Origin of the sequence: Porcipelethomonas sp. (assembly GCF_051893655.1) — a bacterium.
GTDB lineage: Bacteria > Bacillota > Clostridia > Oscillospirales > Ruminococcaceae > Porcipelethomonas.
The window spans coordinates 1-81671 of the sequence record NZ_JBJFHN010000130.1; the positions used below are offsets into that span (position 1 = coordinate 1).

General features: G+C 37.8%; 73 protein-coding genes, 1 tRNA gene and 1 riboswitch. Of the genes, 64 read left to right on the forward strand and 10 right to left on the reverse strand.

The window, feature by feature from the left end; translation table 11 throughout:
- Positions 1 to 1088 (forward strand): leucine-rich repeat protein (locus tag ACI4WO_RS07800; protein WP_439806995.1); only part of this gene is annotated, 1088 nt, incomplete at its 5' end.
- Between the two features lie 43 nt (positions 1089 to 1131).
- On the opposite strand, the gene mscL is transcribed toward ACI4WO_RS07800, so the two are convergent.
- Positions 1132 to 1596: a large-conductance mechanosensitive channel protein MscL gene (gene mscL, locus ACI4WO_RS07805; protein ID WP_439806996.1), complete on the reverse strand. Its 465-nt coding sequence runs from the start codon at positions 1594 to 1596 to the stop codon at positions 1132 to 1134.
- 207 nt (positions 1597 to 1803) lie between these two features.
- Here mscL and ACI4WO_RS07810 point away from each other — a divergent pair, with 207 nt between their 5' ends.
- A complete protein-coding gene (locus ACI4WO_RS07810; protein WP_439806997.1) occupies positions 1804 to 2913 on the forward strand; it encodes a M15 family metallopeptidase in 1110 nt (369 codons plus the stop codon).
- Between the two features lie 55 nt (positions 2914 to 2968).
- Here ACI4WO_RS07810 and ychF read toward each other — a convergent pair whose 3' ends face one another.
- From ychF to ACI4WO_RS07825, 3 genes are read right to left on the reverse strand one after another with little or no spacing between them, the layout of a single operon-like run.
- Positions 2969 to 4063 (reverse strand): redox-regulated ATPase YchF, encoded by a 1095-nt coding sequence (ychF, locus tag ACI4WO_RS07815; protein ID WP_439806998.1) that lies wholly within the window; start codon positions 4061 to 4063, stop codon positions 2969 to 2971.
- A gap of 19 nt (positions 4064 to 4082) precedes the next feature.
- Positions 4083 to 5240 carry a hypothetical protein gene (locus ACI4WO_RS07820; protein WP_439806999.1) on the reverse strand — a complete coding sequence of 386 codons (1158 nt, stop codon included), beginning with the start codon at positions 5238 to 5240 and terminating at the stop codon, positions 4083 to 4085.
- Positions 5241 to 5253: 13 nt separating this feature from the next.
- Positions 5254 to 5709 carry a hypothetical protein gene (locus tag ACI4WO_RS07825; protein ID WP_439807000.1) on the reverse strand — a complete coding sequence of 152 codons (456 nt, stop codon included), beginning with the start codon at positions 5707 to 5709 and terminating at the stop codon, positions 5254 to 5256.
- Positions 5710 to 5907: 198 nt separating this feature from the next.
- On the opposite strand from ACI4WO_RS07825, the gene ACI4WO_RS07830 reads away from it, so the two are divergent.
- From ACI4WO_RS07830 to metK, 34 genes are all read left to right on the forward strand, one after another.
- Positions 5908 to 6504 carry an accessory gene regulator ArgB-like protein gene (locus ACI4WO_RS07830; protein ID WP_439807001.1) on the forward strand — a complete coding sequence of 199 codons (597 nt, stop codon included), beginning with the start codon at positions 5908 to 5910 and terminating at the stop codon, positions 6502 to 6504.
- A 237-nt stretch (positions 6505 to 6741) separates the two neighbouring features.
- On the forward strand, positions 6742 to 7629 hold the full coding sequence (locus ACI4WO_RS07835) for a leucine-rich repeat domain-containing protein (RefSeq protein WP_439807002.1): 888 nt from the start codon (positions 6742 to 6744) through the stop codon (positions 7627 to 7629).
- A 60-nt stretch (positions 7630 to 7689) separates the two neighbouring features.
- Positions 7690 to 8310, forward strand: a complete 621-nt coding sequence (spoIIR, locus tag ACI4WO_RS07840) for a stage II sporulation protein R (RefSeq protein WP_439807003.1) — start codon at positions 7690 to 7692, stop codon at positions 8308 to 8310.
- 248 nt (positions 8311 to 8558) lie between these two features.
- The gene (gene infC / locus ACI4WO_RS07845) at positions 8559 to 9086 is read left to right on the forward strand and encodes a translation initiation factor IF-3 (protein ID WP_439807064.1); all 528 of its coding nucleotides are present in this window, start codon (positions 8559 to 8561) and stop codon (positions 9084 to 9086) included.
- Between the two features lie 14 nt (positions 9087 to 9100).
- Positions 9101 to 9304: a 50S ribosomal protein L35 gene (gene rpmI, locus ACI4WO_RS07850; protein ID WP_177498537.1), complete on the forward strand. Its 204-nt coding sequence runs from the start codon at positions 9101 to 9103 to the stop codon at positions 9302 to 9304.
- A gap of 31 nt (positions 9305 to 9335) precedes the next feature.
- Positions 9336 to 9689, forward strand: coding sequence for a 50S ribosomal protein L20 (rplT, locus tag ACI4WO_RS07855; RefSeq protein WP_439807004.1), 354 nt, complete (start codon positions 9336 to 9338; stop codon positions 9687 to 9689).
- 71 nt (positions 9690 to 9760) lie between these two features.
- The gene (locus ACI4WO_RS07860) at positions 9761 to 10573 is read left to right on the forward strand and encodes a TrmH family RNA methyltransferase (protein ID WP_439807005.1); all 813 of its coding nucleotides are present in this window, start codon (positions 9761 to 9763) and stop codon (positions 10571 to 10573) included.
- Positions 10566 to 11786 carry a DNA-processing protein DprA gene (gene dprA / locus ACI4WO_RS07865; protein WP_439807006.1) on the forward strand — a complete coding sequence of 407 codons (1221 nt, stop codon included), beginning with the start codon at positions 10566 to 10568 and terminating at the stop codon, positions 11784 to 11786. The genes ACI4WO_RS07860 and dprA overlap by 8 nt, the downstream gene beginning before the upstream one ends.
- 84 nt (positions 11787 to 11870) lie before the next feature.
- A complete protein-coding gene (topA, locus tag ACI4WO_RS07870) occupies positions 11871 to 13946 on the forward strand; it encodes a type I DNA topoisomerase (protein ID WP_439807007.1) in 2076 nt (691 codons plus the stop codon).
- Positions 13946 to 15238 (forward strand): methylenetetrahydrofolate--tRNA-(uracil(54)-C(5))-methyltransferase (FADH(2)-oxidizing) TrmFO, encoded by a 1293-nt coding sequence (trmFO, locus tag ACI4WO_RS07875; protein ID WP_439807008.1) that lies wholly within the window; start codon positions 13946 to 13948, stop codon positions 15236 to 15238. Before topA ends, trmFO begins: the two co-directional genes overlap by 1 nt.
- 15 nt (positions 15239 to 15253) lie before the next feature.
- Positions 15254 to 16258, forward strand: a complete 1005-nt coding sequence (gene plsX / locus ACI4WO_RS07880; RefSeq protein WP_439807009.1) for a phosphate acyltransferase PlsX — start codon at positions 15254 to 15256, stop codon at positions 16256 to 16258.
- Positions 16258 to 16971 (forward strand): ribonuclease III, encoded by a 714-nt coding sequence (rnc, locus tag ACI4WO_RS07885; RefSeq protein WP_439807010.1) that lies wholly within the window; start codon positions 16258 to 16260, stop codon positions 16969 to 16971. Before plsX ends, rnc begins: the two co-directional genes overlap by 1 nt.
- Positions 16958 to 18004 carry an elongator complex protein 3 gene (locus ACI4WO_RS07890; protein WP_439807011.1) on the forward strand — a complete coding sequence of 349 codons (1047 nt, stop codon included), beginning with the start codon at positions 16958 to 16960 and terminating at the stop codon, positions 18002 to 18004. The genes rnc and ACI4WO_RS07890 overlap by 14 nt, the downstream gene beginning before the upstream one ends.
- A 3-nt stretch (positions 18005 to 18007) precedes the next feature.
- Complete coding sequence (gene smc, locus ACI4WO_RS07895) at positions 18008 to 21574, forward strand: chromosome segregation protein SMC (RefSeq protein ID WP_439807012.1); 3567 nt, start codon at positions 18008 to 18010, stop codon at positions 21572 to 21574.
- A 20-nt stretch (positions 21575 to 21594) separates the two neighbouring features.
- A complete protein-coding gene (gene ftsY, locus ACI4WO_RS07900) occupies positions 21595 to 22551 on the forward strand; it encodes a signal recognition particle-docking protein FtsY (protein WP_439807013.1) in 957 nt (318 codons plus the stop codon).
- Positions 22541 to 23134, forward strand: a complete 594-nt coding sequence (locus ACI4WO_RS07905) for an XTP/dITP diphosphatase (protein ID WP_439807014.1) — start codon at positions 22541 to 22543, stop codon at positions 23132 to 23134. The genes ftsY and ACI4WO_RS07905 overlap by 11 nt, the downstream gene beginning before the upstream one ends.
- A gap of 4 nt (positions 23135 to 23138) precedes the next feature.
- A complete protein-coding gene (locus ACI4WO_RS07910) occupies positions 23139 to 23432 on the forward strand; it encodes a YhbY family RNA-binding protein (RefSeq protein ID WP_439807015.1) in 294 nt (97 codons plus the stop codon).
- Positions 23432 to 24037, forward strand: coding sequence for a nicotinate-nucleotide adenylyltransferase (gene nadD, locus ACI4WO_RS07915; RefSeq protein WP_439807016.1), 606 nt, complete (start codon positions 23432 to 23434; stop codon positions 24035 to 24037). The genes ACI4WO_RS07910 and nadD overlap by 1 nt, the downstream gene beginning before the upstream one ends.
- A 21-nt stretch (positions 24038 to 24058) precedes the next feature.
- Positions 24059 to 24664, forward strand: a complete 606-nt coding sequence (gene yqeK, locus ACI4WO_RS07920) for a bis(5'-nucleosyl)-tetraphosphatase (symmetrical) YqeK (RefSeq protein WP_439807017.1) — start codon at positions 24059 to 24061, stop codon at positions 24662 to 24664.
- On the forward strand, positions 24654 to 26039 hold the full coding sequence (locus ACI4WO_RS07925) for an LCP family protein (RefSeq protein ID WP_439807018.1): 1386 nt from the start codon (positions 24654 to 24656) through the stop codon (positions 26037 to 26039). The genes yqeK and ACI4WO_RS07925 overlap by 11 nt, the downstream gene beginning before the upstream one ends.
- Before the next feature lie 18 nt (positions 26040 to 26057).
- The gene (rsfS, locus tag ACI4WO_RS07930; protein ID WP_439807019.1) at positions 26058 to 26417 is read left to right on the forward strand and encodes a ribosome silencing factor; all 360 of its coding nucleotides are present in this window, start codon (positions 26058 to 26060) and stop codon (positions 26415 to 26417) included.
- 5 nt (positions 26418 to 26422) lie between these two features.
- Positions 26423 to 26773: a hypothetical protein gene (locus ACI4WO_RS07935; RefSeq protein ID WP_439807020.1), complete on the forward strand. Its 351-nt coding sequence runs from the start codon at positions 26423 to 26425 to the stop codon at positions 26771 to 26773.
- Between the two features lie 45 nt (positions 26774 to 26818).
- Entirely contained in the window at positions 26819 to 28000 is a 1182-nt protein-coding gene (locus tag ACI4WO_RS07940; RefSeq protein ID WP_439807021.1) for a hypothetical protein, read from the forward strand.
- A gap of 27 nt (positions 28001 to 28027) precedes the next feature.
- The gene (gene leuS, locus ACI4WO_RS07945; RefSeq protein WP_439807022.1) at positions 28028 to 30436 is read left to right on the forward strand and encodes a leucine--tRNA ligase; all 2409 of its coding nucleotides are present in this window, start codon (positions 28028 to 28030) and stop codon (positions 30434 to 30436) included.
- Positions 30437 to 30638: 202 nt separating this feature from the next.
- Positions 30639 to 30812 carry a 30S ribosomal protein S21 gene (gene rpsU / locus ACI4WO_RS07950; protein ID WP_009984057.1) on the forward strand — a complete coding sequence of 58 codons (174 nt, stop codon included), beginning with the start codon at positions 30639 to 30641 and terminating at the stop codon, positions 30810 to 30812.
- A gap of 141 nt (positions 30813 to 30953) precedes the next feature.
- On the forward strand, positions 30954 to 31442 hold the full coding sequence (locus tag ACI4WO_RS07955) for a YqeG family HAD IIIA-type phosphatase (RefSeq protein ID WP_439807023.1): 489 nt from the start codon (positions 30954 to 30956) through the stop codon (positions 31440 to 31442).
- Between the two features lie 12 nt (positions 31443 to 31454).
- The gene (locus tag ACI4WO_RS07960; RefSeq protein WP_439807024.1) at positions 31455 to 31931 is read left to right on the forward strand and encodes a hypothetical protein; all 477 of its coding nucleotides are present in this window, start codon (positions 31455 to 31457) and stop codon (positions 31929 to 31931) included.
- Between the two features lie 17 nt (positions 31932 to 31948).
- The gene (locus ACI4WO_RS07965; RefSeq protein WP_439807025.1) at positions 31949 to 32515 is read left to right on the forward strand and encodes a hypothetical protein; all 567 of its coding nucleotides are present in this window, start codon (positions 31949 to 31951) and stop codon (positions 32513 to 32515) included.
- Positions 32505 to 33356, forward strand: coding sequence for a TIM barrel protein (locus tag ACI4WO_RS07970; protein WP_439807026.1), 852 nt, complete (start codon positions 32505 to 32507; stop codon positions 33354 to 33356). The genes ACI4WO_RS07965 and ACI4WO_RS07970 overlap by 11 nt, the downstream gene beginning before the upstream one ends.
- Positions 33357 to 33371: 15 nt before the next feature.
- Complete coding sequence (gene aroQ / locus ACI4WO_RS07975; RefSeq protein ID WP_439807027.1) at positions 33372 to 33806, forward strand: type II 3-dehydroquinate dehydratase; 435 nt, start codon at positions 33372 to 33374, stop codon at positions 33804 to 33806.
- On the forward strand, positions 33799 to 34860 hold the full coding sequence (locus tag ACI4WO_RS07980) for a M24 family metallopeptidase (protein ID WP_439807028.1): 1062 nt from the start codon (positions 33799 to 33801) through the stop codon (positions 34858 to 34860). Before aroQ ends, ACI4WO_RS07980 begins: the two co-directional genes overlap by 8 nt.
- 86 nt (positions 34861 to 34946) lie before the next feature.
- Positions 34947 to 35504 carry an elongation factor P gene (efp, locus tag ACI4WO_RS07985; protein ID WP_439807029.1) on the forward strand — a complete coding sequence of 186 codons (558 nt, stop codon included), beginning with the start codon at positions 34947 to 34949 and terminating at the stop codon, positions 35502 to 35504.
- Positions 35505 to 35540: 36 nt separating this feature from the next.
- Positions 35541 to 35987, forward strand: a complete 447-nt coding sequence (locus ACI4WO_RS07990; RefSeq protein ID WP_439807030.1) for a CD1247 N-terminal domain-containing protein — start codon at positions 35541 to 35543, stop codon at positions 35985 to 35987.
- A 114-nt stretch (positions 35988 to 36101) separates the two neighbouring features.
- Positions 36102 to 36207, forward strand: a riboswitch (SAM riboswitch).
- Between the two features lie 115 nt (positions 36208 to 36322).
- Positions 36323 to 37510: a methionine adenosyltransferase gene (metK, locus tag ACI4WO_RS07995; RefSeq protein ID WP_439807031.1), complete on the forward strand. Its 1188-nt coding sequence runs from the start codon at positions 36323 to 36325 to the stop codon at positions 37508 to 37510.
- 129 nt (positions 37511 to 37639) lie between these two features.
- Here metK and ACI4WO_RS08000 read toward each other — a convergent pair whose 3' ends face one another.
- A complete protein-coding gene (locus ACI4WO_RS08000) occupies positions 37640 to 38851 on the reverse strand; it encodes an iron-containing alcohol dehydrogenase (RefSeq protein ID WP_439807032.1) in 1212 nt (403 codons plus the stop codon).
- A 316-nt stretch (positions 38852 to 39167) separates the two neighbouring features.
- Here ACI4WO_RS08000 and ACI4WO_RS08005 point away from each other — a divergent pair, with 316 nt between their 5' ends.
- The 4 genes from ACI4WO_RS08005 to ACI4WO_RS08020 all read left to right on the forward strand — a co-directional run bounded on the left by ACI4WO_RS08005 (position 39168) and on the right by ACI4WO_RS08020 (position 44732).
- Positions 39168 to 39413 carry a FeoA family protein gene (locus ACI4WO_RS08005; RefSeq protein WP_439807033.1) on the forward strand — a complete coding sequence of 82 codons (246 nt, stop codon included), beginning with the start codon at positions 39168 to 39170 and terminating at the stop codon, positions 39411 to 39413.
- Between the two features lie 3 nt (positions 39414 to 39416).
- Positions 39417 to 41429: a ferrous iron transport protein B gene (gene feoB, locus ACI4WO_RS08010; RefSeq protein WP_439807034.1), complete on the forward strand. Its 2013-nt coding sequence runs from the start codon at positions 39417 to 39419 to the stop codon at positions 41427 to 41429.
- Between the two features lie 437 nt (positions 41430 to 41866).
- Positions 41867 to 43774, forward strand: coding sequence for a substrate-binding and GGDEF domain-containing protein (locus tag ACI4WO_RS08015; RefSeq protein WP_439807035.1), 1908 nt, complete (start codon positions 41867 to 41869; stop codon positions 43772 to 43774).
- Positions 43775 to 43982: 208 nt separating this feature from the next.
- Entirely contained in the window at positions 43983 to 44732 is a 750-nt protein-coding gene (locus tag ACI4WO_RS08020) for a PP2C family protein-serine/threonine phosphatase (protein ID WP_439807036.1), read from the forward strand.
- On the opposite strand, the gene ACI4WO_RS08025 is transcribed toward ACI4WO_RS08020, so the two are convergent.
- From ACI4WO_RS08025 to ACI4WO_RS08040, 4 genes are read right to left on the reverse strand one after another with little or no spacing between them, the layout of a single operon-like run.
- Positions 44733 to 47846: an AAA family ATPase gene (locus ACI4WO_RS08025; protein WP_439807037.1), complete on the reverse strand. Its 3114-nt coding sequence runs from the start codon at positions 47844 to 47846 to the stop codon at positions 44733 to 44735.
- Positions 47833 to 48966, reverse strand: coding sequence for an exonuclease SbcCD subunit D (locus ACI4WO_RS08030; RefSeq protein ID WP_439807038.1), 1134 nt, complete (start codon positions 48964 to 48966; stop codon positions 47833 to 47835). Before ACI4WO_RS08030 ends, ACI4WO_RS08025 begins: the two co-directional genes overlap by 14 nt.
- Entirely contained in the window at positions 48963 to 49886 is a 924-nt protein-coding gene (locus ACI4WO_RS08035) for a hypothetical protein (RefSeq protein WP_439807039.1), read from the reverse strand. Before ACI4WO_RS08035 ends, ACI4WO_RS08030 begins: the two co-directional genes overlap by 4 nt.
- 52 nt (positions 49887 to 49938) lie before the next feature.
- On the reverse strand, positions 49939 to 50301 hold the full coding sequence (locus ACI4WO_RS08040; protein WP_439807040.1) for a metal-dependent transcriptional regulator: 363 nt from the start codon (positions 50299 to 50301) through the stop codon (positions 49939 to 49941).
- A 481-nt stretch (positions 50302 to 50782) separates the two neighbouring features.
- Here ACI4WO_RS08040 and ACI4WO_RS08045 point away from each other — a divergent pair, with 481 nt between their 5' ends.
- Entirely contained in the window at positions 50783 to 52051 is a 1269-nt protein-coding gene (locus ACI4WO_RS08045; protein ID WP_439807065.1) for a cation:proton antiporter, read from the forward strand.
- 168 nt (positions 52052 to 52219) lie between these two features.
- On the opposite strand, the gene ACI4WO_RS08050 is transcribed toward ACI4WO_RS08045, so the two are convergent.
- A tRNA-Ser gene (locus ACI4WO_RS08050) sits at positions 52220 to 52310 on the reverse strand.
- 161 nt (positions 52311 to 52471) lie between these two features.
- Between ACI4WO_RS08050 and ACI4WO_RS08055 the strand changes: the two genes are divergently transcribed.
- From ACI4WO_RS08055 to ACI4WO_RS08165, 23 genes are all read left to right on the forward strand, one after another.
- On the forward strand, positions 52472 to 53680 hold the full coding sequence (locus tag ACI4WO_RS08055; protein WP_439807041.1) for a D-alanyl-D-alanine carboxypeptidase family protein: 1209 nt from the start codon (positions 52472 to 52474) through the stop codon (positions 53678 to 53680).
- Positions 53681 to 53721: 41 nt separating this feature from the next.
- Positions 53722 to 54171, forward strand: coding sequence for a C-GCAxxG-C-C family protein (locus ACI4WO_RS08060; protein ID WP_439807042.1), 450 nt, complete (start codon positions 53722 to 53724; stop codon positions 54169 to 54171).
- Between the two features lie 189 nt (positions 54172 to 54360).
- Positions 54361 to 57009 (forward strand): bifunctional acetaldehyde-CoA/alcohol dehydrogenase, encoded by a 2649-nt coding sequence (adhE, locus tag ACI4WO_RS08065; RefSeq protein WP_439807043.1) that lies wholly within the window; start codon positions 54361 to 54363, stop codon positions 57007 to 57009.
- 341 nt (positions 57010 to 57350) lie between these two features.
- Positions 57351 to 57905 carry a hypothetical protein gene (locus ACI4WO_RS08070; RefSeq protein ID WP_439807044.1) on the forward strand — a complete coding sequence of 185 codons (555 nt, stop codon included), beginning with the start codon at positions 57351 to 57353 and terminating at the stop codon, positions 57903 to 57905.
- 24 nt (positions 57906 to 57929) lie between these two features.
- On the forward strand, positions 57930 to 58514 hold the full coding sequence (lepB, locus tag ACI4WO_RS08075) for a signal peptidase I (protein WP_439807045.1): 585 nt from the start codon (positions 57930 to 57932) through the stop codon (positions 58512 to 58514).
- 17 nt (positions 58515 to 58531) lie between these two features.
- On the forward strand, positions 58532 to 63217 hold the full coding sequence (locus ACI4WO_RS08080) for a SpaA isopeptide-forming pilin-related protein (RefSeq protein WP_439807046.1): 4686 nt from the start codon (positions 58532 to 58534) through the stop codon (positions 63215 to 63217).
- 33 nt (positions 63218 to 63250) lie between these two features.
- Positions 63251 to 64765, forward strand: a complete 1515-nt coding sequence (locus tag ACI4WO_RS08085; RefSeq protein WP_439807047.1) for a SpaA isopeptide-forming pilin-related protein — start codon at positions 63251 to 63253, stop codon at positions 64763 to 64765.
- Positions 64766 to 64848: 83 nt separating this feature from the next.
- Positions 64849 to 65715 (forward strand): class C sortase, encoded by an 867-nt coding sequence (locus tag ACI4WO_RS08090; protein ID WP_439807048.1) that lies wholly within the window; start codon positions 64849 to 64851, stop codon positions 65713 to 65715.
- Positions 65696 to 66718, forward strand: coding sequence for a Cna B-type domain-containing protein (locus tag ACI4WO_RS08095; protein WP_439807049.1), 1023 nt, complete (start codon positions 65696 to 65698; stop codon positions 66716 to 66718). The genes ACI4WO_RS08090 and ACI4WO_RS08095 overlap by 20 nt, the downstream gene beginning before the upstream one ends.
- Positions 66708 to 67313: a sortase gene (locus ACI4WO_RS08100; protein WP_439807050.1), complete on the forward strand. Its 606-nt coding sequence runs from the start codon at positions 66708 to 66710 to the stop codon at positions 67311 to 67313. Before ACI4WO_RS08095 ends, ACI4WO_RS08100 begins: the two co-directional genes overlap by 11 nt.
- A gap of 187 nt (positions 67314 to 67500) precedes the next feature.
- Positions 67501 to 68946 (forward strand): leucine-rich repeat protein, encoded by a 1446-nt coding sequence (locus ACI4WO_RS08105; protein WP_439807051.1) that lies wholly within the window; start codon positions 67501 to 67503, stop codon positions 68944 to 68946.
- Between the two features lie 150 nt (positions 68947 to 69096).
- Positions 69097 to 69576: a crossover junction endodeoxyribonuclease RuvC gene (gene ruvC, locus ACI4WO_RS08110; protein ID WP_439807052.1), complete on the forward strand. Its 480-nt coding sequence runs from the start codon at positions 69097 to 69099 to the stop codon at positions 69574 to 69576.
- 26 nt (positions 69577 to 69602) lie between these two features.
- The gene (gene ruvA, locus ACI4WO_RS08115) at positions 69603 to 70205 is read left to right on the forward strand and encodes a Holliday junction branch migration protein RuvA (RefSeq protein ID WP_439807053.1); all 603 of its coding nucleotides are present in this window, start codon (positions 69603 to 69605) and stop codon (positions 70203 to 70205) included.
- Positions 70206 to 70254: 49 nt separating this feature from the next.
- Positions 70255 to 71301 carry a Holliday junction branch migration DNA helicase RuvB gene (ruvB, locus tag ACI4WO_RS08120; protein ID WP_439807054.1) on the forward strand — a complete coding sequence of 349 codons (1047 nt, stop codon included), beginning with the start codon at positions 70255 to 70257 and terminating at the stop codon, positions 71299 to 71301.
- 36 nt (positions 71302 to 71337) lie between these two features.
- On the forward strand, positions 71338 to 72705 hold the full coding sequence (glmM, locus tag ACI4WO_RS08125) for a phosphoglucosamine mutase (RefSeq protein ID WP_439807055.1): 1368 nt from the start codon (positions 71338 to 71340) through the stop codon (positions 72703 to 72705).
- 20 nt (positions 72706 to 72725) lie between these two features.
- Complete coding sequence (locus tag ACI4WO_RS08130; RefSeq protein WP_439807056.1) at positions 72726 to 73592, forward strand: class I SAM-dependent methyltransferase; 867 nt, start codon at positions 72726 to 72728, stop codon at positions 73590 to 73592.
- A 2-nt stretch (positions 73593 to 73594) separates the two neighbouring features.
- Positions 73595 to 74428 carry an energy-coupling factor transporter ATPase gene (locus ACI4WO_RS08135; protein WP_439807057.1) on the forward strand — a complete coding sequence of 278 codons (834 nt, stop codon included), beginning with the start codon at positions 73595 to 73597 and terminating at the stop codon, positions 74426 to 74428.
- Between the two features lie 19 nt (positions 74429 to 74447).
- Positions 74448 to 75311 carry an energy-coupling factor transporter ATPase gene (locus ACI4WO_RS08140; RefSeq protein ID WP_439807058.1) on the forward strand — a complete coding sequence of 288 codons (864 nt, stop codon included), beginning with the start codon at positions 74448 to 74450 and terminating at the stop codon, positions 75309 to 75311.
- Positions 75311 to 76114: an energy-coupling factor transporter transmembrane component T family protein gene (locus ACI4WO_RS08145; protein WP_439807059.1), complete on the forward strand. Its 804-nt coding sequence runs from the start codon at positions 75311 to 75313 to the stop codon at positions 76112 to 76114. The genes ACI4WO_RS08140 and ACI4WO_RS08145 overlap by 1 nt, the downstream gene beginning before the upstream one ends.
- A 15-nt stretch (positions 76115 to 76129) precedes the next feature.
- Positions 76130 to 78820: a YfhO family protein gene (locus tag ACI4WO_RS08150; RefSeq protein ID WP_439807060.1), complete on the forward strand. Its 2691-nt coding sequence runs from the start codon at positions 76130 to 76132 to the stop codon at positions 78818 to 78820.
- Positions 78813 to 79547 (forward strand): tRNA pseudouridine(38-40) synthase TruA, encoded by a 735-nt coding sequence (gene truA, locus ACI4WO_RS08155; protein ID WP_439807061.1) that lies wholly within the window; start codon positions 78813 to 78815, stop codon positions 79545 to 79547. Before ACI4WO_RS08150 ends, truA begins: the two co-directional genes overlap by 8 nt.
- A gap of 24 nt (positions 79548 to 79571) precedes the next feature.
- Positions 79572 to 80741 (forward strand): DUF5711 family protein, encoded by a 1170-nt coding sequence (locus tag ACI4WO_RS08160; protein WP_439807062.1) that lies wholly within the window; start codon positions 79572 to 79574, stop codon positions 80739 to 80741.
- 29 nt (positions 80742 to 80770) lie between these two features.
- Positions 80771 to 81652 carry a CvpA family protein gene (locus tag ACI4WO_RS08165; RefSeq protein WP_439807063.1) on the forward strand — a complete coding sequence of 294 codons (882 nt, stop codon included), beginning with the start codon at positions 80771 to 80773 and terminating at the stop codon, positions 81650 to 81652.
- The last annotated feature ends 19 nt before the right edge of the window (positions 81653 to 81671 follow it).

Sequence of the window (81671 nt, forward strand, 5' to 3'; positions counted from 1 at the left end):
CATGGCTTGAAGCAAAGCAGAAGGATAATCCTCTGGTTATAGTTAACAGCATACTGATTGACGGAACAATATGCAGCGGAGATGTCATAATTCCCGACAGCGTGAAAATTATAGGAAATAAGGCATTTTACGGTTGTACAAGCCTTGAAAGCATAACAATTCCAGATAGTGCTACGAGTATAGGATATGAAGCATTTGGCGGCTGTACAAGCCTTAAAAGCGTAACAATTCCAGAAAGCGTGACGAGTATAGGAGATTGGGCATTTGCAGACTGTACAAGCCTTGAAAGCATAACAATTCCAGAAAGCGTGACGAGTATAGGTGATGATGCATTTTATGAATGTACAAGCCTTAAAAGCATAACGATTCCAGATAGTGTTACGAGTATAGGATATTTTGCATTTGCATACTGTACAAGCCTTACAAGCATAACAATAGAAAATCCGGTATGTGAAATTTATGACAATGAATGTACAATCTGTAATGGCTATGATGATGAGAATTATGATTATTATTTTAACGGAACAATCTATGGCTATGAAAATTCAACTGCTCAGGCTTATGCAGAAAAATATGAAAGAGAATTTGTTTCATCAGGTGAAAAACCAGTCGTAACTACCCCGGCGGTTACAACAGCTGTGACAACTACAGAAACAACAGCAGTGACAACTGTAACAACAAAGGCAACAAGTGATACATCAGAAGAAGCCAAAACATCTGATACAGCAATATCTGCAACAGCAGTGACAACCGTAACATTGGAAGAAACCAAAGCAGAAACAACAGCAACAAATGATAGTTCAACTGATGTTACAACGAAAGAAACTAAAACTTCTGATACTACAGCAACAACGGTAACTACAGCAGTTACTACTGAAACAACTACAACGGAGTCTGAACCTGTTCAGGGCGATGCTAATGAAGACGGCAAATTGAACGTCAGGGATGCTGCCTTTATTGCATCAAAGCTTGCAAAGGGACTTTCATCAGAACTGCCATTATGTGCTGACTTCAATGGCGATGGAGTTGTAAATGTAAGAGATGCCGCAGCTATTGCAAGAAAACTTGCAGAATCATATAATACTTGATTTAAAATTAAAACCGGACTGATTTGACAGTCCGGTTAAATTTTTATGATTCGGTTTTTTCTTCAGATTCGGCTTTGCTATCTGTAATACCATTTTGCTGTTTTAAAAGATCCCTGATCTCCGTAAGCAACTCTTCTTCTTTTGTAGGCTTTGGATCTTCTTTGGGAGCTTCGGACTTTTTGTGGAATGAATTTATAATCTTTACTATTATAAATACGCAGAATGCTGTCAGCAGAAATGTTATAACAGCCTGAAGAAAATTACCTATGTTTATGTAGGGTTCGTTTCCCCATGGAATAGTAATGCCAAGATCCTTGAAATTGATACCCGCCAGAACCATTCCGATGACTGGCATCAGCATGTCATCTACAAGCGAATTGACGATGGCTGTGAAAGCTCCGCCGACGATGACACCGACAGCCATATCAAGTACATTTCCTCTTGATATGAATTTCTTGAATTCATTAAAAAAGCCTGTTACACGATTTTTACCATTTTCTGTATTCATAATTACCCCTCCGGATTTTTTTTTAATTATACCACTATTTTATGTCGTTTTCAATATCATTTTCATATAAATTGCATTTTTTTAAACTTTTCTATCGGAAAAAATGTGACGGATTGCTGAAAAGTGACAAAAAGGTATTTATTTTTGAATCGAAATATGCTATAATAACTTCATAAGCTTTTATTACTAAAGAGAGGCACTGGTTTTATGGGAGTAACAAAACAGGAAGGAAAAAATATTTACATTTTAAAGCGTCTGATTGATATCGGTCTGGCAGTGATTCTTGTGGGTGCTGCTGTGTTCGGCGTAAAATCAATTACAAAGGATTTCAGGGGACTGGAACGTAAAAGCAATAATGATTCCGTTATATCAACTTCTGATAAAAGTAAACCTGATGATGCGGCAATTTATGTTACAGAGTTTACTGATAATGAAAATATTAATCTTGGGTCATTAATTCTGGTAAACAATATGTTTGAATACAAAGGCAATGAAGATGATCTGGTAAGCGTTTATGATGTCAGAGAAGAAAAAAAATCGGATTGCTATACAGTTCTGGATAAGGACGTAAAGGTAAGAAAAGAAGCTGCGGAAGCACTGGATACAATGCTGAAAGCTTTTCACGATGAAACAGGACACAGTGATATACAGGTTGACAGCGGGTATCGTTCTGTTAAGTATCAGCAGGAAATATATGATGCGTCTGATGATAAGGAAATTGTTGCTGAACCTGGATTCAGCGATTATCATACAGGATATTCCGTCGATCTGAATGTAGTTGATGAAGATGGAAACAGTCTGGATTTTGACGGAACAGGTGATTTTAAATGGTTTGCTGAAAACTGCTATAAATATGGCTTTATAGTGCGTTTTCCGGAGGATAAAACTGAACAGACAGGTCTTGATTACCGTCCGTGGCATTTCAGATATGTGGGAGCACCTCATGCATACTATATGAAGGAAAACAATCTTTGCCTTGAGGAATATATTCAACAGCTGACATCTTATAATTATAATGAGACTCATCTTGAGTTTGAGAATTTTGACGGAAAAAAATATGAGATTTATTACTATCCTAAGGATGAAGGCTCTTCATCAACTATGCTTGCCGTACCGTCCGACAAGGATTATACAGTATCCGGAAATAATATTGACGGATTTATTGTAACTTCTCCGCTTGAAAGTTCCAAAGATTCTTCCGGAGACGGCTCAGATTCTGATACGGAAAGCAAGTCCGGGAGCAAAGCAGACGATGAGTCCTCAGCCGCTGAAGAAGGCGGAGATGATACGGCTCAGTCTAAAAAGGCAGAAGAATAATTTTATAAAAAATCCCGGCAGTTCATTGAAACCGCCGGGATTTTGTGCTTGTCTTTTAGACATTAAATCTGAAAAGTACTATATCGCCGTCCTGCATTATATAATCCTTGCCTTCCAGACGGACAAGTCCTTTTTCCTTTGCAGCTGCCATAGTACCGCATGCCATAAGGTCTTCAAAGCTTATTACTTCTGCTCTGATAAATCCTTTTTCAAAATCAGTATGGATTTTTCCGGCAGCCTGAGGAGCTTTGGTGCCTTTTTTTATAGTCCATGCTCTGACTTCCGGCTGTCCGGCTGTAAGATAGGAAATAAGACCCAGCAGAGAATATCCCTCTTTGATAATTCTGTTAAGTCCCGATTCTTTCAGACCCAGTTCGCCCAGAAACATTTCCTTGTCTTCAGGACTCATATCTGAAATTTCCGCTTCCATTTGTGCGCATATAGGAAGTACAGCTGCATGTTCTTCAGCTGCTATCTTTTTAACTGTATTATAATGTGGATTTGTATCAATATTATTTATAAAATCATCTTCACACAGATTGGCAGCATAAATAACAGGCTTTCCGGAAAGAAGGGGAGTGGATTTAATAATTTCCTTTTCGTCTTCTGTATAATCGAACGCTCTGGCTGATTTTCCGGCTTCAAGATGACTTTTGAGCCTTTCAAGAAATTCAGCCTCGGCAAGATATTTCTTATCTCCCTTGGCAAGTTTTTTTGTTCTGTCGATTCTTCTTTCAACCATTTCAATATCAGAAAAAATAAGTTCCAGATTAATTGTTTCAATATCCCTTGCAGGATTGATTTCACCGTCTACATGGATAATGTCAATATCCTCAAAACAGCGTACAACATGTACAATTGCATCCACCTCACGGATATCTGCCAGAAATTTGTTTCCAAGACCTTCACCTTTTGATGCACCCTTTACCAGTCCGGCAATGTCCACAAATTCAAGGGTTGCAGGAGTGAATTTATCCGGATGATACATTTCAGCAAGCTTGTCCAGTCTTTCATCCGGAACGGATACAATACCGATGTTTTTTTCAATGGTGCAGAAAGGATAGTTTGCCGATTCTGCTCCGGCGTTTGTAAGTGCATTGAATAAAGTACTTTTTCCCACGTTAGGGAGACCAACCATTCCTAATTTCATTTTTCAGACCTCTTTTATTTTATGTAAATTTTATAAGTGTTTCAAGGGTATCAGATATTTTGCTGTTTTTCTGGTTATAATCTGTCAGGCATATCAATATGCCGGAATTTTTGTCAGGACAGTTTATAAACAGCATTGTCTGACGAAGATTCAGATCCTGGGTGTCTTCATCATTTATATCACATATGAATTTATGTGCGTCATAATTTCCGACCTTTACCGTTTTAAAGGAAACCGTTTTGATTCCCTGATATGAGTCGCTCAGAAGTGCTTCAAAGTCTTCCTGAGTATATGTCAGGAAATCGTCATTATTATCCGCACTTTCTGAGACAGTAACAATCAAGTTGCTTACATCTCCAAGCTCCGGCGGACTGAACATAGCTTGATCGCCTGTAATCACATGCGGAGTTTCCGACTCGCCCTCAGTTATTTTCCAGCCGTCAGGAGCACTGAATTCCAGTCCCTTGCACATTTCAAATGTAAAAGGTTCGCCGGCATGTTCATCTTCGGCAGACGCAGATTTTTCAGGTTCAGTCATGGAGATGCTGTCAGCTGATTTGCTGTATTCATCTCTGAGTGTTCCGCTATAGTCCGTATATGTAAAAGTATAGCAGTAAGGTACTGCTTCATCATATCGGTTTACTATTATCTGAATCTGACTGAAATCTTCACCGTCAGGATTCTGTGCACTTGTTTCTATGTAAAATGCATCAAATCCGTCAACCTTTGTTTTTTCAAAGGTGTTGACGGTAAAGTTTTTGAATACGCCCAGTGCATCACATTGCTCTTTGTAGGATTCCTTTGTATATCCGTCAAAGGATTCCGGAGTTTTTGCACTTTCAACCACTACATTTAAATTATCCTTTGAAGTACTGCTGTTTATCATTATATAATCCGTCTGGGAAATAACTTCCGGATCATCTATTATTTCACCGTTCAGTGAATTCAGTCCGTCAGGCAGAATCAGACTGTATCCATATACGTCGTTACTCAGGACAAGCCCATAAGCTTCAGGCTCAGTTGCTTCCTCAGTGGTTTCCGGTACTGTTTCCTGTGCCTGTGTTACGACAGTTTCTGCATCAATACTTTCATCACTTACAGATGAATTGCTGTCACTGCTGCATCCGACTGCCGCCATAATTGCAAGTACCATAATTAATGCTGTTATTTTTTTCATTTACGCTCCTTGTTCATTCTGTTTGGCTGTGTTCGTTAAATTTTTCCGCCAAGTCCATGTTTATGGTGGTATGTGTGCTTTCATCGTCCCCTCCGCTTTCGGGGATTACTGCTGTTTCGCTGTCTGCATCACGAATATCATTTATCTGTGTCATGATTTTTCGCTGCCCAAGGTCACTTATCATTGATTCCATTGCTTTTATTTTTTCACTTTTAGTTACAATTATTGTCTCTTTTTCTATTGAAATAAGAGTCATTCTGGGGATTGTTTCTGTGCTTGCAGAAGTACTTTCCGACACAGGCACTGAAATACTGTCATCTGATACAGTATCAGATGTAACTTTAGCAGTATTGTCACTGATATTAGTTTTATTAATCTCAGAAGACGAATTGCCGCTGTCGCTGCACCCTATAAGACTTATCCCAAGGGCAGCTGCGTATATCACAGCAAATATTTGTTTTGTTTTCAATTATTTCCCCTCTTTCTTTACTAACCATTTTATTATAACACTTTATATGGGTTCAAGTCAACCGGACTGAAAAGTTTTCATGAACCTTTTAAGATAATTATTCAATGTTTACAATTTGTACAATATTTATACATTAAATTTACTGGATTGACTATAGAAAATGTGTTAAGATATAGCCAAAGGACGGCGGATGATAAAATGATAACTTTCATAAGTGAAAAACTTGCATCATATTTATGCAGGAAACAAATTATTGAGGAAAGAAAAAAGGAAATATATCAGTATGGTTATGAAGTCTTCATTTCCGGATTAATAGGGTTTGTAATTGCCGGAATAATCGGAGCTTTTATGCATAGATTTTTTGATGCCTTAATATTCCTTGCTGTTTTTGTTCCGGTCAGACGGTTCTGCGGCGGATATCATGCGGACTCATATTTAAAATGCAATACGATTTTTACTTTGATTTTTCTGACGGTTATGATAATTTCCCAAATTATGCAGCGTATAATTTCATTTATGTATCTTATAATATTGCTGCTGATTTATATGTGGGCAATTATTGAATACGCCCCTATGGAAAATTCGGGAAAGCCTATGGATGATGAACAAAAAGCCAGAAACAGAAAAATAAGTTTAGCAGTCTCGGTTTTCCTTTGTGTTGTTTCGGCAATATCATACGCTGTAAGCCAGAGAATAGCAATACTTATTGCCACAACACTTTTCTGTATAGCATTTCTTATGTTTGCTGAAAAATATAAAATATCAAAAAAGAACAGAAAATCCGATCATACATAATGTATTTTTCCTGTTCAGATACAGCAGTGCAGCATTTTTATAATATTTGCGCACTGCTTTTTTATAATATTACCAATTATAATAATATAATATGGATATATTAAAGATACCGGTGCTTTAACGTCTGTTCTTGTCGGGATTTTACGATGAAAAACTGCTGTTTTATATTTACAATTTGCCTTCGGAAGCTTACAATTATATTACAGAATGATTACAAAATATCCGGAGGTATAAATTATGAACAAATTGAAAGCATTTATTGCATCTGCAGCAGCAACAGCCATTTTGCCGATCGGTATGATGTCCGTGAACGCTTATGTATACGGCGGTTATCTGGATTACATATTATGCGGTGATGAAGCTATAATCACAGGCTTTGAGGGCAGTCCGGAAATTCTTGAACTGCCCTGTGAAATTGACGGAAAAATAGTTACTGAAATAAGAGAAAACGCATTTTATAAGTGCGAATCTCTGAAAAAAATAATCATACCTGAAAGTGTTGAAAAAATAGGGCATCACGCCTTTTATGAATGTGATTCTCTGGAAACGGCAGAAATTTACGGAGACATAAAGGTTATAGATGAGGGTACCTTTTACAGCTGTTCAGTACTTAACAATGTAAGTCTGCCGGAAGGACTCACCACTGTGGGAGATTACAGTTTTTACGGCTGTGAGAATCTGCGTGGAATAGATATTCCGGATTCGGTTACAAATATAGGCGAATATGCTTTTGCAGACTGTAAAATGCTTGCAGGTGCTGATCTGCCTGAAAAGCTCGTGGAGCTGGGAGCCTATGCGTTTTTGAGATGTGGAAGTCTTTATAATATAACTCTTCCCGACGGAGTAATGCACATAGGCAGTTATTCGCTGGGATTTGCAGGAGAAGACACGCTGGTTCCTATGGAAAATTTTGTTATAACCGGAGATGAAGATGCACTTGGAAAAATTTATGCAGAGGAAAACAGAATGCAGTTTGAGAGTAAAGACAAGGAAAAAAAAGCATCTGAAAATAACCGCCTCTGGATTCCCGGAATTTTAATTGTTGTATCAGGAGCAGGACTGCTTATTCTGAAATCAGCCGGAAGAATTGCTATGCTTGAAATGAAATATGAATATGAAGGCTGATTTTAAGACAGCTGAATAATATCTGAAATTTATGTCAAACATCTTTATGAGGTGAATGACATGAAAAAGTTGGACGTTATATTATTGACAGGATTAATCGGAAGCATATTATTTTCAAATCTTGCAGGTTTTGGAAATACTCTTGATAATATTGAACATGAGGTACTGAGGCTGCATATACTTGCAAATTCAGATACTGAATATGACCAGAATCTGAAAATATGTGTGAGAGACCGTTTGCTTGAAAATTCTGAGGAACTTTTCGGCGGATGTGAAACTCTTGATGAAATGAAGCAGAGGGCAAATGAAAAACTTGATGAAATAAATGATATGGTTCTTGACGTGATACATGAAAAGGGCTATAATTATAATTCAAAAACGCAGCTTGTAAATATGGAATTTGACAATCGTGAATACGGAGATATTACTATGCCTGCCGGAACTTATGACGCACTTCGCATAACCATAGGGGAGGCAAAAGGGCATAACTGGTGGTGCGTTATGTACCCTCCGCTGTGCATTCCCGCAGCTGAGGAGGCAGATGGGGATATGCAGACAGCACAGTCTTATTTTTCAGAAGAAGAGCTTGATATAATGGAAAACCCGGAAAACTATAAAGTGAAGTTCAAATGCGTGGAAATGTTCAGGGGAATCAGGAGTAAGCTTGAAGAAATGTTCTGATTGTGAACAAATTGTTAACAATCAAAAAAACGCTTGACAAATTGATTTTAAACGAGTATAATTGATTAGTAAAACAAAGCAGACTGTCAGTTCTCACCATGAGATGAAAGATTCGGAATGGTTAATAAATGGAGATTTACCGGTTTAAAATCGGTTTGCGTTTAAATGAGTGCTGATGTATTTCTGCACTCATTTTTGTTTTAGTATAAATAAAAATCAATTTTTACCCTGACTAATGCTTGGAGGTGCTGACTATTAGCAAACAGGAACTGCAGATCAACGAAGAAATCAGAGATAAGGAAGTTTTACTGATTGACGTTGACGGAACAAAAATCGGCGTTATTTCCGCCAGAGAAGCTCAGAAAATGGCTTATGAAAAGGATCTTGACCTGGTTAAGATTGCTCCGCAGGCTAAGCCGCCTGTATGCCGTATACTCGATTATGGCAAGTATTGCTTTGAACAGGCAAAGAAAGAAAAGGAAGCAAGAAAAAATCAGAAGGTTGTGGAAATCAAGGAAATCAGAATGTTTTCCGCAATTGATACTCATGACTTTAATACAAAGGTCAATCAGGCAATGAAATTCCTGAAAAACGGAGATAAAATAAAGGTTTCCGTGAGATTCCGTAAGCGTGCGATTGCACATCCGCAGCTGGGTGAGGAACTGCTGGATAAATTCAAGGAAGCATGTGCAGAGGCCGGTGTTGTTGACAAGCCAGCCAAAATGGAAGGTCGCAGTATTGTTATGTTCATGTCACCGAAGGCATCAGCTAAATAAAGGAGGAACAGGTTATGTCAAAGGTTAAGGTTAAAACACATTCAGGCGCTAAAAAGCGTTTTAAGCTGACTAAAAACGGTAAGGTTAAATATCAGCACACAAACAAAAGACATAGACTTACACAGAAGGATACAAAGAGAAAGAGAATTGCTCGTAATGCAGGCGTTGCAAGCGAGACAAATGCTCCAACAGTAAAAAAATTAATTCCTTACAAATAATATCGGAAAAGTAAAAACGGAGGTATAGACTATGGCACGTGTTAAGGGTGCAATGATGACTCGCAAGAGAAGAAATAAAACACTCAAGCTTGCAAAGGGCTACTGGGGCGCTAAGAGCAAGCATTTTAAGATGGCTAAACAGGCCGTAATGAAATCAGGCAATTATGCATATGCAGGTCGTAAAAAGAAGAAGAGAGATTTCAGACAGCTCTGGATCACAAGAATAAGTGCTGCCTGCAAGCTCAACGGTATTAATTATTCACAGTTTATGAACGGCGTAAAGAAGGCTGGTATTACACTTAACCGCAAGATGCTTTCTGAAATCGCTATCAACGATCCTGCTGGATTTACAGCTATTGTAGAGAAGGCTAAGGCTGCTCTTTAATTTGTAAAAAACACGCTCTATTTATAATCAGAGCGTGTTTTCGTTTAATTTTTGCTGATGGGAGATAATGTATGAATTTGTCATGCTTTGACGGAAAAGTGATAACATCCAAAGATAATCCTTCAGTTAAGCTTTTCGGTAAACTTATGACTTCTAAAAAAACCCGTATGCAGTACAGAATGTTCCCGCTTGAGGGTGTGAGACTGGTTTTTGATGCTTTGAAAAGCAATGCACCGGTCCGCAGAATTTTTATTACAGAGTCAGCCCTTGAAAAAAACAGGGAAAAGCTTGAAGAATTTGACTGCTCTGAAATAGATTTTACATGTATTTCAGATGAACTGGGTGACCGGATTTCGGGTACGGATAAAACTCAGGGGATTTTTGCACAATGTAGTTTTACAGAACGGTCTGAGGAACTGGGAAACTTGAAAAAACACGGAAGATATGCCGTTTTATATCAGCTTCAGGATCCCGGAAATGCCGGAATGATTATAAGAACCGCTGATGCACTGGGTCTTGACGGAGTTATTTTTTCTGAAAGCTGTGATATATATAATCCAAAGGTTATACGTTCGACTATGGGTTCTATTTTCAGAATACCTGTTTTTCATGATATTCCGGTTGATGATATATTTCTTGCTATGAATAATGCGGAAATTGATACATATGCGGCAGTTGTTGACAGCAGGGCACAGGATATAAAAAATACGGACTTTAATAACGGCGGCGGAATTTTCATAGGAAATGAGGGAAACGGACTTCCAACGGAAATTTCTGAAAAATGCACATATAAAATTACAATAAAAATGAGTGGAAATACAGATTCTCTTAATGCGGCGATGGCAACCGGAATTATGATGTGGGAGCTGATGAAATTTGAATAATCTGCAATACTGGCTTTGGTTTGTAATGGCTTTCAGACCAGGAAATGAACGCATATGGGAAATGATAACTCCTTTTCAGGACGTGAAAAAAGCTTATGAAGCAGTTTGGGAGGGTAATCATCCTTCTATGAATTCAAAGGAAAAAACCGTAGCCAGAACTACACATATAGAACAGTGCGACAGTATTATAAAATACTGTGAGGAAAAAGGATACAGGATTATAACATTTGAAGACGACAATTATCCTCCTCTTCTTAGAAATATTTACAATCCTCCTGCCGTACTGTTTTGTATGGGTGATATTGAAAATTTCAACAGCCGTCCGGCAGTTGCGTGTGTCGGCACAAGAAGACCTTCAGTATACAGTGCTGAAATTACGGAAAGAATCTGTTCGGAGCTTGCCAAAAGAGAATTTGCTGTGGTAAGCGGTTTTGCACTGGGACTTGATTCGGCAGCTCATAAGGGTGTTCTTAAAGCGGACGGATGTACGGCAGCTGTTTTAGCCTGCGGTCTGGATGTAAATTATCCCAAAGAAAATGAAAAGGCTAAAAAATTAATAGCACACCGTGGCATTGTTATAACAGAATATCTTCCCGGAACTCATCCGGACAGATATTGTTTTCACGTCAGAAACAGAATCATTTCCGGGATGTGCTTTGGAACACTGGTTACAGAGGCGGATGAAAAAAGCGGTGCATTAATAACCGCTTCTCATGCTGCAGAACAGGGGAGATCTGTTTTCTGCATACCTCCGGGAGACATATTTGACAAAAGGTATTCAGGCGTGATAAAATATCTTCGTGACGGTGCTGTACCTGTGTTCAGTCATCTGGATATCCTTTATGAATATTATACGTCTGAATATTTCAGAAATCATGACAGCATAATGAAATGGCCGGAGCTTTACGGTGAAAACGATATTTTAAAGCGTGACAGCAGAACTGAAAAGAAAACCAGAGCAAAAAGCCGTGATTCCGGTCTTAAAGAAGAAAGTATCACCTGTGAAAATCAGATGGTCTATGAACAGCTTCTTGATGAAATGACAGATGAACAGCAGCTTGTTGTGACATGTCTTAAGGAATGCAGCATGCATTCGGATGAAATTGCTCAGGCTTCCGGAATTGATTCGTTCCAGATTCTGGCAGTGCTGACAGAGCTTGAGATAATGGGAGCAGCCGAGCTTCAGCCGGATAATAAGTACAGACTGCTGTAAAGCATCGTCAGGTGAACATTTTGAGAAAGAAATTTGAGAAAGGAGATTTTTCTGCTTTTGTTGCGGAAAGACAGTGGAACAGATATGTCAGATCTGGTTATAGTGGAATCTCCGGCAAAGGCTAAGACTATAAAGAAATATCTTGGCGGAGATTATGAAGTAATTGCGTCTATGGGACATGTAAGAGATTTGCCTAAATCAAAAATGGGGGTTGATATAGAAAATAATTTTGAACCCCAGTATGTTGATATGAAGGGCAAGGAAGACGTAATTAAAGAATTGAAAAAATACGCAAAAAAAAGCGATCATATATACCTTGCAACTGACCCGGACCGTGAAGGAGAGGCAATATCATGGCATATTGCACAAATGCTCGGACTGGATTTAAATGATAATAACAGAGTGGCTTTTAATGAAATTACCAAAAGCGGTGTTCAGGCTGGTATGAGTAATCCTCATAAAATAGATATTGACCTTGTAAATGCCCAGCAGGCAAGACGTATTCTTGACAGACTGGTAGGATATAAACTCAGTCCTTTTCTGTGGAAAAAGGTTAAGAGAGGACTTTCTGCCGGTCGTGTTCAGTCAGTTGCAGTACGTCTGATTGTGGACAGAGAAAAAGAAATAAAAGATTTCGTTCCTCAGGAATACTGGAGTATTGATGCTAAATTTACAGCTCCTTCCAGCAGAAAAGTATTTGCTGCAAAGCTTTCGGCAGTGGACGGTAAAAAGGCTGAGATTGCAAATAAGGAAGAGTCGGACGAAATTTTAAAAAGACTGGAAAATGCGGTTTATACAGTAACTGACGTTAAAAAGAGAGTAACCAAAAAGCAGCCGGCACCTCCGTTTATAACTTCTACTTTACAGCAGGAAGCATCAAAGCGTATGGGCTTTCAGGCAAAGAGAACAATGAAAGCTGCACAGGAGCTTTATGAAGGTGTTGAAATTGAGGGTATGGGAGCTGTAGGTCTTATTACCTATATGAGAACTGACAGCCTGAGAATTTCAGATGAGGCAAGAGCAGCAGCAGCAAAATGTATTGAGGAAATATACGGAAAAGAATATCTTCCGCCGTCTCCGAGAATCTTTAAAACAAAGAAAAATGCTCAGGACGCCCATGAAGCAATACGTCCGTCTATTCCGGAGCTTACGCCTGACAGAGTAAAATCCAGTCTTTCTTCAGATCAGTTCAAACTTTACAAGCTTATATGGGAAAGATTTATTGCAAGCCAGATGGCAAATGCACTGCTGGATACGGCGTCTGTTACCATTGAAGCCGAAGGCTGTACTTTTAAAGCCTCCGGATATTCAGTGAAGTTTGACGGCTTTACAAAGTTATATGAAGAGAAAAAGGATAACGACGAAGAAAATAATAAAATGCTTCCGCCTATCCAGAAAGATGATGTCTGCAAGCTTAAGGAAATTCTGGGGAATCAGCATTTCACACAGCCGCCTGCAAGATTTACGGAAGCTTCCCTTATCAAGACTATGGAAGAAAACGGTATAGGAAGACCTAGTACCTATGCTCCGACAATTACAACTATAATTTCCCGAATGTATGTTGAAAGGGACGGAAAACAGCTGAAGCCGACGGCTCTGGGAGAGGTTATCACCGATTTGATGAAAGAACATTTTAAGCATATTGTAGATGCAAAATTTACAGCTAAAATGGAAAATGACCTTGACAGTGTTGAACGCGGAGAAACTAACTGGGTGGATACTCTGAACGTTTTTTACAGTGATTTCGACAAGGTGCTGACCAAGGCAGAAAAGGCTATGGAAGGCAAAAGGGTTAAAGTACCTGATGAAGAAACAGATGTTATCTGTGATCAGTGCGGAAGAAAAATGGTTATAAAAATCGGACGGTTCGGCAAATTCCTTGCTTGTCCCGGATTTCCGGAGTGCAAAAATACTAAAAAAATTGTACAGGAAACAAAGGGAACATGTCCTTTGTGCGGACATAAAATGGTGCTTAAAAAGTCTAAAAAGGGCAGAAGCTTTTATGGATGCGATAACTATCCGGAATGCAATTTTATGACATGGAATGTGCCTGTTGAGGATAAATGCCCGAAATGCGGAAGCAGTTTGTTTAAGAAGGGCGGAAAGTCCGGAAAGCTTATCTGTGAAAAGCCTGACTGCGGATACGAAAGGAATCTCTGATGGTTAAAATTATAGGCGGAGGACTTGCCGGATGTGAAGCAGCATGGCAGCTGGCAAACCGTGGAATCAAATCCTGCATATATGAAATGAAACCGCATAAGTTTACTCCGGCACATCATTATAAAGGGCTTGCTGAGCTTGTATGTTCCAATTCACTGAAGGCATCAAGACATGATTCGGCTGCCGGACTTCTAAAAGAGGAAATGGAACTTTTAGGTTCGCTTATTGTTCCGTGTGCAAAGGAAAATGCCGTTGAGGCAGGCGGTGCGCTTGCTGTTGACAGGGAAAAATTTTCTGATATGGTAACAGAAAAGATATGTTCAAATCCTCTGATAGAAGTAATTGATAAAGAAGTGGAAGAAGTTCCGGAGGGTCCGGTTATAATTGCGACAGGACCTCTTACCGCCGGCGGACTCGCTGAGAGTATTAAAAAAATATGCGGTGATTATCTGAGCTTCTTTGATGCTGCTGCCCCAATTGTAACATTTGAAAGTCTGGATATGAACAAGGTGTTTTTTGCGTCCCGCTATGACAGGGGAGATGCGGATTATATAAACTGCCCTATGGACAGGGAAGAATATCTCAGGTTCTATAATGCACTGATAAATGCTGAAAGTGCTCCGCTGAAAGATTTCGACAAGCGTGATTTTAAGGTTTATGAGGGATGTATGCCTATAGAGGTTCTGGCAAAACGCGGAGAGGATACAATGCGGTACGGGCCTTTAAAGCCTGTGGGGCTTACTGATAAGAGGACAGGAAAACGTCCTTATGCAGTGGTTCAGCTGAGAAAGGAAAATGCTGAGGGTACTATGTATAACCTTGTGGGATTTCAGACAAACCTTAAGTTTGGTGAACAGAAAAGAGTGTTTTCAATGATTACCGGACTTGAAAATGCTGAATTTGTAAGATACGGGGTTATGCACAGAAATTCATTTATAAACAGTCCGAAGCTCCTAGAACCGTCATATGCATTAAAAAGCAATCATAATATATTCTTCGCCGGACAGATAACTGGCGTTGAAGGGTATATAGAATCTGCCGCCAGCGGTATTATGGCAGGAATTAATATGGCAAGGCATTTGAATAATGAAAAACCGCTTTTGCTTCCGCCGGAAACTATGACAGGTGCGCTTACCGGGTATATCAGCGGAGGGTGCAGCGGAGAATTTCAGCCTATGGGCTGCAATATGGGAATTCTGCCGGAGCTTCCGGTGAGGATAAAGGATAAAAAGGCTAAATATGCAGCGTATGCTGACAGAGCTGTGGAAGCATTAAAACGTACAATAAAATAAAAAGGGTTGACATGTATGAATATAATCGTTGACGCTTTCGGAGGGGATAATGCACCTCTGGAAGTAATTAAAGGCTGCCGTATGGCACGTAAAAAGCTTGGAACGAATATAACGCTGACAGGAAACAAGGATGAAATAAAAAAAACAGCAGCAGAAAACGGTATTGACATAAGTGATATGGAAATAGTTCATGCTGAATCTGTTATTGATATTCATGAAGAACCTACGGAAATACTGAAAAGTCAGAATGGCTGTTCTATGGCAGTGGGTCTTAAGCTCCTTAAAGAAGACAAGGGAGATGCGTTTGTCAGTGCCGGAAGTACTGGTGCTTTAGTTGTAGGCTCAACATTTATTGCTAAAAGAATAAAGGGCATTAAAAGAGCAGTACTGGCACCGATTCTTCCTACAGCAACAGGACATGTAATGCTTACAGACGGCGGTGCTAATGTTGACTGCCGTCCGGAAATGCTTGTTCAGTTTGCAATAATGGCTTCTGCATACATGGAAAAAGTAATGGGCATAAAAAATCCTAAAGTAGGACTTATTAATGTAGGCGGAGAGGAAACAAAGGGACGTGAACTGGAAATAGAAGCATACAAGCTTCTTCAGCAGGCACCTGTGAATTTCTGTGGAAATCTTGAAGCAAGAGATTTGCCGGGCGGGAATTTTGATGTTGCTGTAACGGATGGATTTACCGGAAATGTAGTTTTAAAGCTCTATGAAGGAATGGGCTCTTTTTTTGCCGGAAAATTAAAGGATATTTTTTCCGGAGGAGTTTTATCAAAGCTTTCTGCAATGATGGTAATGGGTAAGATAAAAGACTTTAAAAAACAGATGGATTATACAGAAGAAGGCGGAGCAGTTCTTATGGGAATTGCAAAACCAGTTATCAAGGCTCATGGAAGCTCGGATGCCAAGGCATTTTATAATGCTGTAAGACAGGCTAAGGCTTGTGTGGACGGCGGTGTTACGGAAACAATAATAAAATCCATTGAGACTTTGCCAGAGGGAATAAAATAATGGAACATTTTGAAAATTATGAAAAAAATATTGAAGCATTTGAGGAAAAAATAAAATATACCTTTAAAAATAAGAATCTGATCTATGAAGCACTTTCTCATTCCTCCTTTGCAAATGAAAAAAGAAAAACAAGACACAGCAATGAGCGTCTGGAATTTCTTGGGGACAGTGTACTGTCAATTGTAGTTTCTCAGTATCTTTTTGAACATTTTACTCACTTGCCTGAGGGAGAACTGACTAAAATCAGAGCATCTCTTGTATGTGAAAAATCACTTTATGAATTTGCAAAACAGATTGATCTGGGAGAACATATTTTTCTTGGAAAAGGTGAGGAAAATACCGGAGGACGTGAAAGAACCTCAATACTTGCGGACGCATTTGAGGCAGTTATTGCAGCTGTATTTTTAGACGGCGGTCTTGAAGCGGCAAGAAAGCATATTCTGAGGTTTATTCCTGAGGATATCGACAGCAGAAAGTCTGTGTCATTCAGTGACCATAAAACAATTTTACAGGAAATTATTCAGAAAAATCCTGAGGAAAAGGTTGAATACAAGCTTGTGGGACAGTCTGGACCTGACCACAACAAGGCGTTTAAGGTACAGGTTTGCCTGAACTCAAACGTTATCGGTACAGGTATCGGCAAAAGCAAAAAGGAAGCAGAACAGATGGCTGCCAAAGAAGCACTGGAGCTTATGGGATATGAGTCACAGTAATATTTCTGTATTTGTCCCTCATGCCGGCTGCCCTCATCAGTGCAGCTTCTGCAATCAGAAGACAATAAGCGGTCAGCAGTACGCTCCGAAGGCTGAGGACGTTCATCGGGTCTGCCGTCAGGCAATGGAAGAAGTAAGGGATAAGAAAAATTGTGAAATAGCTTTTTTCGGCGGAAGCTTTACGGCAATCGAAAGAAATTATATGGTTTCTCTGCTGAACGCTGCAAAATGCTATATTGGTGAAAAGGGTTTCAAAGGGATAAGAATTTCTACACGTCCGGATTTTATAGACAGAGAAATTCTTGATATTTTAAAGGAATACGGCGTTACTTCCATTGAGCTTGGCGCACAGAGTATGAAAAATAAGGTTCTTGAAGCAAATGAAAGAGGTCATACGGCTGAAGATGTATATAAAGCGTCGGCACTTATCCGTGAATACGGCTTTGAGCTGGGACTTCAGATGATGGTGGGACTTTACAAAAGTACTATTCATGACGAGCATGAAACTATGAAAAGGATAATTAAAATTCATCCGGATACGGTCAGGATTTATCCCGTTGTTGTGCTTAAAGGTACAAAGCTTGCTGAATTGTACGAATCAGGCGAATATAAGCTTTTGCCTTTTGATACTGTTGTTGAGCTTTGCGGCAATATGCTTGTAGAATTTGATATGCAGGGAATTGATGTTATCAAATGCGGACTGCATGCCTCCGACGGTGTTGAAGGGGATATGGTTGCAGGCTTTTATCATCCGGCATTTAAGGAGCTTTGCGAAAGCTGGATTTACAGAAATGGTATGGAATTTATTGTTAATGACAGGGAGTTTGTTGAATCTGCCGGAAAAAGTTTAATTGAACGCAAGTTTCAGCAGCTTAAAAGAAAAAATTATACTTTTGCAGTAAATCCATCATGTATCAGCAAGGCACTGGGACATAAAAAATCAAATGTGGAATATTTTAAAAAGCAGGGTATAGATATAAAAGTAATGGGAGATGGAGAAATCCCTAAATATCAGTGTGAAATCAGAGGATAATATATGTATTTAAAATCATTGGAATTACAAGGGTTTAAATCCTTTCCTGATAAAGTAAAGCTGACCTTTGACAAGGGTCTTACAGCAGTTGTAGGACCCAACGGCAGCGGAAAAAGTAATATTGGTGATTCTGTGAGATGGGTTCTGGGGGAACAGTCCACTAAGACGCTCAGAGGGAATAAAATGGAAGATGTTATTTTTTCCGGTACTGTTGCGAGAAAGCCTGTGGGATTTGCCATGGTAACTCTTGTTATAGACAATGGCGACAGAGCTTTGAACAGTGATGATGACGAGGTAAGCGTTACAAGAAAGCTTTACAGAAGCGGTGAGAGTGAATATAAAATCAACGGTAAAAATGTCAGGCTTAAAGACATAAACGAATTGTTTATGGATACCGGTATGGGACGTGACGGCTACTCTATTATCGGACAGGGAAGAATTGCGGAAATAGTAAGTGCAAAAAGCAATGAACGCCGTGATATTTTTGAAGAGGCTGCCGGAATTTCCAAATTCAGGTATAAGAAATCTGAGGCGGAAAGAAAACTTGCAGCAGCACAGGATAATCTTATAAGACTTAATGATATTGTATCTGAGCTTGAAAGCCGGGTAGGTCCTTTAAGACTTCAGGCGGAAAAGGCAGAAAAGTTTGTGGCACTGGCACAGCAGAGAAAAACTCTGGAAATATCTGTCTGGGTAAACCGTCTGGAAGAGCTTAAGGCTAAGCTTGAAGAACTGGAAAATGCACTTCTGATGAATAAAAATGAATATGAAAATATTCAGAATGATATAGAGCGTGAAGAACAGAAAATTCAGGAGGGTTATCGTAAAATTCAGGAAAGTTCTGCCAGTATCGAAGAACTTCGTGATAAGATACTTGAAAATGAACAGCTGTCAGCACAGTATAAATCAGATATTGCCGTAAGTGAAAACGATATTTCCCATAGTGAGGGTTCACTTAGCTCTGTAAATGAACAATTGAAAAACAGATCGGCTTATGAAGAAAAGCTGAAAGCTGATATAAGTCAAAAGCTTGAACTTATTGACAGACTGAAAAAACAGTCTAAGGAAATCGGTCAGAAGCTTGATGATGTAAGGAAAAAATTTGAAGAGGCAAAGCTTGAAGCTGAGAGTATCGGTAAAAATTCTGACAAGGCTGGAAATGAAATTAATGCACTTTATATAAAACTCAGTGAATTTCGGTCAGAAGTCGGAAATACTGACGCCATTGTAAAGGATACAGACGAACAGCTGGAAATGCTTATAAAGCAGAAAAATCAGGTAAACGAGCTTGTTTTACAGTATGGCAAAGAAAAGGAAGAAATCTCCGACGGATTAAAGGTTCTTGAAGAAAAGAAACGGGAGTTTTCCAATAAAAAAGCCGGACTTGCAAAGCTTTATAATGACAAGGCGGCAAAGCTTTCAGAGTGCCGGAAGGAATGTGAAAATATTCTTTTTTCAGTAAAGGAAAAGGAACAGAGAAAAAAGCTTCTTTACGACCTTGAAAACAATATGGAAGGCTTTGCAAGAAGCGTTAAGGAGATTATAAAGGCGTCCTCTGCCGGAAGAATAGGCGGAATCAGAGGAACTGTCGCACAGCTTATAAATGTTAAACAGGAATATGCAACCGCAATTGAAACGGCTCTGGGCGGCGCAATGCAGAATATTATTGTTGATGATGATACTGCGGCGAAGCGGTGTATCAGAATGCTCAAGGAACAGCGTCTGGGAAGAGCTACTTTTCTTCCCATAACTTCGGTTAAGGGACGTGTTTTAAACGAACCGGGACTTCAATCCGAACAAGGATTCATTTCATTGGCAAATGAGCTTGTTGAGTATGATGGTCAGTATACCAGCATTGTAAATTCTTTGCTGGGGCGTACTGCTGTGGCAGATGATATTGACAGTGCGGCAGTTATAGCTAAAAAATTCGGGTATAAATTCAGAGTTGTAACTCTGGATGGTCAGGTAGTTAATGCCGGCGGTTCTTTTACAGGCGGTTCGGCAGTTCATTCTGCCGGGGTATTTTCCCGTAAAAATGAGCTTGAGAGTATTGAAAAGGATATAAAAGAGCTTAATAAAAAACATTCTGAAGCTATGGAACTGAGCCGGAAACTTTCAGAAGATGCTGAAAAGCTTTCTAAAATGGCAAAGGAACTGGATGAAGAGGTTTCTGTGCTTGAGCAGGATAAAATAAAATTTGATGCGGAATATTCCCGTGTCTGCGCACTTGAAAAGCAGACTGCTTCACAGGAAGAGGATTTTGATGTAAGATATAAAACTCTTGAGGGAAAAAAGCAAAATGCTTTGGAAAACCGTAAAAATGCCAAGGAAAGACTGGAGGAAATTACTGGTCAGATACATGCGGCAGAAGAAAATCTTGCAAGAGAACAGGGCAGAAGAGAGTCAGTCAGAAACAAAAGAGAAAGTCTTTCGGCTGAACTGTCGGAACTTAAAATCAAATCAGCAGAGCTTTCAAAGGATCTGGAAGCAGCACAGAGAGAACATGAAACCTTAAATTCAGGACTTTTGGAAACACGTGAAAACCTGTCGTCTCTGGGTGAAGAAAAAAAGCGTCTGGAACAGGTTATTGCGGAAAAAACTGCTCTTATTTCAGAAAGAAAACAGCAGACGGAAGATATAAAAATACAGATTGAAAATTTTGGAAATGATATAAAAAAATGGCAGAATGTTCATAGAGAACAGGATGTTTATGTGACCAATCTGAGAAATTCCGTTAAGGAATTAAATGAAGCAAAAGAAAAATATTCCGGTGAAATTTCAAAAATAGATGAGCGAAAGCTTTCTGCACAGCGTGATTATGACGGAATTATAAACCAGCTTTATGAGGTCTATGAAATGACACGCTCTGAAGCGGAAAATGCTGCGGAAAAAATAGAGGATCTGATGGCTGCTCAGAGAAAGCTTAATGAACTTAAGGCAAAAATCAGAAGTCTTGGAAATGTTAATGTGGGCGCTATTGATGAATACAAGGAAGTATCAGAAAGATATAAGTTTTTGTCTGAGCAGCTTGCAGATGTCAGAAATTCCAAAAGAGAGCTTGAAAAGCTTATCGCTGACCTCACAGAAGATATGTGCCGTATATTTGCGGAAAGCTTTGTCATAATAAACAATAATTTCAAAAAGATTTTTACAGAGCTTTTCGGCGGCGGCAAGGCAGAACTGATTCTTACTGATCCTGAAAATGTTCTTGAATCAGGTATAGAAATAAGAGTTGCACCGCCGGGAAAGGTTATTAAAAATCTTATTTCACTGTCCGGAGGAGAACAGTCTTTCGTGGCAATATGTATTTATTTTGCAATACTTAAGCTTAGACCGGCACCGTTTTGTATTCTTGATGAGATTGATGCGGCACTGGACGAAGTAAATGTAAAAAAGTATGCACAGTATCTGAAAAATTTTACAGATAAAACGCAGTTTGTACTTGTAACTCACCGCCGCAGTGCAATGGAAGAAGCCAATGTTTTGTATGGCGTAACAATGCAGGAGGATGGTATTTCCAGACTTCTGAAAATGGAACAGGTGGATATTGAGGATACAGCGTCAAAATAAAAAGCAGGAGGATTAAGATTATGGGATTTTTCAGCAAGATTAAAGATGGTCTTCGCAAAACCAAAGAGTCAATGGTAAAGAAAATGCATAAGGTTGTAAATTCCTTTACCAAAATTGATGAGGAACTGTTTGAACAGCTTGAAGAAACTATGATTATGAGCGATATGGGAGTTGAAACCTCTGTCCGGATTTGCGAAGAACTCAGAAAGAGAATCAAGGAAAGGGGAATTACTGACCCTTCAGTTATTATGGAGCTTATACAGGAAATAGTTGCGGAAATGATGGGTGATGATACAGAGCTTGATCTTTCTTCAAAGCCTTCAATTATTATGGTCATTGGTGTAAATGGAGCAGGCAAGACGACTACAATAGGAAAAATGTGCCATCAATTTACAGAGGACGGAAAAAAAGTTATCGTGGCAGCTGCCGATACTTTCCGTGCTGCTGCTATTGATCAGCTTCAGGTGTGGACAGACCGTTCAGGGGCAGATCTGGTAAAGCATTCAGAAGGGTCGGATCCGGCATCCGTTGTGTTTGACGCTATTGCGGCTGCAAAGGCAAGAAACTGCGATATTCTTATTTGTGATACTGCCGGAAGACTGCACAACAAGAAAAATCTTATGGATGAACTTGCTAAAATGAATCGTATTATTGAACGTGAAGCACCGGACAGTTCAAAGGAAATCCTGCTGGTACTTGACGCTACTACGGGGCAGAATGCTGTAAATCAGGCAAGACTGTTTAAAGAAGTTGCACCTATAACAGGTATTGTACTTACAAAGCTTGACGGAACTGCAAAAGGCGGTATTGTTATTTCGATTAAAAATGAACTTGGAATACCGGTAAAGCTTATAGGAGTCGGAGAGCAGATTGATGATCTTCAGCCGTTTAACAGCCATGATTTTGTAAGGGCACTTTTTGAAAGTACTCCTTCTGAGGAATCTGAAACGGAAGAAGGGGAAGAAAATGAACAGTAAAAAAATAATTCTTGCAAGCAATAATAAAAATAAACTTCGGGAAATAAAGGAGATTCTGACACCTTTGGGATATGAGGTTATATCCCAGTCAGAAGCGGGAATAAATATAGATATTGAAGAAACAGGAAAAACCTTTAAGGATAATGCAAAGCTTAAGGCAAGTGCGATTTACAGCCTGAGTCATACTGCCGTTATTGCAGATGACAGCGGTCTTGAAGTGGATTATTTAAACGGCGCTCCCGGAGTGTATTCCCACAGATATGCAGGGGAAGGAGCGTCTGATGCTGACAGATACAATAAGCTTCTTTCCGAATTAAAAGACGTTCCGGAAGAAAAAAGAGGGGCGGCATTTGTATGTGTTATCTGTTTTATTGATGAAAACGGCATTGAACAGTATGCAAGAGGAGAATGCAGAGGAAAAATCGGATATGAACCCAGAGGCGAAAACGGATTCGGCTATGATCCTGTTTTCATGTACGGAGATAAATCATTTGCAGAAATTTCTGCTGATGAAAAGAATAAAGTAAGTCACAGAGCAAAAGCGTTGGAAAAGCTTTGCGAAATTTTAAAAACGAAAGGATAAATAAATGCTAAAAAGTAAACAAAGAGCCGCACTTCGTGGAATTGCAGGCAGCTATGAAACTATTTTTCAAATCGGAAAGGGCGGCATTTCTGAAGCATTGATTTCACAGGTAAATGACGCACTTAGAAAAAGAGAACTTATAAAACTTCGTGTACTGGATAACAGTATGTACAGTGCAAGGGAAGCGGCAGAGGAAATTGCAGAAAAAACAGGCTCAGAAGTTGTTCAGGTAATAGGCAGCAGATTTGTTTTGTTCAAAAGAAATCATAAAGAGCCTGTAATAAATATAAAACTCTGATGGCTAGAATAGGTTTATTCGGAGGGAGCTTCAATCCTGTTCATAACGGTCACGTTAATCTGGCAGTTTCTGTTAAAAAAAAGCTGAAACTTGATAAGGTGATTTTTATTCCGTCAGGTACAGCACCGCATAAATCAAGTGAAGAATATGTCTCCGGAAGTGACAGGCTTGAAATGTGCCGCCTGGCATTGGAAGAATATGACGGGTTTGAAGTCAGTGACTATGAAATAAATAAAAGTGGAAAAAGCTATACTGTTTATACAGTAAGACATTTTAAAAGTATGTTTCCGGAAGACGAACTGTTTCTGATGGTGGGCAGTGATATGCTTCTGAGCTTTGATACATGGTTTGAATACGGCGAAATTCTTAGTAATGTAACTCTGGCAGCAGTATCACGAAACGGAAATGATTTTGATGAATTGTATGAAATGTCAAAAAAGCTTTCCAAATTCGGTGATGTAATTGTTGCAAATGACGAAGCGATTACAATATCTTCATCAAAAATACGTAAAATGATAAAAAATAATGAAGATATATCTTGCTATTTAAACGGAAAAGTAGTAAAATATATTATACTGAAAAATCTGTATTCAAGGCAGGACTAATTTGATATTCGGAGGATTTGCATGTATTCTTCAGAAAAAATAAAAGCTTTCCTGAAAAAAAGACTTTCAAAAAAACGTTACAATCATTCAGTTAATGTGGCAAACGAGGCTTTAAAGCTTGCAAAAACATATGGGGAAAATCTTGATAAGGCTTATTTTGCCGGACTTCTTCATGACGTTTGTAAGGAGCTTTTGCCATCAGAGCAAAAACAGATGATGCTTGAGGGAAATATGGATATTTCCGGCGCTGAACTTGCCACGAAAGCTTTGTGGCATGGTCCTGCGGGTGCATATTTTATCGAAAAAGAAATGGGAATAAAGGATAAGGATATTTTAAACGCTGTACGGTTTCATACTGTAGGGCGGTCGGGAATGTCACGGCTTGAAGAAATTATTTATATGGCTGACCTTATTTCCGAGGACAGGGATTACAAGGATGTTGACAAAATGAGAAAACTTGCCTATACTGATTTTGAAAAGGCTATGCTGGAGGCATTTTGCTATTCAATTGAGGGAGTGGTAAAGAAACAGGGCTATATCCCGGAATATACAGTTGATGCATATAATCAGTATCTGTATGTATGTTCGGTCCGCAAGAAAACCAAGGAGGAAAATAATGGCAAATAGCAGTAATAATTCCGGACAAAGGTATAAGTCGGGGTCCGGGCGAAAAACTTCAGGCAAAAAGAAAAAATCATCAGTAAAGGAAAAAATCATAATCGCAGCATCAATAATTGCAGGGATTGTAATTATTGCAGTTATGGTACTTAATATTCCGATCATTCCTGTTGAAAGGACTAAAAATGGTCTTACTTTTACAGAACATATATCTATAATCAAGTGGATAAAAGAGCTTCAGCCTATGGCTGAAACAGAAGGACTGCTTTCTGCTGATCCTAACAGCTATGAGCTGAACAGTGCCGCTGAAGGAGTGGACGATAAGCGTGACTTTACAAATGACCAGATTATTGAAGGTCAGTTTACTGTTTTATGCTTAGGCTTTGATGAATCACGTTCAAATTCTGATGTTATTATGCTTTTCCATTTTGACATAGTAAACGATAAAATAAACATACTTCAGATACCAAGAGACAGCTTTGTTCCGGATTATACTTCCAGTGAGAATGGAAAAATCAACAGCGTATATACTCTGGGAGATGAAAATCTGATTCCAATTCAAAGAATAGTTGACGCTGTAAGGGATACTTTCGGAATTCCTATTGACAGATATATTACAACCGGATGTGATGATATTGTTGATATGGTGGATCTTATCGGAGGAATTCCTATTGATCTTCCTGAGGATGTTTTTTATTCCTATGACAAGATTCTGTATGCCGGCGAACAGGTGCTTAATGGTGAACAGGCTGAATTATTTGTACGTGCCAGAAAAGGTTACCTTGAAGGCGATATAGGACGTGTCAAGGCACAGAGAATATTTATGGCTGCATGTATGGAAAAGGCTTTGAATATGGGCACTGTTGAACTGACTAAATTCCTTACCGAGGTGTATAATAAAGGATATATCGGAACTGACCTTACATTACAGGAAATGAGTATTCTCGCTGATTTCGGCAGCAATATGGATCTTGATGATGTAACAGTTCAGATGGTTCCGGGAGAAGCTACCGATTACAACGGTTATTCTGTATGGTCAATTCATAAGAATGCTACCATTGATGTACTGAATGAATATTTCAGACCATATCAGCCTGACCTGACTTATGATTCACTGCCTATTACAGAACTTATTGAAAGCGATTATTATACAACTGATGTTTATGATGAGAATCAGGATACACTTCAGGAAATTGCAGACGGAGCTACTCCGGGAGAAAGTAAGAAAACTACAGAACCGTCTTCAGAATACGATGATACAGACAACGATTATGATGATGGCAATTATGAGGGTGAATGGTATTATGAGGATGAAGGCGAATATGATGAAGAAGAATATTATGAGGAAGATGAGAATTATCATACCTATATCGGAGGATATTAAAGTTTAAGGAGAATGTATATGACCCAAAAAGAAATGCTGAAAAAAATTATAAAGACTCTTGACAGTAAAAAAGCTGAAAGTATACAGGCTATAAAAATATCTGATCTTACAATACTTGCTGATTATTTTGTAATCGCAAGCGGCAACAGTTCTACACAGACAAAAACTCTTGCTGAAGAAGTTGAGTATCAGATGTCACTGTCGGGTGTAGAACCAAATAAGAAAGAGGGCTATAACGGTTCAAACTGGATTATACTTGATTATGGGGATATTGTCGTTCATGTTTTCTATAAGGAAACAAGGGATTATTATCAGTTGGAAAGACTTTGGTCTGATGGGGAAAAAATTGATATTGAAGAATTTGTGACGGAGGATTGATCAACATGAAAACAAATAATCAGCAGGGACGTAATATCGCATTAATAGCAGGTATTTACTTTATTGTAAAATCAGTGATAAACCTGATCTTAGGCGGAGGATTTATGGACGTTATAATTTCTGTCCTGGAAGCCGCTGCACTTTATACCGGACTTATGTATCTTAATTATATTGTGGCTGCAATTGTTGCAATTGTTGCTATTGTACATCTTCCGGCAAATATCGGACATCTTGCTGACAACTGGTTCTATCTGCTTGAGGGAGTAATTGATATAATCGCTGCAATAATTATTTGTGTAAATCCAAGTGTAAAGGAACATTTTACTAATAAATGGGGCGGAGGCTCCAATGAATAAAATATGAGGCTCAGAAAATTATTTTCTTCTGAAAGTATCCTGAGTATGAAAAAATTCGGGAAACCTGTATCTAAAAGCAGTATTCAGTTTCTTACGTCATTAAGCTGCGTTCTCATTATTGTGCAGGTGATCGTTTATATACTGCCTATACTTGCACATCTTAACCGATGGAATATGTATTTGCCGCTGCTGGCATTGCAGGTATTTTGCGTGTGCTTATCGTTCAAACATAAAAGGCTGCCATGTACAGTAGGATTTATGAGTTCTGCTTTGTTCGTCGGAATTACTATTTACTATCTGATAAAAGGTGATTTTAACAGCTTATTTGATATAAATATTTCAGGGTCTTATTTCTATGAATCCGTTTTAAAGCTTGCATTTGAGCTTTTACCGATACTATTTTGTTTAGCGTTTTTGGTTATTCAGATATTTATATTTGTCACCTTGATTGTGACGTATAGGGAAAAGAGAGAAAATATTCGTAAAGATAACAGAAGGATATTTATTGCAGTAAAGATAATCGGCACTGTCGCCGGCAGCTGTATTCTTATTTTTATTGAGGCGTTTATTAATTCCGGTTTATGGAAATTTGACAACAGTAATGAAATGGAAAGATTTCTGGAGAAAAAATATTCTGAAGATTTTGTTATTAACGGAATCGAAAGTCAGGCTGAAAATATCAGAATTTACTCTGTTTCTCCTGCGGATAATCCCGATGTTGTTTTTTATGCCAGCACAGGCTGGTATGATGGGAGTTGGGACGGCTTGCTTCCATTTTATAGTTTTCCGTCAAAACGCAGTAATACAGATAACTATGCTTCCGCTGTGTGGCTTAAATATACACAGGAAAACAGTATAAATACATCTGTAACTGATGATGCTTTAAAAAATATGGATTATGCTGATATTAACGGCGAAAGAATATGCAACTGGAAACATGGCTGTGACGAGGTTAATTTTAAGATTACTAAAAATGATGATCTCATGCAGAGGATCGATGAAATATATGAAGCTTATTGTGAACTGAATGAGTTAAAGCCTTTCTGTGATTTTCCGGAAACAGATGAAGAGTATGAAAGGTCTGACTATGCAAGACATTCAGGCGGAGCAGTGTTGTTTGTCGATACGTGGAACGGCATGAAATACATAGCTTTAAAGTATCCATATACAAAAGAGCGGATTTATGAAAAAATAGTCAGCTTAAATATTGACGAAAGAACAACTTAAAAATATTAAATTAAAGGAATGATATAAATGAGTGAGAAGTATAATTTTACCGCCATAGAAAAAAAGTGGCAGAATTATTGGGATGAACATAATACTTTCAGGGCAGGAACTGACTATTCAAAGCCTAAGTTTTACGCTTTGGTAGAGTTTCCGTATCCGTCCGGACAGGGACTTCATATAGGGCACCCACGTCCATATACTGCTATGGATATAGTTGCCAGAAAAAGACGTCTGGAAGGCTACAATGTTCTTTTCCCTATGGGTTGGGACGCTTTTGGTCTGCCTACAGAAAACTATGCTATAAAAAATAAGATTCATCCCGCAATAGTAACTGAAAAGAATATTGCACATTTTAAAGATCAGCTTAAGATGCTGGGACTTTCTTTTGACTGGGAAAGAGAAGTGAATACAACTGATCCGGAATATTATAAATGGACTCAGTGGATTTTTATTCAGATGTTCAACAAAGGACTCGCTTACAAAAAGGAAATGGCTGTAAACTGGTGTACTTCATGTAAGGTGGTACTTGCCAATGAAGAGGTCGTAGGCGGATGCTGTGAACGCTGCGGAGGAGAGGTTATAAGAAAGGTAAAATCTCAGTGGATGCTGAAAATTACTGAATATGCACAGAGACTTCTTGATGACCTTTCAGAAGTAAACTACCTTGATAAAATCAAGTCTACACAGACAAACTGGATAGGACGTTCCACAGGTGCGGAAGTCAACTTCGGTTCTACTGCCGGAGATATTCTGACAGTCTATACAACAAGACCAGATACACTTTTCGGTGCTACATATATGGTAATTGCACCTGAACATCCGTTTATTGAAAAATGGGCTGACAAGCTCGAAAATATGGATGAAATAAAGGCTTATCAGGAAAAGGCAGCAAAGAAATCTGATTTTGACAGAACTGAAATGAACAAGGAAAAAACCGGCGTTGAACTTAAAGGCGTAAAGGGAATAAATCCTGTGAACGGACGGGAAATTCCGATTTTCATTTCAGACTATGTTCTTATGTCTTATGGTACTGGAGCTATTATGGCTGTTCCTGCACATGATACCCGTGACTATGAATTTGCAAAAGTATTTAATCTTCCTATCATTGAAGTGGTGAAAGGCGGAGATATTGAAAAGGAAGCATTTACAGACTGTGCAACAGGTACTATGGTAAACAGCGGTTTCCTGGACGGTCTGACTGTTGATGAAGCCAAGGAAAAAATGAAGAAGTGGCTTGAAGAAAACGGCAAGGGTACTCCGAAGGTCAACTACAAACTCAGAGACTGGGTATTCTCACGTCAGCGTTACTGGGGCGAGCCTATACCTATTGTGTACTGTGAAAAGTGCGGTTATGTGGCACTGCCTGAAAGCGAGCTGCCGCTGACTCTGCCTGATGTTGAAAGCTATATGCCGACTGATAACGGAGAAAGTCCGCTGTCAACTCTTGACAGCTTTATAAATACAACCTGTCCTCACTGCGGAGGTCCGGCAAAGAGGGAAACTGATACTATGCCTCAGTGGGCAGGTTCTTCATGGTATTTCTTAAGATACTGCGATCCGCATAATAAAAATGAGCTTGCTTCCAAGGAAGCTCTTGATTACTGGATGCCGGTTGACTGGTACAACGGCGGTATGGAGCATACTACTCTTCATCTGCTCTATTCACGTTTCTGGCATAAATTCCTGTATGATATCGGAGTTACAACAACCAAAGAGCCTTATATGAAGCGTACTTCACATGGAATGATTCTGGGCGAGGACGGACAGAAAATGTCCAAATCCAGAGGAAATGTTATAAATCCGGATGACGTTGTAAAGGAATACGGCGCTGATACGCTGCGTCTGTATGAAATGTTTATAGGTGATTTTGAAAAGACTGCTCCGTGGAGTCCTTCAAGCATAAAGGGCTGCAAGAGATTCCTTGACAGAGTCTGGGCACTTCAGGACTGCATTATTGACGGTGATGAATACAGGGAAGAACTTATGCCGTCCTTCCATAAAACAATTAAGAAGGTAAGCGAGGATATTGAAAACCTTAAGTTCAATACGGCTATTGCTGCTATGATGGCGCTGATAAATGAAATTTATGCGGTTGGAAGCATTAACCGTGCAGAACTCAGAACACTTCTGATACTTCTTAATCCGTTTGCACCGCATATTACTGAAGAAATGTATGCTAATAATTTTGACGGAATACTTAACGAACAACAATGGGTTAAATATGATGAAAGTCTCTGCGTTGAAAACACAGTTGAAATCGTCGCACAGGTCAATGGTAAAATAAAGGCAAAGCTTGTTGTTCCTGTTGACGGAAATAAGGATGAAATTATCGCTCAGGCACTTTCAGACGCTAAAATTAAAGAGGCGACAGACGGTAAAAATATCATTAAACAGATATATGTACCAAATAAACTAATTAATTTTGTTGTAAAGTAACAAAATTAAAATTAAGAGCTTGACATCACACAATAAATGTGATAAAATGAAATGTATCAATAGAAAATATACATTTTGTTGCAACAGGAAAAGGTTTGATAGCTGACATTCACATTTTTATGTGAAATGATTAGTATATATTTGGGATTGCAGGATGCGGTCCTGAAAAACCTCTGTCTTTGGGACAAAGGGAGGGAAAATAGTGGCAGAAGTTCGCGTTGGAAAAAACGAATCCTTAGATACAGCTCTTAAGCGTTTTAAGAGATCTTGTGCAAAGGATGGCGTAATCGCTGAAGTTCGTAAGAGAGAACACTACGAAAAGCCTTCAGTAAAGCGTAAGAAAAAGTCTGAGGCAGCTCGTAAGCGCAAATATTAATTTGTTTTAAACAATTAAACTTGGTGTACAAGCTAAAAGACAAAAAAGCGGGCGAAAGCTCGCTTTTTCGTTTACCGGAGTCTGTTTCCTGTTGAATCGACAGGGAATTTAAGTATAATAATAAATGCGGAGGGGACAGCTATGCTTTTTAAGGCGGACTTTGCTTTTAAACGTGTAACAGAAATTTCTCCTGAATTTTTAAAGTCCCAGAATATAAAGGGATTGCTTCTTGATCTTGATAATACACTGACTACTCATGATAATCCAGTGCCGGCGGAAGGAGTTCTGGACTGGATTGCTGATGTGAAATCCTCAGGAGTAAAAATGGTGATTGTTTCAAATAATCATCCGCCCAGAGTAAAGCCTTTTGCAGATATGCTGGGACTTGATTTTATTTGTGAGGGTAAAAAGCCGCTTTCAAGCGGGTTTAACCGTGCGCAGAAAATGATGAATATACCTTTTTCTCAGCTCGCCGTTGTAGGAGATCAGATTTTTACTGATATGCTGGGGGCAAATCTTAAAAGAGTAAGAGGCATTTTTGTGTATCCTATTGAGCATGAAAAGACAAAATTTTTTAAATTGAAGAGATGGGCAGAAAAGCCGTTTCTTCCAAAGCTTACACAAAACTAGCAGGGGGTTAATATGGCACGTTCAGGAATTATTAAATGCGGAAAAAAGCAGAGAAATACATGCCTGGCAGCGATTGCTGCTGGTATTGCTTTTTTAGTCATGTCACTGATTTTTAAAATTGACGAAAAAAGTGCAGTGATAATGCTTATCTCAAGTATACTGGTTATAATTTGCGGTATTATTTTATTGATATTCAGTGTCAGGAGCTCTTATGAATATAATGAAAGCGGATTTTCACATAAACCGGAAATAGGTAAAAAACGTAATTATACTTATTATGATATTAAAGCTGCATATAATTATGAATTTAATTATCGGAATGTTCATCAGAAGGGTATTAAACTGATTATGAATGACGGTAAAAAGTATACGATATGTGATGAATTTCCGGGAGCTGAAACTTTTATCGAAATTGTCAGGGAAAATACTGGTAACGACAAATTCTATAATGATAGCTACTGCTACAGTCATAATATAAAAGAATTATAATAATCAAGGAGATAAATATGATTGAAAATATTTTTACTCATATTATCAGTCATGTTGTTACCAAAAGGTCTGAAATATTTCTTAAAAAGTATGATAAAAAGCAGGAAAAAATAAACGAACTGGAATTTTCTTACAGGGTAAAGTGTGGAAAGAGCAATATGGTTTCAGGAATATTTTTCCTGATTTTTTCGTTGCCGTGGCTTACAATGGCAATATTTTCAGATTATATTGAACTGGATGCGGATACTGCAATAGCAATGATAATAATGGGGATGTTTTTTGGACTGTTTGGGATATTTTTACTTTTATATCCAAAACTTTACTGGTTTGAATATGACGGAAACGGATTTACAGTAAAATATTTTTTCAGAAAAAAGTATTATTCATACTCAGAAATATCAGGGGTATACTTTCATTTTCAAGGACTGATAATAGTTCTGAATGATGGTAAAAAGTATTGTATTACTGAAGAAATGTGCGGCAGTGAAAGAATGACTGAATATGTTCTTTCAGTAATTGATGAAGACAAAATTCACAGTGATTATTATGATTATAAAAACAGGGAGGATAAACATGTCAGCTAAATTCGGACCTGCGGGAAATTCGGACAGCTTTTCCGCAAAATATAAATCATCTTCTGACGCTCCGGTGTTCTTAAAGGAAATGGGACTGGATTGTTATGAATATCAATGCGGCAGAGGAGTTAAAGTAAGCGATAAATCGGCTTCGGCTATACGCTCCAAGGCGGAGGAAACAGGAATAACCCTTTCACTTCATGCACCGTATTTTATCTCATTGTCCTCAGTTGAACCGGAAAAGCGTGATAACAGCATAAATTACATAATTCAAAGCTGTGACGCTGCTTCAAGAATCGGTGCGGACAGAATTGTTATTCACAGCGGATCCTGTTCAAAAATGACTCGTCAAGAGGCTCTGGAGCTTGCAAAGGATACCCTTACAAGAGCAAGAAAACAAGCAGTTGAACAGGGGTATGAAAAGATTCATTTTTGCCCTGAAACAATGGGAAAAACAAATCAGCTGGGAAATCTCACAGAAGTACTGGAGCTTTGTAAGCTTGATGAAACATTTATCCCGTGCATTGATTTCGGACATCTTAACGCCAGAACTTTTGGCAGTATCAAATCTGCCGGAGATTACGAAAAAATGCTTGATGAGATTGAAAATACGCTTGGTGCGGACAGACTGAAAATTTTTCACAGCCATTTTTCCAAGATTATGTATACTAATCCGGGAGGAGAAAAAAAGCATCTTACCTTTGAGGATCAGGAATATGGTCCGGAATATGAACCGCTTATGGAACTTATTGCAAAGAAAAATCTCTCTCCGGTATTTATATGCGAAAGTGCCGGAACACAGGCAGAGGACGCATTGAAAATGAAAAAAAGCTATATAAGCTTTAAATAAAGGAAGGATAAAAATATGAAGAAATTACTTGTTGTAAACGGTCCGAATCTTAATCTTCTGGGAGAACGTGAGCCGGGAATTTACGGCGATGATACATATGAATCCCTGTGCGATATGATTATGGACAAGGCTGAAAATATGGGAATCAAATGCGAGGTGTTCCAGTCAAATCATGAGGGAGCAATTATTGATAAGCTCCATGCTGCAAGAAAAAGCTTTGACGGCGTAGTGCTTAATGCCGGAGCATTTACTCATTACAGTTATGCTATTCGTGACGCAATTGCAGCAATTAAAATTCCTGTTATTGAAGTCCATATAAGCAATGTTTTCGCAAGAGATGATTTCAGAAAAAATTCTGTTATTGCTCCTGTATGCAAGGGCAGTATTTCGGGATTTGGATTTGCTTCATATTTTATGGCAATGGACGCACTGGTGAAGTATAATGGATAAATTAAATGAACTTAAACTGCCGGACAATGCAGACGGAGCACTTATTACTTCTGATATCAACAGAAGATATTTTACAGGTATGAAATCATCAGCAGGAATGATTCTTAAATTTAAAGAATGCTCATATCTGATAATAGATTTCAGGTATATTGAAAAAGCAAGAAATACTGTGAAAAACTGTACAGTTATAGAGCAGGAAAATCTTTCCGAACAAATAAGAGAGTTGATGAAAAGGCACAATGCAAAATCACTGGCAGTTGAATCTATGGATATGACAGTCCACAGACTTCACTTTTTTGAGGAAAAATTTCCTGAAATTGAGTTTATAAAATCAGATGAACTCAGCAATAATATATATGATATGAGAACTGTCAAAACTCCTGAAGAAATTTCAAAAATCCGGAAAGCTCAGGGCATTGCTGAAAAAGCATTCATTGAAATTCTGGATTTTATAAGGGAAGGCGTTACTGAACGTGAAATAGCTTTGAAGCTTGACAGCTGTATGATGGAAAATGGTGCGGAATCCATGTCTTTTGAAACTATCGCTCTTGCCGGAGCCAATACGTCTATGCCTCATGGAGTACCGGGAAGCTATAAGGTGAAAAAAGGCGATTTTGTACTTATGGACTTCGGCGCTGTATATGATGGCTATCACAGCGATATGACAAGAACTGTATGTGTAGGGGAGCCTTCAGATAAAATGAAACAGGTTTACAATATAGTTCTTGACGCACAGCTTACAGCTCTTGACAGAGTTAAAGCCGGTATTACCGGAAAGAAAATGGATTCATACGCAAGAGATATAATTGAAGCTGCAGGCTTTGGTGAATGCTTCGGGCATTCCTTAGGGCATGGTGTGGGCATGGAAATACATGAATTTCCAACAGCGTCTTCAAAATCTGAAACCATACTGAAAGAAAACATGGTCGTTACTGTAGAACCGGGAATTTATATTCCGGGAGAATTTGGTGTAAGGATTGAAGATTTCGTTGTTGTGACTGAAAATTCCCATGAAAATTTAACAAAATGCCCTAAAAAACTTATAATTTTATAAAAAGTATTGAAAATTTTCGGAGTTTGTAGTATAATATAAATTAAGTTGCTACTAATTTTTAGTATGTTAAATTTTGGAGGTATTTTATGATTTCAGCAGGCGATTTCAGAAACGGCGTTACATTTGAACTTGAAGGAAACGTTGTTCAGATTATCGAATTTCAGCACGTTAAGCCGGGTAAGGGTGCGGCTTTCGTAAGAACAAAATTCAAAAATGTTATTACAGGAGCTGTGGTTGAACGTTCATTCAGCCCTACAGATAAATTCCCGACTGCATTTATCGAAAGAAAAGATATGCAGTATTCTTACAATGACGGTCAGCTTTACTATTTTATGGATACTGAAACATATGAACAGCTTCCTATCGGTGAAGATGTTCTGGGTGACAATTTCAAATTTGTAAAGGAAGAAATGATCTGTAAGATCTGTTCATATAAGGGCAATGTATTTGCAGTTGAACCGCCCACATTTGTTGAGCTTGAGATTACAGAAACAGAACCAGGCGTTAAGGGCGATACAGCTACAAACGCAACAAAACCTGCTACTGTGGAAACGGGTGCGGAAGTCAGAGTTCCTCTGTTCATAAATCAGGGCGACAGAATTCGTATTGATACAAGAACAGGTGAATATATGGAAAGAGCTTAAGAATAATATTTAATTAACTTGAAGGAGGGCTATCTGATGAAGCTTACTGAAAAAATGTCTTATCTGAAGGGATTGCTTGATGGTCTGGAAATTGACACATCTACAAAGGAAGGCAAGCTGCTTGTTCAGATGACTGAGGTTATGCAGGAAATGGTAACTTGTGTTGATGATCTTCAGACGCAGGTCGATGATCTTACAGAACTTTGCGATATCCTTGATTCTGATCTTGGGGATGTTGAAGAGGATCTGTATAGTTTTGATGAATGCGACTGTGATGATTGCTGCGATGATGATTGTGATGACTTTGATCTGGACAGTGACGAGCTTTATGAAGTATGCTGTCCTAATTGCGGTGAAACAGTTATTCTTGATGAATATATGCTTGAGGAAGGTTCAATTGACTGCCCTAACTGCGGTCTGAATCTTGAGTTTGATTATTTTGATGATGTTGAACTCGCTGAACCTACTGACAGTGAAGAATAATATTTATTGAAATCTGTCCGGCAGTTTTGTTGACTGCCGGATTTTTTCGACATAAAATAATAAGTATTGACAAACAGTATGGAAACGTGTATAATATAAATAAGAAAAAATTTCGCCTTATCAAGAGTGGTGGAGGAACAGGTCCTGTGAAGCCCGGCAACCTAATTGTGAAATAATCAAGAAAGGTGCTAATTCCTGCGGTTAATCCGAGAGATGAGGATTTTTTTAAAAATCATTACGTTCGGGTTTATCACCTGAACGTTTTTCTTTTATAAAGGTGAATATTTTCTGAATTTTTGGAAAGGAGGCTGTCTTATAAAGACAGCAACGAAAAAATGGCAAGAAAACTTTTTACATCTGAATCAGTAACTGAGGGACATCCTGATAAAATCTGTGATCAGATATCAGACGCTATTCTGGACGCATTGCTTGAACAGGATCCGGATTCAAGAGTAGCATGCGAAACAGTATGCACAACAGGTATGGTTATGTGTATGGGAGAAATCAGCACAAAGGCTTATGCTGATATTTCAAAAATTGCAAGGGGAGTTATTGTCGATATCGGTTATGACCGTGCAAAGTTCGGTTTTGATGGCTACACATGCTCTGTACTTTCTACAATTGATGAACAGTCATGCGATATTGCAATGGGCGTAAATGAGGCTCTGGAATCAAAGGAAGGCAGTATTACTGACAATTACTCTACCGGTGCCGGTGATCAGGGACTCATGTTCGGATATGCCTGCAATGAAACACCTGAGCTTATGCCTATGCCGATTTCACTTGCTCATAAGCTTGCTATGAAGCTTACAGAAGTAAGAAAGGACGGTACACTTCGCTATCTCCGTCCGGACGGTAAAACTCAGGTTACTATTGAGTATGATGATAATAAGCCGGTAAGAGTTGAAACAATTGTAGTATCTTCCCAGCATGCTCCGGAAATAACTCTTGAACAGATTAAAAAGGATATTATGGAATATGTTATTAAGCCTGTTGTTCCGGCAGAACTGCTTGATGAAAATACAAAATATTTTATAAATCCAACAGGAAGATTTGTTATCGGTGGTCCTCAGGGCGACAGCGGTCTGACAGGAAGAAAAATTATCGTTGATACTTACGGCGGATATTCCCGTCACGGCGGCGGAGCATTCTCCGGTAAGGATCCTACAAAGGTTGACAGATCAGCAGCTTATGCCGCACGTTACATTGCTAAAAATATTGTTGCAGCCGGACTGGCTGATAAGTGTGAAGTTCAGCTTGCATATGCAATCGGCGTTGCACATCCTGTTTCAATTCTTGTTGATACATTTGGTACTGGCAAGGTTGACGAAAATAAACTTTCAGCGGCTGTTGAAAAGGTATTTGATCTGCGTCCGGCAGCAATTATTGATATGCTGGATCTGAAAAAACCTCAGTACAGAAAGCTTGCAGCATATGGTCACATGGGACGTGAAGATCTCGGCGTTGCATGGGAGAAAACAGATAAAACTGAAGCAATAAAAGCTGCACTTGCAGAATTATAATTTTTATTTATAAGAAGTTCCATTAACAGTGGAACTTCTTTATTTATAAATCCGTAAAAAATCCCGTGCCAGACAAACAGCCTTACACGGGATTTATATAAATTTTTTTAAGAGGATTTATATGTATTATCAGAAATCAATTTCAAGATCGTAATAGCAAGCTTTCAGGAGTTTTTCCATTTCTTCCTGACTTGGCTGACGAGGATTCGAACCTGTACATGCATCTCCGATAGCATTTTTTGCTGTTTCAGAAAGCTTATCCATAAATTCCTTTTCATCGATTACGCTTGTTTCTGCCTTGACTCCGCCAGGACCATAGAATTTAATTGCCTGCGGAATATCAAGCTGATCGTTCATAGATCTCAGTTCAGCAATAAGAGCGTCAACAAGCTCCTCAGTTGTGCTGCCCTTTAAATCAATGAATTTTGCAATTTCAGCATAACGCTGTGCAGCTTCCGGATTCTTTGAATTATATTTGATTACCTTTGGCAGATACATAGCATTTGCACAGCCGTGAATAATATGGTCACCTGTAAATGCAGCACCTGTTTTATGAGCCATTGAATGAACGATACCCAAAAGAGCATTTGAGAATGCCATACCAGCAAGGCACTGTGCATCATGCATAGCATCTCTTGCTTCCATATCACCATCATATGACTTTTTGAGGTTGTTGTGGATCATTTTAATTGCATGCAGTGCAAGAGGATCTGTATAATTGCAGTGAAGTGTTGAAACATAAGCTTCAATAGCATGTGTCATAGCGTCCATACCTGTATGAGCTGTAAGTTTCTTAGGCATTGTTTCAGCCAGAGCCGGATCAACAATAGCAACGTCCGGAGTAATATTAAAATCAGCAAGAGGATACTTGATACCCTTTGAATAATCTGTGATAACTGAAAAAGCAGTTACTTCTGTAGCAGTACCGGAAGTTGAAGGAATAGCACAGAATTTAGCTTTTGTACGCAGTGTAGGGAAATTAAAAGGTGTAATCAGATCTTCAAATGAAGTATCCGGATATTCATAGAATGCCCACATTGCCTTTGCAGCGTCAATAGGTGAGCCGCCGCCCATTGCAACGATCCAGTCAGGCTGGAATTCAGTCATGGCTTTAGCACCTTTCATAACTGTTTCAACTGACGGATCAGGTTCAACATTTTCAAAAAGCTGTACTTCCATTCCGGCTTCTTTAAGATAATTTACAGCCTTGTCCAGGAATCCGAATCGCTTCATTGAACCGCCGCCTACAACAACGATTGCTTTTTTTCCTGTTAAGGTTTTAAGGTTTTCTAAAGCGCCTTTTCCGTGATAAAGATCACGAGGTAATGTAAATCTAGCCATTGTTTTATCCTCCATAATTAAAATTTTGTTTTACAAAATTTAGGACATTTGTCCTTCTACTTGTTAATTTTATAACAATTTCTGCTTTTTGTCAAGTGAAAATTTTGTAAAATATATATGTTTATTTTTTAATTTTAAGGGATTTTTTTGTGCAATTGTTAAAACAAATATGAAATGTCAGAAAAAATAAGTAAAAAGATATAACTTACATTGCCGGCATATATTATATAATGATAATCGTACGGGCTGCTTGACTTTGAAACTTGCCGGTGCTATAATATTTAAAGTAAACTAAGGCTAACTTTGGGAGGCAGATATGAGCGAATGTACTCTTAATAATATAAAAGTCGGTGACAGTGCCTGTGTAACAAGAATAGGTCTTACAGGACCGCTTAAGCGAAGACTTATTGATATGGGAATTACACCGGGAGTTAAAATAAAAATAAAAAAATATGCTCCGCTGGGAGATCCGATTGAAATCGAACTCAGAGGATATGAACTGTCAATCAGACGGTCGGAAGCTAAAAATATATATGTAAACCCATGCGGCAGGGAGGTCTGAAGTATGTCCCGTAATCTTGCACTTATTGGAAATCCTAACTGCGGAAAAACAACGCTTTTCAATATTCTTACCGGAAGTAACCAGTATGTGGGAAACTGGGCTGGTGTTACAGTTGAGAAAAAAACTGGAAAACTGAAAAATTCTGATTATAATGTAGTGGATCTTCCGGGAATATATGCTCTTTCACCTTATTCTATTGAGGAAAAGGTTACCCAGGAATTTCTGCTTAAGGAAAATCCTGACGCTATTATAAATATAATTGACGGCACAAACTTTGAACGTAATATGTATCTTACCGTTCAGCTTATTGAGCTTAATAAACCTATGGTTATTGCAGTTAATATGATGGATGATGTAACTGCTGCCGGAGGAAATATTGATTGTGAATATCTTTCGGAACTTATAGGCATTCCCTTTATTCCTATTTCAGCGAGAAAAAATGAAAATGTAGAAAAGGTTATAGAGGAAATTCATCATGTAATCAATCACCAGCACAAACCATGTGAAATAGACTATAACAGAACTACCCGCAATGCACTTAATCAGATTTATTCCGTGATTGTGGACAAGGACAAAACAGACTCTGAACCGTATCCTTATTTTGCTTCAAAATTTCTTGAGGGTGATTACTCAGTTGAAAAATATTTGCCTGTTACTGATGAACAGAAAAACGAAATAAAGAAAATTGCCGAGGATTATGAACAGCGTTCTCCTTATCAGGACAGGGAAGCTCTTGTGGCAGATGCCAGATATCACTACATAGAGGAACTTGTTAAAAAAGCTGTAATAAAAAAGAAAAAATCTGATAAGCCTACAGTTTCGGATAAAATTGACCGTATTGTCACAAACAGAATACTTGCCTTTCCGATTTTCCTTTTAATTATGATGTGCATGTTTATGCTGACTTTCGGGTCTGTAGGAACATTTTTAAGCGATGCAATTGAAAATCTTTTTAATAATATAATTTCTCCAGGCTTATCCTCTGCACTGGTGGCTGTAAATGCCCCGTCATGGACGATACGTCTTGTCTGTGACGGTATTATTGGAGGAGTAGGAGGAGTTCTGGTATTTCTGCCGCAGATCGCTATCTTATTTCTTTGTCTGTCACTGCTGGAAGACAGCGGATATATGGCGAGAGCAGCCTTTCTTACTGACCGGTTTCTTCGTAAACTGGGACTGTCGGGAAAATCTTTTATACCAATGCTTATGGGATTCGGATGTACCACACCGGCAGTAATGGCAGCAAGAACTCAGGAAAATACAAACGAACGCAGGATGACAATAATGCTTACACCATTTATGTCTTGCGGAGCTAAACTTCCAATATATGCACTGTTTGCTGGAGCATTTTTCGGAGCATACAAAGGATTTGTAGTATTCAGTATGTACATAATCGGACTTGTAATGGCAATTATTATGGGAGCTATTTTTAAAAAGACTCTTTTTAAGGAAAATAAAGCACCTTTTGTTATGGAGCTTCCGCCCTACCGCCGGCCTCTTGTAAAATCTGTTTTAAAAAACACATGGGAAAAAACCAAAGGATTTATAATTAAGGCTGGAACAATTATTTTTGCCATGAGTATTGTAATATGGCTGCTTCAGAATTTAACACCGTCTCTGCATTTTACTTCCGACAGCTCAGACAGTATTTTTGCTATGATAGGTTCGGCGATTGCTCCGATATTCAGACCTCTGGGATTCGGAACATGGCAGGCTGCTGTTTCTCTGCTTGCCGGTCTGGTTGCAAAGGAAGCAGTTGTTTCTACAATGGGTGTACTTTATTCAACAGAAAGTACGGCTGCCCTGACCGGTGTGATTTCAGGAATATTTACTCCTCTTGCAGCTTTTTCATTTATGATATTCTGTCTGCTGTATGTTCCGTGTATTTCAGCATTTGCAACAATAAAAAGAGAAATGGGAAGCTGGAAATGGGCTTTGGGAATAGCTGCAATACAAACTGGTACGGCGTATATTGTATCACTTCTGGTATACCAGATAGGAAGCTTATTTGTATGATAATGTTTTAAACGAGGTTTTTATGAATGTTATTAGTATTTTAGTGACTGCTTTATGCATTGGATTAATATGTCTTAGCATATATATAGCTGTAAAAAATATAAAAAATCAGTTGGACGGAAAAGGATGCGGAAACTGTCATGGCTGTAATGGATGCTCAGATAAAATGTGCAGCAGAAAAAAATAGATTTCACAAAAATTTTGCCGTTTTATCATCTTTACAGGCTCCTGTTTATTAATGTTTAACAATAAAATGTCATAAAATTTATTAAAAAAATATAAAATTTATGAATATTTGCGTAAATCCCTTTTAAGAATTTAAAAAATAATGTATAATGTATAGAGGAACTTTATAAACTGTCTTTTTTTGTCAGAATATCCCGGAAGCTTTTATAAAGTTAATAAAAATATAAATTTTAGGAAAATGGTGTAGAATGATGAACAAAAAAACAGTTAATATTGCTGTAATTGTTTCAGGAATAGATGAGGAATATCAAAATACTATTTTAAAGGGAATTCAGGATTTTGCATCAAAACACAATATAAATGTAAGTAATTTTATCGCTTACGGCGGAATTTTAAAAAGCCAGAAATATGATGTCGGCGAATATAATATTTATGAACTTGTAAATTTTGCAAAATTTGATGGAGTTATTCTGCTTACTAATACAATTGCTTCTACTGAGGTGACTGAAAAAATTGTTGCCAGAGTTAAGGAGGCAGGTATTCCTACTGTAAGTATAGATAACAATATTGATGGATTTTATTATATCGGTATTGATAATTTTTCGGCTATGGAAGTAATGGTAAGACATATTGTTGAACATCATGGTGCAAGAAAAATAAACTATATTTCCGGACCCGATAATAATCCTGAAAGTATACTCAGACTGCAGGCATATAAAAATGTGCTTGAGGAAAATAACATCGAAATTGAAGAAGAAAGAATATATCATGGTCTTTTCAGGGGCAGTGACGGACGTGAGGCGGTTCGTGCATTTTTGAAATCCGATCTGGAATTTCCTGAGGCAATTATTTGTGCAAACGATGCTATGGCATTGTCTGCTGTCATAGAACTGGAAAAGTACGGAAAGAATGTTCCGTCTGATGTTCTGGTTACTGGTTTTGACAGTATTTATGCTGCACAGAATTATGCTCCGGAAATCAGTTCTGTAACAAGACCGCTGAAGCAGTCGGGAGCGCTTGCATGTAAAATAATTTATGATCATATTAACGGGTGCAAAAGTAATCAAAGTAATATATTGCCTACTGAATATATTTTTGCAGAAAGCTGCGGATGCCCTAACCAGATCATTGATGATATTTCACAGTTTAAAAAATCAAATTACAGAGCATTGGAAACTTATAATATTTATGTTCCGCTTATTAACAGAATGTCCTGTGAGCTTGAGGAATGTGTTACGCTGGAGGAAAATATTTCAGTTATAAAAGAGCTTGTCAAGGAAATAAAATGTGAAAAATTCTTTCTGTGTATGTGTGAAAACTGGAATATTGATTATGATGATTCTGATAATTATACGGTAAACGGCTATACTGAAAATGTTTATCCGATTGTTTCATATATAAACGGTAATTTTATTGATTATAAGGAATTCAAATCGTTGGAAATGCTTCCTGAGCTTTTTAAGGATTCTGTTAAAAGCAGTGTGTACTATTTTATGCCTATACATTTCAGAGAGCATTGTCTGGGTTATTGCGTTGTATGCAACTGCAGTTTTCCGATGGAAAGTGCGCTTTATCATACATGGGTTATGAACATAAGCAACTCTCTGGAAAATATAAGAAAAATTATATGCCTTGACAGAATGGTTGCAAGGCTTGATCAGATGTCTGTTATTGATCCTCTGGTGCAGATTTATAACAGAAACGGACTGAATAAAAATACCCGTCTTCTTTATGATGAATGTATCAATAAACAGCTGGGTGTTATGATAATGTTTATTGATATGGACAATTTAAAATATATTAACGATAAATTCGGGCATAATGAAGGGGATTTTGCGTTGAAATCCATAGCTGAGGCTCTGAAAAATGCATCAGATGACAGCGGCAGACAGGTATGTGCAAGATTTGGCGGAGATGAATTTATAATATTTGCAGCTGATGCAGATGAAAATACTGCTATTAAAATTAATCGCAAAATAGAAGATTATCTTGACAATGTAAACCGGATTTCTGAAAAGCCGTATGAAGTACATGCAAGTATCGGTTATTATATTACTAAAGCAAATAATGAGCAGTCACTTTATAATCTGATAACAATTGCTGATAAGATTATGTATGAAAATAAGAAGAAACGCAAGGCACTTGAAGCCAAAAAATAAAACTAGGGATTCTTTTTCGTATGAAGAAGAATCCCGTTTTTTGTATTTATTAAAGAAAACATGTTTTAAATTGACTGTTTTGGTATTTTGTCACCAACTTGTAAAGTATTTTATGGCAAATAGATATTGAAAATTTATAGCCGCTATTGTATAATTATTAGGTATATAGAACAAAAATAAAAAATCATGATTCTCGAGTGAGGTAACAATGTACTATTGCTGTGGAATAACTGACAAAGGTGTAATGAAACATAATGAAGATGCTTATATGATATCAGGCAAAGTCATGACAGAGGGGAATATTGACGTAATGGTTGCTCCTCCGTTTCTTGCGGCTGTTTCAGACGGAGTATCCGGAGAAAGCTACGGTGAACTGGCTTCAAGAAAATGTCTGGAATTTTTAAGCCAGGTGAAATTCAGTTCGGATACTGATCTGAAAAAGGCTGTGATGAATGTACACAGAGATTTATATGACTATGGTATTCAGGATAACAAAACAAAAAATATGCAGGCTACCCTTTGTGCAATTGCTATTGATGAAAACGATAATTTGTATACCGTTAATGTGGGGGATTCCCGTATGTACAGATACAGAAGGGGAGATATAAAGCAGATTTCAAGAGATCAGTCATTGGTTCAGCTGCTTTATGAGGAAGGCACAATTACTGCTGATGAAAAAAAGCACCATGTACATAAAAATATTATTTTTCCTGTTATGGGAAATGTTTCATCAGAGCCTAAGCCGGATATAAAAAATCTTCATGAAATAATGAAATACGGGGATCTAATTCTTATATGTTCTGATGGACTTTCTGATTATGTGACCTGTACTGAGATGGAGGATATTCTGGATCTTCCGGCAAAGCTTCCGAAACGTCTTGAAAAGCTCGTGAAGCTTGCGATTGAAAACGGAAGTCAGGATAATATTACAATAGTTGCTTTGTGCTGTTATGACTGATCAGACAAGTTTTACAGTACTTCCCTTTGTACTTTTTTCAACTATTATCTGCCGGTCAATTTTTTCTTTAAGTTCGCTGACATGAGAAATGATTCCTATCATACAGTCTCCGCCGCTTAATGACTTCAGGGTTTCTACTGCCTGTTCAAGAGATTCACTGTCCAGTGAGCCAAAGCCCTCGTCTATAAACATTGAGGATATCTCAATTCCGCCGGAAAAACTCTGGATTACATCTGACAGTCCAAGTGCAAGAGATAATGCTGCTTTGAAGGACTCTCCTCCGGACAGGGAACGTGCGGGGCGGATCTTTCCGGTATAATTGTCCAGAACGCTAAGTTCAAGTCCGCTTTGCTGACGCTGGTCGGTTCCGGAAGTACGGCAAAGCTCATATTGTCCCCATGTCATACTGTTCAGCCTTATATTGGCAGCGTCTATTATCTTTTCAAAATAAAATGCCTGTACATATTGTTCAAGTAAAATACGTTCTCTGCCGCTTAAATTTCCATTGGCAGTTCTGGATAATTCAGAAATCATTGCATAATATTTCTGTTTGATTTCAGACAGTGAATATTCATTTTTGAGCTTTTTGATGATTTCAGTATTTGTTTTGATTTTATTATATATTTCACGAAGCCTTTTTTCATTTGAATCAATATTGTTTTTAAGTATACCGATTTTTTCATTTAATCCGGTAATATCACATTCCTTTTTATTTTTTGTGGTTTTGCTCAGGTTATTGATTAATTCGGTGTTTTTTATTATCTGTTCATTATAATATGAAATTTCGTTTTCAAGATTTTCTATTTCTTCTTTTGAAATAAGACTCTGATTGTAAAGTGTTGTCGTGAAATTATTCTGAGACATTGCTGATTCCAGATCTTTTTTTACTTTGTTTATTTCAGAGTCAAGTTCTTCCAGTTTGGCAGTATTTTCTGAAAGACTTCTTTTTTCGGCAGACAATCGGGTATTTATGTCAGCAATTTCATTTTTTGTATTATCAATATTTTCCCTATATTCTGATATTTCTGTAGATAGATTTACAAGGGCGGTTTCAGCATCTTTTTTTGAAGAATATTCAAGTTCTGAAATAATAAGCTTGTAATTGCTTTCAGCTGATGCCTTGTCAGACAAAAGTGCGGTGTAATTATCTTTGTATTTTTGATAAATTGCCTCAGCATTTTTTCGCTGTAGAGCCAGCTTTTCAAGCTTAATTTCTGCATTTTTAATATATTCAATTTTTTTGTTAAGCATCTGTTCAGTTTCGGTCTGTTTTTTTATCTGTTCATTTATATCCGAATGCTGAATTGATATGAATTTCTGAAAATCATTTTGTTCTATTTTCTGACAGAAGGTTTCTTCGATTCTGGATGAAATATCATTGTCAATTTGTCTGATTGAAGCATTTATTTTTTCTGTTTCAATTTGCAGAACAGTAAAATTGTCTTTTGCCTTATTAAAATCATTTTTAGCACTTTTCAGCTGTTCCTCATTAATATCTGTACATTCAGTTTTGCAAATATCCGGATGATTTAAACTTCCGCAGACAGGACAGGGCAAACCATCTTCAAGCTTTTCAGCCAGTATTCCTGACATATTTCTCATAAATAATAATTCTGTATTATCATACTTTTGTTTTGAATTTATATAGCTTTTTTCTGCATTTATATACTTCGGACGTTTGCTTTCAAGGGATTTTACAAGTTTTTCTTTTTCGTCAACAGAAGCCTTAAGAGAGTTTAAAATGTTCAGCATATTCTTAAGTTTTTCAATGCTAAGCCTGAATGCACCAAGATTATCATTTATTTCCTGTTTGCTTTTTACTGCTTCTTCCCACTGTTTTTTTCTTATATCGGCAGTTTTAAACTTTTCTTCCAGATCAGTAATATTATCTTGTATTGTATTTAAATTTTCAGTTATTTTCTGAACATTCAATAAAAGCTTCTGAGCTTCATCATATTTAGGAAGCAAAAGATTTATTTTATTAGCTTTAGCCTGTTTTTTTTCAATATCCGGGGCTTGCTTTTCAAGTTCCTTTAATTTCTCATTTTTTAAAGCAGAATCTTTGTTTAACTTAATAATTTCACTATTGTTTTCCGATATATTATGTAACAGATTTTCCCTTTGGTTTTCAGCAGATTTTACAGCGTCCCATAAAGGCTTTAAAATTATGAGGGCTGTTTTTCCGTTTTTTACAGCAGTCTTTTTATTTTCAATTACCGGTTTTAAATTGTCAAGAGTTTCCTTGTCTTTGTTTGCCTGTACAAGCTGTCTGAAAGCATCATTTATGGCTAATGCTTCACTTTGTTCCTGTATCAGTTTTTCATATTCTGAATTTAGTGATGTTTTTTCCTGATTCAGATGTTCAAAGCTTTCCTTATCCTTGGATATTTCCAGACTGATTAAATTTTCAGCCTGTTCCCAGCTGCCGGCATCAAAATTATCGGTAATCTGTTTCATTGAGGAAAAATCTGTAAGCATTGCTCCGCTTAAATATTGTACAGCCGAATTGACTGACAACTCACATTGACGTCTGGCATCTGCTGACATTGATTTTAATTTTTCCTGAAGATTTACTAAGTGTTCAGTACCGAAAAGCTTTCTTAATATTTCACTTCGCTGACTGCTGCCTGAAAGAATCAGTTTTTGAAATTCTCCCTGTGCTATCATGGAAACCTGTGAAAATTGTTTCCAGTCGATTCCGATTATTTCAGCGATCTGCTGATTAACTTTGGAAACACCGTCAATTATTTTGCCGTCAGGCATCGTAAGCTCTGCCCGGGCTGATTGTTTTATAGTTCCGTTGCCGCGGATTTTCCGGCGTTCATACTGTGGAATACGCTCAATATAGTAATTTTCTCCACGATGTTCAAATTCCAGAGAAACTTTTGTTTCTGTTTTATCGTCAGCAAAATGACTTCTGAATGTGTCTGCTGTTCTGGCACATCCGCTGGAATTCCCGAAAAGAGCAAATGATATGCCGTCAAAAACGGTTGTTTTTCCAGCACCCGTATCACCGCTTATAAGAAACAGACCATTTTGAATACTGCTGAAATCTATTTCCGCTGTATCTGCAAAAGGACCGAAAGCGGTCATTGAAAGCTTAATCGGTTTCATAGTTTTCCTCCTTTAAAAGTTCTTCAACTATCTTTTTCTGTTCCGGAGAAAATTCACGTCCATTCTGCATCATGAAAAAATCAGAAAAAAGTTCAAATGTTGATTTGGAGATAAAATTTTCACTGTAATGAGTTTTTATTTTTCTGTCCCGTTTGGAAAATTCCAGCTGAAGCAGATTAGGATAATATTGCCGCAGCTTTCCTATTGGGTCTGATAATATTTCATTATCAGTAATGACTGCATCAATATAATCGTCAGAAGGTTCTTTTTCTGCGGCTTCAAGAAGCTTTTCAAACGGACCTTTTACAATACGCATTTCATGGAGTGGATTTAATGGTATGAGGTCAATATGTGTTTCGTTCTTTTTATTGATTTCAACAACAGTAATGGATTTTTCCTGACTGGCTTCTGAAAATGAATATTTAAGCGGTGTTCCGCAGTATCTGATTTTTGTACCCATATTCTGAGGTTTATGTATATGTCCGAGAGCCGCATAATCGAAATCTTTGAGCAGCTGAGTGCTGATGATGTCCAGACCTCCGGCAGACTGTGTTTCAGAATCGCTGAAAGAAATACTCTGAGCAGAAGGTGCTGCAAACTGGTGAAGCACAATAGTATTTCTGTTATCATGATTTATTTTGGTATTGTCAATAATAGCCTTTAATGCCTCAGTATTGCTGTTTATTTCACAGTCTTTGAAAATGGATTTGACCTGTGACTGACGAAAAAAAGGAAGAAGATAAAAATCAAAATCGCCGTATGAGTCTTTTACAGTGACCTTTTTCATTGAGCCGTCAAATACTGACGCTATATAAATATTATTTTTCTCAAGCAGATTTCCGGCAAATTGAAGTCTTTCCGCACTGTCATGATTTCCGCTTATTATTAAAACATATATTCCCGTTTGTGCAAGGTTTGTCAGAAAACTATCCAGAAGCTCAACAGCCTCGGTTGGGGGAATACTTTTATCATAAATATCTCCGGCAATTACAATGCAGTTCGGATTATGTATTTTTATCTGCTCTGTGATCTGATTTAAAATATATTTCTGGTCATTAATAAAAGAAACGCCTTTAAAGCGTTTCCCTAAATGTATATCTGAAATATGAAAAAACTTCATTTCTTTTCCTTTCGGTTTTGTATATGGATAATTTTATTTCTGAATGTAAGGGTTATTACTCCGGCAGTAACCGGAACAATAAATATGGTCCATTTTATAATGGAATTTCTGCGATTATATATTTCATCGTAAGAAACCATTCCGATTATTATATTATCGTTATGCTTCTGATACTGTACCAATACGTCATGACCATCATGTTCGGAAGAAAACCATCCCTTTTCTTCCGGAAAATCACTTTCTGAAAACTGTGCTTTTGTACCAACAAGTGTATAATCAGTATGGCTGATATATTTGTAGTCTGAAGCCTGAATTATCGCCATATGACCGTTTTTCAGCACCGGCATTTCAGTCAGTGTTTTTGATATATCAGTAAGGTCAAGGAGATACTCAGCGTTTTCCGGAATAAATTCAATCTGAACTATTCCCGGAGCATCAAGACGTGAACATCCGGTAATAACGCTTGTATGATTATTTTCTGTATTTAAAACTGCTTCGGAAAATACCTTGTTGTCAATTGCCGGAAAAAAATCTTCATATGCCTTTTTATTTTCACTTGAGGGATTTGTACTGAATTGAATTATGCCTTTACTGTCAGTAATACTTATGATATTTGCACCGATAGCCATTCTGAGTTCTTCAAGAGAAGTTTCGTCAGTCATTATAGATTTATTTTTTGAAAGCATGATTGCAAGGACTCTTGATTTTGATTTATAATTATTATAAATTTCTTCAGTCAATTCTTTTGATTCGTAAATATTGTCGTCCAGTTTTTCACAGACCTGATCAATGCGGTCATTAAGGAGATTTCTGGTATTTGAACGGTCAATAACACCTACGGAATAAAATGCAAGAAAAATAAAAACCAGACAGCAGATTAAAGCTGAGGCAATAACAGACGTGTAAAATTTTCGGTCCATAAAATCACTACTTTCAAAATCCGGTTACAGGCGTATGAAAAAATATATATGCTTATTTTTTATAATTTTTCAGCTTTTCGTAGCTCTCATCGCTTAAAATATGCTCGATTTTGCATGCGTCCTGTTCAGCATTCTGTTCTGACACATCAAGAACTTCCATAAAAAATTTTTTAATTGTTGTATGGCGTTCATAAATTGCTTCAGCCTGCTGAAGTCCCGGACCGGTAAAAGTGATATACCCATTTATATCAACATTAATAAATCCGTTACTTTTCAGAAGTCCGACAGCACGGCTTATGCTGGCTTTGGAATAGTTAAGTTCATTTGCAATATCTATAGAACGAACCATTCCGTTTTTTCTCATTAATAATAATATAGTTTCGAGATAATCCTCTCGTGATTCGGTTTTATTCATAAATTATCCGTTTCTGCAAAAATGCACTGCTGTTCTTTTGGCGGCAGCATGCCAGATTTATATCGCCATATGATAAAAAATCATGAATCATCATAATTATATTATTTTCATTATAACATATATTTTTATTTTTTTCAACGGGCAACTTAACGTAATTTTTTTAAATAAGTTAAATTTTTACTATATGTTTTAGTGTATTTTATACAAAAAATCTGAGAAAATCCGGCGTAATATTAAAATAAAGTATTTTCAGTTTTTTATTGACTTTTTTAAAAAAAGTGATATAATTAATTAGGAATATGAAAAAAAGGTCTTTTACATTTTACAGTAAGGTGGAATCTTGATTAAATTCTGCATACCACTCTATACAGGCTTTATTCAGTGTTTCACGGCCGGGTTTATATTCACTAAAATAATCAACGGCGATTTACAGACTTTTTTCTATTGTCTGTGGGTCGTTTTTTATTGTAAAGGGGAATGAATAATGGAGTATGATTATTTGCTTTCGCTGGCTTTGATTCTGCTCAGCACCAAACTCTTCGGACTGGTAACAAAAAAAGTAAAGCTGCCCCAGGTTGTCGGCGCACTTCTTGCGGGTCTTATTTTAGGTCCGGCATGCCTTGGAATTCTTAAAGAAACTGAATTTATAAAACAGGTTTCTGAAATCGGTGTAATTGTTCTTATGTTCTGTGCCGGACTGGAAACGGATATCAAGGAACTTAAAAAAACCGGTAAGTCTTCATTTTTAATTGCACTTCTGGGTGTTATTGTACCTTTAGCCGCTGGCTGGGGAGTTGCTGCAATATTCAATAAGGAAAATGATCTTCCTACAAGCCTTATGCTTCAGAATATATTTATTGGTATTGTTCTTACTGCAACTTCTGTCAGCATCACAGTTGAAACTCTTAAGGAAATGGGACGCCTTTCTTCAAAATCCGGTAATGCGATACTGGGAGCTGCACTGATTGATGATATTCTGGGTATTATTGCACTGACTGTTGTAACTTCCTGTGCAGACAAGTCCGTAAATATCGGAATCGTAATGTTAAAAATCGTTCTTTTCTTTGTTTTCGCTATTGCTGTTGCAGTTGGATTTAATTTCCTTTTCAACAAATGGACAGGAAGATCCAAAAAGGATCTCAGAAGATATGTTATTATCGGATTTGTTTTCTGCTTGTTAATGTCATATTGTGCGGAAAAGTTCTTTGGCGTAGCCGATATTACCGGTGCATTTGTTGCCGGACTGGCATTGTCAAACGGTCCGAGAGCAACATACCTTACCAACAGATTTGAAACGCTTTCATATATGCTTTTATCACCGGTATTTTTTGCAAGTATTGGTCTTAAGGTTGTAATTCCTAAAATGAGTGCAAGTATAATTCTTTTTGCAGTTATACTGTTAGTTGTTGCCGTACTGACAAAGATTATCGGCTGCGGACTTGGTGCCAAGATATGCGGATTCAAGAACAAGGATTGCCTTAGAATTGGTATTGGCATGATTTCACGAGGCGAAGTAGCACTGATTGTTGCCAGCAAGGGTGAAGCAGTCGGACTGATGAATGAAAAATATTTCGGACCAATTGTAATCATGGTTGTAGTTACAACTATTATTACGCCTATTCTTCTGAAGTTTGTTTATAAGTCCAAAGACACTGACAAGGACAGTAAAGGTGAATTACAGGTTGACAAATTTACCAAGGGTACTGCTTTTGAAGAACATGAGCAGAGACTTATTAATGAAAATCAGTAATTTTGTATTAAAGAACCCGGATTGCTTATCCGGGTTCTTTATTATCATTTTAATACAGACAGTACCAAATATAAAGCTTGATTTAATATATGGATACATAAATAGATACATAAAGAAAAATCGGGTTTCACAAAATGAAACCCGATTTGTCCTGTGCGGTCACGCACCTGGCGGAGAGTCAGGGATTCGAACCCTGGGTCCCTTTTTGGGGGACACGAAATTTCGAGTTTCGCACCTTCGACCTCTCGGACAACTCTCCATAAAAAATTCATAAATACCAAAAGCTTTATTATTATATCATATGATGAAAAAAAAATCAAGTTTTTATAACAAATTTTTAGCAGCCTGATTGCAGTGCTATTGACTGTTTTCGTACTATATGGTATAATACGCATTGAAATTAATGCTCGGAGGATGAAAATGAAAGAAAAAAATAAAGAGGAAAAATCCGGGACAGCCTTTTTATGGATTGTATTAATTCTTATTTTGGTAGTTATAATAGTGTCCGGAATTAAACTTTTATCCGGACATGATGATACACAGGCTAATGCAGATCAAAATACTGTAACAGATAATAATTCTTTGACCGAATCATCGCAAACAGAGGAGTATGCTCAAACAGAGGAAACAACTGAAAAAAATTCTGTGCCTTTGACAATCAATATCAGCGATGCGGATGTTTACAGTCAGACAGCACTGCTGACAGATCTGAATGGAAATATGATATACGGAAAAAATGAAGATCTGCAGATTTATCCGGCTTCACTTACAAAAATAATGACGGTAATAGTTTCCCTTGAAAATATATATAATCTGGATGAAAATGTTATTATTCCCGGAGATATATATGAATATATAGAATATGAGGAAGCGTCAACAGCCGGATTTTCTGCATATGAAAGTGTGACTTACAGAGATCTTCTTTATGGTGCATTGCTGTCCTCCGGGGCAGAATGCTGTCTGACACTGGCTGAATATATAAGCGGTTCCGAGGATGCTTTTGTTGCACTTATGAATGAAAAAGCTGAAGAGCTGGGAATGGATGATACTCATTTTACAAATTCAGTGGGACTTCATAATTATAATCATTATTCAACTGCATCAGATATCTCAAAACTTTTGATTTATGCATTGAATAATGATGAGTTTTATGAAATTTTTACCAGTCAGAACTATTACACCGAAACGGATTATAATCCATATGGTATTACTCTGTACAGTACTATGTTTTCAGAACTTGATTCAGATGAATTTGCAGGGGGTGTCTTTTTAGGCGGAAAAACAGGCTATACCAGTGAAGCAGGGCTTTGTCTTGCTTCCTGTGCAGAAATAGACGGTGAAAAATATATTCTTGTAACTACTGGTGCTGAGGGTACTCATTATACTGATCCACTTCATATTTACGACCATGTTAATATATATGAGTCATTGGCATCAGTGATAGATCCTGATTTGGTACACAGCTATGATTATACTGAATCAACACAGCAGGATTATTATTCTGATTACTATGATCAGAACGATCAGAATTATCAGGACTATGAAGAAGATTCATATTATTATGATGATGATTATTATGAGGACAACCAGTATTATGAGGATTCGGAATATTATTATGACGGCTATTGACATATATACACTTTAATAAAATTAAAATAGCGGAGGTTTGTATGAACAAGGCAGAAAAAGCCAAGGATTTATTTAAGAAAGGGTATAACTGTTCTCAATCAGTTCTGGGGGCATTTGCTGAAGATCTGGGAATGGATTTTGACACAGCAATGAAACTTTCTTCATCATTTGGCGGAGGAATGGGAAGAATGCGTGAAGTATGCGGAGCTGTAAGCGGAATGTTTATGGCGGCAGGTTTAAAATACGGTTATTGTTCTCCTGATGACAGAACCGGCAAAACTGAACATTACAAAAGAATTCAGGAACTTGCGGAAAAATTTAAAGAAAAGAATCATTATATCGTCTGCCGTCAGCTTCTGGGAATTGATGGAAATGATACAAGCCATGTTCCATCTGAAAGAACAGCAGAATATTATAAAAAACGTCCGTGTGCTGAATTGGTGGGAGATGCTGCGGAAATACTGGAAGAATATTTTAAAAATAATGAGTGATTAGTTTTATCTTAAAACTATTTGACATTTTGCAGTAAATAATGCCTTGAATTTAAGTCGATTTCGGCAGAAAATACATACCCGAAAAGCTTGACAAAAAAATAACAATATGGTATAATGACATTGTTAAGAAATTAACAATGCATAATGAAATAAAAAATTATTTTATATTTTCAGGAGGATTGCATTATGGCTAAGAAAGAAGAAGCTCAGAAGACTGCTGAACAGCCTCAGATCGACCCGAAGGTAATGATAGACGGTCTGGTTGAAAAGGCTAAGGTTGCTCTTGACGAGTACATGAAGCTTGACCAGGAACAGATTGACGCAATTACCAAGGCGGCAGCTCTTGCAGGTCTTTCCGCACAGATGGAACTTGCAAAAATGGCTGTTGATGAAACAGGCAGAGGTATTTTTGAAGATAAGGTTACAAAAAATATTTTTTCAACAGAATATATCTGGCACTCAATTAAGTATGAGAAGACAGTTGGCGTGATTGAAGACAACGTAGACGAAGGATACGTTGAAATCGGCGAACCTGTAGGTATCGTTGCCGGCGTTACACCAGTAACAAATCCTACATCAACAACAATGTTTAAGGCAATCAGCTGCCTGAAAACCAGAAACCCGATTATTTTCGGATTCCATCCAAATGCACAGAAATGCTCTGTAAGAGCTGCTGAAATTATCAGAGATGCCGCTATTGCAGCCGGTGCTCCTGAAAATTGTATTCAGTGGATTGAACATCCTTCAATTGATGCTACAGGACTTCTTATGAATCACCCTGATGTAGCAACAATTCTCGCAACAGGCGGTCCGGGAATGGTTAAGGCTGCTTACTCAGCTGGTAAGCCGGCACTCGGCGTCGGTCCTGGCAACACACCTTGCTACATTGAAAAAACTGCTAAACTGAAACAGGCTGTTAATGATCTTATTCTTTCAAAATCATTTGATAACGGTATGATATGTGCTTCAGAACAGGCTGCTATCATTGATACAGAAATTTATGATGAAGCAGTTGCATTCATGAAGGAACATGGCTGTTACTTTGCAAAGCCTGATGAAATCCAGAAGATTCAGGATGTTGTAATCAATGTTGAAAAAATGGCGGTTCAGCCTTGGGTTGTCGGACAGTATCCATGGCAGATCGCTGAAAAGGCTGGTATCACAATCCCTAAGGAAACTAAGGTTCTTTGTGTTGAACTGGGCGGTACAAATGCTGAAAAATATCCTCTGGCACTTGAAAAGCTTTCACCTGTTCTTGCTGTTGTTAAGGCAGATACAACAGACCATGCATTTGAAATGTGTGAGGAAATGTTAAAGCACGGCGCAGGTCATACAGCTGTTATTCATTCTTCTGATGACGCACTTATTGAAAAGTACGGCGAAACAATGAAGGCAAGCCGTATAGTTGTTAACTCACCTGCATCATTCGGCGCTATCGGTGATGTTTATAATTCAATGGCTCCTTCACTGACACTTGGCTGCGGTTCTTACGGTAAAAACTCTGTATCAGAAAACGTTACAGTTAAGAATCTTATTAACAGAAAGAAAGTTGCTAAGAGGAGATTGAATATGCAGTGGTTTAAGGTTCCAGAAAAGATTTATTTTGAACCAGGCTCAGTTCAGTATCTTGCAAAGATGCCTGACATTCACAGAGCTATGGTTGTTGCTGACCCTGGTATGATTCAGTTCGGATATATTGACAGAGTAACATATCAGCTCAATAAAAATGCTAACAAGCCTACAATTGAAATCTTCAGTGAGGTTGAACCGGATCCGGATCTTACAACAGTACGTAAGGGCGTTGACGTTATGAATTCATTCCAGCCTGACGTTATTATTGCTCTCGGCGGCGGTTCTGCAATGGATGCTGCTAAGGCTATGTGGCTGTTCTATGAAAATCCGGATGCTGACTTTATCGGCATGGCTCAGAAGTTTATGGATATCCGTAAGAGAGTTTACAAGTTCCCGAAGATGGGTAAAAAAGCTAAGATGGTTTCAATTCCTACAACTTCCGGTACAGGTTCAGAAGTTACTTCTTTTGCTGTTATTTCAGACAAAAGCAAGAACATGAAGTATCCTCTCGCTGACTATGAGCTGACACCTGATGTAGCTATCATTGATCCTGAATTTGTATATACAGTTCCTAAGGCATCTACAGCATTTACAGGTCTTGACGTTCTGACACATGCAATTGAAGCTTATGTTTCAGTTCTTGCAAATGATTATACAGACGCTCTGGCACTTCACGCAATTAAGCTTGTATTCAAATATCTCCCAAGCTCATATCATAATGCTGATGAGCTTTCAAGAGAAAAAATGCACAATGCTTCCTGTATCGCAGGTATGGCATTTACAAATGCGTTCCTGGGTGTTAACCACTCACTGGCTCACAAGCTCGGCGGTGAATTCCATATTCCTCATGGTCTTGCAAATGCTTATCTGCTGCCGCATGTTATTGAATACAATGGTGAACCTACACCTACAAAATTTGCTGCATGGCCAAAATATGACCATTATATTGCTCCTGAACGTTACGCTGAAATCGCAAAAATGATGGGCTTTGTACCTCAGAATGCAACAGCTCAGGAAGGTGTAAAGGCTTTGGCTGATGCTGTTAGAAAACTTATGACAGAAGTAAATATTCCTCTTACAATTAAGGAAGCAGGAGAAAAGGACAGCAGATCCTATATTGATCCTAAGACTTATGAAAATGCTCTTGATGATCTGGCATATAAGGCATTTAATGACCAGTGTACAACTGCTAACCCACGTCTGCCTAGAATTGAAGAACTCAAGAAGCTTTACAGACTTGCATATTACGGCAAAGAACAGTAATTTATAATATATTTTTGATGATAAGGCACTTTGTTTTTACAAGGTGCCTTAGCTTTATAATTTGCGTAGCTATTCATTTTACAAATTCAATTAAATTATAAAAAAATTAAAAAAAATTTTGTGATATTTATAGATTTTTTTAAAAAATTATAAAATAAATTTTAAAAACTATAGACAAAATTTAAAAAATGTTGTATAGTAATAATAGGAATAATTTTTATTTATGGTTGGCGAAATCTGTATTGTTTTAGTACAAATTGTCACAAAAAATTCGCCGAATGAATGCGGAATATATGGAATATATATAACAATGCCATATTTCTTGAAAAGGAGAATCCCCCATGACGGACAAAGAACTTCAGAAGCTCAGACGTCCTGAACTTCTTGAAATAATGCTTAATCTTAAATCGGATCTGGATAAAGAAAAGGAAGAAAATCAAAAGCTCAAAAAACAGCTTAACGAAAAATCAATTGCCTTGGATAAGTCCGGAAATATTGCGGAAGCAGCACTGGAACTCAACGGCGTTTTCAAGGCTGCGCAGGAGGCGGCAGATGTATATCTTAACAATATAAAAAAAATGCACAGTGATCAGGAAACTATTTATAATGATACTATCTCCAAAGCAAAGCAGGAAGCCGCAGATATTATTGCACAGGCTCAGAAAGAAGCTTATGATCTGAAAAATAAAACTGAAATTGAATGCCGCGGCAAACGTGCGATGACAGATGATGAATGCAGCAGAAAGATTAGTGAAACAAATATTCAATGTCAGAATAAAATAAAGGAAATCAAGGAAAAATGTACTGCAATTTCGTCTCTTGACAGCCACATTGCTTCGTTCTTTAATGACAGTATTATTAAAGAAATATCTGAACAGGAAAAAAATCCGGTTTGAACAGCTAGAAGTGAGGCACTTGAAATGTCAGATAAACTTAATGATAGTACCCCTTCTGCAAGCCAGATTCAGGCGGAACTGAAAAGAATCCGTCATAAAAGGGAATACGGAAGAATGCTCAGAGGAACTGTTTTTACTCTCGTAGCTGTGGCAGCAGCAGCAGTTCTTATTTCAACCCTTTTTCTTCCGGTTCTGAGAGTTACAGGATCAAGCATGGAAACTACATTATACGGAAGCGATCTTGTACTTTGCAGAAAGGGAAGCAGTTTTGAAACCGGCGATATTGTGGCTTTCTATTTTAATAATAAAATACTTCTTAAACGTGTTATAGGAACATCGGGAGATGTAATTGATATTTCCGATGACGGAACGGTGAGTGTAAACGGAAAGGAAATAGACGAACCGTATTTAACTGACAAGGCACTGGGTGAATGTGATATAGAATTGCCTTATCAGGTACCTGAAAACAGAATATTTGTAATGGGCGATCATCGTTCCACTTCTATTGACAGCCGATCATCTGTTGTAGGATGTATAGCAGATGAGTATATTGTGGGAAAAGTAATTTTCCGTGTATGGCCATTTGAAAGGTTTGGCGTGATAAAATAAGAAAGGGGGAATGAGGTATGCAAAACATCAATAATATAGTACAGAATTTTTTACATAAGCATAAGAATGATCAGCGTTATTTATTTGTATTGATTCTCCTTTCTGTAATGGTTATTGCAATTGTTTGTTCCAGTCTTATTACTCCTGCGGTCAGTATGACAGGGGAACTTGTCTGTCAGAAGGAACAGCATACTCATAGTGAAGATTGTTATGCCGAAACTCTTATTTGCACTGAAGACACGGAAGGTCACCAGCATAGTGAAGACTGTTATACTACAGAAACAAAGCTTGTCTGCGGTCTGGAAGAAGATGAAAATCATACTCATTCAGACGAATGCTATACTACTGAAACAGTTCTGAATTGCGATATACCGGAAAAAGAACCTCATACGCATACGGCCGAATGTTATGAAAGAGAACTTATATGCGGCAAGGAAGAACATACGCATACCGATGAATGCTATAAATCCCCTCCAGCGGAAACTGAAAGTACAAAAGAAGCAGAAGAAGAAACTCAGACAGATGAAAATCCGGAAGAAACAGAAAAAAATGAACCGGAAGTAATTATAATTGATCCTATTGACGCAGAACGTGACACGCTTTTAAATTCAGTTAAAGTCAAAACTTTTAAATCAAGGAATACTTATTCAGTTAACGGTAATGTTACAGTCATAGATGAAATCAGCGTGGATTTCGGCAACTTTATAAAAAGTGTTACACATAAAGAGGTCGCCGGAGCTTCAAGTCAGACAAATGTTAAAACTGTAAAATTTACTATTAACTATAATCTGCCGGAAAATACTCTTATGAACAACAGTACTAACAGACAGATTCACTGTCTGCTTCCTGACAATGTTGTTATTACTGAAGAAAAATCCGGTATCGTAAGAAAAGAAGGTCAGGAAATCGGTACATACAAAATTACTGACGACGGATATATTATTATCGATTTTGACCAGAACTTTGTTAAAGACGGAAGTGCATCAATTTCCGGTGACATCTCATTTAATGCAGATGTTTACAAGACAGATGAGAACAGTAACTATGAAACAGTTACTATCGGAAGAGTTTCTGATAATATTCCGTTTCTTCAGGAAACTGCTCCATCAAATGATTTGTCAGTAAACAAGTTATACAATGGATATGACAGAAGTACAAAAAAGGTCTCTTATACAGTTGAAATAAAAAGCTATAATGGCAGCGGTGATGGAAATATCACTGTTACAGACAGTTTTCCTTCATACATTAACAGAAGCCTTATTCATCTTGACTGGAATGATGGTGATACAGCTGTTTTCACAAAAACAGCTTCTGATGGAAGTACTTCTGAAGTAAGCGGAACTGTCAGCGTCGCAGATGACGGAACAGTTACTATAACAGGTCTTCCGGCACTGGGAACAAATGAATCCTATTCGATTGATTACACCGCCAGTCTGACTCCGGGTACTCAGGATACACTTATCAAAGCTGATAACAGTATTTCTGTATCAAACGGAACACTGACTGATGAAAAAACCTGCTATGCCGAAGCAGCAGTAAACTGCGGTATTACTAAAGAAGGCAAGTATAATGACAGGTCTGATATGGTTGAATGGACAATTAGTGTTACCAATCCTTTCGGGGATGCTCTTGACGGATATTCCATATCAGATGATATGCTGGGAATTACGGTAAATGGTCTGAAAATCAAAGACTCAAACGGCAATATTATCGAAACACTGGATGACTCTAATAACTGGTCGGGTACAACCGGAAGTCTTGATAAAAGTACTAATACTTTTTCATTCAGTGCTTCATCAAACGGAGCTAAATATACTTTGGTTTATGAAACAAAGCTGCCGGATCGAAGCGCTATTGCTGATAATACTGTAAGCAATAAGGCTGTTCTGAAAAACGGAGACACAGAAATAAATGCTCCTCAGGCAAATGCAAGTATATGGGCAGATCGCCAGTATGTTAACAAAAGTTGCCGATCTTCTTCATACGATGCATCGGGGAATGTTATAATTGACTGGCTTGCAAAGCTTGAATTTCAGACCGGTGACTTTAATGGTCAGACTTATAATGATACAATGACTGCTGACAGCAATTATCATTACATGACATCTCAGCAGAAGGATGCTTTAAATCTCGTTGGCTACAAATCTGATTACTCTATGGTAAATCTTGAGAAGGACACCGATTATACAATTAAATGGTATGATGTAAATGGCAATGAGATTGCAAATGATACAGATGACATTTATTCATTTGAAATAGTATTTGCGGATACTGATAAAATCAGCGAGCTTTGTGATATCTATATTTATTACTCGGCTATGGGCATCACAGAAAACATGACCGAGGGCAGTGAAAGACTATTTTCAAATAAGGCTGAATTTGCAGGTATTGAATCAACTGCTCAGTACAGGGAATATAAAAAAGAACCATTCAGCAAATTTGATTGCAGTATATCAAATCAGATTTCAAGCAGTAATGAAACATATCACAATACAAATGACCTTGAAAAAGATGAAAATGGTAATATAATTCTGAAATGGTATATTGATGTAAATGAAAGCCATTATTTCCTTGCAGATACTGATGCTGTTATGACTGACATTCTTCCAGCCGGTACAGTTTTAAATGAAAGATCTGTCCGGTACGGAGACTGGAGTACAGGAAATTATAGTCTTGTTGAAAACAGTACAATGACTTATACAATTTCTGAAAATGAAAACGGTCAGCAGATTGTTGAATTTACTGTTCCGGGTTCACTGCATAACGGAAACAAATTCAGAATTGATTATTCAGTTACTGTTTCAGAAGAATATATGAAGCAGAATAAAGATGCAAGAGGACGCACTTCATTTAAGAATACTATTACTGACGGAATTTATACTTCAGAACAAACACAGGTTTTAGAGCGTTCTTTGATTACAAAGACAGGTTCTGATCCAAGTGACAGCTATGACGGATATATCAACTATTCAATTGATGTTAATCCTAAGGCGGAACTTCTTTCAAATAATGGTAAAATTACTGTAAGCGATAAGATTAATTATCAGTATAATGCTTTTGTTCCTACATTAGTAGAAGTAAAAATATACAGTGTGGAAACTGACAGCAATGGTATTGAACAGCTCACAGAGCTTGATCCGTCAAAATATAATTTAAGCTATGCAAATGATGGTATTGATGCAACATTCAAAGTTGAACTTCCGGATAAAACTCATCTGAAAATTCATTACAGATATCATTGTGTTTACAAAAATCCTGAATGGTTTGAACCTAATGACAACGGTGTTGACATTTACAATTCAGCTGTTCTGGAATTTGACAGCAGCAGCCAGAATGCTTCATATACTGACAGATATTATCTGAACAATGAAAGTGCAGCACATGCTATTGCAGATGACTATCTGAAAATTGAAAAGGTTGATGCAGACAACTATGGTGTAAAGCTTTCAGGTGCTGAATTTTCACTTTACAAGTGGGACGGCACTCAATGGCTGGTAATGACAAATATAACAAGTGCTGATGACGGAAGCAAGATTCCGGAATGGAGTGCTGAAACCACAGGTGGTTCAGAAGGGGAACAGACTGCAGCTTATAATATTTCTACAGGAAGTGACGGAAAGGCAATGCTTCCGGAAGTTGAAGACGGGGTACTTTATAAAATAGTTGAGGCTAATGCTCCGACCGATTATATCAAATCAATAATTCCTCATTATTTTGCAGAAAACAGCTGCCCGACTTCTTTGCCGTCAGATGTTAAAACTGCAGATGTGAAAGTTCTCTTAAAAGGTGGAATTATTACAATCACAAATGAAAAGATGCAGAAAACAGAAATAGAAGTTCAGAAATTCTGGCACGATCCTCCGGGATTTTCCGGTATTCATGATCCTGTTGAGGTTGAGCTGTTTCAGTCTAAAAAAGATCCGTCTGGTAAGATTGATGGTCCGGAAATTATATTTAATTTTCATGATAATCAAGATAATCATATTACCAGATCATTCACAGTTCAACGTGGTGCAGATTTAGTAATTGATATTCGAACATTTATGTCATGGTATAAATCCTATCCAACAATTTATCTTACTAAAAATGGAACGACTGAAGAAGTTAATATTTTCAACAATAATGTGGATGGATTCTCATGGAATGCAAATGCAAATTGGTCATGGTTTACGGAGCGTCCTGATGGATGGCAATATATTGAAGAAGATTATTCAACATATATTTTAGGGTTCAGTAATGTAACAACTGATATGATATGGGATATAACCTTCGATTATGCACGTGAAATATCTGATTATGCTGTATTTATCGGAAATGAGGAAATGGGTGTTCCTATAACCGGTATCCCGGATGATGCTGTTTCAGTTGGCACTGCATTATTAACAAACGATAACAGCTGGTCATATAAGTGGGATAATATTCCTGCAACTGATGAATTCGGATATAATTACTATTATTATGTCAGAGAGAATACAACAGTTACAAGCTATACCCCAAGCTATGATAATAACGGAGCAAACAATGGCATCATTTATATTACAAACAGAGGCGAAGGATATACAAATGAAATGCCTGAAACAGGAGGAACCGGAAATAAACATATTATAATTATCGGTGTAATATTAATTTCAGGTTCATCTGCATTTTACCTCCTCAGTAAGCGGCGCAGAAGACGTAAGGAACGTTTTAAATCACGCTGTTAAAATAAAATTTTTAAATGGAAAGGAAATGATTTTATGAAAAAAACCAGACGCTTTTTAAGTATTATGCTTATTGCAGTTATGACATTTTGCTTAAGTGCATTTTCCGCTTCTGCCGATGATTTTACTATTACTGTTACAAATGAAAATACGGCAGTGTCAATTGATGGTATAGAGTACAAAGCATATAAAGTGTTCAATGTTACTTTTGACCTTAGTGCTGATGCGTACACTTATAGTACTGATAATACCTGTCTTAGCACAAATTATGGTTCATACAATATCAATAATATTAGTGAATCCAATGCACAGGAATTCGGTAATTATGTGTACACAACATTTATAAAGGATCAGACAGTTGCAGATACAGTAAATCAGGGCAGTGCAACAGCTTCCGGACAGTCTGCTGTTATTACAGTTCCGTCTGCGGGATACTATGTAGTTTTCGGTACTGCTAAGAATTTAAGCGGCAATGCCGGAGATGATGTTGTTACATCACTTGTAATGCTTGATACAGCTTCTCCAGATGCAAACGTTAAAACTAAGCTTGATGCACCGTCACTTACTAAAAAGATTCAGCATAATGATGATGATTCATGGGGTGTTGTAGGCGATAACCAGATTGGTGATGTTGTTAATTTCCGCCTCGAATCAAAGGTTCCGGACCTTAATGGTTACAGTGACTATACTTATGTTATCCATGATACTATGACCAGCGGTCTTGGATTCAATCAGGGTTCAGTATCTGTAAAGGTTAATGACACTGATGTACTTGCTTCATCATATTATACAGTTAATGCTGTGGCAGGAGGACAGGCACTTACTGTTGATTTTGACATCAATAAGGCTGTTACAGATGGTGTGATCGCAAAGAATGATGTTCTTTATACATATTATTCTGCAACACTTAATACCAGTGCCTTAGTATCTGGCGGTGCAGTTGACACAACAAATCACAATGACAATACAGCTTATCTTGAATATTCCAATAATCCTTATGATACATCATCAAATGGAAGAACACCTGATTCAAAAGTTTATGACTGGACTTATCAGTTTACAATCAATAAGGTTGATAAAAATGGAAATCCATTAAAGGGTGCAGGCTTCACAGTTAAGGATAATGACACAGTTATAAAATTTACTAAAAAAGACGGAACAAATTATGTCGTTGACCCGAACGGAAGTGTAACAGAAATAGTAACTGATGCAACCGGTTCATTTACAATTCTTGGTCTGGACGATAATACAAAGTATACACTGGAAGAAACAACTGTTCCAAGCGGATACAGCAAATGTGAAGATGTTGATGTGACATTTGCTTCAACTTATAATACAGACGGCAATGAACTTTCAACTCTTACAGCTACTGTAAATAATGCCAAGGAGCATTCGGGTCTTACTGCTAAAATCGAAAACCTTTCAGGCTCAAAGCTTGTAGGTACTGGCGGTATAGGTACGACAGTTTTCTATGTAGTCGGTGGAGTTATAATGGTCGGTGCAGCTGTTATCCTTATTACCAGAAAACGTATGAAGAACAAGGGAATGTAATTTTATTTGTAAGTTAAAAAATCAGTCCATAAATATCGTTTGTCCGCAGAGACTTCTCTGCGGACAGCGTTAGGGAGCGTCTCATGAAAGCTAAGAGAAAAAATTCTATATCTACAATAATTTTAATACTGTTTTTTTTCGTGGGACTCTCCGTAATGCTGTATCCTTCAGTAAGCGACTACTGGAATTCAAGAGCCCAGAACCATGCGATTGAAAATTATGATCAGATTTTGAATAACATGGAAGGCGCTGATTACCGCAGAATGCTGACAGCTTCCAAAAACTATAATAAAAAGCTGAAAGCTCTGCCATCTCCGCTTGAAAACTATGATGAAATAGAGGGCTATGAGAATACACTGGATGTAACAGGCACAGGTATTATGGGATATATAACAATACCCAAAATAAATGTTGAGCTTCCTATATATCATGGAACGAGTGATGAAGTACTTAACGTGGCTGTGGGGCATATTCAGGGGTCAACTCTTCCTATAGGAGGATCAGGTACTCACTGTGTTATATCTGCCCACAGAGGACTCCCGTCGGCAAAGCTTTTCAGTGACCTTGATCAGCTGGATATAGGAGATACTTTTACTATTACCGTTCTTGATGAAGTTTTAACATATTCTGTGGATAAAATATCTGTTGTAAAACCTGATGAAACTGATAATCTTAAAATTTCTGACGGAAGGGATTATGTGACTCTTGTTACATGTACGCCATACGGCGTTAATACGCACCGCCTGCTTGTAAGAGGCACAAGAATTGAAACAGCATCACAAGCTTCAGTCAGAGTATCGGCTGATGCAGTTCAGGTTGAACCGATTCTGGTGGCTCCAGCTATTGCGGCACCGTTTCTTTTAATATTATTTGTAATTTTAATGGCAGGCGGATTCCGGAAAAAAAGAAACCCAAAGGATGGTGACAGCTTTGAAAAAGAAGATTTCTAAGTATTTAATTATTTGTCTGACCTTGATTATTTTCAGCTGTTTTCCGGTTTCGGCTGAGGGTGATAAAGCAGATACACTTACAATAACGTGTCAGAAGGAAGACGTAGTATTAAGTGATATGACATGGAGTATTTACAGAGTGGCGGATATTTCATCCGGAAAAAAATATACTTTTACTGAAACCTTCAGTAAATATCCGGTGTCTATTAATAACCTGTCCACATCTCAGCTTCAGGCAGCAGCAGTAACTCTTGAAACATATGTACAGGCAGATAAAATAACACCCCTAAAAACTGGTAAGACAAACGAGGATGGAAAAATTGTGTTCAGCGGACTTGATTTCGGACTTTATCTTATTACCGGCGAATCAGTGGTAGTGGATGATATGTATTACATGCCGTCTCCGTCTCTGGTTGAACTTTCTGATGATGACAGTACCGGAATTGACTGGAGATATGATGTTAATACTGTTCCCAAACTTAAGGTTATGCCGGCATCAATGAGAATTTACAATTTTGACTGTACTGTAAAAAAAATCTGGACTAATGATGATGTGAACAGCCGTCCGGAATCTGTTAAAGCTGTACTGCTTAAAAATGGTGTGGAATATGACAGTGCAGTATTAAATGAAAGCAATAATTGGGAGAATGTCTGGGAGAATCTTTCGTCTGAATATAAATGGTCAGTTGTTGAAGAAAATGTACCGGCAAATTATAATGTAACATATACAGAAAATGAAATTATGGTAAATAACAATATAGACAGTGATAAGGAATTTGTGATTAATAATACTTATGCTCCTGTTCCTGTTCCTGTTCCTGTTTCTGTTTCTGCTGCACTTACTGAGCCGGTTTCTGTAACATCAGCTGAAACAAATACTCAAAAGCTTCCGCAAACAGGACAATTATGGTGGCCTGTTCCGGTAATGTCAGCAGCGGGACTTATCATGCTTTCTGCCGGATGGAAAATAAATTCTGACAAGAGGCATAAAAATGAAAAGTAAAATCGGAGTAATATTTATTATAACTGGGGCAGTGCTTATTGCATCGGCATTGTCCCTTGTTTTCTATAACATACATACTGACAAAAGTGCTGAGGATTATTCTTTAAAAATTCTTGAAGAGCTTGAACACCAGATTCCTGAACTTGAAAATCCTTTTGATGAAATAAATTCAGTTGACAATCAGCTTGTTCCTGATAAAGATATGAAGCTTCTGACAGCGGACGGACATAATTATATAGGGATTTTACATATACCGTCTCTGGATATCAAGCTTCCGGTAATGAATAAATGGGATTATGATAATCTGAAACTTGCACCATGCAGGTACAGCGGAAATATTAATGAAAATTCGATGATAATTGCCGGACACAATTATTCCAGTCATTTTGGAAAACTCAAACAGCTTAAGGAAAATGATGATATATACTTTATAGATGCAAACGGAAACGTTTATGCATATAAGGTATCTGAAATTGAAATTCTTAGCGGAAATGATACTGGTAAAATGAATTCTGGTGACTGGTCTCTGACGCTTTTTACATGTACATTAAGCGGAACAGAGCGTGTAACTGTTAGATGTGACCTGTCAAAATAAAATATTTATTGATATGCTTATTATTCATCTTCTCTTTTATACAAAAAAATTATCCGAATGTAAATTTATTTTTATATTTGTCAAAAAAATACACTATAATGAAAGCGATTTTGTGATTTATGTCATTGACAGTTCAGAAAATATATGGTAAAATTCCAATATAGTGATTGAAAGGATGGTAATTTGCATGAAAATTACAAAGAAGATTTTAGGTATTGCTATGTCTGCACTTTGCTCTGTAAGTGTGATTGCAGGCGGCAGTTCATTCTCTGTTGCTGAAGCAGTAAAATACAGCAGTGAATATACTGATGGCAATTTGAAGTATGTTAAAGTCGATTTTGATGAAGATGGTACTTATGATTATGTTCAGATAACAGGATGTGTTGACGGGGCTGAAACTGTAAATATTCCGCCGACTGAAGAAAGCCTGCCTGTAAAGGATATTGCTGCTTTTGCATTTGGAGGTGCTGACAGTTTATATGATATAACTGTAAGCTCAAGCAATAGTTATTTCAGTGCTGACGGAGGCGTTTTATTCAATAAGGATAAGACAACAATTTATTGTTACCCAATGGGTAAAAAGGGTACTTCCTACAGCATTCCAAGCGGTGTAGCAACTGTTGGAATAGGAACTTTTTATAACTGTGCAAATCTTACAGAAATTAAAATACCAAACAGCGTAACAGCTATAGATGGATATGCATTTTATAATTGTGCAGGTCTTACAAGTATATCATTAGGTAATGTTCAGAGCGTCGGAAACAACGCATTTTCTGGCACAGGAATTATGAATAATCAGATTATAAATAAGACCGGTCCATTATATTATGCAGATACATGGGTAATTGCATGTGACTCTGATATCACATCCGTTATGGATGAATCTACTCCTATTAAGGCTGGTACAAAAGGAATTGCAGATTATGCATTTTATGACAGCAATAAGCTTGCAAAGGTAGTTATACCAGAAAGCGTGCTTTATATTGGCGCAAGTTCATTTGCAAACTGCAGTGAGCTGTCAAGCTTGTCAATTCCAAGCAAGGTTACAAGTATAGGAAACAATGCTTTTGAATCTTGTGTACAGCTGACAGAATTAATTATACCAGACAGCGTAAAGACAATTGGAATTGGTGCTTTTAATAAATGCTCAAAGCTTACAACTATTCAGCTTCCGGCTAATATTAAAACTATTGAAAATAGCGTGTTTAAGAATTGTACAAGTCTGGTAAGCGTTGACATTCCAAGCAGTGTCACAAGTATCGGGGCAGAAGCATTCTATGGCTGTTTAGGATTAACGAATATAACTATCAAAAATGCAAAGTGTGAAATTTATGATCATCCAAATACTATAAGTGATACTGCAACTATTTATGGTTACGCAGGTTCTACTGCAGAAACTTATGCTACAAATTTCAAGAGAACTTTTTCTGAACTGGCTGGTCAGAGCGGTCTTCGCGGTGACGCTAATGAAGACGGAGTTGTCAATGTAAGAGATGCAGCGTTTATTGCAAGAAAGCTTGCAGAACAAAAGATAAGTGAACTTCCTGATTTTGCTGACTATAACAATGATGGAACAGTAAATGTTCGTGACGCAGCAGCAATTGCAAGAGATCTTGCAAATGGAGTATTATAAGTTTGATAAAATAACAGATATTTTCCCGGAGGTTTTGCCTCCGGGTTTTTTGTTTTATCAAAAATTCTTTAAAATGTGATTTATCTATTGAAAGTAGGTTATATTTTGTGCTATAATAAAATATAAATATGTTTTTGAGGAAGTGTTTTTTTGCGGATACTTGGCATTGATCCCGGATATGCTATTGTGGGTTTTGGTGTTACTGATTATTCCGGAATGAATTTTGCACCTGTTGAATACGGAGCGATACTTACCGAGGCTCATACAGATTTTTCTGAACGCCTTAAATGCATTGCTGATGATATGGACTTTATTTTTGAAAAATTTGAACCGGACTGTATGTCAATAGAAAAATTGTTTTTTACTAATAATCAGAAAACCGCTATTGATGTGGCTCAGGCAAGAGGGGTAATAGTACTGTCAGCCGTAAGGCACAGTGTTCCGGTATTTGAATATACTCCGCTACAGGTAAAACAGGCAGTTGTAGGCTATGGAAAGGCTGAAAAAAAACAGGTTATGGATATGACAAGACGTATTTTAAAATTGGAGCAGATACCAAAGCCGGATGATGCTGCTGATGCTCTGGCACTTGCCATATGTCATGGGCACTGCTGCAAAGGCATAAGATAATATTGAAAATGAGTAAGGTGAAATAAATGATTTACAGTGTCAGAGGAAAACTTATACATAAAGAACCGTTTCTTGCTGTGGTAGAATGTGCCGGAGTGGGATATGCATGTCGTACAACATGCGTTACATCGTCGCAGTTGGGAGAAATCGGAACAGAAGCAAGCCTTTATACTTATTTATATGTAAGAGAAGATAATGTAGAGCTTTTCGGTTTTTATTCAATTCAGGAACTGAACTGCTTTAAAATGCTCATATCCGTTTCCGGAGTAGGTCCCAAGGCGGCACTTTCCATTCTTTCGGATGTTGATCCTCAGAGATTTGCCCTTACTGTTGCTTCCGGGGACAGCAAGGTATTTACCAAAACAAAAGGGGTAGGTCCAAAGCTTGCCCAGAGAATAGTACTGGAGCTTAAAGATAAGATAGCCAAAGAAAATATTTCGGCTGCAGATATCAAAGCCTCCGGAAATGTTTTTGTGCCTTCAGGAGACAACTGTTCTGAAGCAGTTTCAGCTCTTATGGTTTTAGGATTTTCTCAGGAAGAAGTAGCTTCTGCGGTTTCTAAAATAGATCCTTCTCTGGAAGCCGGGGAAATTGTAAAGCAGGCATTGAAAATCATTGGCAGAAAATAATAATATTCCTGTGTGAACAGGTTTTATAACATGGAAAGGTGAAAACAAATTGATAGAAACAGGAGATATGGAATTTGAAAGCAGAGCTGTTGCCCCTGAATATACAGAAGCGGACGCCGAAACGGAATTTTCCCTCCGCCCTAAAACCCTTTCAGAATATATAGGACAGGATAAAGTAAAAGAAAATCTTGCTGTATATATTGAAGCGGCAAAGCGCAGGGGAGATCCTCTGGATCACGTTCTGCTTTATGGTCCGCCGGGACTGGGAAAAACTACTCTTGCAGGAATTATTGCTCATGAAATGGGGGCAAATTTAAGAATAACCACAGGTCCGGCTATAGAAAAACCGGGGGATCTGGCAGCACTTCTTACAAATCTTTCAGCAAATGACGTTTTGTTCATTGATGAGATTCACAGGCTTTCCCGTGCTATTGAAGAGATATTGTATCCGGCACTGGAGGATAATGCACTGGATATTGTAATAGGCAAAGGACCGTCTGCACGCTCAATTCGTGTTGATCTTGAGAAATTTACTCTTGTGGGAGCTACGACACGTGCGGGACAGCTTACATCTCCGCTGCGTGACCGTTTCGGCATAACTCAGCGACTGGAACTTTATACCAACGAACAGCTAAGCGATATTATAAGACGAAGCAGCAGTATTCTCGGAATATCCTGTACAGTTGACGGTGCACTTGAAATAGCAAAGCGCTCACGAGGAACGCCGAGAATTGCAAACAGGCTTTTAAAAAGAGTAAGAGACTTTGCCGAAGTTATGGGAGATGGTGAAATCACGGCGGATATTGCCCTGATTGCTTTAAACAGACTGGAAATTGATTCACTGGGACTGGACAGTCTTGACAAGCGAATGCTTACAATGCTTATTAAAGGCTATAACGGCGGTCCGGCAGGACTTGAAACGCTGGCATCTGCGATAGGTGAAGAGGCGGTAACACTTGAGGATGTGTGCGAACCATTTTTAATGCAGCTGGGATTTCTTGCAAGAACTCCGAGAGGCAGAGTTGCAACAAAACTTGCTTATGAACACCTGGGCTTTATAAAAGAAGATGAGGATGAAGCTCAGCTGAGACTATAAATTTATAATTTTATTTAAGACAGGAGATATTGGCAAATGGGAAGATTATTTGGAACAGACGGTGCAAGAGGGGTAGCGATTACTGAACTTACATGCGAAACAGCAATGCAGATAGGAAAAGCAGCAGCTATCGTACTGACGAAGAAAACCAAGCATAAGCCTACAATTTTTATAGGAAAGGATACAAGAATTTCATCTGATATTCTGGAATCTGCTTTGGTTGCCGGAATATGTTCAGTGGGTGCAAACGCTGAATTACTGGGAGTAGTCCCTACTCCGGCAGTGGCAGCACTGGTGGAACAGAAAAAAGCAGATGCCGGAGTTATGATTTCAGCAAGTCATAACAGCTTTGAATTTAACGGAATAAAGCTGTTTTCTTCTACGGGACATAAGCTTTCTGATGAAATGGAAGAAGAAATTGAAGAGCTTATTTTAGACAGACCACAGGACATGAAGCTGGTGTCCGGAGGTGAAGTTGGAAGAATCATACACTACCGTGACGCACAGACAGATTATATCCGTTACATTATGAAATGTATAAAGGGAAATCTGACAGGATTAAGAATTGCAATTGACTGTGCCAACGGAAGTGCATCAGCTACGGCTAAAAGACTTTTTGAAGGTCTGGGAGCTGATGTTTATGTAATAAATTCATCGCCGGATGGTGTAAATATTAACGATAATTGCGGTTCAACGCATATCGGAAACCTTATGCAGTTTGTTGTTGATAAAAAATGTCATGCTGGTCTTGCATTTGACGGAGACGCTGACAGATGTCTGGCAGTTGATGAAAACGGTCAGCTGATTGACGGCGACAAGCTTATTGCAATTTGTGCTAAAGCATATAAGGAACAGGGAAGACTTAAAAAGAATACTGCGGTAGTTACAGTTATGAGCAATCTGGGATTTTCGTATTTTGCAAGAGATAACGGTATAAAAATGCAGACAACAAAGGTCGGAGACAGATATGTGCTGGAAAAAATGATTGAGGGAGGATATAATTTAGGCGGTGAACAAAGCGGTCATATTATTTTCCTTGATGAAGCAAATACCGGAGACGGTCAGCTGTCGGGAGCGAAGGTCCTTGAAATACTTGCTGAGTCCGGAAAGAAAATGTCAGAGCTGGCATCTGTTATGGAGCATTTCCCTCAGGTTATGATAAATGTAAAAATCAGTCCCCGTGACAGAGAAGTCTGGAAAAATGACAGCCAGATTACTGACCTGATAGAACACTATGAAAATGAACTGGGCGACAGTGGAAGAATTTTAGTAAGGGAAAGCGGTACAGAACCGCTTATAAGAGTAATGCTTGAAGGAAAAGACTTCAAACAGATAAACGAATATGCTATTGCCATTTCGGATAAAATAAGGGAACGTGCAGGTAATAGCATCAGGACAAAATAAAAGTAAAGGATTTAAGGACTATGCGTATCGCACAGAACTGGAAAGAATATAAAATCATAGATACCACATCACAGGAAAAACTGGAAGACTGGAATGGTCACATTCTTATTCGTCCGGATCCGCAGATAATATGGAAAACTCCTAAAAAATCTCCGTTGTGGGATAAGGCACTGGGACATTATCACCGTTCTTCCAGCGGAGGCGGAAGCTGGAGCTTTTCAAAAAAGCCTCCGGAATCATGGAAAATCTCTTACAGGGAATTGAAATTTCTTATAAAGCCTACAGGCTTTAAGCATACCGGACTTTTTCCTGAACAGGCGGTAAACTGGGATTTTATGTCCGAAAAGATAAAAAATGCCGGACGGGAAATAAATGTACTGAATCTGTTTGCCTATACAGGCGGTGCAACACTCGCCTGTGCGGCGGCAGGAGCTAAAGTCTGTCATGTAGATGCGTCAAAGGGTATGGTAAGCTGGGCAAGAGAAAATGCACAGCTTTCAGGTCTTGCCGAAAAGCCAGTCAGGTGGATCGTTGACGACTGTGAGAAGTTTATCGCAAGAGAAATCAGAAGAGAAAGAAAATATGACGCCGTTATTATGGACCCTCCCAGCTATGGTCGGGGTCCCGGCGGAGAAGTCTGGAAGCTTGAGGACTGCGTTTTTGACCTTGTTAAGCTCTGTACAGGGGTTTTAAGCGATGATCCGCTTTTCTTCCTGATAAACAGCTATACAACCGGACTTTCTCCTTCTGTAATGGGTTATATTCTGGGGGAAACTATATGTCCGCAATACGGCGGAAATGTTTCCTTTGATGAAATAGGACTTCCGGTTGAAAAAAGCGGATTGTGTCTGCCCTGCGGTTCAACGGCTATATGGCAAAAGGAGTAATAATGGAATATATTGCTAAGGCATCAGATTTAAGCTTTCGTTATGAGGATGACGGGGAATATGTACTTAAAAAAATAAATCTGGCTTTCAGGCAGGGGGAAATGACTGCAGTTCTGGGGCATAACGGCTGCGGCAAATCTACATTTGCAAAGCACCTGAATGCTATACTTCTTCCATGCGGCGGTACTGTTTATGTAGATGGAATCGATACAAAGGATGAAGAAAAAATTTATGATATACGTCAGCGTGTGGGAATGGTGTTTCAGAATCCGGATAATCAGATAGTTGCAACCATTGTTGAAGAAGATGTTGCTTTTGCCCTTGAAAATCTGGGGATTGAACCGTTGGAAATACGAAGAAGGGTGGACTATGCATTAAAAGCCGTGGGAATGTATGAATACAGAATGCATGCACCTCATCAGCTTTCCGGAGGTCAGAAACAGAGGGTCGCTATTGCTGGTATTATTGCCATGCGCCCGAAATGTATCGTTCTTGATGAGCCTACTGCAATGCTTGATCCAAGCGGCAGAAAAGAGGTTATGAAAACTGTAAAACAGCTGAACAAGGAATTTGGCATAACAATAATTTTAATTACTCATTATATGGAAGAGGCGGCAATGTGCGAAAGGATAATTGTTATGGATAAGGGAGAGGTTTTAATGGATGACATTCCGGAAGAGGTCTTTTCCAAAGTTGAGGAACTGAAATCAGTAGGACTTGACGTTCCGCAGGCAACAGAGCTGATATATGAGCTGAATAAGTATGGACTTGACCTTGACTCTCATATAATTAATGAAGAGGAATGTGCAGAAGCTTTGATAAAATTGCTTTCATAATTCATAAAGGAGCGTTAAATTGGCAGTATTAAAAACAGAAGGACTGACTTATGTTTACAGTCAGGGAACCCCTTTTGAAAAAAAAGCGGTAGATAACATAAATCTTGAAATTGATAAGGGAGAGCTTGTGGGGGTTATCGGTCATACAGGTTCCGGAAAATCAACGCTTATTCAGCATTTTAATGGTCTTTTAAAACCAACATCCGGAAAAATTTATCTGGATGGTCAGGATATCTGGGCTGATAAAAGTAAAATACGCCAGGTCAGGTTCAAAGTGGGACTGGTTTTTCAGTATCCGGAATATCAGATATTTGAAGATACTGTTTATAAGGATATTGCTTTTGGTCCAAAAAATATGGGATTGAGTGAACATGAAATTGACGGTCGTGTCCGCAGAACAGCAGAGGCAGTCGGAATTTCAGCAGATATTCTTGACAAATCTCCTTTTGAGCTTTCAGGCGGTCAGAAGCGCAGAGTTGCAATTGCCGGAGTTATGGCAATGGAGCCGGAGGTCCTGATACTGGACGAGCCTACCGCAGGTCTTGACCCTAAGGGACGGGATCTGATTCTGGAACAGATAAAAAATTATCACAAAACAACTGGCTGTACTGTTTTGCTGGTTTCTCACAGTATGGAGGACGTGGCACGGTATGCTTCCAAAATACTGGTAATGAATGATTCAAAGGTTTTCTGTTATGATGAAACTGCTGAGGTTTTCAGACGTTCTGAGGAAATTTCTCAGATAGGTCTTTCAGTTCCTCAGATTACCCGTGTTTTCAGTATAATGAAAAAACATGGAATTGAATTTGATGATGAAGTTTATACTGTAAAATACGCCAGAGAGCTTATATTGGAAGAACTCAGGAAAAGGGGGAAAATCTGATGATAAAGGATATAACTTTAGGACAGTATTTCCCCGGGAACAGTGTTGTTCACAGAATGGACCCCAGATATAAAATAATTATTTCCGGACTTTTTATAGTAATGCTTTTTATAGGGGACAGTGCTGTTTGTCTGGAAGTCGGGGCAGTTTTTACAGCTATGGCATTGATTCTGTCACAGATTCCTGTGAAAATGATATTAAGAAGCTTAAAACCCATAATACCGATTATTTTGTTTACTTCTTTTTTTAATCTGTTTCTGATTACCGGAGGTATTCCGCTGTTTGAATGGAAATTTATTAAAATTACTGATACTGCCGTTCACACAACGGTGTTTATGATTGTAAGAGTTATACTTCTTATTTCCGGAACGTCTTTACTTACCTATACAACATCTCCGATTGCTCTTACAGACGCCATAGAAAGACTTTTGGGACCGCTGAAAAAAATCAGGGTTCCTGTTCATGATCTTGCAATGATGATGACAATAGCATTAAGATTTATTCCGACACTTATAGAAGAAACAGACAAAATTATTTCTGCTCAGAAAGCAAGGGGAGTTGATTTTGAAGGCGGCAAGCTCATGGATAAAGTTAAATCGGTTATTCCGATTATAATTCCTCTTTTTGTGTCCGCTGTAAGAAGAGCCGGAGAGCTTGCAACGGCAATGGAATGCAGGTGCTATCAGGGCGACAGGGGAAGGACTAAAATGTGTCAGTTAAAAAGCAGTGCTGCGGATTATATTGCTCTTATTATTACTATGATGTTTCTGGCAGCAGTTATATTTATAAATATTGTAAATTAAGAAAGGACAATGACAATGGGAAATAAAAAAAAGCATGTTAATAAAAAGTCTGTTCCGGCAGACTTTAAGAAAAAGCGAAGCTTTGCAGATATTCTTATGTATAATAAATATCATGAAACAAGAATTTATCTTATACTTTCATTTTTAATTCCTTTCATTATTATATGGATAATGTTTGCACAGTTTAAGGTGCATCCATTCGGAGATCAGCAGATTCTGGTAACGGACTTGTGGCATCAGTATTTTCCGTTCTTTCAGGAAGAGCATGAAAAGCTTCAGAATCTGTCATCACTGCTTTATTCCTGGAATACCGGACTGGGTACAAACTTTTTGTCCGTTATGTCCTATTATGCCGCCAGTCCGTTAAATATTCTGGCAGTATTTTTCCCTCTTGAATATTCAAGAGATGTAATGACGCTGTTTCTTACCATAAAAATCGGATGTGCCGGATTGTTTTTTGCAATATTTCTAAAGACAATATTTAAAAGAAACGATATTTCAATTACTGCCTTCTCAGTTTGCTATGCACTATGCAGCTATATTATGGGATATTACTGGAATCTTATATGGATTGATACTGTTGCATTGCTTCCGCTGGTTGTAATGGGAACGATTCTTCTGGTAAAGGAAGGAAAATATAAGGTTTATGTTATTTCACTTACATTGTCACTGGTTGCAAATTTTTACATAGGATTGTTTACATGCATTTTTACAGTTATGGTATTTGCAGCAGCTGCAATTATAAACTGGAGAGGAATTAAGGGTACGCTTATTCGTCTGGGGCAGATGATAGGAGTAACAGCTATAGGCATAGGAATGGGGGCATTCATGCTTCTTCCGGCGTATATGGCACTTCAGCTTACAAACAGTGTTGATAATCAGTTCCCGACTGTAATTGAGTTTTATGAATCATGGCTTAAAATGATTTCCAATGTAATTGGTTTTCATGAACCAACTGCTAAAGAGGGACTTCCTAATTTCTACTGCGGAATGTTCGGTGTAATACTGATCGGAGTATTTTTAAGGAACAATAAAATCAAGATAAGAGAAAAAATAATAACAGTTTTATATATAGCATTTATTATTGTAAGCTGTAATATGAATGTGCTTAATTATATGTGGCATGGTTTTCATTTTACAAATATGCTGCCTTACAGATTCTCATTCCTGCTTTCCTTTATTCTGGTTGCAGCAGGATACAGAGCCTTTACTGTAATGAGAGACGATATTAAAATGTTCGATGTTATTGCTCTTTCCGCAATGACTGTTATAATTGCTCTTGTGTCTTTCAGAGATCAGTCAGAAAGTGCTGTTATTGCAAGTATTGTAGTATGCTTGATTTATGTTGCAATAATGTTTGTATATGAAAGAAAACTTATTAATAAAAATATGCTGAATTATCTGGTATTCGGCGTGTGTGTGATTGAAATGGGGGTCAATGCATATAAGGGAGTGGAAACCGTATCAGTAACAGGATACAGCATATATCCTAAAAATTATGATTCAGTTGAAGCTATGATTGATGCAGCAGAAGAAGATGATAAGGATGGATTTTACAGACTGGAGCTTACATCAAATTATTCTATAAACGATCCGGCACTTTATGGTTACAGAGGCGTTTCTCAGTTTTCATCTACTGCGAATGTAAGCGTTACAAGATTTCTTGAAAGTTTAGGAATTCAGGCTTCAGCTGCCGGAAACAGATATTATTATACACAGTCTACGCCGATAAACAATATGTTCTTAAATATTGAATATCTTATTTCTCATGACGGATTTTCCGGAGATGAAACATATCTTGACAGAATTGATGATGACGGATCTGTTGTGCTTTATAAAAATAATGCATATCTGCCTATAGCCTTTACAGCTGAGTCTTCAATAATGGATTATCAGGGAGAATCCAAAATAGCTTTTGAAAATCAGAATGAACTTTTCAGACTTGCAACTGGTCTTGAGGAGGATGTATTTACTCCTATAGACGTTAAGGACGTAGGACATAAAGGACTGAATGTCATAAAGACTTCTAACGGACAGTACAGTTATCAGTATAGTCAGCCGGATGACGGAAGCAGTGACTGTTATCTTAAATATAACTTCACAGTTGAACATGACGGACCTGTGTATGCATCGTTCTTTTTTGATAATGCAACAGGTTATACTGTCAAAAACGGTGATTCAGTCGTTCATAATTACGGACAGTACAAATATAAAAATACTTTTGCTGCCGGTAACTTTAAGGCAGGAGATGTTATTTCATTTTATGCAAATATCGAAAAGGATAAAAGCGGTACAGGTTCTATATATGTTTACCAGGCAGATGAGGAACTGTTACGTCAGGGAGTTGAAAAGCTTTCTGCCGGAGGTATTGACGTGACAAGCTATGATGATACCAGAATTGAAGGCAGCTTTACAGCTGAAAATGACGGAGTTTTGTATACTTCAATTCCTTATGACGGCGGATGGAAGGTATATATTGACGGCAAGGAAACAGAGGTTACCGGACTTAAAGATGCTATGGTGTGTATTCCAGTTACTGCTGGTACTCATGATATAAAACTTAAATATTGTCCTCCGGGCTTTGCCGCCGGAACTGTGATTTCCATAAGCTCTGTCGCAGTGTTTGCTGCATTATGGGTCATTCAGAAAAAATATATGAAAAAGAAAAAGACTTTATCAGACGGGGCGGAAGAAAATAATGCGTAATTTAAAGGTTATGATGGCTTACAGGGGTACAAATTATCATGGCTTTCAGCGTCAGGATAATGCCCTGACTGTTCAGGAGGTAGTTGAAGAGAAGGTTTCTTCAGTACTTAATGAAAAGGTTGTTATAAACGGATGTTCCCGGACAGATACCGGAGTTCATGCAAATAATTACTGCTTTTCGCTGCTGACTGAAAGCAATATTCTGCCGGTTAATTTTGTCAGGGGAGTAAATGGCAGACTCCCCGACGATATTTCAATTTTGTCCTGTGAGGAAGCTGAACCTGACTTTCATGCAAGATTTTCATGCAAGGCGAAGGAATATATTTATAAAATTCATAACAGTGAAAGCAAAAATCCATTTGAAACAGATCTTTCTTATCATTACAGACGGCCGCTGGACGCTGATATTATAAGGAAAGCGGCGGCAAAATTTGTCGGTACTCATGATTTCAAAGCTTTCAGTTCAGACTCAGGGGAAAAAAACAGCACAGTAAGAACAATTTACTATTTTAATGTAGAAATTAATGGGGATTCAGTGAAAATGCTTGTAAAAGGCGATGGATTTTTGTATAATATGATTAGAATAATGGTGGGTACAATACTTGCAGTAAATGAAAAGAGAATACAGCTTGATGAGATTGACAGTATTTTTGAATCAAAAGACAGACAAAGAGCCGGAAGAACTGCTCAGCCTCACGGGCTTTATCTGAACCGTATTTTTTACTGACGGTAACCTAAGGGGACAGGAACAATGGAAAAAAATATTAAAGACGTTGACATAGTTCTTCTCAGGCGCAGACGCAAAAGAAGAAGACAGATGGTTAAATTTATAGCATTTTTAATGCTTGCGGGAATTATTCTGGGTTTGTATGTAAAGAGAGATTTATGGTTTCCGAAGCTTGAGGGAATCGGAAATAAATTCCACAGTGTTAAGTCCGGAGAGCTTTCAAGCGGAAATTTTCCTTTGAGCATTTCCGGCGGAATTGATTATCAGGTTGGAAATTTAAATGGATATCTGGCTATTTTAAGTGATGCTTATTTTTATATTTATTCCGAGGATGGAGAACTTTATGAGGAGCGTCAGCATGCTTATGCAAACGCCATGCTTGAAACAGCCGGAAAAAAGGCTTTGATTTATGAATCAGGCGGAAACAGATTCAGGATTGACAACAAGCGAAAAAACCTTTATACTAAAAAGATGGAGCAGAATATAATTTTCGCACGAATAAGCGAAAACGGAAATGTCGCTGTTGTAACAAGTTCTGACAGTTATATCTGTACGCTTACAGTTTTTGATGAATCCGGAGAGGAGATATACAGCAGAAACTGTGTTGAACGAGTTGTGGATCTCACATTTAACAGTGACGGAACAGGATGTATTCTTGCTACTATTGACGCTGTAAACGGTTCCTTAACTTCTAAGATAATCTCTGTTTCATTTAATTCCAAAAAGGATAACTGGACTTCAGATGCTCTGGATTCCATGTGTCTTAAGGCGTATTATGACGGAAGCGGAATACTGGTGCTTGGGGATACAAAATGTGCATATTATGATAACAAGGGTAAGCTGATTACTTCTTATGAATATCCGAGTAATATTGTAGACTGGGATTATCATAATGGTAAAATTGCAATGCTTTTTGAAAATGAGGTCAAGCGTCAGAGCTACCTTACAACTATGGACAGTGAAAAAAAGCAGCCTAATGAAACTGAATTTTTTAACAGCGGAGCAAAATGTGTAAGATTTGATGAAGATCAGATACTTGTTCTTGACAAGGAGGGAATCAATAAATATAATTTCAGCGGTGAAGGAGAAAAGAATATAAGCTCTGAAGGCTCTTATGATAGGTTTATAATAATTGATGATTATATTTTCCTTATGGGATATGACAGAATTGACAGAACGGACAGAATTGGTTAAACGGGTAAAAGGAACGGAGTGTAAAACAAATGGGAGCAGAATTCTGGTGGATATATGACATAATTTCGGTTGTGGTCATTATATTTTTTGTTGCTAACTGCGCCAGAAAGGGTTTTTCAAAGATTATAATTGTGGTTATCGGCTGTGTACTTTCAATTGCGGCAGCCTGGATCATAAGTTCAAAAACAACGGATTTTATCTATGATAAGTTCGTAAAAAAAGACAGTATTGAAATTGTTGAGAAAACGCTGGATGGTTATAATCCGTCTGATGTTATAAGGGATGTAATTGAAAGTCAGGATTTTGCAGGAAATATAAGCAGTGAAAAAATTGAAGCTATTTTACATACTGATAATATTCTTGATACACTTTATGATTACGCAAACAGTCAGGCAGGAAATGTTGTTGGAACATCTGATGATTTTGATGAGCAAATAATAAATGGATTTACAGAAAATTTTGCGGAAACTGTAGGAATAAATCTTCCGCCTTATGTTGTAAATGAAATAACAACAGCTATAACCGGAAATGAGGAACTGTTTAATTCAACAGTTCGTATGATTGCTGATAATCCGGATGATCTTCCGGAATTTATTGAAGAAAACTATATACGTCAGCCGGCAAAAAGAATTATAAAGGCAGCAGTATTTCTTATAGTTTATTTTATTCTTACAATTATAATAAGAATTGTGATTAACAGAACCTTTGAATTCGGACTGCTCAACGGTTATGACCGTCTTGACAGATTTATGGGAGGAATTCTGGGATTTGTTGAGGCAATAGCTGCGGTGATTATTATAGCTGTGGCAGTAAAAGTTATGATAAATATTTCTGAAAGTGAAAATTCGCTGATAAGCGTTAAAGCAATAGAACAGACGAAAATTTTCAGACATTTTTATAATTTCATATAATGATATACGGGAAGTAAAA

What these genes read in the sequence shown, in the direction of transcription:
- aroQ (WP_439807027.1), top strand. Translation starts at nt 33,372, where the DNA reads ATGAAGAAATTACTTGTTGTAAACGGTCCGAATCTTAATCTTCTGGGA.
- rplT (WP_439807004.1), top strand. Translation starts at nt 9,336, where the DNA reads ATGGCACGTGTTAAGGGTGCAATGATGACTCGCAAGAGAAGAAATAAA.
- ACI4WO_RS08160 (WP_439807062.1), top strand. Translation starts at nt 79,572, where the DNA reads ATGGAAAAAAATATTAAAGACGTTGACATAGTTCTTCTCAGGCGCAGA.
- ACI4WO_RS08085 (WP_439807047.1), top strand. Translation starts at nt 63,251, where the DNA reads ATGAAAAAAACCAGACGCTTTTTAAGTATTATGCTTATTGCAGTTATG.
- ACI4WO_RS07980 (WP_439807028.1), top strand. Translation starts at nt 33,799, where the DNA reads ATGGATAAATTAAATGAACTTAAACTGCCGGACAATGCAGACGGAGCA.
- ACI4WO_RS08035 (WP_439807039.1), bottom strand. Translation starts at nt 49,886, where the DNA reads ATGGACCGAAAATTTTACACGTCTGTTATTGCCTCAGCTTTAATCTGC.
- smc (WP_439807012.1), top strand. Translation starts at nt 18,008, where the DNA reads ATGTATTTAAAATCATTGGAATTACAAGGGTTTAAATCCTTTCCTGAT.
- ACI4WO_RS08025 (WP_439807037.1), bottom strand. Translation starts at nt 47,846, where the DNA reads ATGAAACCGATTAAGCTTTCAATGACCGCTTTCGGTCCTTTTGCAGAT.
- ACI4WO_RS07990 (WP_439807030.1), top strand. Translation starts at nt 35,541, where the DNA reads ATGAAGCTTACTGAAAAAATGTCTTATCTGAAGGGATTGCTTGATGGT.
- ACI4WO_RS08165 (WP_439807063.1), top strand. Translation starts at nt 80,771, where the DNA reads ATGGGAGCAGAATTCTGGTGGATATATGACATAATTTCGGTTGTGGTC.
- ACI4WO_RS08055 (WP_439807041.1), top strand. Translation starts at nt 52,472, where the DNA reads ATGAAAGAAAAAAATAAAGAGGAAAAATCCGGGACAGCCTTTTTATGG.
- adhE (WP_439807043.1), top strand. Translation starts at nt 54,361, where the DNA reads ATGGCTAAGAAAGAAGAAGCTCAGAAGACTGCTGAACAGCCTCAGATC.
- ACI4WO_RS08100 (WP_439807050.1), top strand. Translation starts at nt 66,708, where the DNA reads ATGAAAAGTAAAATCGGAGTAATATTTATTATAACTGGGGCAGTGCTT.
- ACI4WO_RS07965 (WP_439807025.1), top strand. Translation starts at nt 31,949, where the DNA reads ATGATTGAAAATATTTTTACTCATATTATCAGTCATGTTGTTACCAAA.
- ACI4WO_RS08005 (WP_439807033.1), top strand. Translation starts at nt 39,168, where the DNA reads ATGAGCGAATGTACTCTTAATAATATAAAAGTCGGTGACAGTGCCTGT.
- rsfS (WP_439807019.1), top strand. Translation starts at nt 26,058, where the DNA reads ATGACCCAAAAAGAAATGCTGAAAAAAATTATAAAGACTCTTGACAGT.
- ACI4WO_RS08060 (WP_439807042.1), top strand. Translation starts at nt 53,722, where the DNA reads ATGAACAAGGCAGAAAAAGCCAAGGATTTATTTAAGAAAGGGTATAAC.
- ACI4WO_RS07940 (WP_439807021.1), top strand. Translation starts at nt 26,819, where the DNA reads ATGAAAAAATTCGGGAAACCTGTATCTAAAAGCAGTATTCAGTTTCTT.
- ACI4WO_RS07820 (WP_439806999.1), bottom strand. Translation starts at nt 5,240, where the DNA reads ATGAAAAAAATAACAGCATTAATTATGGTACTTGCAATTATGGCGGCA.
- ruvA (WP_439807053.1), top strand. Translation starts at nt 69,603, where the DNA reads ATGATTTACAGTGTCAGAGGAAAACTTATACATAAAGAACCGTTTCTT.
- mscL (WP_439806996.1), bottom strand. Translation starts at nt 1,596, where the DNA reads ATGAATACAGAAAATGGTAAAAATCGTGTAACAGGCTTTTTTAATGAA.
- nadD (WP_439807016.1), top strand. Translation starts at nt 23,432, where the DNA reads ATGGCTAGAATAGGTTTATTCGGAGGGAGCTTCAATCCTGTTCATAAC.
- metK (WP_439807031.1), top strand. Translation starts at nt 36,323, where the DNA reads ATGGCAAGAAAACTTTTTACATCTGAATCAGTAACTGAGGGACATCCT.
- ACI4WO_RS07835 (WP_439807002.1), top strand. Translation starts at nt 6,742, where the DNA reads ATGAACAAATTGAAAGCATTTATTGCATCTGCAGCAGCAACAGCCATT.
- ACI4WO_RS08150 (WP_439807060.1), top strand. Translation starts at nt 76,130, where the DNA reads ATGGGAAATAAAAAAAAGCATGTTAATAAAAAGTCTGTTCCGGCAGAC.
- feoB (WP_439807034.1), top strand. Translation starts at nt 39,417, where the DNA reads ATGTCCCGTAATCTTGCACTTATTGGAAATCCTAACTGCGGAAAAACA.
- ACI4WO_RS07935 (WP_439807020.1), top strand. Translation starts at nt 26,423, where the DNA reads ATGAAAACAAATAATCAGCAGGGACGTAATATCGCATTAATAGCAGGT.
- ACI4WO_RS08020 (WP_439807036.1), top strand. Translation starts at nt 43,983, where the DNA reads ATGTACTATTGCTGTGGAATAACTGACAAAGGTGTAATGAAACATAAT.
- ACI4WO_RS08135 (WP_439807057.1), top strand. Translation starts at nt 73,595, where the DNA reads ATGGAATATATTGCTAAGGCATCAGATTTAAGCTTTCGTTATGAGGAT.
- ACI4WO_RS07810 (WP_439806997.1), top strand. Translation starts at nt 1,804, where the DNA reads ATGGGAGTAACAAAACAGGAAGGAAAAAATATTTACATTTTAAAGCGT.
- ftsY (WP_439807013.1), top strand. Translation starts at nt 21,595, where the DNA reads ATGGGATTTTTCAGCAAGATTAAAGATGGTCTTCGCAAAACCAAAGAG.
- glmM (WP_439807055.1), top strand. Translation starts at nt 71,338, where the DNA reads ATGGGAAGATTATTTGGAACAGACGGTGCAAGAGGGGTAGCGATTACT.
- ACI4WO_RS08040 (WP_439807040.1), bottom strand. Translation starts at nt 50,301, where the DNA reads ATGAATAAAACCGAATCACGAGAGGATTATCTCGAAACTATATTATTA.
- ACI4WO_RS08000 (WP_439807032.1), bottom strand. Translation starts at nt 38,851, where the DNA reads ATGGCTAGATTTACATTACCTCGTGATCTTTATCACGGAAAAGGCGCT.
- ACI4WO_RS07910 (WP_439807015.1), top strand. Translation starts at nt 23,139, where the DNA reads ATGCTAAAAAGTAAACAAAGAGCCGCACTTCGTGGAATTGCAGGCAGC.
- ACI4WO_RS08080 (WP_439807046.1), top strand. Translation starts at nt 58,532, where the DNA reads ATGCAAAACATCAATAATATAGTACAGAATTTTTTACATAAGCATAAG.
- ychF (WP_439806998.1), bottom strand. Translation starts at nt 4,063, where the DNA reads ATGAAATTAGGAATGGTTGGTCTCCCTAACGTGGGAAAAAGTACTTTA.
- spoIIR (WP_439807003.1), top strand. Translation starts at nt 7,690, where the DNA reads ATGAAAAAGTTGGACGTTATATTATTGACAGGATTAATCGGAAGCATA.
- ACI4WO_RS08145 (WP_439807059.1), top strand. Translation starts at nt 75,311, where the DNA reads ATGATAAAGGATATAACTTTAGGACAGTATTTCCCCGGGAACAGTGTT.
- ACI4WO_RS07860 (WP_439807005.1), top strand. Translation starts at nt 9,761, where the DNA reads ATGAATTTGTCATGCTTTGACGGAAAAGTGATAACATCCAAAGATAAT.
- ACI4WO_RS08090 (WP_439807048.1), top strand. Translation starts at nt 64,849, where the DNA reads ATGAAAGCTAAGAGAAAAAATTCTATATCTACAATAATTTTAATACTG.
- leuS (WP_439807022.1), top strand. Translation starts at nt 28,028, where the DNA reads ATGAGTGAGAAGTATAATTTTACCGCCATAGAAAAAAAGTGGCAGAAT.
- truA (WP_439807061.1), top strand. Translation starts at nt 78,813, where the DNA reads ATGCGTAATTTAAAGGTTATGATGGCTTACAGGGGTACAAATTATCAT.
- topA (WP_439807007.1), top strand. Translation starts at nt 11,871, where the DNA reads ATGTCAGATCTGGTTATAGTGGAATCTCCGGCAAAGGCTAAGACTATA.
- efp (WP_439807029.1), top strand. Translation starts at nt 34,947, where the DNA reads ATGATTTCAGCAGGCGATTTCAGAAACGGCGTTACATTTGAACTTGAA.
- yqeK (WP_439807017.1), top strand. Translation starts at nt 24,059, where the DNA reads ATGTATTCTTCAGAAAAAATAAAAGCTTTCCTGAAAAAAAGACTTTCA.
- ACI4WO_RS07905 (WP_439807014.1), top strand. Translation starts at nt 22,541, where the DNA reads ATGAACAGTAAAAAAATAATTCTTGCAAGCAATAATAAAAATAAACTT.
- ACI4WO_RS07955 (WP_439807023.1), top strand. Translation starts at nt 30,954, where the DNA reads ATGCTTTTTAAGGCGGACTTTGCTTTTAAACGTGTAACAGAAATTTCT.
- ACI4WO_RS08070 (WP_439807044.1), top strand. Translation starts at nt 57,351, where the DNA reads ATGACGGACAAAGAACTTCAGAAGCTCAGACGTCCTGAACTTCTTGAA.
- rpmI (WP_177498537.1), top strand. Translation starts at nt 9,101, where the DNA reads ATGTCAAAGGTTAAGGTTAAAACACATTCAGGCGCTAAAAAGCGTTTT.
- ACI4WO_RS08015 (WP_439807035.1), top strand. Translation starts at nt 41,867, where the DNA reads ATGAACAAAAAAACAGTTAATATTGCTGTAATTGTTTCAGGAATAGAT.
- ACI4WO_RS08030 (WP_439807038.1), bottom strand. Translation starts at nt 48,966, where the DNA reads ATGAAGTTTTTTCATATTTCAGATATACATTTAGGGAAACGCTTTAAA.
- plsX (WP_439807009.1), top strand. Translation starts at nt 15,254, where the DNA reads ATGAATATAATCGTTGACGCTTTCGGAGGGGATAATGCACCTCTGGAA.
- ACI4WO_RS07970 (WP_439807026.1), top strand. Translation starts at nt 32,505, where the DNA reads ATGTCAGCTAAATTCGGACCTGCGGGAAATTCGGACAGCTTTTCCGCA.
- trmFO (WP_439807008.1), top strand. Translation starts at nt 13,946, where the DNA reads ATGGTTAAAATTATAGGCGGAGGACTTGCCGGATGTGAAGCAGCATGG.
- ACI4WO_RS08105 (WP_439807051.1), top strand. Translation starts at nt 67,501, where the DNA reads ATGAAAATTACAAAGAAGATTTTAGGTATTGCTATGTCTGCACTTTGC.
- ACI4WO_RS07890 (WP_439807011.1), top strand. Translation starts at nt 16,958, where the DNA reads ATGAGTCACAGTAATATTTCTGTATTTGTCCCTCATGCCGGCTGCCCT.
- ACI4WO_RS07830 (WP_439807001.1), top strand. Translation starts at nt 5,908, where the DNA reads ATGATAACTTTCATAAGTGAAAAACTTGCATCATATTTATGCAGGAAA.
- rnc (WP_439807010.1), top strand. Translation starts at nt 16,258, where the DNA reads ATGGAACATTTTGAAAATTATGAAAAAAATATTGAAGCATTTGAGGAA.
- ACI4WO_RS08130 (WP_439807056.1), top strand. Translation starts at nt 72,726, where the DNA reads ATGCGTATCGCACAGAACTGGAAAGAATATAAAATCATAGATACCACA.
- ACI4WO_RS07960 (WP_439807024.1), top strand. Translation starts at nt 31,455, where the DNA reads ATGGCACGTTCAGGAATTATTAAATGCGGAAAAAAGCAGAGAAATACA.
- ACI4WO_RS07925 (WP_439807018.1), top strand. Translation starts at nt 24,654, where the DNA reads ATGGCAAATAGCAGTAATAATTCCGGACAAAGGTATAAGTCGGGGTCC.
- lepB (WP_439807045.1), top strand. Translation starts at nt 57,930, where the DNA reads ATGTCAGATAAACTTAATGATAGTACCCCTTCTGCAAGCCAGATTCAG.